Origin of the sequence: Gimesia fumaroli (genome assembly GCF_007754425.1) — a bacterium.
In the GTDB taxonomy this organism is placed as follows: domain Bacteria; phylum Planctomycetota; class Planctomycetia; order Planctomycetales; family Planctomycetaceae; genus Gimesia; species Gimesia fumaroli.
In genome coordinates this window covers 7,496,949-7,612,291 of record NZ_CP037452.1, presented here as the reverse complement: position 1 = coordinate 7,612,291, position 115,343 = coordinate 7,496,949, and the positions used below count along the sequence as shown (strand labels likewise).

Annotated in this window: 102 protein-coding genes (2 of these 102 cut by a window edge); 54 read left to right on the top strand and 48 right to left on the bottom strand. The window is 48.7% G+C overall.

What is annotated here, in order from left to right; genetic code table 11:
• Nucleotides 1-146, bottom strand: the 5' portion of a protein-coding gene (locus Enr17x_RS28960; RefSeq protein WP_145313786.1) for an AraC family transcriptional regulator. 847 nt of this gene lie to the left of the window's left edge; 146 of the gene's 993 nt are visible here — the first part of the coding sequence; it begins with the start codon at nt 144-146; its stop codon lies beyond the left edge, outside the window.
• Nucleotides 147-707: 561 nt separating this feature from the next.
• Here Enr17x_RS28960 and Enr17x_RS28955 point away from each other — a divergent pair.
• The 3 genes from Enr17x_RS28955 (at nt 708) to Enr17x_RS28945 (ending at nt 3,918) form a co-directional block, all read left to right on the top strand.
• A complete protein-coding gene (locus Enr17x_RS28955; RefSeq protein ID WP_145313785.1) occupies nt 708-1,688 on the top strand; it encodes a DUF1559 domain-containing protein in 981 nt (326 codons plus the stop codon).
• A gap of 79 nt (nt 1,689-1,767) precedes the next feature.
• Nucleotides 1,768-2,196 (top strand): hypothetical protein, encoded by a 429-nt coding sequence (locus Enr17x_RS28950; RefSeq protein ID WP_145313784.1) that lies wholly within the window; start codon nt 1,768-1,770, stop codon nt 2,194-2,196.
• A gap of 171 nt (nt 2,197-2,367) precedes the next feature.
• Nucleotides 2,368-3,918, top strand: a complete 1,551-nt coding sequence (locus Enr17x_RS28945; RefSeq protein ID WP_198000864.1) for a hypothetical protein — start codon at nt 2,368-2,370, stop codon at nt 3,916-3,918.
• A gap of 1 nt (nt 3,919) precedes the next feature.
• Here the strand turns inward: Enr17x_RS28945 and Enr17x_RS28940 are convergent, their stop codons facing one another.
• Nucleotides 3,920-4,168, bottom strand: a complete 249-nt coding sequence (locus Enr17x_RS28940) for a hypothetical protein (protein ID WP_145313783.1) — start codon at nt 4,166-4,168, stop codon at nt 3,920-3,922.
• 362 nt (nt 4,169-4,530) lie between these two features.
• Between Enr17x_RS28940 and Enr17x_RS28935 the strand changes: the two genes are divergently transcribed.
• From Enr17x_RS28935 to Enr17x_RS28925, 3 genes are all read left to right on the top strand, one after another.
• On the top strand, nt 4,531-5,601 hold the full coding sequence (locus Enr17x_RS28935) for a hypothetical protein (protein WP_145313782.1): 1,071 nt from the start codon (nt 4,531-4,533) through the stop codon (nt 5,599-5,601).
• Nucleotides 5,598-6,029: a DUF1573 domain-containing protein gene (locus Enr17x_RS28930; RefSeq protein WP_145313781.1), complete on the top strand. Its 432-nt coding sequence runs from the start codon at nt 5,598-5,600 to the stop codon at nt 6,027-6,029. Before Enr17x_RS28935 ends, Enr17x_RS28930 begins: the two co-directional genes overlap by 4 nt.
• A gap of 556 nt (nt 6,030-6,585) precedes the next feature.
• A complete protein-coding gene (locus Enr17x_RS28925; RefSeq protein WP_145313780.1) occupies nt 6,586-7,896 on the top strand; it encodes a hypothetical protein in 1,311 nt (436 codons plus the stop codon).
• Nucleotides 7,897-7,969: 73 nt separating this feature from the next.
• Here the strand turns inward: Enr17x_RS28925 and Enr17x_RS28920 are convergent, their stop codons facing one another.
• From Enr17x_RS28920 to Enr17x_RS28905, 4 genes are all read right to left on the bottom strand, one after another.
• Nucleotides 7,970-9,661: a PPC domain-containing protein gene (locus Enr17x_RS28920; RefSeq protein ID WP_198000863.1), complete on the bottom strand. Its 1,692-nt coding sequence runs from the start codon at nt 9,659-9,661 to the stop codon at nt 7,970-7,972.
• Nucleotides 9,662-9,695: 34 nt separating this feature from the next.
• Nucleotides 9,696-11,033: a DUF1501 domain-containing protein gene (locus Enr17x_RS28915; protein ID WP_198000862.1), complete on the bottom strand. Its 1,338-nt coding sequence runs from the start codon at nt 11,031-11,033 to the stop codon at nt 9,696-9,698.
• 52 nt (nt 11,034-11,085) lie between these two features.
• A complete protein-coding gene (locus Enr17x_RS28910; protein WP_145313778.1) occupies nt 11,086-13,545 on the bottom strand; it encodes a DUF1549 domain-containing protein in 2,460 nt (819 codons plus the stop codon).
• A 331-nt stretch (nt 13,546-13,876) separates the two neighbouring features.
• The gene (locus Enr17x_RS28905; RefSeq protein WP_145313777.1) at nt 13,877-14,428 is read right to left on the bottom strand and encodes a 5' nucleotidase, NT5C type; all 552 of its coding nucleotides are present in this window, start codon (nt 14,426-14,428) and stop codon (nt 13,877-13,879) included.
• Nucleotides 14,429-14,553: 125 nt separating this feature from the next.
• Here Enr17x_RS28905 and Enr17x_RS28900 point away from each other — a divergent pair, with 125 nt between their 5' ends.
• The 3 genes from Enr17x_RS28900 to Enr17x_RS28890 all read left to right on the top strand — a co-directional run bounded on the left by Enr17x_RS28900 (nt 14,554) and on the right by Enr17x_RS28890 (nt 17,607).
• Nucleotides 14,554-15,390, top strand: a complete 837-nt coding sequence (locus tag Enr17x_RS28900; RefSeq protein ID WP_145313776.1) for a Rieske 2Fe-2S domain-containing protein — start codon at nt 14,554-14,556, stop codon at nt 15,388-15,390.
• Nucleotides 15,391-15,451: 61 nt separating this feature from the next.
• A complete protein-coding gene (locus tag Enr17x_RS28895; protein ID WP_198000861.1) occupies nt 15,452-16,798 on the top strand; it encodes a dipeptidase in 1,347 nt (448 codons plus the stop codon).
• A gap of 41 nt (nt 16,799-16,839) precedes the next feature.
• Nucleotides 16,840-17,607 (top strand): NAD-dependent epimerase/dehydratase family protein, encoded by a 768-nt coding sequence (locus tag Enr17x_RS28890; protein WP_145313774.1) that lies wholly within the window; start codon nt 16,840-16,842, stop codon nt 17,605-17,607.
• A gap of 12 nt (nt 17,608-17,619) precedes the next feature.
• Here the strand turns inward: Enr17x_RS28890 and Enr17x_RS28885 are convergent, their stop codons facing one another.
• The 6 genes from Enr17x_RS28885 to Enr17x_RS28860 form a co-directional block, all read right to left on the bottom strand.
• Nucleotides 17,620-18,549 carry a leucine-rich repeat domain-containing protein gene (locus Enr17x_RS28885; protein WP_145313773.1) on the bottom strand — a complete coding sequence of 310 codons (930 nt, stop codon included), beginning with the start codon at nt 18,547-18,549 and terminating at the stop codon, nt 17,620-17,622.
• A gap of 229 nt (nt 18,550-18,778) precedes the next feature.
• A complete protein-coding gene (locus Enr17x_RS28880; protein WP_198000860.1) occupies nt 18,779-21,142 on the bottom strand; it encodes an alpha/beta hydrolase family protein in 2,364 nt (787 codons plus the stop codon).
• Between the two features lie 76 nt (nt 21,143-21,218).
• Nucleotides 21,219-21,953: a hypothetical protein gene (locus Enr17x_RS28875; RefSeq protein WP_145313771.1), complete on the bottom strand. Its 735-nt coding sequence runs from the start codon at nt 21,951-21,953 to the stop codon at nt 21,219-21,221.
• Nucleotides 21,954-22,089: 136 nt separating this feature from the next.
• On the bottom strand, nt 22,090-23,433 hold the full coding sequence (locus Enr17x_RS28870) for a hypothetical protein (RefSeq protein ID WP_145313770.1): 1,344 nt from the start codon (nt 23,431-23,433) through the stop codon (nt 22,090-22,092).
• Complete coding sequence (locus tag Enr17x_RS28865; protein ID WP_145313769.1) at nt 23,414-23,935, bottom strand: anti-sigma factor family protein; 522 nt, start codon at nt 23,933-23,935, stop codon at nt 23,414-23,416. The genes Enr17x_RS28870 and Enr17x_RS28865 overlap by 20 nt, the downstream gene beginning before the upstream one ends.
• A 33-nt stretch (nt 23,936-23,968) precedes the next feature.
• Nucleotides 23,969-24,586: an RNA polymerase sigma factor gene (locus Enr17x_RS28860; RefSeq protein ID WP_232100894.1), complete on the bottom strand. Its 618-nt coding sequence runs from the start codon at nt 24,584-24,586 to the stop codon at nt 23,969-23,971.
• 328 nt (nt 24,587-24,914) lie between these two features.
• Here Enr17x_RS28860 and eboE point away from each other — a divergent pair, with 328 nt between their 5' ends.
• Entirely contained in the window at nt 24,915-26,081 is a 1,167-nt protein-coding gene (gene eboE / locus Enr17x_RS28855; RefSeq protein ID WP_145313768.1) for a metabolite traffic protein EboE, read from the top strand.
• A gap of 22 nt (nt 26,082-26,103) precedes the next feature.
• A complete protein-coding gene (locus Enr17x_RS28850) occupies nt 26,104-27,204 on the top strand; it encodes an XdhC family protein (protein ID WP_145313767.1) in 1,101 nt (366 codons plus the stop codon).
• 25 nt (nt 27,205-27,229) lie between these two features.
• Here the strand turns inward: Enr17x_RS28850 and Enr17x_RS28845 are convergent, their stop codons facing one another.
• Complete coding sequence (locus Enr17x_RS28845) at nt 27,230-27,589, bottom strand: co-chaperone GroES (protein ID WP_198000859.1); 360 nt, start codon at nt 27,587-27,589, stop codon at nt 27,230-27,232.
• Nucleotides 27,590-27,980: 391 nt separating this feature from the next.
• Between Enr17x_RS28845 and Enr17x_RS28840 the strand changes: the two genes are divergently transcribed.
• Nucleotides 27,981-28,406 carry a ferritin-like domain-containing protein gene (locus tag Enr17x_RS28840; protein ID WP_145313766.1) on the top strand — a complete coding sequence of 142 codons (426 nt, stop codon included), beginning with the start codon at nt 27,981-27,983 and terminating at the stop codon, nt 28,404-28,406.
• A 256-nt stretch (nt 28,407-28,662) separates the two neighbouring features.
• Here Enr17x_RS28840 and Enr17x_RS28835 read toward each other — a convergent pair whose 3' ends face one another.
• Together Enr17x_RS28835 and Enr17x_RS28830 are read right to left on the bottom strand one after the other, a co-directional pair.
• Nucleotides 28,663-29,877, bottom strand: a complete 1,215-nt coding sequence (locus Enr17x_RS28835; RefSeq protein WP_145313765.1) for a cofactor-independent phosphoglycerate mutase — start codon at nt 29,875-29,877, stop codon at nt 28,663-28,665.
• Nucleotides 29,878-30,044: 167 nt separating this feature from the next.
• Nucleotides 30,045-31,409 carry a hypothetical protein gene (locus tag Enr17x_RS28830; protein ID WP_145313764.1) on the bottom strand — a complete coding sequence of 455 codons (1,365 nt, stop codon included), beginning with the start codon at nt 31,407-31,409 and terminating at the stop codon, nt 30,045-30,047.
• 703 nt (nt 31,410-32,112) lie between these two features.
• Between Enr17x_RS28830 and tnpA the strand changes: the two genes are divergently transcribed.
• From tnpA to Enr17x_RS28810, 4 genes are all read left to right on the top strand, one after another.
• Entirely contained in the window at nt 32,113-32,460 is a 348-nt protein-coding gene (tnpA, locus tag Enr17x_RS28825) for an IS66 family insertion sequence element accessory protein TnpA (protein WP_145305627.1), read from the top strand.
• On the top strand, nt 32,454-32,816 hold the full coding sequence (gene tnpB / locus Enr17x_RS28820) for an IS66 family insertion sequence element accessory protein TnpB (RefSeq protein ID WP_145305628.1): 363 nt from the start codon (nt 32,454-32,456) through the stop codon (nt 32,814-32,816). Before tnpA ends, tnpB begins: the two co-directional genes overlap by 7 nt.
• Nucleotides 32,817-32,860: 44 nt before the next feature.
• On the top strand, nt 32,861-34,435 hold the full coding sequence (gene tnpC / locus Enr17x_RS28815; protein WP_232100793.1) for an IS66 family transposase: 1,575 nt from the start codon (nt 32,861-32,863) through the stop codon (nt 34,433-34,435).
• 111 nt (nt 34,436-34,546) lie between these two features.
• Nucleotides 34,547-35,965, top strand: a complete 1,419-nt coding sequence (locus Enr17x_RS28810; RefSeq protein WP_145313763.1) for an IS4 family transposase — start codon at nt 34,547-34,549, stop codon at nt 35,963-35,965.
• Between the two features lie 432 nt (nt 35,966-36,397).
• Here Enr17x_RS28810 and Enr17x_RS28805 read toward each other — a convergent pair whose 3' ends face one another.
• Nucleotides 36,398-36,586, bottom strand: coding sequence for a hypothetical protein (locus Enr17x_RS28805; RefSeq protein WP_145313762.1), 189 nt, complete (start codon nt 36,584-36,586; stop codon nt 36,398-36,400).
• A gap of 184 nt (nt 36,587-36,770) precedes the next feature.
• Between Enr17x_RS28805 and Enr17x_RS28800 the strand changes: the two genes are divergently transcribed.
• Nucleotides 36,771-38,198 (top strand): enolase C-terminal domain-like protein, encoded by a 1,428-nt coding sequence (locus Enr17x_RS28800; protein ID WP_145313761.1) that lies wholly within the window; start codon nt 36,771-36,773, stop codon nt 38,196-38,198.
• Between the two features lie 317 nt (nt 38,199-38,515).
• On the opposite strand, the gene Enr17x_RS28795 is transcribed toward Enr17x_RS28800, so the two are convergent.
• Entirely contained in the window at nt 38,516-38,794 is a 279-nt protein-coding gene (locus Enr17x_RS28795) for a hypothetical protein (RefSeq protein ID WP_145313760.1), read from the bottom strand.
• Nucleotides 38,795-39,095: 301 nt separating this feature from the next.
• Between Enr17x_RS28795 and Enr17x_RS28790 the strand changes: the two genes are divergently transcribed.
• Nucleotides 39,096-39,758, top strand: coding sequence for a trimeric intracellular cation channel family protein (locus Enr17x_RS28790; protein ID WP_145313759.1), 663 nt, complete (start codon nt 39,096-39,098; stop codon nt 39,756-39,758).
• A gap of 19 nt (nt 39,759-39,777) precedes the next feature.
• On the opposite strand, the gene Enr17x_RS28785 is transcribed toward Enr17x_RS28790, so the two are convergent.
• Nucleotides 39,778-40,371, bottom strand: a complete 594-nt coding sequence (locus tag Enr17x_RS28785) for an SMI1/KNR4 family protein (protein ID WP_145313758.1) — start codon at nt 40,369-40,371, stop codon at nt 39,778-39,780.
• A 420-nt stretch (nt 40,372-40,791) separates the two neighbouring features.
• Between Enr17x_RS28785 and Enr17x_RS28780 the strand changes: the two genes are divergently transcribed.
• From Enr17x_RS28780 to Enr17x_RS28760, 5 genes are all read left to right on the top strand, one after another.
• The gene (locus Enr17x_RS28780; RefSeq protein ID WP_145313757.1) at nt 40,792-41,088 is read left to right on the top strand and encodes a hypothetical protein; all 297 of its coding nucleotides are present in this window, start codon (nt 40,792-40,794) and stop codon (nt 41,086-41,088) included.
• A gap of 127 nt (nt 41,089-41,215) precedes the next feature.
• Nucleotides 41,216-41,599 carry a hypothetical protein gene (locus Enr17x_RS28775; protein ID WP_145313756.1) on the top strand — a complete coding sequence of 128 codons (384 nt, stop codon included), beginning with the start codon at nt 41,216-41,218 and terminating at the stop codon, nt 41,597-41,599.
• 108 nt (nt 41,600-41,707) lie between these two features.
• Nucleotides 41,708-43,069 carry a H(+)/Cl(-) exchange transporter ClcA gene (gene clcA / locus Enr17x_RS28770; protein ID WP_198000858.1) on the top strand — a complete coding sequence of 454 codons (1,362 nt, stop codon included), beginning with the start codon at nt 41,708-41,710 and terminating at the stop codon, nt 43,067-43,069.
• 165 nt (nt 43,070-43,234) lie between these two features.
• Nucleotides 43,235-46,024 (top strand): PAS domain-containing sensor histidine kinase, encoded by a 2,790-nt coding sequence (locus Enr17x_RS28765; RefSeq protein WP_198000857.1) that lies wholly within the window; start codon nt 43,235-43,237, stop codon nt 46,022-46,024.
• Nucleotides 46,025-46,276: 252 nt separating this feature from the next.
• Nucleotides 46,277-47,551, top strand: a complete 1,275-nt coding sequence (locus tag Enr17x_RS28760; RefSeq protein WP_145313753.1) for an EDR1-related protein — start codon at nt 46,277-46,279, stop codon at nt 47,549-47,551.
• Between the two features lie 57 nt (nt 47,552-47,608).
• Here Enr17x_RS28760 and Enr17x_RS28755 read toward each other — a convergent pair whose 3' ends face one another.
• The 5 genes from Enr17x_RS28755 to Enr17x_RS28730 all read right to left on the bottom strand — a co-directional run bounded on the left by Enr17x_RS28755 (nt 47,609) and on the right by Enr17x_RS28730 (nt 56,169).
• The gene (locus Enr17x_RS28755) at nt 47,609-48,907 is read right to left on the bottom strand and encodes a polysaccharide pyruvyl transferase family protein (RefSeq protein WP_145313752.1); all 1,299 of its coding nucleotides are present in this window, start codon (nt 48,905-48,907) and stop codon (nt 47,609-47,611) included.
• Between the two features lie 688 nt (nt 48,908-49,595).
• Nucleotides 49,596-52,673 carry a sigma 54-interacting transcriptional regulator gene (locus Enr17x_RS28750; protein WP_145313751.1) on the bottom strand — a complete coding sequence of 1,026 codons (3,078 nt, stop codon included), beginning with the start codon at nt 52,671-52,673 and terminating at the stop codon, nt 49,596-49,598.
• Between the two features lie 607 nt (nt 52,674-53,280).
• On the bottom strand, nt 53,281-54,042 hold the full coding sequence (locus Enr17x_RS28740) for a class I SAM-dependent methyltransferase (RefSeq protein WP_145313749.1): 762 nt from the start codon (nt 54,040-54,042) through the stop codon (nt 53,281-53,283).
• 78 nt (nt 54,043-54,120) lie between these two features.
• Complete coding sequence (locus tag Enr17x_RS28735; protein ID WP_198000856.1) at nt 54,121-55,245, bottom strand: alpha/beta hydrolase; 1,125 nt, start codon at nt 55,243-55,245, stop codon at nt 54,121-54,123.
• A 204-nt stretch (nt 55,246-55,449) separates the two neighbouring features.
• On the bottom strand, nt 55,450-56,169 hold the full coding sequence (locus Enr17x_RS28730; protein WP_145313747.1) for a CPBP family intramembrane glutamic endopeptidase: 720 nt from the start codon (nt 56,167-56,169) through the stop codon (nt 55,450-55,452).
• Between the two features lie 284 nt (nt 56,170-56,453).
• On the opposite strand from Enr17x_RS28730, the gene trpC reads away from it, so the two are divergent.
• The 5 genes from trpC (at nt 56,454) to Enr17x_RS28705 (ending at nt 61,192) form a co-directional block, all read left to right on the top strand.
• Nucleotides 56,454-57,242 carry an indole-3-glycerol phosphate synthase TrpC gene (gene trpC, locus Enr17x_RS28725; RefSeq protein WP_198000855.1) on the top strand — a complete coding sequence of 263 codons (789 nt, stop codon included), beginning with the start codon at nt 56,454-56,456 and terminating at the stop codon, nt 57,240-57,242.
• 56 nt (nt 57,243-57,298) lie between these two features.
• A complete protein-coding gene (locus Enr17x_RS28720; protein ID WP_145313745.1) occupies nt 57,299-57,910 on the top strand; it encodes a phosphoesterase in 612 nt (203 codons plus the stop codon).
• A gap of 182 nt (nt 57,911-58,092) precedes the next feature.
• Nucleotides 58,093-58,758 carry a hypothetical protein gene (locus Enr17x_RS28715; protein WP_145313744.1) on the top strand — a complete coding sequence of 222 codons (666 nt, stop codon included), beginning with the start codon at nt 58,093-58,095 and terminating at the stop codon, nt 58,756-58,758.
• 206 nt (nt 58,759-58,964) lie between these two features.
• The gene (locus tag Enr17x_RS28710; protein ID WP_145313743.1) at nt 58,965-59,978 is read left to right on the top strand and encodes a zinc-dependent alcohol dehydrogenase family protein; all 1,014 of its coding nucleotides are present in this window, start codon (nt 58,965-58,967) and stop codon (nt 59,976-59,978) included.
• Between the two features lie 65 nt (nt 59,979-60,043).
• Nucleotides 60,044-61,192 (top strand): proton-conducting transporter transmembrane domain-containing protein, encoded by a 1,149-nt coding sequence (locus Enr17x_RS28705; RefSeq protein WP_145313742.1) that lies wholly within the window; start codon nt 60,044-60,046, stop codon nt 61,190-61,192.
• Nucleotides 61,193-61,219: 27 nt separating this feature from the next.
• On the opposite strand, the gene Enr17x_RS28700 is transcribed toward Enr17x_RS28705, so the two are convergent.
• Nucleotides 61,220-61,414, bottom strand: a complete 195-nt coding sequence (locus Enr17x_RS28700; RefSeq protein WP_145313740.1) for a hypothetical protein — start codon at nt 61,412-61,414, stop codon at nt 61,220-61,222.
• A gap of 607 nt (nt 61,415-62,021) precedes the next feature.
• Between Enr17x_RS28700 and Enr17x_RS28695 the strand changes: the two genes are divergently transcribed.
• From Enr17x_RS28695 to Enr17x_RS28680, 4 genes are all read left to right on the top strand, one after another.
• Nucleotides 62,022-63,113, top strand: a complete 1,092-nt coding sequence (locus Enr17x_RS28695; RefSeq protein ID WP_145313738.1) for a sugar kinase — start codon at nt 62,022-62,024, stop codon at nt 63,111-63,113.
• A 98-nt stretch (nt 63,114-63,211) separates the two neighbouring features.
• Nucleotides 63,212-64,621: a sigma 54-interacting transcriptional regulator gene (locus Enr17x_RS28690; protein ID WP_198000854.1), complete on the top strand. Its 1,410-nt coding sequence runs from the start codon at nt 63,212-63,214 to the stop codon at nt 64,619-64,621.
• 196 nt (nt 64,622-64,817) lie between these two features.
• Nucleotides 64,818-65,477, top strand: coding sequence for a lysophospholipid acyltransferase family protein (locus Enr17x_RS28685; protein ID WP_145313734.1), 660 nt, complete (start codon nt 64,818-64,820; stop codon nt 65,475-65,477).
• Nucleotides 65,478-65,637: 160 nt separating this feature from the next.
• Nucleotides 65,638-67,248, top strand: coding sequence for an NAD(P)/FAD-dependent oxidoreductase (locus tag Enr17x_RS28680; RefSeq protein ID WP_145313732.1), 1,611 nt, complete (start codon nt 65,638-65,640; stop codon nt 67,246-67,248).
• An 11-nt stretch (nt 67,249-67,259) separates the two neighbouring features.
• Here the strand turns inward: Enr17x_RS28680 and Enr17x_RS28675 are convergent, their stop codons facing one another.
• The 3 genes from Enr17x_RS28675 to mtaB form a co-directional block, all read right to left on the bottom strand.
• Complete coding sequence (locus Enr17x_RS28675) at nt 67,260-67,559, bottom strand: hypothetical protein (protein ID WP_145313730.1); 300 nt, start codon at nt 67,557-67,559, stop codon at nt 67,260-67,262.
• A gap of 162 nt (nt 67,560-67,721) precedes the next feature.
• A complete protein-coding gene (gene tmk / locus Enr17x_RS28670; RefSeq protein ID WP_145313728.1) occupies nt 67,722-68,390 on the bottom strand; it encodes a dTMP kinase in 669 nt (222 codons plus the stop codon).
• 78 nt (nt 68,391-68,468) lie between these two features.
• Complete coding sequence (gene mtaB, locus Enr17x_RS28665) at nt 68,469-69,788, bottom strand: tRNA (N(6)-L-threonylcarbamoyladenosine(37)-C(2))-methylthiotransferase MtaB (protein ID WP_145313726.1); 1,320 nt, start codon at nt 69,786-69,788, stop codon at nt 68,469-68,471.
• A 269-nt stretch (nt 69,789-70,057) separates the two neighbouring features.
• Here mtaB and ggt point away from each other — a divergent pair, with 269 nt between their 5' ends.
• Nucleotides 70,058-71,833, top strand: coding sequence for a gamma-glutamyltransferase (gene ggt, locus Enr17x_RS28660; protein ID WP_145313724.1), 1,776 nt, complete (start codon nt 70,058-70,060; stop codon nt 71,831-71,833).
• 45 nt (nt 71,834-71,878) lie between these two features.
• Here ggt and Enr17x_RS28655 read toward each other — a convergent pair whose 3' ends face one another.
• The 4 genes from Enr17x_RS28655 to Enr17x_RS28640 form a co-directional block, all read right to left on the bottom strand.
• On the bottom strand, nt 71,879-73,135 hold the full coding sequence (locus Enr17x_RS28655; protein WP_198000853.1) for a HEAT repeat domain-containing protein: 1,257 nt from the start codon (nt 73,133-73,135) through the stop codon (nt 71,879-71,881).
• Nucleotides 73,136-73,548: 413 nt separating this feature from the next.
• Nucleotides 73,549-74,430, bottom strand: a complete 882-nt coding sequence (locus Enr17x_RS28650; RefSeq protein ID WP_145313720.1) for a sugar phosphate isomerase/epimerase family protein — start codon at nt 74,428-74,430, stop codon at nt 73,549-73,551.
• A gap of 83 nt (nt 74,431-74,513) precedes the next feature.
• Complete coding sequence (locus Enr17x_RS28645) at nt 74,514-75,554, bottom strand: zinc-binding dehydrogenase (protein WP_145313717.1); 1,041 nt, start codon at nt 75,552-75,554, stop codon at nt 74,514-74,516.
• A complete protein-coding gene (locus Enr17x_RS28640; protein WP_145313715.1) occupies nt 75,551-76,258 on the bottom strand; it encodes an orotidine 5'-phosphate decarboxylase / HUMPS family protein in 708 nt (235 codons plus the stop codon). Before Enr17x_RS28640 ends, Enr17x_RS28645 begins: the two co-directional genes overlap by 4 nt.
• 416 nt (nt 76,259-76,674) lie before the next feature.
• Here Enr17x_RS28640 and Enr17x_RS28635 point away from each other — a divergent pair, with 416 nt between their 5' ends.
• Complete coding sequence (locus Enr17x_RS28635; protein WP_145313713.1) at nt 76,675-77,838, top strand: HlyD family secretion protein; 1,164 nt, start codon at nt 76,675-76,677, stop codon at nt 77,836-77,838.
• A gap of 335 nt (nt 77,839-78,173) precedes the next feature.
• Nucleotides 78,174-78,353 carry a hypothetical protein gene (locus tag Enr17x_RS28630; RefSeq protein ID WP_145313711.1) on the top strand — a complete coding sequence of 60 codons (180 nt, stop codon included), beginning with the start codon at nt 78,174-78,176 and terminating at the stop codon, nt 78,351-78,353.
• A 23-nt stretch (nt 78,354-78,376) separates the two neighbouring features.
• On the opposite strand, the gene Enr17x_RS28625 is transcribed toward Enr17x_RS28630, so the two are convergent.
• Complete coding sequence (locus Enr17x_RS28625; protein WP_145313709.1) at nt 78,377-79,567, bottom strand: M24 family metallopeptidase; 1,191 nt, start codon at nt 79,565-79,567, stop codon at nt 78,377-78,379.
• A 276-nt stretch (nt 79,568-79,843) separates the two neighbouring features.
• Between Enr17x_RS28625 and thrC the strand changes: the two genes are divergently transcribed.
• Together thrC and Enr17x_RS28615 are read left to right on the top strand one after the other, a co-directional pair.
• Nucleotides 79,844-81,247 (top strand): threonine synthase, encoded by a 1,404-nt coding sequence (gene thrC / locus Enr17x_RS28620; protein WP_145313703.1) that lies wholly within the window; start codon nt 79,844-79,846, stop codon nt 81,245-81,247.
• A 124-nt stretch (nt 81,248-81,371) separates the two neighbouring features.
• Nucleotides 81,372-81,866, top strand: a complete 495-nt coding sequence (locus Enr17x_RS28615; RefSeq protein WP_145313701.1) for a hypothetical protein — start codon at nt 81,372-81,374, stop codon at nt 81,864-81,866.
• Here the strand turns inward: Enr17x_RS28615 and ribD are convergent.
• From ribD to Enr17x_RS28585, 6 genes are all read right to left on the bottom strand, one after another.
• Entirely contained in the window at nt 81,863-82,993 is a 1,131-nt protein-coding gene (gene ribD / locus Enr17x_RS28610; RefSeq protein WP_145313699.1) for a bifunctional diaminohydroxyphosphoribosylaminopyrimidine deaminase/5-amino-6-(5-phosphoribosylamino)uracil reductase RibD, read from the bottom strand. The two genes, Enr17x_RS28615 and ribD, sit on opposite strands and share 4 nt — an antisense overlap.
• Nucleotides 82,994-83,079: 86 nt before the next feature.
• Nucleotides 83,080-85,284, bottom strand: a complete 2,205-nt coding sequence (locus Enr17x_RS28605) for a tetratricopeptide repeat protein (RefSeq protein ID WP_145314259.1) — start codon at nt 85,282-85,284, stop codon at nt 83,080-83,082.
• 270 nt (nt 85,285-85,554) lie between these two features.
• A complete protein-coding gene (locus Enr17x_RS28600; RefSeq protein WP_145313698.1) occupies nt 85,555-86,700 on the bottom strand; it encodes a trans-sulfuration enzyme family protein in 1,146 nt (381 codons plus the stop codon).
• 260 nt (nt 86,701-86,960) lie between these two features.
• Entirely contained in the window at nt 86,961-87,890 is a 930-nt protein-coding gene (gene cysK, locus Enr17x_RS28595; protein ID WP_145313696.1) for a cysteine synthase A, read from the bottom strand.
• A gap of 283 nt (nt 87,891-88,173) precedes the next feature.
• Nucleotides 88,174-89,520 (bottom strand): right-handed parallel beta-helix repeat-containing protein, encoded by a 1,347-nt coding sequence (locus Enr17x_RS28590; RefSeq protein WP_145313694.1) that lies wholly within the window; start codon nt 89,518-89,520, stop codon nt 88,174-88,176.
• Nucleotides 89,521-89,625: 105 nt separating this feature from the next.
• Nucleotides 89,626-91,377 (bottom strand): Nramp family divalent metal transporter, encoded by a 1,752-nt coding sequence (locus Enr17x_RS28585; RefSeq protein WP_145313692.1) that lies wholly within the window; start codon nt 91,375-91,377, stop codon nt 89,626-89,628.
• A 721-nt stretch (nt 91,378-92,098) separates the two neighbouring features.
• On the opposite strand from Enr17x_RS28585, the gene Enr17x_RS28580 reads away from it, so the two are divergent.
• From Enr17x_RS28580 to Enr17x_RS28530, 11 genes are all read left to right on the top strand, one after another.
• Nucleotides 92,099-92,353, top strand: coding sequence for a hypothetical protein (locus Enr17x_RS28580; RefSeq protein WP_145313690.1), 255 nt, complete (start codon nt 92,099-92,101; stop codon nt 92,351-92,353).
• Nucleotides 92,354-92,711: 358 nt separating this feature from the next.
• A complete protein-coding gene (locus Enr17x_RS28575) occupies nt 92,712-93,290 on the top strand; it encodes a response regulator (RefSeq protein ID WP_145313687.1) in 579 nt (192 codons plus the stop codon).
• A 111-nt stretch (nt 93,291-93,401) separates the two neighbouring features.
• Nucleotides 93,402-93,752 (top strand): hypothetical protein, encoded by a 351-nt coding sequence (locus Enr17x_RS28570; RefSeq protein WP_145313685.1) that lies wholly within the window; start codon nt 93,402-93,404, stop codon nt 93,750-93,752.
• Nucleotides 93,753-93,940: 188 nt separating this feature from the next.
• A complete protein-coding gene (locus Enr17x_RS28565; protein WP_145222807.1) occupies nt 93,941-94,186 on the top strand; it encodes a hypothetical protein in 246 nt (81 codons plus the stop codon).
• Nucleotides 94,186-94,560: a hypothetical protein gene (locus tag Enr17x_RS28560; RefSeq protein ID WP_145313683.1), complete on the top strand. Its 375-nt coding sequence runs from the start codon at nt 94,186-94,188 to the stop codon at nt 94,558-94,560. Before Enr17x_RS28565 ends, Enr17x_RS28560 begins: the two co-directional genes overlap by 1 nt.
• A 232-nt stretch (nt 94,561-94,792) precedes the next feature.
• Nucleotides 94,793-95,653 carry a trypsin-like serine peptidase gene (locus tag Enr17x_RS28555; RefSeq protein WP_145313681.1) on the top strand — a complete coding sequence of 287 codons (861 nt, stop codon included), beginning with the start codon at nt 94,793-94,795 and terminating at the stop codon, nt 95,651-95,653.
• 59 nt (nt 95,654-95,712) lie between these two features.
• Nucleotides 95,713-95,922 carry a hypothetical protein gene (locus Enr17x_RS28550; RefSeq protein ID WP_145313679.1) on the top strand — a complete coding sequence of 70 codons (210 nt, stop codon included), beginning with the start codon at nt 95,713-95,715 and terminating at the stop codon, nt 95,920-95,922.
• Between the two features lie 165 nt (nt 95,923-96,087).
• The gene (locus Enr17x_RS28545) at nt 96,088-96,474 is read left to right on the top strand and encodes a hypothetical protein (protein ID WP_145313677.1); all 387 of its coding nucleotides are present in this window, start codon (nt 96,088-96,090) and stop codon (nt 96,472-96,474) included.
• A gap of 131 nt (nt 96,475-96,605) precedes the next feature.
• A complete protein-coding gene (locus Enr17x_RS28540; protein ID WP_145313675.1) occupies nt 96,606-96,866 on the top strand; it encodes a hypothetical protein in 261 nt (86 codons plus the stop codon).
• Nucleotides 96,867-96,886: 20 nt separating this feature from the next.
• Nucleotides 96,887-97,444 carry a ParB/RepB/Spo0J family partition protein gene (locus Enr17x_RS28535; RefSeq protein ID WP_145313673.1) on the top strand — a complete coding sequence of 186 codons (558 nt, stop codon included), beginning with the start codon at nt 96,887-96,889 and terminating at the stop codon, nt 97,442-97,444.
• A complete protein-coding gene (locus Enr17x_RS28530) occupies nt 97,423-98,541 on the top strand; it encodes an ABC transporter ATP-binding protein (RefSeq protein ID WP_145313671.1) in 1,119 nt (372 codons plus the stop codon). Before Enr17x_RS28535 ends, Enr17x_RS28530 begins: the two co-directional genes overlap by 22 nt.
• Nucleotides 98,542-98,570: 29 nt before the next feature.
• On the opposite strand, the gene Enr17x_RS28525 is transcribed toward Enr17x_RS28530, so the two are convergent.
• The gene (locus Enr17x_RS28525; RefSeq protein ID WP_145313669.1) at nt 98,571-99,281 is read right to left on the bottom strand and encodes a PIG-L deacetylase family protein; all 711 of its coding nucleotides are present in this window, start codon (nt 99,279-99,281) and stop codon (nt 98,571-98,573) included.
• 39 nt (nt 99,282-99,320) lie between these two features.
• Nucleotides 99,321-100,169: a sugar phosphate isomerase family gene (locus tag Enr17x_RS28520; protein ID WP_145313667.1), complete on the bottom strand. Its 849-nt coding sequence runs from the start codon at nt 100,167-100,169 to the stop codon at nt 99,321-99,323.
• A 224-nt stretch (nt 100,170-100,393) separates the two neighbouring features.
• On the opposite strand from Enr17x_RS28520, the gene Enr17x_RS28515 reads away from it, so the two are divergent.
• The 3 genes from Enr17x_RS28515 to Enr17x_RS28505 all read left to right on the top strand — a co-directional run bounded on the left by Enr17x_RS28515 (nt 100,394) and on the right by Enr17x_RS28505 (nt 103,327).
• Complete coding sequence (locus Enr17x_RS28515; protein WP_145313665.1) at nt 100,394-101,056, top strand: transaldolase family protein; 663 nt, start codon at nt 100,394-100,396, stop codon at nt 101,054-101,056.
• Between the two features lie 194 nt (nt 101,057-101,250).
• A complete protein-coding gene (locus Enr17x_RS28510; RefSeq protein WP_232100891.1) occupies nt 101,251-102,504 on the top strand; it encodes a sulfatase-like hydrolase/transferase in 1,254 nt (417 codons plus the stop codon).
• A 16-nt stretch (nt 102,505-102,520) separates the two neighbouring features.
• Entirely contained in the window at nt 102,521-103,327 is an 807-nt protein-coding gene (locus tag Enr17x_RS28505; protein WP_145313661.1) for a hypothetical protein, read from the top strand.
• A 319-nt stretch (nt 103,328-103,646) separates the two neighbouring features.
• Here Enr17x_RS28505 and Enr17x_RS28500 read toward each other — a convergent pair whose 3' ends face one another.
• The 3 genes from Enr17x_RS28500 to Enr17x_RS28490 all read right to left on the bottom strand — a co-directional run bounded on the left by Enr17x_RS28500 (nt 103,647) and on the right by Enr17x_RS28490 (nt 106,863).
• On the bottom strand, nt 103,647-104,642 hold the full coding sequence (locus Enr17x_RS28500) for a hypothetical protein (RefSeq protein WP_145313659.1): 996 nt from the start codon (nt 104,640-104,642) through the stop codon (nt 103,647-103,649).
• A gap of 253 nt (nt 104,643-104,895) precedes the next feature.
• Nucleotides 104,896-106,137 (bottom strand): GspE/PulE family protein, encoded by a 1,242-nt coding sequence (locus Enr17x_RS28495; RefSeq protein WP_145313657.1) that lies wholly within the window; start codon nt 106,135-106,137, stop codon nt 104,896-104,898.
• A 75-nt stretch (nt 106,138-106,212) separates the two neighbouring features.
• A complete protein-coding gene (locus Enr17x_RS28490; RefSeq protein ID WP_145313655.1) occupies nt 106,213-106,863 on the bottom strand; it encodes an STAS domain-containing protein in 651 nt (216 codons plus the stop codon).
• An 805-nt stretch (nt 106,864-107,668) separates the two neighbouring features.
• On the opposite strand from Enr17x_RS28490, the gene Enr17x_RS28485 reads away from it, so the two are divergent.
• The 3 genes from Enr17x_RS28485 to Enr17x_RS29815 all read left to right on the top strand — a co-directional run bounded on the left by Enr17x_RS28485 (nt 107,669) and on the right by Enr17x_RS29815 (nt 109,445).
• Nucleotides 107,669-108,349, top strand: coding sequence for a hypothetical protein (locus Enr17x_RS28485; protein WP_145313653.1), 681 nt, complete (start codon nt 107,669-107,671; stop codon nt 108,347-108,349).
• Nucleotides 108,350-108,427: 78 nt separating this feature from the next.
• Nucleotides 108,428-109,300: a hypothetical protein gene (locus Enr17x_RS28480; RefSeq protein WP_145313651.1), complete on the top strand. Its 873-nt coding sequence runs from the start codon at nt 108,428-108,430 to the stop codon at nt 109,298-109,300.
• Nucleotides 109,281-109,445 carry a hypothetical protein gene (locus tag Enr17x_RS29815; protein WP_198000850.1) on the top strand — a complete coding sequence of 55 codons (165 nt, stop codon included), beginning with the start codon at nt 109,281-109,283 and terminating at the stop codon, nt 109,443-109,445. Before Enr17x_RS28480 ends, Enr17x_RS29815 begins: the two co-directional genes overlap by 20 nt.
• A gap of 121 nt (nt 109,446-109,566) precedes the next feature.
• Here the strand turns inward: Enr17x_RS29815 and Enr17x_RS28475 are convergent, their stop codons facing one another.
• The 5 genes from Enr17x_RS28475 to Enr17x_RS28455 form a co-directional block, all read right to left on the bottom strand.
• On the bottom strand, nt 109,567-109,947 hold the full coding sequence (locus tag Enr17x_RS28475; protein ID WP_145313649.1) for a rhodanese-like domain-containing protein: 381 nt from the start codon (nt 109,945-109,947) through the stop codon (nt 109,567-109,569).
• A 101-nt stretch (nt 109,948-110,048) separates the two neighbouring features.
• Nucleotides 110,049-110,867 (bottom strand): alpha/beta fold hydrolase, encoded by an 819-nt coding sequence (locus tag Enr17x_RS28470; protein ID WP_145313647.1) that lies wholly within the window; start codon nt 110,865-110,867, stop codon nt 110,049-110,051.
• Between the two features lie 77 nt (nt 110,868-110,944).
• The gene (locus Enr17x_RS28465; RefSeq protein ID WP_145313645.1) at nt 110,945-111,511 is read right to left on the bottom strand and encodes a TlpA family protein disulfide reductase; all 567 of its coding nucleotides are present in this window, start codon (nt 111,509-111,511) and stop codon (nt 110,945-110,947) included.
• Between the two features lie 47 nt (nt 111,512-111,558).
• Complete coding sequence (locus Enr17x_RS28460; protein ID WP_145313643.1) at nt 111,559-113,073, bottom strand: carboxypeptidase M32; 1,515 nt, start codon at nt 113,071-113,073, stop codon at nt 111,559-111,561.
• Between the two features lie 157 nt (nt 113,074-113,230).
• A protein-coding gene (locus Enr17x_RS28455) for a prenyltransferase/squalene oxidase repeat-containing protein (RefSeq protein ID WP_145313641.1) crosses the window boundary here: on the bottom strand, nt 113,231-115,343 show its 3' portion. Its footprint extends 131 nt past the window's final position; the window shows 2,113 of its 2,244 coding nt (coding positions 132-2,244); its start codon lies off the right edge, out of view — the gene reads right to left on this strand; it ends in the stop codon at nt 113,231-113,233.

The window sequence follows — 115,343 nt, the reverse complement described above, 5'->3', positions numbered from 1 at the left end:
CTCTGTTTCAGAGACCCCAGCCGCTGAGGCCGCGTGGAGGGAAGATAATAAGAGAGGTCTGTTTTCTCGGCATCCGGAGTGATTTCGCGTTGATGAATGAGAGGTTGCGAACTCTCTGGTCCGTTGATGGAAGCTTGATGACGCATGTGTGCACAACTTCGACTAATAGTTCTTAATACTGCGAACGTGTCGCGATCCCTGAGTCGGTTTCCGCTGCCATGACAGCGGCTGTTTCTTTAGTTCAGAGAACCTGTTTCGTCAGATTTTAGAGCACAACAGATTATAGTCGATCGGGCACGGTTCCCAACAGTCTCAAATAGATGAGCGTTCTGCCATCATCTTAAAGCTCCGTTATGAAGGAAGATAGAGTGATTCAGCCTTCGGCGCGCCAGAATGTCCGATTGTGAAATCATTCAGTCTGATAAGACATATCACATCCTCAATTTCTCAGTAAAGTAGAGCTTGGCAAGACTAAAAATTCGCGCTGGCGCTCAAAGGCCCTGCCTGGTTCTCTCTGAATCCGGCAGTCAATAGCAGTCTGCTCCCAACCAGAACCTGAGACAAATTCAGGGACCAAACCGCTCAGCTGATCCCGGAGTTCCCTGCGAAACACGTTATTCTGTGACCGCGCTCTTGCCATAACGTGAAAGTTCATTTTTTTTAGATCAACTCATTGCTTTATAAATTTTAGAAAAGGATGAGATCACGTGAAACGCAACGCATTTACCTTAATCGAATTGCTGGTGGTGATTGCCATTATCGCCATTCTGATCGCCTTACTGCTTCCCGCCGTGCAGCAGGCACGCGAGGCCGCACGGCGGAGTACCTGTAAAAACAATCTCAAACAGGTTGGCTTGGCCTTACATAACTATCATGATGTCTTCGGTACTTTTCCGATCGGCGCCCAGTCTCCCATCTATCAGGCCAACTGGCGTGCTTCAATTCTGCCTTACATTGATCAGGCGCCACTGTATAACAATTTGACTCAAACACCCGCTAACGGTCGCGGCTACAATACGTACAACGGCTGGACCGGCGACGGCGGATACGGAACCGGTGCGGGTTCCAATGAAGCATTGAACAACGTAATGGTGCCCATCTACAAATGCCCGTCCAGCCCGCTGAGTGCGTTCTTTGTCGGAACAGCAAATGGCATTTCTCCCGGACAGGACAGAGGGGATGTCGGCATGACGATGGATTATGTCGGAATCGGCGGTGCCTATACCGCTGCGGCTCCCTTTAACACCACGGCAGTCGACAACACCTATTACGGCGTCATGGCCCAGAACGGACTGTTACAGATCAGTAAGTCCAAGAAAATGCGCGACTGCACCGATGGGACTTCCAATACCATCATCGTCGGCGAAGATTCCGGATCGATCGCCGGCGTGGACTACCGCAAGAATCTGTCTGGTGGCTGGTCGGGTCATCGCGGTGTCTCTACCAGCGGCGGTTCTGGTTATGGAGGCGGCGGTGTCGTTACCATCCGCTATTCTCCCAATCCGAATACCAAACCCGCCTATACAGGAGCCGGGTTCAACAATGGGCCACTGACATCGTTTCATACAGGCGGTGTGCATGTCCTGCTGGGCGATGGAGCCGCGCGCTTGATCTCAGACAACATTGACTTCAATACCCTCCTCGCTCTGGGGGCACTCAACGATGGTAAAGTGATCGGCGAATTCTAACGACCAGTGCTGCAACATCGACACACACCTGTTGCGACTTTCACAGGTGTGTGTCACACTGAATTCTGGAATACGATTTATGACTACTTCAATTTTACAACATGTTCGCCAGCATTGGCTTCGACTGGGAATCGCGGTCTGTCTGATTTGCCTGCTGGCAGGCTGCGGCGGGGCGCAAGCCGAAACCAAATCCATGGGCACCATCAGCGGTTCAGTCACGCTCAAGGGAAAACCGCTTACCGACTGCCGGATCAATTTCATTTCCGAGCAGATAGGCTCTGGCGCGGGAGGTGACTTGCAGTCGGGTGGTTCCTTTACCCTCGATGGTCCCATTCCCGCCGGCAAATATAGCGTATTTATTACGATGCCCGAAGTATTCACTCCCACCCAGGCGCAATCCAAATCGGGCCTGTCCAGTGTACCGAAAAAATATCACAGCCAGTCCACGACCGACTTAAAAGCGGATGTCAAAGAGGGAGAGAACAACTTGCAGTTTGATTTGAAGTAATTCCTATACTGCCGGTCACGTTCCAGGTTGTATTACACCGTTTTTTCGAAAGAACAGGTGTTGGAACGTCACTGGCTTCGTTAAACTACAAAGAAGCTTCGTCTGTTTCATCCGTTTAAAATTACATTCCTGTTTCCTCGCTTTTCAACCAGACTCAGAGTACCTGTCACCATGAATCGTTTGACTTCCCCCACGCGCTCTTTTCATTCTTACAACCCAGTCCGACTTGCAGGCGCAATGCTGCTGGTCACGCTCATCTGCTTGATGTCAGCTCCAGTCGCTACCGCAGGAGACATTCTTGCCGGAGCTGCTAAGGTGGATATTACAAACCGTGATGTGCCACTGGTGAATGATCCGTTGTATGTGAAAGCCCTGGTGATCAAAGAGGGTGACACGACCGCTGTTCTCGTCACCGTCGATGCCGTTGCCATCGGAGAGATTGGTTCGATTACCAATGAATATCTGGGCAACGTGCGCGATCAGATTGAAAAAGACCTGCAGATCAAGCCGAAAAACATCATGGTCAACGCCAGTCACTGTCATGGCATTGTCTGTAAAGATGTCGAACAACGGACGGTTCAGGCGATCAAAGCCGCGGCGAAAAATCTGGTTCCCGTTAACATCGGCGTAGGCACCGGACACGAAGACCGCGTGATGGAGAATCGCCGGCTATTTCTCAAAAACGGTAAAGAAGCCGACGTGCGACATGCCTATTCTCTGCCTCCCGATGAAGAAGTCGCTGGCATCGGTCCCATCGATCCGGAGATCGGCATTTTAAAACTCGACAAAAAGAATGGCGAAACGCTGGCCGTGGTCTATAACTTCGCCTGCCATCCCATTCAGGGTGTCCCCAATAAAGGGAACACCGCCGACATGAGCGGCTTTGCGTCGCAGGTCATTGAAGACAACCTGAGCGACGGCGCGATTGCCCTGTTCGTGCAGGGTTGTGGCGGCGATATCAACCCGGCGCAGTATAAAGACGTCGATAACCCCCGTGACGCCGAAACGCTGGGCAACCTGCTCGGCCTGAGCACGCTGAAGGCACTCAAGAAAATCAAATGCACCGACGCGGGTTCCTTAAAAGTCATGAACGAAACACTGGCGGTGCCCCGTTCCAACAATGAAACCCGCATCGCCGCCCTGGAAAAAGAGCAGGAGCAGCTGGTCAAAGCGCTACAGGGAACGAGCCTGAACCTGAAGACATTCTTGCCGTTGATTGTGAAATACAAACTCTATGAGAAATACCCGTCGTATTACTCGCACCGTTATCTGCTCGATGAAAAACTGGGACGTGACGACCTCAAAAAACTCGACGAGGAAAACCGTGCCAACATGGAACGCTATATTAACAACGTCTACAAGATGGAGCAGATGACGCGAAACAATGCCAACCTCAGACTGCTCAACAAACACCAGACCCGCAACCAGGCCGCCGGCAAGACACTCGATGTAGAAGTATTCGGCATCAAGGTCGGCGATTTCCGCATGATCACCTTCCCTGCGGAACTGACGGTCAACATCGGCCTCAACATCAAGAAAAAATCGCCCTTCGAAAACACGTTCGTCGCCGGCTACACCAACGGCTACAACTACTACGCCCCTACCGCCGAACAACTCAAAAATGTGGGAGGCGCCCAGGAAGACAGCGACTGCATGCTGGCCCCCGAATGGCAGGCCATCTTCGAAACCAAAGCCCAGGAAATGATTAAAACGCTGAAGTGAGCTACTTTAACAGCGCGCGTGCGATTTGCATCTGTTCTCTGGTAACAAGCACAGCCCCTGTATTCCGAGGAACTAAAGAACCATAGTCATTCAGAAACTCTCTCAAAATCGAGATCAGTTCCGGGCCTGATTCCTGCAAATCCTGGAGCGACGTTTCCATTGTCAGTCCGTAGAGAATTTTGACCACGGCTTCATCAGATGTCAGTATTCCCTTGTCGTATGCTGCTCTGATTTCTTTAAAATGGTTCATTCAAGTCACTCACATTCAGTAAAATTTCAGGAGAGAGAAGAACTTTCGCTCATCTCGATCATAGCATTGTTGTCTATGGCGAACCATGTAATTTGTATTTTCACTGGAACGGTTCAACAGATCCCCTCACCTGCGATCTGTTCTTGAAAGCAACCAGGCGGGCGGGCACATGGGTCCCGTCCCTACGAATTGGTTTCACAGCGAGAGAACAAGTTCGAACGTTTTCTCCGTCGATATCCTGCCCCTCGGTCTGAAACATTTCTCGAATATGAAATTTCATGAAAACAGATAGACAATGAATCCCTGATCTGGTTTCTATCCACCGGGTGGGAAGCCATGTTTTTTGTCGGGAGCGTTCGGGGATGTCGTTACGAAAGCATTTCGTGGTAATAGGATTGATCGTCATCAATGGTGCTATGACAGTATCAGCGGGCGAAAACGAACGAGATCATCAATCACAGAACTCGATCTCAGAGCGTGAATTCCGGGCGGAATACGCGAACGCAGTAAAAAAATTCAAAGCCGCTTACCAGAACATCCAATGCCGGGCGGAGTGCCAATTCCAGTTCGATGACCCCAATGATCTGTCCCGCAAAAAAAGGTATGACTATTCCGCACATCTGTTGATGAAAGGCGCCGCGGCCGTTGCCGTACAGGATTATGGGGAAGAGACTCCGCGTGGCGGGACAGATACAAATCAGGTCGCATGTGCCACGCCGCACTACGCCTTTGACCTCCATAAAACCAGACAGACGAATCCATATCAGGTAAATTATATCACCCGCACTCCAGACCGCGTCGAACGCATGCGACTGATTCTGGGCGATGATGTCGATGTTTATCTGTGTGCCGGCAGTTTCATGTACCATAATCCCTTTGAAGCGATTCTAGAGAAACCATCGTTCAGCGTTGTGAAGCTGGAGCGTATTCCTGCGAAAACGGAAGAGTCAGGTGACCTGGTCGCGCTGGACTTTCAACTGACCAACGATCCCTGGTCTATTTCCAGTGGGCATGTTGTATTTGCCCCTCGTCTGAACTGGGCCGTGCTGGAATATCATTACCGCTGTGATTACTCGCCCACGAATTACTCAATTTATACCGGCAAGAACACCTTTCGTTCGATACAGAAAGGAACGATACCGTTTCTCGAGAAATGCAAACTCAAGGCGATACACTACCATGCCGACATGCAGCCGATCAGTGAAGATCATACCGCGAATCTAACGGACTTCTCCCTCGGCACTGTGGACGATTCTGTGTTTCTGTTATCGCGCTACGGCTTACCCGACACACCACTGACGGCATCCCCGTCTAGCATGAGAACCCCGATCCAGTGGTTCTTGATCGGCAACGGAATTCTGCTGTTTCTGATCGTCCTTTGGGTCATCATGAAACGTAGTCGTACAACACAACGCCAGAAGGTTCAATCATGAAAATAGAATTCAGCAAACTGAAGGTTGCCCTCTCCGTCTACTTTGGTAGTGTTTTCATTGTGGCAGTAATTTTCTTCACTACCTCTCTCTTTGGCGCGCCGCAGATTGTGGCTCCACAATGTGAATTTAAAAACATCTCCGCACACGAGACGTCAAAGCAGAAAGTGACAATCCATAATCCGACCCGTCAACCGCTTCAACTCATCGGAGCGATGGTTCCCTGCACACTTTGCGGATGTGCTTCCACCGAAGGGCTGCCGATCACCATCCCGACTGGTCGGAGCGGCAGGTTTTATGTGTTATTCAAAGCAACGGCAGCCGGTCAGTTCAAAACAGAACTTGAACTGTATACAGACAACCCCTATCAGCCAGTCGTTCATCTACAGTTGGGCGGCAATGTGGAACAGAGCGCAGAATCAGGTAAGTGAATCGCTCGCTCTCAACACACAGTCACAGGGTGGTACCGAATGCAATCAGGTATTTTCGCTGGTACACACACTGTCACAAATTACCCATTGAACAACAAGCTACTATTTTTATTATCACATAGGTGTTTTTGTTGACTATTGATCCTTCGACCACTATCGTCAATGCCTCTACATTTCAAGGTGATCATCCTTGTTCAATTCAGTGATCACACTTAACCTTTCTCATTTTATTGATTTTGTGAGGTGCAACATGCTGATTGTATTGACTCAGGACCAGGCTGTAATTGATTGGGTAAACGATCCTGGTTCCAATAGTGCTGCGTGGGGGACAGTTGAAATACTGAACCAGGGGGGGAACCCGGCAGCAACTGTCGCGATGCGCGCATTACTTAGCCAGATACAACCGGGCGAAGTACTCTGTATTACCGGACACGGTAATGATTCAGAAATTGGCGATGCGAATCTCAATGGGCCGGTGAGTTGGTCCTGGAATGTTTCACAGTTAGCTGACTTGCTCATTGCCAATTTACCGGCAGGCTATACAGGACCCATTCTAATGGAAGTCTGCGCAGATTCCATGACCAGCTTTGCTGCAGCACTCTGTGTGGAACTGGAGCGCCGCGGGCAGTTGATCGGGTTGACCATTTATGGTTATACGAGAGCTGTTAGTATCACACACCCATTCCCTTCGCCAGGCGGACTCGACCACAACGTGGAACTGACAGCTCATGTTGTAAGAGGCGGAAATGCAGTTTCTCTCGCTTCAAAAGCAGGAGGCACTCCACCACCCACACCACCCGCCAAAAAATGGCCTGCGAGGACGTTGAAATCTCCTTCCAGCAATGCAGCGAAATACAATCAACCGGCAGAAAAATATTATGTTTTCAATGAGACCGGAAATGTGATGTTATCTTCAACAGAGCCTATCACTTCACAAATCAACCCGTCTGCCCAGGAGTTATTTGAAGAGGTGGCGGTGTTTTTCGCAGCCATGACAAAAGCCATTACCAGTTTACCAAAACCTGGTGCCACGCCACCTTACAAATTCTCTGATTATTATTCAATCTATGATTATGAGGCTCTGGATGCGCTAGTAAACCGCTCTGGACTATTCGTTAATGTTCACAAAGAAGATTTGCATTTTCATAAAGATACAATATCAGCTACGTTTAATATCGAATTTATTGAAGCAGTCCTCGGCGTTGTGTTGACTGACGGAGTTGGCGCTGCAGCCTTAATGGCATCCTTGAATGCTATGGGGAAGCAGGCCTCGGTTTCCTACAGCCGTACTTCGAAACATCACAAGATTGGCAACCTGCTTTTTGTGTGTGAGTATCTATTTGGAATGCCTCTAGTCAATGTATTGTATTTCTATCTTGACGAAGATCAGGTGAAAACCGTGGTTGATGTTTCGCCTTGTGTAAAAGTCCAGAAAGGGTCATTTGACTTACAGCTGCATAAAGATACTTTTTTATTCGTTGTACCGAATTGGATTCGCAAATACGCAGGCGACCTGGCATCCATTGCCGATGATTCAGAATACCAGTTACTGGTCAATGAATTACAGGCATATATTTCCAACACCCCTCTAATCCTGTCCGTACAGGATGCAACAGGACCTGTCACAGAATTAAAAGATGGAAGCGCTTACACGTTGAACGGCATAAATCTGGGAAAAACTGCCGGCAGTATCTCTATTGCTGGTACGGACCAGACACTGGCAACAGGCAGCACAAACTGGACTGAGATTTCAATTTCATTTACTGCCAAGAAACCTACCAGTGGAACAGGGGGGCCCATTGTTATAAAAACGGGCGGCAAATCTCCACAGGTTGCTGAAAGTCATACAGATTATACTTTCAGTTAAGAATATATTTCAGTTGAGCCCGATTTTACGCGGGCTCAACTTTTTTTGCTCTGAAGAATGATTATACCAACCCTTACTTCTTTTTAATCGTCAGCCACAGGTAGGGGAGTTCGAGATCGGGTTTGGGTCTTGCCGTGTTGCGTTTGGGGCTGATGCCTTTGATGACGGCGGTCGCGGTGTGCTGCTTTGATTTGTCTTTCGCGCTGGTTCCCTGAATGACTAACGAACCTTGGAAGACGACGTCTTTCTTGGCTTCCAGCTTCAGCTTGACCGACTTGCCTCCTTTGTCTTTGACTTTGGAAACGATGGGCTCGCAGGTTGCCCCTTCCGGCAGACCGGCGATGCTGACTTCGATGTCGTCGTTGAAGCGGGGGCTCTGTCGGTCGATCGTGACGTCGATTTCCAGCGGCTTATCGCCGGCGGTTAGCGTATATAGTTCATTGGCTGCCTGCAGTGAGAAATCAGCTTCAGTTGGCAGAATCGACAGCAGATACACATAGCGAAAGCCGCCATGCTGGAAACGGTCGGTCACTTCCAGACGGTATTCGCCATCGGCGGGAATCGAGTAATCCAGGCGGGCATCGAAATAATTCCGTTTCGGGTCGTCGATCTCTTTCAGTAGTTTTCCTTTCGCATCGAACAATTTCACATGTGGATCCAGCGGATAGCCCAGGTCATGGGAATCGACTTTGAACGAAAGTTTCTCACCCTTTTTCGCGGTGAACCGATAGACGTCGATCTCTTCCGGCTCCGCAATCTTACCGGTGACGGTCGTTGGCAGCGTCAACTGTTGCCCTGCTTCTTCCTGTGTCGCTTTCGTTTCCAGCACGACTGGGGTGGTACTCATGGGAATCGTCAAACTGTTCCCCAATTGAGGAGCACTGAGCAGAGCACTTTCGTTCGATTCCATAACTGACGGCATTTGCGTCTTCAGCTTCACGGGAAGGTTCCAGCCTTCCAGTGCCACCGGTTTCGCAGTGGAAGGATGCCAGGCTAGTGGCAGACTGTGATCGACGAACGGTCCTGTTGTCAGGGTGAGCCGATAAATATATGAAGCAGCGCCGGCAAAGCGAATGGTACTGTTGGGGTCGGCGGGAAAAGCGAACGTACGAACGAAATAGGTACCGTCGGCGGGAGCGGTGAATACAATCCGGGGGTCGAACCAGAGTGTGTCATCGATTTGTGAAAGCACGGTGCCGCGGTGATTGAGAATCTGCAGCACGCCATCCATGGGCGAACCCAGTTGTTCGTTGGCAGTCTGCGCAGCGATCAGAGTCTGGCCTTTTTTAAGGGAAACCTGATAGGTGTCGACATCACCACTCTTGGCCAGAACGCCATTAATGGTTGCACTGGGTAACTCGACCTGCTGAGCCTCGGATAGTTTTTCGTTGGGCTCGGCTTCGGCCTGTTCGGCCAGTGTGCCGACCAGGAACGGACGAATTCCCGATGCGCCTTCGGCGTTATGAAATCGGAGCCAGTAGAGGCCGGGTTTGGTGTTGGGATCGATTTGTATCGAAAACTGCTTCTCTTTGCCTTTCGCAGGTTTGGCGGGGATTTCGACTTTCAAACCGGGAGACGACGTCCAGACCGAAACCGGCTGCGTTCCCAGTGTTTTGTCGACGCTGACGTCTACCTTCTGACCGACCTGCCCCCCGGCGGGATTGAGGTAGTTCACGCTGGGCGGTGCCGCACTGGTCGTGGCAGAGAGGCTGAAGACAACTGAGAATGCGAGAACAGCGGGCAGAATCTGAGCGGTGGAAAACATCGGCAAAATCATTCTCAGTCGGAGTGCAGTCATTCTAAGCAAACAGTTCCGGAATTGGTGTCGGATCGCTGACAAGGTGCGAAGGACGACCTTCCGGTGTATACAGGACTTTGTCGGGATCGATGCCCATTTTGGTGTAAATGGTCGAGACAAAGTTTTCAGGGGAGAGCACACGTTCGACCGCAGAGTAACCGGCTTTATCGGTTGCTCCCAGAGCCAAACCGCCGGGAGTTCCACCGCCGGCCATCAATACAGACATCGCATTCGACCAGTGATCACGACCGCCACCCGGATTGATTTTCGGGGTCCGCCCGAATTCACCCAGTGCCAGCACCATCGTCGTATCCAACAGGCCGCGCTCGTCCAGGTCTTCGATCAGCGTCGCAATGGTGTTCTCAAATGCGGGCATTCTGCCATTAAACGTTTTGAACAGGCTGCCGTGATTGTCCCAGCCTCCTTCATATAATGTGATGAAGGGCACACCGGCTTCCGTCAGACGACGGGCGAGTAGAGCACGTTGTCCGAATGAGTTGCGGCCATACTTGTCTCGCAGTTCATCTGACTCGCGGTCGATTTCAAACGCCTTTTGCGCTTCCGTTGACGCCACCAGGCTGTAGCCTTGCTCATAGTATTCATCCAGGTTCATCACTGGATCGCCGGCGACTTTATCCTTGATGCGTTTCAGCTGATCTACCTGTGCCCGTAGATCACGGCGGGTCTGATAGCGTGCGTCGCTCAAGCCGCTGGGGAGAGCCAGGTCACGTACGCGGAAGTTAGACGAGTCGGGATTGTCGGACATGACAAAGGGTGCGTACTTGGCCCCCAGGAAGTTCGGTCCGCCGGAACGCGACATGCGTGGCATCGAGAAGTAAGCAGGCAGATTATTGGTCGTTGGTTTCTGATGTGCGACAACCGAACCCATGCTGGGATGGAAGCTGACAAACGCACCACAACCCACGGGAATTCGTGGCGGGGCACCGGTCATCATGTAATGGTTGCCGGCACCATGGTTGCCTTGGTTATGACGAATGGAACGGATTACCGAATATTTGTCAAAGATCGAAGCCAGTCGTGTCATATGTTGTGAAAACTGAACGCCGGGCACGCTGGTTGGGATCGGGTTGAATTCACCACGAATTTCGACCGGTGCTTCGGGCTTGGGATCGAAGGTTTCGTAGTGTGATGGTCCGCCATCCATCCAGATCAGGATCACGCTTTTAGCGGTCGCTTTCGGATTGGGTGAGGCGGTTCCTTTTGCTTCAGTGCGCAATCGTAACAGATCGACCATGCTCAGGCCGGTCATGGCACCCAGACCCAGCTGCAGGCAATTCCGTCGTGTGATTCCATTGCATTTTTTCGAAACGTTCATCATTTCTGATCCTGTGATTTTGTTCTAAACAACTGTTGTCTTGAGGGTCGGGGTCTTAGTTCTTGAAAAGGTATTCCGGCGTATTGAGCAGAGCCCACATCAGGTCTTCAATGACCTGCTGTCGATTCGCTCCTTCCTCTTCGAACAGGGAGCGTCCCAGTCGTTTTTCTTCAATGGTCGGATAACGAGAGTATGCTGTCAGATAAATTTCTTCGACTATTTGATCGGGCGTCATTTTGCTTTTCGCCCATTTTGCGCTATTACCATTTTTCGATTGAATGCGGGAATACATGTCGCGCGAATTCATCATGTGTAACACCTGCACGACCGTTGTCTCGGTGGTTCGTTCGCAAGGCGGATCCTGATTCGGATCGGGACGCCCAAAGGAATCGAGGAAGACCGAGCTCACGCGGTGGGTCCAGAGTTGTTTCGCAGTGGAACCTGCGGGCATCGCCGAAAATGTTTCCGGGACGCCGATCAATTCACTCACGCTGTCCACGAGGACCTCGGCACGCAGACGTTGACGATAATGGCGTGAGTAATTTCGCGTATCACCCACATTGGTTTCGTTAGGCAGGGCGCTTAAGCTGTAAACGTGCGACGTCACAATCGTCTTGATAAATTGTTTCATATCGAATTTCTGATCGCGGAACAGTTTTCCCAGCGCTTTGATCAGCGGTGCATTCGTGGGGGGATTACTTTCCCGAAAATCATCAATCGGTTCGACGATGCCGCGTCCCATCAGATCGGCCCAGATGCGGTTCGCGTTGACTTCCGCGAAGAAATGATTCTGGGGTGAAATAATCCACTCGGCCAGAATATCTCGCGGATCCTGATTCGGTTTGATTTCGGGGACTTCACCAAACAGCGGTCGTGGCTCCAGCACTTCGTTAGTCAACGGGTGTCTGACGCTGCCGGAGTTCGCCGTGAACACCATTTCCTCTGATCCCGAAATCGGTGCCGAGATCCCACGACCTTTACGACCAATTTTCGCGAAGTAAGCAGCAAAGCTGTAGAAATCATCCTGGCCCCAGACTTCGGAGGGATGATGATGGCACTGGGCACAGCTCAAGCGAATTCCCAGGAACAGCTGGCTGACAATTGTGGTGAGTTCTTCAGGTTTTCGGCGATCGCGGAACATGGTAACCGCACCGTTGTGCCACGTTCCCCCCTTGGCAGTCAGCAATTCATATGTGAACTGATTGAGGGGCTTGTTCTGGTGAAATGATTGTCGAATCCAGGCATCATAATTCAATACGGTCTTGATACCCACATGATACGGATTGGGTCGCAAGAGATCGGCCCACTTGTTGGCCCAGTGGTCACCGTACTCCGGTTGTTCGAGCAGATAGTCCACCAGGCGTTCGCGTTTGCTGGGCGAAGGATCCTGCAGAAACGCACGGGCTTCTTCTGCGGTCGGCGTGCGACCTATAACGTCAATGGAAACGCGACGCAGGTAGGTGGCGTCATCAATGGGTTCGGAAGGTTTCAGGCCGTACTTTTTGAGTTTGTCCCAGACCAGTCCATCAATGAAGTTCTTACGCGGTAGTTTGGTGTAATACTGGTCGGGTACAGAATTATCAGAGGGAACGGTCACACTTAATGATGCAAAATTCCCCATGTAGCGGGCCATGATAGAGGCTTCGCCCATTAAAGAGCCGGCAGTCACCAGTCCCTGCTCATCGACGGAAACATAAACGCTTTCACTCGACATGAATTCAGCCAAGTCGGTGACATCGCGGGTGGAACCATCGCTGTAATGCGCGGTCACCACCATTTGCTGTTTCGTTTTGGGCTGCATGATTCGCTCGGTCGGATATGCCGAGATTTTTACCAGCTTCGGTGTCTCAGCAACGGCGCGAGTCGCCCCTTCGGCGATCCACTGTTCCATGAGACGATAGTAGGAACTGTTTTCCGGTAGTTTCTTACCTCCGCCATGCGGGACTTTGCCGGCCCCTTTGAGCAGCACCAGACTTTGATCTGGTGCGAGTGGGAATGCGCGTCGCCCGCGCGATTCTTTTGTCAGCGCGGCGTAATCGAATTCGGGATCGAAGGCAAACATCGATAGTTGGAAGCCACCCTGACCACGTTGCTTCCCATGACAGGAACCGCCGTTACAGTGGAAGCGGGAAAACATCGGATGCACATCGCGTTCGAAATCGATCAGAGTCTGTTTGTCAAAGTCTTTGACTTCAACGAGGACTTTGATGTTTTGCGCGCCATCGGAAACAGTCACGGTCGCCGATCCATTGGAAAGTGGATGAACCACACCCGATTCATCGACTTGAAGGATCGTGGGTTGATCTGACTGAAATTTCACATCTCGCGTGAGATCAATGGTTTGTTTCTTTTGAGTCCCGGAAACCAGCAGTTGTTGCCGAGAACGTTTCCCGGTTAATACCACTTTTTCCGGGTATACGGTGATGGATGATTTGGAAGGTACCTCGGCTGCTTGCGCAGAAAGGGCACTAAGCAGAATCAAACATCCAAGATACTGATAGACTAGAGATTTCATCTCGATGTTCTATCCCAAAATCAATAGGAAGGATACGTGTGAGGCTTGGTGGTAGCAGTGCTTCGAGGAAAATGGGGAAGGCGGTAAAGGCAGACACTCAAATATATAAGCAAACCAACTGGTCACACTGACTTCATAAGTCTTCACTTCATTAAGTCTTCTCGGTGACTGCTTATATATATTGTCCCTTATATTCCCTATTCGTCAACTTTGATTTAACAACTTTATTTATGAAACACGTCTTAGGATACCTTTCCTGAGTGGCAAAAACTACCCCTTATCCCAGAAAAGAACCAGTTTGTTCACTATGTTGTGCGCTTCATGACGGTTGTCAGGGCGTATTCTGTAGTCTTTCCAGCTCTGATTTGACATACCCGACCCTGTCACTGATGGCATAATTCGCATTCCAGGCCTGCGGAAAGAGAATCGCCTGGCCGCCATGTTCGCGGAATCGGTCGACGTTTTTATGCTGATCATCAATCAACACGACATCCGGTTTTGCCAGCAGATACTTTTGCGTTCCAATCATGAAGTCCATAAACAGAGGCTCATCAAAGTGCTGCCTGAGCCATTCGACTTTCGCCGAAGCACAGGCGGCACTGCGGCTGGGAGAAGTGCTGATGGTAAACGGTGCTGTCTGTTTAATCAGCGTGAGCAGGTCATTCAGCCAGGGATACGGGGGAAATTCTTTCCAGAAGCGACCGCCGATGGAGTCGACGGGTTTCCAGAACTCATCTTTGGTCAAACCCAGAACGCCGGCGTAGTTTGCTTCTCCCTCGGGCCAGTTCTCGACCAGATGCGCCTGACCATGTAACTCCAGAATCGCGCCCATAAAATCAGAGATGACGCCATCCATGTCCAGTAAGATATGTCGCACAGCCATGCTGTTTTTTCGCTCCAGGAAGACACTTTGCAGATAAAACGGTATGATTACCTGTTGAGCATATAATAAAATGAAATCATCGGCCAGAGTGGCAACACCCGAATTTGACGTTGGACGAATACACTATGACAAACTGGATTCCACTGGGAGACATTTCCGAAATCGACCCCGGTGCACGAAAATCATATTCGATCAAAGGCATCGACATTGCCGTGTTTCACGTCGTTGACGCGGAACAGCCAGGCGGTTTTTATGCGATTCAGGATTCCTGCCCGCATCAGGGGGCTTCGCTGATTGAAGGTGAGGGCTGTGGAACGGAAGTCGCCTGTCCGTTACACGACTGGACTTTCGATGTCGCAACGGGGGAATGCCACGACTTTCCGAAATTTCCATTAACCCGCTTTGAACTCAAACAGGAATCCGGAGTGCTGCTGATCAACGCTTCCGCGTTTGAATCAGAAGTGACACCACAAAACCTGTTTCTGGTCCGTTATGGCGTGATGGGCTGGGTCGATCATTTCGCCGGTGAAACAGATGCCGCTTATGCGCATCGTGAGTGTGTGGTTTTAGAAACCAGTCGCGGCGAAGAGGTTGGCGAAATTCTTTCGTCAGTCGATCTGCTGGATCAAACGGGAACAGCCGCCGGCACCATTCTGCGAGAATTCACGCAGAATGATCAGGAAACACTTTCCCGCCAGGAAGATGTGACCGCCCGCGTGTTTCAAGATTGCCAGACCCTGATTCAAGAGCGGGGGATGCCTACAGAAATCATTGATTGCGAACAATTATTTGATCAGCAAACGGTCGTGCTGTATTATCTGGGAAGCAGGATGCCCGCCTTAGAAATTCTTGCGCAGGAACTGAATGCCAACTATGCCTGGCGTATTGTATTCCACCCCGTCGACGAAGCACCCGCGCCATCGGGCTGTTCCAGCGGCGGATGTGGCTGCGATCAAAAATGAGAACCGGTTCCTGACTTAACCTCACCTGACAATCCAACCACCCACACCTACGGAATTCATCATGAGCAATTCGATCAACCGTCGATCATTTCTGGGTACTTCATTGGCCGCCACTGGTTTAGGAGCTGCTGCGGCTTCCTCACTCCCTGCTGCAGAGAAGCAAGCAGGCACCAAGCCTGGCGCCTCTTCAAAACCAAAGCCAATCCAGAATGACAAAATTCTACACGCCCGCAAAGTCGCCTTGGATATTCTGAAGCCAACGCCGAAGCAACTGGAACATGGTTTGCAGCTCCACGCAGATTCACTCGTGTTCGATTCTTACGGCTTTGCACCACGGGCTGCGATCGACGGAGACCGGATGGCAGCTGCAATTCAAGCGAAAGCTTCCACCGCAGAATTGCAGGACCTCCGGGAAGATATGTCGATGACCCGTTGTGCCACCGATCCGACGGAACAACGTGAATTCAAAGAAGCCTTCGATGCCGCAGGTGTGACCTGCATTTTCCAGAACGCCGGCGAAGAAGGGCAGGACCCGCTGCGACTGATCAAACGGCTGGCGCGGTTCACTTTTACCACGGACATGCTGGCCGATTTTGTACCCAAAGCAGTGACTCCCGATGACATCGTGCAAGCGAAAAAAGAGGGACGCCACTGTTTATACCTGACTGGTAACGGCGTTCCTCTCACTCAACAGTGGGAAACCACGACCGATGAAATGAAATACATGCGGATCTTCTTCCAGCTGGGAATTCGGATGATGCATATGACGTACAACCGCCGCAACATGCTGGGCGATGGTTGTGCCGAACCGGCGAACGCCGGCTTAAGTGACTTTGGCCGGACCGTCGTTGGGGAAATGAATCGACTGGGAATTATCCCGGACGTCGCGCATTCCGGCTGGCAAACCAGTCTGGAAACGGCGCAGGTTTCTGAAAAACCGGTTGTCGCCAGTCACACTACCTGTGCCAGCCTGCATCACCATATTCGCAGCAAGCCGGATAATGTGATCAAAGCCATTGCAGACACCAACGGCTTGATTGGCATCTGCTGTATTCCCCGTTACCTGGGTGGCAGTGGCGATATCAGCCGACTACTGGATCATGTCGACTATGTCGTGAAAAAATTTGGCATTGATTATATCGCCATTGGAACCGACGTATCCTATACCTCGCGCAACAGCGCACTTGAGAACAGAAAAGCAACCGGAGCACCGCGTGGCCGCACGCCTTGGCGGAGCTTGTGGCCACCAGACAACTTCCAGGAAACGCCTGATATGCGAACCAGTGTTTCCTGGACGAACTGGCCTTTGTTTACCGTGGGTCTGGTTCAACGCGGGTACTCGGATGCCGACATTCAGAAAATTATCGGCGGCAATATACTGCGAGTCTGTCAGGAATCGATCTCCTGAATCGAACGGCAATTCGTTTCCCTCTTCGAAAGCTTGAAATTATGAGAGTGTTAATGACCGGTGCCGCCGGTTATGTCGGCCGTTACTTTGCGCAGCACTGGCAAACTGAAGATGAATTGATTCTGGGAGACATTTATCCCAATCCTGACGACCCACGTTTTATCACACTGGATATCACCAACCCGGCACAAGTCCGCGCTGCTATGCAGGGTGTGGACGCGGTAATTCATCTGGCGAAACAGGCTGACGAAGGTCCAATGGAAGGGGATGAATTAAATGGGAAACGATTCGACGTGAATGTGAAGGGGACGTTCCATTTACTTGAAGCGGCCCGAGACGCCGGCGTGAAACGGTTCATCTTTACCAGCACGGTGATGACGGTTCTGGGATATGAAGCACCACAGTGGGTTGACTCTGATGCCCCGCCACGACCGGTCGGCTCGTATGCCCTCGGTAAGCAACTGTGCGAAGTCATGTGTGCGCATTACGCACGCGAGTTCGGGATGTCGATTGTCTGTCTGCGGATTCCCAAGCCGATTGATCTCGAACATCCACTCTGGAAAACTCAACCCCTCAGGCCACAATGGGTTCCTTTTCCCGATCTGATGCAGGCGTATCAGAAAGCGCTGACGGCTGAAATCGAGGGCTGTGAAGTCATCACCATCGTCGGAGAAAGTTCCAAGCGTCGCTGGGACCTCAGCAAAGCAGAGAAGTTACTGGGATATCAACCAAGAGTTTTGCCTGAAGAACTGGGATTCGAAATGGGCAGCGAGGATCAACCCATCCCCGCTGAATCGAACTATGCCTGAGAATCCGTTCGCTTACTGCTCTACCCGGCAATAAGGGAGCGCTTTTTCAAGTTTGGCGATTCCCTCTTCGGTAATTTCTGTCCCGTCGATATAAAGTGTGCCCAGATTTTTCATCTTTTTGAGCGAAGGAATACATTTATCGGTCACGTTTGTATTCCGCAGGTTCATATCTACGATGTTCTCAAGCACCTTGAGTTCCGAAATACCGGCGTTGCCAACTTCAGTATCGTTCAACTCGAGCCATTCCATGTCTTTCATTTTGGCCAGGTATTTCATACCGTCGTCGGTCACATTCGTATTGCGTAACCAGAGTCGCTGTAAACGGGTAAGCCCTTTGATTTGCTTTAGACCGTCGTCGGAAATATGAGTGTCTCGCAGCAGAAGGACCCGCAGTTTTTTCAACCCTTTAATATCCGCCAGCCCCTCATCTGATATCTGTGTTTCAGACAGGCCCAATGTTTCTAAGCTTTTCAATCCTGAAAGATGCGCCAGCCCGTCATCGGTGATTTCCATGCCAGTCAGATAAAGCTCCTTCAGGCTATCCAGGCCTTTGAGGTGTTTTAAACCGGCGTCGGTTACCTTGGTGCGAGACAGATTGAGAATTTCCAGGTTGGTTAACTTTTTGAATTCCCCCAGCCCTTCATCGGACACCGGAATGCCATGCAGAGAGACTTCGCGCAAGCTCTTCAACGGCTTGATGTGAACCATTCCCTCGTCGGTGACTTTCGAACCAGACAGGTCCAGCTTCCGGAGTTTTGACAAACGTCCGAGGTAGACCAACCCGGCATCAACCAGCTTCGAACCCGAAAATGAAACTTGAGAGATGTTGCCATTGTAGTCCATTTTCAAATTCGCACTGATCTCTTTCAGTGACTTGATATCCGTTTCCAGCGTTGATTCCTGGGGAACTTCTTCCTCTGAACCTGTGGCAGCTTTACTCATGTTTGATAGCCCATTTGGAATGAAAAGTCTGACTCTGAAAAAGGGCAATAGCTATAAATGCAGCCTGACCTTCATTGCCCTCCCGAAGGGGACCACGAACACTATCCGCAAGTATACACCGCCCTGATTTTATATCTACCGGCAATTATAACATACACATTAATCGCGAAATTCGCATGTGAACGAACGCTTTTTTACCCGGGAAAACCGAACTGTCAGGCATCAGGGCCTATTTTTGACCCGGATCGGGCCAATTCAGGTTGCGCAGAATGAAGGCAAAGGTATCTTTCCCATTGATTGTATGCGGTCCATCGAAATATTCGATTTCCGTCCGATCGCCGATTCCCATCTGCACATAAAACCGCCTGACTTTAGCGTATTCGGCTGCCACCCATTCATCGGGGGCGACACCATCGTTGTGCCCGCGTTCGACCATGAAGGCCCGTGGCGCCATCAGATAAGACAGCTCGGCATAATTGGCGACATGTCCCATGTTCCACTCAAAGATTTCGTATTCACCATGAAACACATAACTATAGCGGTGGGCACTGTCGGCGTTCTTGCGAACCCATTCGTTAAAGTCACCCGAACAAATCGAGAAGACATACTGCTTCACAAACGGGGGCACACGCACGGCTGTCTTACCGCCATAGGAAAGCCCGTAAAACCCAATCCGTTTCCCGTCAACGAACGGAAGCGAATCGAGCCAGGCCAACGTGCTTTCATGCTGGGGGATAATGTAACTGAAAAGGGAGCGCTGCATGGGATTCGATTTTCGCTGTAACGTACGAAACCGATCAAAGCCTCGATACGGATTTTGTGGTGCATAGACAATGAGTCCCTTTTTCACCAACTGCTCGCTGAAGGCTTTGTAGGCGCGAAACATGCGCCCTTCATGGGTGATCGTGTCCTTCGGCGTACCTTCCAGCCCATGCTGACAGACCACGACAGGACGCTGTTCTCCGGGTTTCAGATCATTGGGAATCAGTAGAATCCCGCCGGCAACGATCTCGGGCATCACATCCAGCATGACTTCATAGCCCTGATAGTCTGCGTGCTGAATTACCTTACGTGTTTTGACATTCAGAGGAACCGGTTTAGCAGGCTCAGGAAGCCGGCCGATCAGTTCGTCATATACTTTCGCACGCAGTTGATCGGAAACTTTTTCCCACGCTTCAACCGATTTATATTTACTCGGCTGCCATTCCTCATCCCGATAGCGGGATGATCGGTTCAAGACTTCCTGTGTGAATTCATTCATTTCATTAAACTGCTGTTCCTGTCGCGCTGTGGGGTCAACGACCACTCCACTGGCAACGGGCGTTAACTCAACAGGCGGAAGTCGTTTTTTATTCATTTTGACTCTTAAGCCAAATAGAAACTGCTGGCGGGCCTGATCCGATCCTGCGGGTTCGGTGCCATCACCTTTTATTACCAGTGACAAATTCTGTTTGAGCCCCAGTTTCTCGAATACCGGTGCCGCCCGGGCATATTCTGCGCGGACCGATTCAGGCGATGCGATGTTTATTACCCCGGGTGCCGCAGAAGCTCTGATTCCCGGCTTAGCTTTTGGGGGGCCATCCACAACAGGCACCGAACAGGCTTCAATCACACACGTGCGCGGCGCAATCATACCCGCGATCTCTGCATCGCCAAACTCGGTGAGCTGGCTCCAGACGTTTCGATAAATGGGTTCCTGCCAGACGTTTTCACGTTGTTGAAAATAGCCGGCCACCCATGTGGCTTTGATGCGATAATCGGCGGCACCACTGAAGAATGCCAGCAAAGCACCTTCACCCACGCCGACCACACCGATTGGTAAAATACGATGCTCTTGTTTATCCAGACGCTCAAACTGATCAACCGCCGCCATTACTTTTTGTACTTCGTATCCAATCACGTGCCGCCCCATTTCAAACGCCATACGATAGATGTACTCGCGGTGCGGCTGGTTGGTATAAAACACTTTCGGATGACCGGAGAAATCAGATTCGCGACTCATCAATGTGGGAATAACAACCTGAACTCCCGAAGCAGCCAGCTTGAGCGGAATCTGTGCCGACTTGGGAACGCCCGGCGTCAAGCCGATGAACATTTCCGGCGTCCAGTCAGCATCGGGCAATGCCACCACGCGTGCTTTGATGTCCCCGGTCGGTTGTAACAAGAGCCCCGCCGCGGTCATGCCGTCCAGCACCTGCCAACGCACGACATGCACTTTGAACTGCGGACACTCGGCAATCACTGATGTATTTTCCGTCGTCGTCAACAGTTCAAAACCGGGACCGGCAACGCGCGGGTCAACGGCGCCAATGATGGTTTTGAACCGCCGCCGATTGTCTTTAATACTTTCAATAAATGCAGCATGACTGCTGAAATCATAGTTCCATTTCGCGGGACGCAATTCCGGAGACTGCGCCAGAGCATTTAAGGCGTAACGGTCAATGCCCGCCACCATATGTTCGTCAAGCGGGACCGTCAGTTCGAGCGCCGTCGTCCCCGGCAGTTGTTCCGGAAACTCCAAAGCTTGCGCCAAAACTAAGGAAGGGAAACTAACGAATAAAGCGACGACAAACAGGGGGGACAGGTATCGCATCATATGTTCCTGGTTGGTGGGGTCAAAAATGCGGATCAGTGAGAACGATGAAATCAGACACGACCGACGACGGCTGCTATTCGACTTTTTTACCGAACAGGAGAATCTCATCAAAATTACCGGTGTCATCGAACGAGCCAATACCGACGCGTCCCGACAGAAACGTTTTATCAGTCGCCGTCATAATCGGTTCTTTCATGTTATCAAAATAAATTTTGATGGAGCCGGTTTCTGTATCACGGACAACGCGGGCATGATGCCATTCGTCATCCCAGTCTGTACCCGGAGTGGTTTTGGTCGAAATCTTGGTGCGTGGTTTATCATTCACGATGAAGATCTGGTTGGCATGATCGTCGGTCTTTTTACCGAGATGCACATAGTAAAAATGGGCGTTATCCTGATAACCAAAGAACAGACATAAATCCCGATGCCCGTAATCGGGAATTGTCGATTGTAATTTGACATCAAAAACGAAATCGCTAACGGAAATGTTTTTCAATAACGCACGATTATAAGGCGAGCGAACCGGCGGTTCATATTTGCTGCGTTTCTTCGTCAGGCTGAATGCTTTGTTGTCGCCCTGCTTGATAATTTTCCAGGCAGTATCGTCCGTAAGCTCCCAATGTTTGGAATTCCCTGCCTGGAAATTCTCATGAAACAACAAAGGCAGACCCTGCATGCTTTGGGGGATCTGACCTTTTTTGAATGTTTTTAGCGGTGCGGGGTCTTTGGCCTGAAGATCGTTGATTCCAGCAAAGGTAACCAGCATCAGCCCTGTGATCAGGCTGGCTGAGATGAATGAACGCAACATGGGATCGCTCCTGTTTTTAATGGAAACCTGCCGCCGCAGAATGGCTGCGCATCTCAAGACGCGCAGAAACTTCGGTTCGAGGTAGAAAACTCTGATCTTGTTTCAGAATCTATCAGACAGGATTTCGTCCCGATTTTCAAGCATCAGGCTTCTCAGGTGGCGGACCGGGACGTCTAGGAGGTCCTTGACCTGGTCTCCGGTCGCGATTCGGTCGCTCGCCGGGGCCACGATTACCGGGCCCGCGAAATCCTTTGTTGGGGCGGTCGTTTTTCTCGTTCAGATGTTCTTTCGTGCTACGCCCGCCGGGTCCCTCGAAGAAGAACCATCGTCTTTCAATCCCTCGCAATAATTGTCGGATAATTAAATTCTTAACCTCGTCTGACTGCTGGTCGATCTTTTTCTGGACTTCCGGCGGTAGATGATGGGTCAAATATCGAAACTTCAATATTTCCTGCATTTCCTCAGGCGGAAGCTTCATCAGATACTCTTTTGATTTTGAATCCATCGTCTTCTCAAAATAGTGATGCAACTTTTCATCCGGAGGATTGATTTGTGCCAGTTCCTGTCTCACTGAAGTGTATAACTGGTCCATCAGTCCTTTTGCTAAAAAAATCGGTATCTGCACGCGGCGCAAATCGCCACGACCACGAAGGGCATCGACTCTGGGGCCGCCCCGTTTATCACCAAGCTTGTTGATCGCATATTTATGGTCGTCCCATAACTCGTGAATTTGGTCGACTACTTCGGGACGCGGCCAATCAGCACCGTCTACATCATCCTGACGTTTTTTGACATCGAGTGCTGCCTGCAAAACGGCCAGAGACTGCGCCAGGTCAGACATCTGATTTTTCGGCTGAGGATACGTCATCGGATCTGGCAAACTTTTTTCAATGATCTCGATCACTTCTTTAAACAGTTCCGGTGGTGGTGCGGGAACCCACATGAATTTCATCTTAGGGTCTTTGAAGACATCGACTTCCAGAATTTGTGAGATCTCGCGATAATACCGGTTGCTACGACGGCGGCCCGGCCTTTGATGGGTTGAACGGAATTTGCGAATCAATTCGATGCGTTCTTCCGGAGTTGCATTCCTCAGGTCTTCCTGCTCCCAGGGAGAGAGTGTTTTGACCCAGTTGCAATAAGAACGCATCACCCGATTCAACTCAGGCTGCTTGTGTGTCGCTTGATGAATCTTCCGGTAGCGTTGCTTTTCAGCGTCTGACAGCTTCTGAAACTTTTCGTAATTGCGTTTTAATTGTGCGCGCTCGGCGGGCGTCATCGCTTCAATTTTCTTGCGATTGGCAGCCTCTTGATTTTCATCCGCACCACTGGCGCCCAGCAGCACCATCACACAGACAACGGTTCCCATTCCGACTCCCACCGCGCGCAACAGCAGCGGCCACAAAGCCGGTGCCTGGCTTGTGGATTTGCCTGCGCCTGGGGAACGCCGTTGAACGTTTTTACTGCTGCGCGGTTTCATTGAAGGTTCCTGATTGCTGCAATTCTTCCAGAAATTCCAGACTTTGGACTTCCGAATAGGTGTCCAGGTTTTCGATAAATGATAACTCTCTGAGCAATGGCTCTGACTCTTCCGGCACCCACTGGTTGGTGATGGCAAAGCCGATATAGATCGAACAGGCCAATCCCACCATCCAGCCACCGGCAATCGCTGCTCTCCGCAGTTGTTGCTGTGATTTTTTACTTAACGAAAAGCCCGATCGATTCGCTTCTTCCGCAGCCTGCGCTTCCAGTTGAACGGTTTTAATCGTAGAGAGCGTTTTATCGGTGAACTCACTGGAGGCTTTGGTGATCGGCAGCTTGTCCAATAACTCCCAGGTTCGCTCCAGGGAATCAACGTGCGCACGCGTTTTCTCATCAGTTGAGAGAGACTGCTCAACCTCGATCGCTTCCTGCTCTGTCACCTCGCCATCAAGGTAAGCAACCAGCTTTTCGATTTTTTCTTCTTTGATCTCTTTTTTCATTTTAGGATTCTACCACGAATTCCTGTTTTTGTTTTAACCGTTAATATGCTTTTCCAACTGCACGCGCAAGTTTTCTCGTGCCCGGGATAGCAATGATTTTACAGCCGCTTCCGACAGTTTCATTGCAGTCCCGATATCCGCATAACTCATGCCTTCAAACTTGTGTAACAGAACCGCCATCTGTTGACGCTCGTTTAATGTTTCCAATGCCTGCCGCACGACGGCCTGAGTCTCTTTCAAACCGGCCTGCCGGGTGGGCATCATTCCTGATTTCTCCATCAGTAACTGCTCTTCCGGCCTGATGCCCAACGGACCGGAATCCTGGGGATTGAGCGACACTTCGCGGCGGCGACCTTTATTGCGACGCGTATTGCTGGCCAGATTATTGGCAATCCGAAACAGCCAGGTGGAAAACTTCGCCTTCGGCTCATAGTTGCCGCGCGAACGATAAATCCGCAAAAAGACTTCCTGAGCCAAATCCTCCGCTGCTTCCTGATTCCTCAGCAAATGGCAAAATATTCCGACAATCCGGTCCTGGTAGTTTGCTACCAATTCAGTGAACGCACCTTCATCTCCTTCCTTGGCGCGCAGCATCAATTGCACGTCAGGATCGCGTAAATAAGGTGAACTCAATATTTCGGTAGTAACCACAACTGACTTCTGACTCCCATATTTCGGGGTAAGTGACCCGCCTGTACTAAACACGCAGCATAACAAAAAGTTTCTGTCCGAGTTTGTCAGAAACCCGCTTTTTGTCTGTTTTCATGCAGGTTCGTACCCGTTATCGTCGCTAAACTGACATGTTAACACAAGTTGTCTTTTCCAGAAATTTTGATTCCACAACCGCAATCACCGCCTGTAAATTCTTTTAGCAGGTAGTCCGCAGGTTTGTCTCTGTTATGATAGAAGTTGACAGCGAATCGCCTGGTTTGCTGTATTTCTACTTCCCACCGATATGAGGGCCCTCTGAGGAAGTTCTATGACGCTGAATACACTGCCTTTGAGTTATTGCACCAACGTGCATCCCGGTTTGTCTGTATCGGAAATCCTGCAAAAACTCGACGAGTATACAATCCCGATTCAACAACAACTGGACGCACCGCTGGCCGCCGGACTCTGGCTGGCTGAACCGGTGATCCGGGAAATTCTCTCCACACCGGAAGGGCACCTGCAGTTTGCTGAAGAAATCCAGAAACGCGAACTGACCTGTTACACATTGAATGCCTTTCCATTTGGAAATTTTCACAGCGAACGCGTGAAAGAAAATGTCTATCTGCCCGACTGGAGCAAACCCGAACGCCTGGAGTATACCAAAGGCTGCGCCCGCGTGCTGGCGGCCCTGTTACCGGAAGGAACCGAAGGCAGTATTTCCACAGTTCCGCTCGGCTTCAAACAATTCGAGCACGCCGCCGACTTCAGTAATGCCTGCATCGATCAACTGATTCAACTGGCGACGTTTCTGAAACAATTAAAAGAAGAAACCGGCCGCACGATTCGCCTGGCGATCGAGCCGGAGCCGTTCTGTGTGATTGAATTCACGCACGAATTGATCGTGTTCTTCGAACGGCTCTATGAACGCGCTGCGAAAAAACAATTGCTGGGAACGGTCAGAGAATACCTGGGAGCCTGTTACGATGTCTGCCATCAGGCCGTCGAGTTTGAAGACATTCCCGGCTCCATTCGCCAGATTACCCACGCGGAAATTCGCATCAATAAAATTCATATCTCCAATGCCATTGAACTGGATCAACCCTGGGAGAATGAAGCCGGCCGGACTTTGCTCGCTAATTACGCTGAGCCCCGCTATCTGCATCAGACCATCGGCAGTCTGGAAACGGGCGATCTCTATCGGATTGTCGATCTCACCCAAGAATTCCTGCTGGATCCCGATCCCCGTTTGAAAGAGACGGAAAAACTTCGGGTTCACTTCCATGTGCCAGTAGACGCCAAATCGCTGGGGCCATTGGGGACCACGCACAAAGAATTAAAACAAGCTTTGGCCACTGTCAAAGAACTCGACTACGCGCCGCATCTGGAAGTTGAAACCTACACCTGGGAAGTCCTGCCCGGCGATGAGAAGCCGACACTGGTCGAAGGATTGACGTGCGAACTGCAGGCGGCCCGCACACTCTTGAATACGCTTTAAGTATCTGATGAAGTAACCGACCATGCGAGAATTATTACTCGAACTGGAACAGGCTGTTCAACAGCAAAAACCCGTCTGTTATACCTGCCTCGTCGAAACTCGCGGCTCTACGCCACAAAAACCGGGCGCCGCCATGCTCATCTATCGCGATGGCTCGCAGGCGGGCACACTGGGCGGCGGTTGTGTCGAAGCCGAAGTCAAGCGCCGCGCTCTGAGAATGTTTGAAGCAGACGCACCAGAAATCATGACCTTCCAGCTCGACAGTGATTACGGCTGGGATGACGGCCTGATCTGTGGCGGCCGGATGAAAGTACTCGTGGATCCCATCAGGAGTGAAGCGGATTTAGAGTATTACAAAAGCATGCTGCAACTGCTGGATGGTGATCAAGGCTGCACCGAAGCGGTCGTGATCAACCCGGAGACCGCTGCCGGCGGAAGTGAAACAGACCGCTATTTGATTGATGCCGAATCTAATATCGTCGCCTGGAGAGGTCAGCCTGAACCGCCGTCGCAATTGTGGGACGGGCTCAAGCCGATTAAAAATCGACCGCGGCCCTATGTGAATGGAGGCATCGCTTACCTGACCTTTCTGCAAACGTGCCAGCTCGTGATTGTCGGCTGTGGTCACATCGGTCAGAAAGTGGCCGCGCTTGCCAGTGACGTCGGCTTCGAAATCATCGCCGTCGATGACCGCCAGGAGTACTGCAATTCCGAACGCTTCCCCGACGCGAAACAACTGATTGTGGGAAGCTTCGATACGGTGCTCTCGGATCTGACCGTCAACAAAGACACGTTCATCATTATCGTGACACGAGGACACAATCATGATGAAGAGGCACTCGGGCATCTGGCACAAACGGAAGCCCGCTACATCGGGATGATCGGCAGCAAGCGTAAAGTAAAACTGATCTTTGAAGATCTGCTGCGCACGGGTACGCCGCGCGCAGCACTGGCGGACGTGCATGCCCCACTTGGATTCGACATCGGCTCACAGACGGTTCCGGAAATTGCCTTAAGCATCGTTGCGGAACTGGTCGCCTATCGAAATCTGGATACCATCCCTGCCAGTTATCAACGGCCCAGTCTGGTAGAAGAAATCAAAACGCCGGATCAGGTCGGCTGATCGCGTCGGCCCGTTTCCCCGCCGTTTATTCGTCCCAGTCGTCGGGATCTTCGTATTCCTGCTCTTCAGCCGAGCGGATTTCATCGGTTTTCGAATCGCCGCGGCGGAAGACGGCTACGACATCCTCAATGGGAACGACGAACAGTACATTGTCCGGCTCGAAATCAACCGGAATGGCTTCGCTGGGATTGAACAGCACTTTATCGTATTTCTTGATCGGAAAGTCATCATCACGCTCGATTTGCACGCTGATTTCGACCACGCGGCCCGTGATATTCGGAATTTCCGCTTTATCGGGAAGAACAATCCCCCCCTTCGTCGTCTGACGACTTTCGTCTTTACGAATGAGAATTCGCATTCCCAGAGGTTCAACCCAGTCAGACACCCAAATCTCCCAATCTAAAACTTTGATACTCAAAAACGACAAAAAAACACACAGACGGTCAAAATAACGCATCTGGTGTGCTAAGTACAATCATAGTCCATATACCCCCCGAAAAGAACCCCGAAATTCCAAACCCGGGGCTCATTATCAAAGTGGCGGGTCCGATCATTCGTTTTTTTCACTTTACGCAACATTGCTCAAACCGCGATCTCAGGAGTTTCCCTCAGCCTGATTTTTCTACGATTTCCCGCCGATCCGCAGACTATTTATCAGGGCCGCTTAATCTTCCAGAGTTGATTAAGTAGAATGTTCATCTATAAAGTGAAGTAAGTGCTTTCAAGATTAAGCGGATCACTGGCTGGTCCCCCTATTCATTCTTCAGGAGAGAACCATGGACAAGCAAACTTTGATTGACAAACTGAATCAGGATCTGGCGAACGAACTGGCCGCCATCATTCAATATACAACCTATGCCGCCAAAGCCACCGGCCCCTATCGGCCACAGCTGACCCAGTTTTTTCTGGCAGAAGTCCCCGACGAACAGATGCACGCCCAGTTTCTGGCAAACAAAATCGTCGCACTCGGTGGTGAACCGACGACCGTCCCCTCCAAAGTCCGGGAAGCACACAGCAACCGGGAAATGCTGGAAGCCATCCTCTCTGCCGAAAAAGGCGCCACCGAGGATTACACCACCCGCGCCCAGGAAGCAGATGAGTTCGGAGACAAAGCTTTGGCCATTCAACTCGAAGACATGATCCGCGATGAAAGTGGCCATGCCGAAGAAGTCGAACGCATCCTCCAGGACTGGCCTGTATAACAAACATCCGATATCTCATAGTAGGGGCAGCCCTATGTGGCTGCCCGCGCTATGGAAGTGGTTTTTGTGATAACTTTCGAAACGCTTCAACCGGTTCCAACGCAGGCGTAATATCAGTACGAAACTCGCAAGGCGGGTAGCCACACAGGGCTACCCCTACATTCCCAAACGTGATTGCCGCGTGGCACTGTTGGCTTGCCAACAGTGCAGACGAAAACGCCTCCATCGCTAAAAACGACCGTAAGGTTACGTGCACCTATTTCGTCAGCGTCCCAAAAAAGAACGGCATCAACTGGTGCCCTTTGGGCAGCAGCAGATTACTCGTGCTGGCGGTGACTTCGTCGTAGCTGTTTGCCTGGTCAGGACGAACTTTCGAACCACAGATCCCGAATGGCACATAGCCGTGGCTGTGCGTTTTCGTCCGTAAGAACGTGGGATGATCAGGGCAAACCAGAATCCGATAATCGCCTTGTGATTTCAGATAGTCATGCACTGGACCGACGATATGCTCGTCGATATTTTCCAGCGCTTTGATCTTCTCTTCGACTTCGCCTTCATGCGAAGCTTCGTCGGTCGCTTCCACATGCACGACGACAAAGTCGGTCAGTTTCAGCGTCTCAATCGCAGCCCGGCCTTTGGCCGCATAATCGGTGTCGGTGTAGCCGGTAGCGCCTTCCACTTCGATCACATCCCAGCCCAGCAAACGTCCCAGGCCACGCAGCAAATCGACGGCCGTAATCACCGCACCTGATTTGCCAAACTGATCCAGGAATGGCGTCAGCGCCGGGCGGCTCCCTTGGCCCCACAACCAGATCTGGGTCGCCGGTGGTTGACCATCGTCGCGTTTCTGATTCTTCGTCGACTTCGCAAACAGTTTCTTGCTGCGCTCCATCAGGTCGAGCAACAATTCGCCCCCTTTGCCTGAAGGGAGATCATGGGCAATCGGCTGGTCGGTTAAATCGTGTGGCGGCGTGGTTGTGGTCCCCGTATCAAAGGGTTGATCGTCGGCATCTTTGGCCCGGTAGATCAATAGATTCCGATAGCTGACCCCCTGATGAAATTCCCACTGTGGATCATCATCGGTCGCTTCCTGCAAAATGCCGATTAATTCCTCACCCACCTCATTGGGTAACTGCGACGCGGTGAAGCTGGCCATGTTCCCTTTGGTGATCGTCACGAAATTACAACGGATGGCCCAGTCGTGTGGCCCCAGTTCGATCCCCTGTGCGGCGGCTTCCAGCGGGGCACGCCCCGTGTGATACACCAGCGGGTCGTAGCCAAACAGACTCATCGTTCCCACATCACTACCGGACGGCATCGAAGCAGGCACAGTATCGGTGCGGCCGAGGATTCCCTCGGAAACTACGGCGTCCATTCGCGGCACACGCGCGGCTTGCAGGGGGGTTTTCCCCCCCAATGCGTCTTGCGGTTCATCCGCACAACCATCTGGAATGACGAGCACATATTTCATTTTGGGGGCACTAACTCTCTGCAGGATCATAAATTCGAAGATAAAAGAACCATTTTGTCCTCAATATCCTGAATTGATCCGCTTCCTGCAAGGAACCCGCGTCATGAAATTGCGACACAACCCGTTTCCGGCTGCACATACCGCGAAAATCGTGAAAAAGCCGTCTGTTATTTTGGTCCCGGATCGGCTTCCACAAAATCTTTCGGTAACGGCATCTCCGCCGTGATCACCTTCCAGGACTCACCCATTTCCCGAAACTGATTAAAATTTTTCGGCTTGTAGGAGAACTCCAGCTCCGGCGTCTTCATTTTCGCCGAGCCTTTTTCGAAGTACGAATGCATGGCGGCATCCAGGGCCCCCGTCATCAACAGGGTCCGTTCACAGGGATACGGTTCTTCCTTGTGGACGAACAAATGCTGAATCGCATGCGCGAACGCGCGAAACAGATTGCGGTTCCCCCACGGGCCGGGGAAGAACGTCGTCGCTTTCGGCTGCGGTTCTCCTTTGACCTGACAGGCGAAGTTCCAGCGCACGCCGTTGGAACCGATCTTGAGCATCGTCGCGCGGAACCCGTCTTTGTATTCCAGCAGAATGCCGTGCGGTTCCGTTGTGCCTTCCGCGCCAATCGGATCAAAGAGCCCCCGTTTGGCATCCCCCAGTTCGGCCTGCATGGCGGCTTCCGCCAGCTTCATCGACCAGCGTCCCTCTTTGCCCGCTTTGATCAGGTCGTCCCCTTTCAAAAACTGGACGGACGAAATGCCGGTCTCGCCCCCTTTGCGAAATTCGACCATCGATTGCAGCACTTCGAGCCCGTGAATATCATACTTCTCGATCGGCCCGCCATGAATGGAGACGGCGTCTTCCAGTTCCGTCCCCTCTGGAATCTCCAGCGGAATCGTGCGTTGTGCCAGCGGAACCGAGCTGCCAACCATCATCGGAAAGCCGTACTTCCGCGAAGTATCATACATCTCCCGCGCCCAGTCCCAGCGATAGGAATAATGCTTGTCGCTGAACAGCGGCACAAAACGGTCCGACTGTTTCATGACCGCTACGATTTCATCAAAGAACCGTTTGCGGGGATACTTGGTCTGCCCGAATTTCGTATCGGGATAATCGCCGTGCTCGCCAATCGACAGCACGGCATCGACGGCCAGTTCATTGCCGCCCACACAGAGTGCTTCGCGGATCGTTTTATAAATGGGAATGTCATACTTCTTCGCCACGCCGCGCGAGAGATCGCGGTCGGTAAACTGATCGCCATAAAACGAGAGCACATCACACTGCGGCTGCTGAATCTTGCCATTAACCAGATACGGCCCCAGGAAGGGATGCAGAATATGATACGCGTGCGAGCAGTAAAAGAACTGCGTATAGATGGCGGCGACCTGCGGCCGTTTCGTTTCCGCGGCACCGAGATCCGATTGCAGCCAGTTCAAACCAGCAGACCCAGCCATCGCGGCGGCTCCCAGTTTCAAAACATCACGGCGGGACAGAGAATCAGACAATTGGTGAGGAAGGAAAGCATCAGACATCAGGGCAGAACTCCAGTGGTAGGACAATTCAAGGCGAGACTCTGCCCTCTATCGTATCAAAAGTTTTAGATGTCTCCAGCCGTTTTTGGGTTAGTGGGGGATTTTTGGAAGGATTCTTTAGTACAAACCAAGCGCGGTCTACACGAAATCTGTATCGTGAATCGGCATTGTTTTTCCGGTCGCGTTTTATTACTAAGAAATCAACTCTGCGAACGAATAGGGCTTAAGGAAAAATAGACCACACTCTGAATGAAAAGAACTAATGGGCAAGTTATTTTTTTATGCACTGATGTTTGAACTCACTTCATTCCTGTCAATACTTGCAGTGGTGTGGACGACAGGCCACCTAGAAAACATTAGATTTCTCTTTGAGTTGTTTGCATTTCACGGAATGTTATTCTCGCTACCACGAATGGCACTGCCGCTGTTTTTTGAGTTTGTGTTTGCGCAACGACTCCCGGGTGACGCAGTCACGGTTTTAATTTTCTGATTTTTTGCCAGTTCGCTGGAAATTGTGTTTGGCAAAACCTTTCCTGGCATTATGCTGCGTTCTGGCAAGACCTTCCTTGGGTTGGTGTGGGTAAAACATTTGACCAAGGAAGGTTCTATGCCATTTATATCGTAACCGGCCCACAAAATACACCTTGACGTGTATCGTATTCTGCATGTGTTTTAACCACCAGCATATTCAGGAGCGAAAGCGATGCCCGCATCCCAGCCAACCCCGCGTGCCGACCAGCGACGGAACCCGAACCGTGAAGCGTTCTGGCGACAAACCCTTTCTGACCGACTGCAGTCCGGACTCTCGATCCGTGCCTTCTGTCAGCGTGAGGGACTCAGCGAACCAGCTTACCACTACTGGCGACGGGAACTGAAAAAGCGGGATGCCGAGACAACCGCTGCAGCTTCCTTTCTGCCCGTTGAAGTCCAACTCCCTGCCACGCCGATTGAAATCGTGTTCTCACAGGGCACCTCGGTTCGCGTCGGAAACGGCTGTGATCAAACCACGCTCGAAACCGTGCTCGCCGCGCTGGAGCAGCGCGCATGCTGAATCTGCCCACCCGCATTTATTTCTGCACGGTCCCCACCGATATGCGCAAAAGTTTTGACGGCCTCCTGCGAATGACCGAAGTCTACCTGCAGCAAAACGTACTCGACGGGGGACTATTTGTGTTTCTCAACAAAAAACAGGATCGGATCAAGCTGCTGTACTGGGACCACGATGGTCTGGCCATCTGGTATAAACGGCTGGAAGCGGGCACATATCAGCGTCTCTCCAGCCCGGAGGGCACACATGGCCTACAACTGTCCTCAATCGACCTGGGGCTCCTGCTGCAGGGCATCGACCTGACCAGCGTGCAGCGCAGAAAACGCTATCAGATTTCAGAAAAAGTATCGACTTCATAAAAAAACAGTTCCCGCCTGACAACGATTATGTTAAGACGTGGAACATGAACCAGAAACGATCCTCATTGCCGAACGACGTCCAATCCTGCCATGATATGATTCACCAGTTGGGTGAGACCGTGGGAGAGCAACAGCGGGAAGTCGAGCAACTCAAACATTTCATTGATCGGCTGCTGCGACAGCGGTTTGGCGCCCGTTCTGAAAAGATCGCCCCCAATCAAATGAGTCTGTTTGACGAACCCGATACTCCAGAGGAAGCGGCCGAGCCCGAGGACGATGAACCTCCTCCCACGACGGTTTCCGCACATCGCCGTCGTGGCGGTGGCCGTAACAAGCTGCCCGATCATCTGCCTCGGGAACGGGTAGAGCATGACCTGACCGAATCGGAAAAACGCTGTCCCTGCTGCGACCAGACACGGCAGCGGATCGGAGAAATCAGCCACGAACAGTTAGAATTCATTCCTGCCAGCCTGAAAGTGATCGAGCACGTACGTTTCAAATACGCGTGCCGGGAGTGTGAAGAGCATGTGGCGCTGGCTCCAGTTCCTGCCCGGCCGATTGCCAAAGGCTTCGCCGGCCCCGGCTTGCTCTCGACGATCCTGGTGGGGAAATACTCAGATCATCTCCCCCTGTATCGTCATGAATCCATTCTCAGCCGGAATGGCGTACAGCTTTCGCGGAGCACGATGAGCCGCTGGGTCCTGGAAACCGCAGAATTACTGCAACCGCTGATTGATCTGATGAAAAGCCGGGTTTTGCAATCCAGCGTCGTACATACGGATGATACGACGATTCCCGTCCAGGACCAACGGCTTTCCCGCACGCGGACCGGCCGGTTCTGGGTTTACTGTGGCGATGTCGCGCACCCGTATTCGGTCTATGATTTCACCCCGAACCGGGAACGCGCCGGTCCCCAGGCGTTTTTAGAACACTTTTGCGGTTATCTGCAGGCAGACGCGTATGCCGGCTACGAAGAACTGTACCGGTCAGGCAGAATTCACCAGGTCTTGTGCTGGGCGCATGCGCGACGCAAGTTTTACGATGCGCGGACGGTGCAGCCGGAAGCCGCTCACCGGGCATTATTGTTTATCCAGCAGTTATACGCGATCGAACGGGAAGCCGGCGTGTTGAAGTCGGATCTGCCACAGCCGGCGGACTGCGAACACTGGTGGAAACGCCGCTGGCAGTTGCGACAGAAACAGGCGCTACCGATACTGGAAAAGTTCTGCGACTGGTTGACGGAAACCGCGCGCAGTCTGTTACCGAAAAGTCCGGTGGCAGCGGCGATTCAATATCTGTTAAGCCGCTGGTCCGGGTTTACGCGGTATTGTACCGAGGGCATCCTGTCGATTGACAACAACCTGGCCGAACGCACCTTGCGTCCCTGTGCCCTCGGCCGGAAGAATTATCTGTTCGTCGGCAGCGACCGGGGCGGCCAGGCGGCCGCCGTGCATTACAGCCTGATGGCCAGTTGCAAAGCAAACGAAGTGGAACCGTTTGCCTATCTGCGCGATGTGTTGACGCGGATCACCGATCACGCCGCCGATCGCCTGGAAGAACTGCTGCCAGACCAATGGCTGAAGCAACACCCGGAAGCCCACTACACCCGCCGACGCTGAACCCGGCAGCGATTCAGTTCAGTCATTGATAGACCGTGTATTTGCTGAAACGGTTACTTTATATCAGCTTCCCATTCGAATGCAGCATCATTTTCTCTTTTCAAACGTTCGATGATGCAAAATGCTTCGCTTCCGCTATCTGATGTGATTGATGACCAGCGCTGGCAACAAACCTTTGATGAACACGAAATCAATTTTGGTTCCGGCGAGGATGACGTTTACACACCCGCAATCACGCTCTGGGCCTTAATTTCTCAGGTCTTCTTTTCCGGCGAGCAACGCAGCTGTAAAGCGGCCGTGATCCGTGTTGCCAGCCTGTGTGCCGCGCTGGGCCGACGGGTTTGCAGTACGAATACCAGTGCTTATTGTCGGGCGCGACTCAAAATCCCGTTTATCGTCATTCGAGACATTGTCCAACAAATTGCCGCTGATGCGGAAGCGGCCTGTGATCAGAATCGTGTCCAGACCAGAGAGCAGTCGGCGGCACGCCTCAGTCCTTCCAGCATCGCTGATGTGAAATCACGGAGCACCGGCGGTCGCATTCTGCTGGTTGATGGCTTCACCCTCACGGCCGCCGATACTCCCAAGAATCAGCGTGCCTATCCACAGAACCCGACTCAGAAACCGGGGCTCGGGTTCCCCGTTCTACGCTGCGTTTCTCTGATCTCGATGACAACCGGACTGCTGGTGGATCTAGTGAGCGGGCCTTACAGCGGAAAAGGCAGTGGCGAAACGGCCCTGTTCTGGCAAATGCTGGATGCACTCCGACCGGGAGATACCTTGGTGGCAGACTCGTATTACTGCACGTACTGGCTGGTGAGTGCGTGCCGTGCGCGGGGCGTTCAGGTTTTGATGAAGAATCATCACCTGCGTGACGATCATCCGCAAGCCGCACGGCGGCTGAGTAAACGGGAGCGACTGGTGACCTGGTCACGACCATTGCAACGTCCTGCCTGGATGACCCGTCAGGAATTCTGGCAACAACCGCTGACGCTCACTCTGCGTCTGGTCGATGTGCAGATCAGTCAGCCGGGGTATCGCGCCAAAACGTTTACGATTGCCACCACCATCACAGATCGGAAAGCATACCCGGCGCGCTGGATCGCCGCCGTGTATCAGAGCCGCTGGCTGATCGAACTGGATATTCGCAGCATCAAGTGTTCGCTGGGGATGGATATTCTGCGTGCGAAGTCTCCGGACATGGTGCTCACCGAACTCTGGTCGTGCCTGCTGGCGTATAATCTGATTCGGTTAAAAATGCTGCAAAGCAGTCTCTCAACAGACCGTGATCCGCGTTCCCTCTCGTTTGCCACCACGCAACAGATGCTGGCTGCCAGTTGGTTGTTGGGAGCCGTCACGAAGCTCACGGATGAGTTGGTTGCACTCGGACAACAGGTCCCCAGCAGCGAACGTGTGGGGCATCGCACTGGTCGAACAGAACCCAGAGCCAATAAACGCCGCACCAAAGTGCTGGCTTTGCTGAAGCAACCAAGATACCATTACCATCAACAAAGGAGGACGATCGTATGAACGCAAACTGTTACGCTACAATAGGCAGTGCCATTCGTCGCTACCACTATTTGGTCTCGTGATTCATGCACAAGAAGACGATCTCAGAGAATTTTCATTGTCCAGCTTTCGAATGATTTGTGGGGGAATTGCTTTCGGACTCAGCCTGTTGGCAATGTATGCGCTCTTAGAACAAGTCGACTTCTCATTTTTGTGGAAGTCGTTCTGGTTATTTCCCGTCATCATCGTCATTTACCTGATGGCCTTCGCAGTACATCTCTTTTTGTTTTTCTGTTTTGCGATGCTTTTTCCTAAAAAGAAATAAAGGTGCTGGTTACTTAATGGACCTGACACATTTTAATCACCCAAATTCTTAGTAAGTCTGCAACATTTATCTCGTCGATTTTTTGGAACCTGCTGCTGAGGACGATTTGTTACACGCTGGTCTTTCACTCAGTACTCTTCAAGCGCTTTGATCAGCTTATTGTATTGTCCCTTTGACATAAATATTCTATGGAAACCTTTAGTCATATAAATCTCCACTTCATCCCGCGACTCGCTGCCCCAGCCGATGATTTGTCGGGTGCGTAGATCCACATCGATAAAGTAATAGTATTTTGTTTTTTCTTGTTTTTGACTCATTGAAAAATCATTCCTGTATACCAGCGCGCAGGAAACACATTGTGGCGGACGGAAGACCGAAATCCTGCGGAGGGGTGTTGTCGTTTGCGTTTTCAGACGTGATAGAACCATAATGCGTAGCATATCTTGCCCCGGCAAGACTCGCAATCACTTACATTGAATCGACTACAGGAACTGCGGAACCATGCTTTCTCAATTTAAACTGATCGACGCCACTTTGCATCGCACGGAAACAGAAACGCGGATGCCGTTTCGGTTTGGGATTGCTGTGATGACGGCCGCGCCGCATGTTTTTTTGCAGTGCCGGTATGAGATCGATGGCAGGGTTGTCACTGGGATTGCGGCGGATGGGCTGCTGCCGAAGTGGTTTGATAAGTCGCCTGAGAAAGAGGCCGCGCAGGAGATCGATGAGATGCTGCTCGTTATTCGGCGGGCCGTCGGGTTTGCGCGGGAGGTCTCGGCTGCGTCGGTGTTTGAATTCTGGCAGCAGGTGTATCAGGCCCAGGTGAAATGGGCCGCGGAAGAGGGGCTGCCGTCGCTGCTCGCGCAGTTTGGCGTCAGCATGGTCGAGCGGACGCTGCTCGATGCGCTGGCGCAGGCCGAGGGTTGTACGCTGGCGACACTGCTCCGCGAGAATCGTGTCGGCCTCGATCTGGCGGCCATTCACCCCGAACTGGCGGGACACACGCCGGGCGAATTTCTGCCCGTGCAGCCTTTATCCAAAATCATCGCCCGGCATACGGTGGGGCTCTCCGACCCACTGACGGCGGCCGACCTGACACCGGAAAACCGGATTGACGATGGACTGCCGCAAACGCTGGAAGACTGCATTCGCTGTTACGGACTGTATCACTTCAAGCTGAAAGTGCAGGGGGATGTCGCCCGCGATCTCGAACGGCTGCGGGCCGTCGCCCGCGTCATCACACATCATTGCGGCACCCGGTTTGGATTCACGCTGGACGGGAACGAGCAGTATCGCGAGTTCCCCCGCTTCGTCGAACTGTGGGACCGTATTCAGGCCGACCCGTTGCTGAAGGAATTCTTTAAACAACTGATCTTCATCGAGCAGCCCCTGTATCGCGATGTGGCCCTTGACCCTGCGATCGCGAACATTGCCGACTGGGAAAACGGTCCCCCGGTGATCATCGATGAATCGGACGCCGAACTGGGCGCGCTGGCGCAGGCACTCAAGCTGGGTTACGCGGGCACGAGCCACAAGAACTGCAAAGGCATCATGAAAGCGGCCGCCCATCGCTGTCTGATCAACTATCTTAATGCAACGGAACACACGAGCCGCTACCAGATGAGCGGCGAAGACCTGGTGAATATCGGCCCGGTCGCCTTACTGCAGGACCTGGCGGCACAGGCGGCACTCGGCAACACCTCAGTCGAACGCAACGGCCACCACTACTTTCGCGGCCTCTCTCCGTTTCCGCAGGAGATCAGCCAACGGATGCTGCAGCAGCACGGCGACTTGTACACAGCGATGGACGACGGCTTTGCCCGCGTCAACATCACCGGCGGCGAACTGAACCTGGCCTCCATCAACGCCGCCCCGTTTGGTGTTGGCGTGGAAATACCGATGGACGGATTTCAGGAATTGTCACTCTGAACGATCGAATTCAAATCGTAGGGGCGGAACCCATGTGTCCGCCCGCCTTGTGGCATGCGAATGATTTCCGTCTTCAATGGGAACCGAACAAACCGTTCGAACCAGACCAAACGAAGCACGTTGATGTAACGGGGCGACACGTATTACAAAGTGAGCGGAATGGCGCTAGCCACCGGTTTTGAACAAGGGTACCAAATATAATACCCGCGGCTAGCGCCGTCCCGCTCACAAAAACCAGCATACAGAAACCGTTCGAAGTTGGTCTGTTTTTACTACCACGAAAATCTCGAACACACACGAAAACCCCCGGTCTTGTTTCAAGCGTTGTCGCTCTGAGCGGGGAGCCCTTTCCAATAGTAATAGAGATAGGGCAGGTAGATCAGAAACATCGTTACGGCAAAGAGAATCGCAAATGCGCCCCGAAAGAAAATTATCATGAAGACGATTCCATTCAGAGTCGACAGCGTCGCAAGTAGAAAGAGGCGTTTATCGAGTTGCCGTTTGACGAAATAAAAGAAGACGCCGTAAAACACAGCGACAATGAGGACTTGAATGACGCCTGGAATCAGCAGATAAGTCGCTTCGCTTGTTGTCATGTGTTTTATCCCGGAGCGAAAATTAATAACGGTGTCTGTAATAGTGTTCATCGACCGGGCAGACATTGCAAGCCCAGGAATTAAATTCTCAGCGAGAAAAATTCTGGAATTGGAATTTTCCCTTTCGTGTCTTTCGTGGTCGTAATAAAAACAAGCTTGTGTCAGTGAACTATTTGCCGGGAATGGCGGCTTTCAGGCTCGTAAGTTGAACGGTCTGCCATAAAATGGAGACTGTCTCCATTGATCAAGTTGTTATGTTCGTGGCGGCGCGTTTTGACTTCTTCTAAATGATTCAACATCGATGGACGTAGCAACCTTACAATATCTGCTGGGGATGGTAGGCACGGTCGCTTTTGCGGTGACCGGTGTGCTGGCGGTGACGCCGCGGGGCATTGATCTGTTTGGCGCGTGCGTGCTGGGTCTGATCACCGCGATTGGCGGCGGCACGATTCGCGACTTAATCCTGGGAGTCCCCGTCTTCTGGGCGGCGGACCTGAACTACATCTGGGTCGCATTAGGTGCCAGTTTTGTCGCGTTTCTCACCGAACGTCTGCTGACGCGGAAAGAGATCTACCGCACGATGCTGTATCTCGACGCGCTGGGGCTCTCCATGTTTGCGATCCAGGCAGCGCAAAAAGTCATGTGGATCGAGTTCGGCATGCCCCTCGCGCCAATCCTGATGGGTGTGCTGACGGCGATCGGCGGCGGTCTGTTGCGCGACGTCCTCGCCGGTCAACCGACACTGTTGATGCGCCGCGAACTCTACGCCATCCCGGTGACCTGCGGCTGTGTGCTGTATGTCGTGGGCTTGAGTTGGCTCCCCGCGTATCCTGTCGAATTCGGAATTACCTGCTCGCTCTTCATTTTAGCCCTGCGCAGTGCCGCCATCTTCTGGGACCTGCATGTGCCTCTCTGGCTGACGACTCAGTCGAGGGAAAAGGATTCGGATGAGGAAGATCGTTAAAGAGGTGCAGAAAAGAAAACTACTCCCCCTTTGAAGGCCGTGCAAGCTCCCAAAGTCGCACCAGCAGCATCAGGGGGCCTGACAGCAGGATGGAAAGCAGCAAGAACAGAATAGCAAAAGGGGCGAGCAGCACAGAGAGGCTGATGCTGAAGACATCACTCAACTTTCCCGGGGGGTTATACTTCGTATCATTTTTCAGATCGGCAACGCATTCTTCGTAGACTGCAATCACGTGCTCAATGTAGGAGTGAATGGACTCCTCGTAGGGCAGACGCTGTTCGTTTTCATCCTCGGGATACTCGCCGTGATGCGGGCCTCCCATGTAGACGGGAGCGATGGCGTTGTGTGTGTCAATCGCATAGTAGTCGCCACACCCTGATTCGCCGATGATAAAAAAATGGGGTGGAAAGATGGAGTTTCTGTATTCTGCGCCTGCGACATTCGCCTGAGTTAATGATTCCTTCGAATGAAAGAACATTGCCAACTCATCATCATCGAGTGTGGTTGCGAGTTCGGTTAATCGCTGTGGATACATTTGCAGAAGATCACGATAAACTGACGGCAGTTGACAGTCAGTGACAGCTTCCAGTTCCTGGATTTCGGATTCGATCATGCATTTATGACTCCGGTTCTACAGACGACTCCCTGCGATCTACGATCCGAATCGAGAAATATATCGACGTCTGGTGTCAGCATGGTACCATTCTTTCCTTGAACATTCTGATTTTGAAATCAATTTCTGAAGTGGACAGCAGCTTTAGATTAAAAGTGCGTCTGTCATTTTCCTCATTTCACAAGTTTAACAGTTTTCTTTTCTGAAGGTCAGTGGCGTGTCGACGAAAATTGTACAGAGCAGTTCCAGCTGCCATTGTTTAGATTTGCATAAATATTCATCAACATTTGTGTTCATCTTTTTTATTGATTGTTACTCTGAAATAACATGCGCTTCTCCGGGAGTATTTGAGGATCAGATTCAGAAAGCTACCATAAGTTTCATTAAGCATCATTTGAAGAACTGGCTACTGTTTATCTAATGAAAGTGCTCTTAGTAAAAATATTGCTGACCATCTGGAATACACTGATAGCTGCCATCACTTTTTTTCTGATGGGCCTGATCACGGCTGTTCTGCTGGGAGAACGTTATTTTTTCAACCGTTCCGTGACAGGAAGATACTGTCTATTAGTCCTTTCCCTGGCGGTCGGTGTGTTCGTAGCCGTCCGCATCTCCCGGATTACTGATGAAACTCGTCACGCGGAAGCAGCGTTCTATCTGATTCTTGCGGTTTCCTGGGCTATGATTCTGTCCATGTTTATTGTGGGGCCCAAGTAGAGGTCGGAGAAACAGACTGGATCTCTACCACCTCTATTTTTGCCCGCTTGTCCATCAATCAGCGGCCAGATGATAAACGGCGGCCAGTTAGTGTTCCGTATTAGCCGCGGTTCATACCGACCTGGGTATGGTTGCGATCTTGAGAATCACACTCAAACCATTAAATAAACACGATCTGGCATTGTGCCGCTCACAATTTGTGAATCTTCATTTTTATGAAAGGCTTCGACAGCCGATGGCATTTGCGAGGCTGCTACTGATTTTCTTTACCGGCATGATGGCCGCGGCGACGTGGCACCTCTATCTCAGTGCACAAAATCTACATCTCGCACGCCCACACATTGCTTGGGCATTTGGACTCGGATTCAGCGCCGGTTTAATGATTACAGCTTTCAGTGCGTTATTTAAGCATGCCCTGGGAGGAATTTCCGCAGGGGTTTTTGTTTGTTATTTGCTTGCGCTGTGTTATATCACCTTCTGGGCAGGAATTCCGGTTGAATGGATCTATTAAAGAGCAGATAAAAAAGCTACTATTCCTGACAGATAACTGTTATCTTTTCCAACTGTGAAAAATGGCAAAGAAGCCAGGATCATCTGACGCCGGAACATGGATACGGACATGCATGACGCAGAGTTGAAACGGAGATCGGAACTGAAAGAAGCGATGTGGGTTTACCTGCTGGCGCTGATCATTGGTCTGGGCGTGGGCACGGTGGGGTCGGCCTTTCATTACACAGTGCAAACCACGTCAGACGTCTTTAATGTGATCGCAGAACAATTCTCTGATCACAAGGCACTGGCCGTCATCATCTCTGCAGTGCTTGGTGCCGTCATGGTTGGTATCGCGGCGCTCTTGGTCCGCCGTTATGCTCCGGAAGCAGCAGGAAGCGGCATCCAGGAAATCGAAGGCATCATGTCAGGCTTAAGGCCTTTGCGCTGGCGGCAATTGCTTCCCATTAAATTTATCGGTGGCGTGCTATCAATGGGCGCAGGACTGGTGCTGGGGCGCGAAGGGCCGACGATTCATTTAGGTGGTTGTGTCGGTCAGATCGTCGGCGAGAAAGCAAACTCCAACGAAGAGACAATGAATACGCTTCTGGCGGCCGGCGCGACCGCCGGCTTGAGTGTGGCCTTCAGCGCGCCGCTGGGTGCGATCTTTTTTATGATCGAAGAAATGCGGCGGCGGTTCAAATACAACTTCGTATCCCTGCACGCGGTGATCCTGGCCAGCATTACTGCGAATATTGTAAACGATCAGGTGTTCGGCACGCTGCCGCAGTTGCCGGTTCAGCTCCAGACCTGGCTACCCAAATTTCCCCCGCCGGAAAACCTGTTGACGTCGCTCCCCTTTCATCTACTGCTGGGCGCGTTGATCGGCGCCTTGGGAGCCGGCTTTAATTCGGTGCTGCTCAAGTGCCTGCGGATTTCTGACCGACTGAACCCGCGGACGATGCAGATCATTGCCTGTTCGGTCGGCGCTGTTGCTGGTGCGCTGATGGTTGTCGCCCCCGAATATGTGGGCGGTGGTGAAGCACTGGTGAAAGAAATTTTCGATAAGTCTCCCCTGCTCAGTTTTCTGCTTGCGCTGCTGGTAGTACGGGCGATCATGACGTTTCTGAGTTATTCGATGGGAGTTCCCGGCGGCATCTTTGCTCCGATGTTGGCGCTGGGTGCGTTGCTGGGCACCAGCTTCGGCTATATCGCGCAAGATCTGGCACCGCATGCGCATATCTATCCCGGCAGTTGTGCTATCGCCGCGATGGGCGCTCTGTTCGCTGCAACCGTCCGGGCACCGCTGACGGGCATCGTACTGGTGGCTGAGATGACTGCCAGCTTTAACCTGCTGCCGGCCATGATCATCACCTGCATGACAGCCAGTGTTGTCGCACAGTCACTGGGCAGCAAACCGGTCTACGATATGCTGTTGGAACGAACGCTTGAAGGCAGTGAAGAAACTGGGGTACAAAAAGAGCCTTGCTGACAAATGTCACTGTGCTCTGCCGGGCAGCATTTTTTGAGGGATAAGCCTCAGTCGGATGCTGGGCTGTTGCTGGCTGTTTTCTGTGGTCGTCGGGCCTGTTAGAATTCGCAAATTCTTTTCATGGGGAGAACGACTTATCAATTTCCGCAGATTTTGAATCAAGCTATGCCGAACTCGACTAAAACAGAACTTCAGGAAGAAGTCTGTCACCTTCGTCACCGAGTTAAGGAGTTGGAGCGTCAGCTACAGCTAAAAGTCGATCCCTCTGTAAAAAATCTGGCTGGGGAAGTACCTTCCGAGCGACGAAGATACCGTGATCCCAGTCTGTTCGACTCTATTCCCTGCGGTATTCTACAATGCGATGCCTCTGGTAAGATCCAATTCGGAAATGCCTCCTTCTTAAAGATGCATGGCTATCAATCGTCAGATCTTGCCGGCATGTCAATCTATGACCTGTTGGTTGAGGAACGAGAACGTGTCAGGCTGCAAGACGATCTGAGCTGTCTGATCAACTGCCCGATCGTTCCTCTCTCCCGGGAAACCAGACATCAAACGAAAGACGGCAAGACGATTGCCGTTCAAGTTGACTGGAATTGCCAACAAGGCGAGTCGGATACCGAGAACGCGTTGTTTGCTGTCATCACAAATCCCAGGGAGAGTGAGCCGAATCACTCTCAAGGAATCGATCAGGCTCTTCAGTACTTCAATCTGACCGGCGAAATGATGATCGCCATTGATGCAGACGAAACCGTTACACTGATTAATCAGCAAGGGACGAAACTGCTCGAACGGGATGAGTCAGATATTGTCGGAAAGAACTGGTTCGACCATTTTCTGCCGACTTCGAGTCGCGAAGAGGTGCGAACTCTGTTCAGACAGTTGATGCGGGGTGAAATGAAACCGGTGGAGTATTATCAAAACGAAGTGCTGACCGGCGAGGGAAAATTGAAATCGGTTGCATGGCACAATTCGATTTTGCGAGATCATGCTGGTTCAATCATTGGCACATTCAGTGTGGGAGTGGATATCAGCGAAGACAAAGAGACCCAGCAGGCACTGCGTGAAAATAGTCAGTTATTTCGGCAGATTTCGGAACATGTCAGAGGGCTGTTTTGGGTCTGTTCTCCCGATTTCAGCAAAACATTCTATCTTAGCCAGATGTATGAAGAGATCTGGGGCCGTTCCTGTCAGAGTGCATACGATGATCCCAGTACCTGGTTTGAGGGAATTCATCCCGATGACCGTAAAGCGGTCCTTGAGGATCTGGAGCGGAAATCCCGGGGCGATTTTACCAATCCGGACTTTCCCATATGCCGAATTGTGCACACTGATGGCACGATCCGTTGGATCCTGTCTCGTACTTTTCCCATTTATAATGACCACAATCAGGTGATCCGGATTGTGGGTATGGTTGAGGATATTACACAACGTAAGCTGGAAGAAGATGCTTTCCACAAAGAGAATGAAGAACTGGAGCGGCGTGTCGAAGAGCGTACTGCCGAGCTTGCCAGTAAGACGGCTCAGTTGAAAGCCATGTTTAATGCCATACCGGATGTTGTGCTGGTGATTAATACTCAGGGAAACATTGTTAAATTCAACAGCAGGCACAAAAAAAATATCTTTGACTCACACGATCTGGCTATCGACAGAAAAATCTGGGACGTCCTGCCGCACGAGGTGGGAAAGAAGTTTGAAGCGGCCATTCAAAAAGTCATTACGACAAAGAACATGGAAACGATTGATTATTCACTGGTCATTGAAGAGGACGCCATCTGGTATCGGGCGAGGGTGCTGCCTTATCAGTTGGATGAAGTTTTAGTCATCATTGAATATATCCATGATCAAAAACTGGCGGAGATCGAATTAAAGAATACACACGAAAAACTTTCCGAAGCGCAAAGGCTGGCACATATCGGCAGTTGGGATTGGGACATTAAACATGACGTGCTCTGGTGGTCAGACGAAGTCTTCCACATTTTTGGTTTATCGCAATCAAAGTTTACTCCGACTTATGAGTCTTTTCTCGAATGTGTTCTTTCCGACGATCGTAAACTGGTAAAAAATGTTGTCGAACAAGCAATCAAATATGATGTACCCTACAACATCGAACATCGAATTCTTCGCCCCGATGGAAAAATACGATATGTGCAAGAACAGGGAGCATTGAAAAAGAATGCCCGGGGAGAAATTCTGCACATGCATGGAACGATACAGGACATAACAGAACGGCATGAAACTGCGAGAAAGACCCAGGAATACAGGGATATTCTCGCACACGCTTCTCGACTGGCGGTGATGGGAGAATTAACGGCGGGTATTTCTCACGAGTTGAATCAACCACTCACGGCAATCGCAAATTATAGTTCCGTCATGAAAATTTACATCGAACAAGGGCGCGATGTCTTCGAACTGGTAAGCCGTATTGAAGAATTGTCTCTACGTTCCGGCAAGATTGTACGCAGACTGAAGTCTCTGGCTGAAAGACGCGCCCAGGAATTCGTTTTGTTTGATCTTCACGACAGCATACGGAACACATTACAGCTGATTAAATATGAAATACGCCAAAAACAGATCGAAGTGAATATTATCAGCGATTTGAAAATCGCCATGGTTTACGCAGATCGGATTCAGATCGAACAGGTGCTGACCAATCTGTTCCTCAATGCCGTTGAAGCCATGTTAGAGACCGTATTTCCCCGAATCCTGGCGATCACGATCTCCTCTGCAGAAGACCACACGATCTCGGTGGCTGTCAGTGATACCGGAAAAGGGGTCCCCGCTGATTTTACAGGGCAACTGTTTACTCCTTTTACTTCCACCAAAAAAGACGGGCTGGGTATCGGCCTCTCTCTGAGTCGTTCCCTGGTCGAATCCACTGGCGGAACGATTTGTTATCAACCTTCAGACTGTGGTGTCACATTTCAAGTTACTCTGCCAACCAGCAAGATCCATTGAGCCAGATCGCTCCTCGAGTTAGTGTTTTCGTATTGCATTCCGCTTGGTACTTATGAGATCATGACGTGAGATCAGCCGCCTTCTTTAGCATTTGTTGCTGTTTTGACGACAAGGATGTAGCTGATTCTTTATTTTGCAAAGGCCAATTCGAATTAAGAGATGCTACCCGGCTTTCATTATTGAAACAGTAACCCGAACACAAAAGCGGCTGCTGGCGCCGAGCCGCTCATAAACAGGAACAGATACATCAATATGCGTCGTATTCAATTTCAATGTCTACTTTTATTGATCGGCTTCTTTCTGCAGCTTTCACAGGCGAATGCAGAAAGCACCCTTATCAAATTTGGTAAAGAGACTGAGTGGAAATACCAAGATGACGGGAAGGCATTACCGCCTGATTGGGTGCAGCCAGATTATGTGGATGCAAAGTGGTCTAGAGGTTTGGCGCCACTCGGGTTTGGCGATCGCGGTTTGAATACGCTTGTCCGCTTTGGCGAGGATCCGCAGAACAAACAGATCACGACTTACTTTCGCCGCGCGTTTCAAGTTGAAGACCCTGACAAATTGAAGAAACTCGTGCTTTTGATTCGCAGTGATGATGGCATCGTTGTCTATTTGAACGGAAAAGAAATCGTTCGACACAATCTACCTCAAGGCCAGATCAAATGGGACACCAGAGCCATTCAAGCAATCGGTGGCGTTTTAGAACGGCTCTATCAGCGTTTTACTGTCGGCACGGACCATTTCGTCTCTGGAACGAATCTGCTCGCAGTGGAAGTCCATCAGGCCAACCCGAGGAGCACAGATCTTTTTCTGGATCTGGAATTGCGCGGCTATCAAGATGAAAAAGAGTTGCGACCGACTCTGACTCCAAAAGCGAAACCAGCTGCCGTGGCTTATCACAGCCAGCATTATGTCGATCCGAAATTAAAAATCGTGGACGGTTATGTTGATGGCGGACGGGGCATGCAACTGAATGACCAAGGGCAAGCCCGTTCCAGGCGTGAATTGCTGATCGTGGATCGCAGTCGCGATGAGTCGCTCAGAAAACATCTGGAATTTGCGAAGTCTGACGACATTAAATCGTTGGAGCCGGTCAAACGGGCATTTCGTCTGGCAAAGTATATTGACCAGAGCATGACGCTTGAGAAAGATAACCGTTCTACAATGGCGGCCGTCGTATTAATGACCAGGGAGTACGCCAATGAAGGAGTGCTGATCGGCGATGTGACCCGCCTCTGTGGTGCCGGGGTGTGTCGGCATCGTGCCCTGCTCTTCAAAATTCTGGCCGACGAAGCAGGTCTCGACGTGGCCCTGGTCCGCGGGAATTTCGGCGATGCACAGCACAGAGAGGGGCATGCCTGGAATGAATTACACCTGAAAGATGGCCGGCGATATCTGGTGGATGTGATGCACCGGCGATTCGAATTGCTCTCCCCCGAAAGGAGTGAAGTGAGCCGTCGTTATCTTACTATCGACAACAAGCCCTGGTATGGAAAACCGGAACCGAATGAGCCGAAACCGTAAAACCCAGCCCTTGGGACGAGGACCGGGATTTACGTTAATGGAATGAGAGGGGCTTGTTTACTGTTGATCAAGGATCTCTTTGATTTCGCCCATCATTTCTTTGGAGCGGGTGTTGACCGTGTGCATGGCCCGGTTGACTTTGGATTGGGCCAACTCTGGTTTGGCGTCGATTTTTAACAGTGCCCGAGTGAACTGGTCTGCGGGATCTTCATCGATATTACACAGCCATTCGGAGAGACCGATGTCGCGGAACATCCAGCGTTTCAGGCCGTGACGGGGGCTGGCCAGGTGCATGGTGGGAGTGCCGACTGCTAATGCGATAATGCAGGAGTGCGGCTCCATTGAGACAACCGCGATGGCCTGGGCGTAAACCGAGGCGGCTTCGTCGACGTTCCAGAACGGATCGCGATTCACGACATACGGCTTCACGTCTTCAGGCAGTTTATCGAGAATCATGGTTTGGGCGTGGATGATTTCTTTGTTGACTTCCGGGGCGAGCAGGACTTTCTTTTTCGTTTTACGGACCCAGTCAGTAATCACGGCCCGGAGCTTTTTTGTCCAGAGTTCATTCTGCGCGAGATCTTCCTTGCTGGGGTTGGCGGGGTTCATCGACGTACTTTTTTTCGCACCAATTTTGGGCGTATTGCTGCGGAGCGTGACAGTGATGAATTCTTTCGGTTTCAAGTCATGTGCTTTGAGCCAGGCATTGGCTTGTTCTTCATCACGCACGTCGATGCCAAAACAGCCGTCAGGACCGAACGCGAGGGACGGTGACGTCACGCCGATTTTTCTCAGGTAATAGAACGATTCGACATCGCGGGTATAAATGGCGGCGGCACGAGAGAGAAGCTGGCTCATTTTTTCTTCGTCTTCCGGAGCGAAGCCGTCGAAGGATTGGCCGTAAAGGACGAGCGGTTTATTCGTCACGGTGCAGGCTTCGATGATGTAGATCGGCGGTGGCCAGAACTGGTTAAAGTGCATACCCGAGTTGTATAGAAAGAGGTCGGCTTCGTCGAATGCTTTCTGGAATTCGGGGTTGTTGGCTTTGCCGCGTGCATTGAGTCTGCCTTGCACGATTTCGACTTTGGGAAATCGTGTTTTGAGCATCGCAGTGACTTCGTCTGTTGTTTTATGCAGCCAGAGAATCACTTTGACGTCGGGGAGGTAGGTCTCCAGATAACGCAGTGTGCCGGGGGTGTGGCCGATGTCACCAATGTTGACAGTTTGCCAGCCGGATCGCATCAGAATGGTTTTCTGTTTGGGTTCGGCTGCTTCGGAATGAGCGGGTGCCCATAGCGGCAGCGTGGCGAGCAGAGTAAGCAAGAGACGACGACTGAGAGAAGGCAGGTGCAACACAGGTGAGGTTCCTCTAGGTGGGACAGCTTTATAACAAACTTTGAATATCAACGATAATCCTTATCTTAACTGGCGTACGAGGTAGAAAACATTGGTTTTGAATTATTTAATGTTGTTTTTTTGAGCATCGGCAGGTTGTGATATCTGAACGATTGCAGAGTACGGTGGTGCAAAACTTGTGCAATTCAAAAGATCACTCTCTTCCGGACCACTGATCGATTTTCATCTCTATGAGTTCGATGCACCAGGGTAGAATACACTGTTGTTTTTGGAGCAAATTCGATTTCCTGCGTGACCTTCATGCGACAGGCAAAGATTTGTCCGTTGGCTTTGTATCAGTCACAATGATATACCAGATTTGTGAATAATGCAGATTGGCGTGAGCAATTCAAGTGGTAATCTGCCATTGAAAGCCCGGGAAGGATGAATGATGTTTCGAGATCTCTTATTGAACGTCATTCGAAGCGGAACGATAAATGATGATCAAAGTGAAGTACCCAAAGTGGGGTCAGAGCAAAATGGGGCTCAAACCAGTGGGTTTTATAGTGCGAACATCAACAGGGGGGAGAATTCGTGTATTGTCAAATTGAGCTTTGCTCGTGCGCGCGACGTTATCTCCGCATTCTCGTGAAGGGGGATTGAGCGTCAAGGGCAGGTTGTTCAGTGGAACAACGTTAAATTCAGGTGCTCAACTGATGCCGTATTTTTTCAATTTGCTGTAATAAGTACTGCGGGGCATTCCCAGCATGCGGGCGGCTTGTGCTTTGTTGCCATCACATTCAGCGAGCGCCAGTTTGAGTTGCTCGGGTTCGGAGAGCTGGGGATCGACATGATTCTCACTGCCGGGGAAGGTAATGACTTCGACGTCGGAGAGAGGAACCCGACGGACTGTTTCGGGAAGCACTGGTTTGGTTTCGATCACCCGCGTCGGAAGACGTTTTTTTGTTTCCAGTAAATCAGCGGGGAGATCTTTGAGCGTGATGACTTCTTCTTCAGCGAGAACTACGGCGCGTTCGATGACATTTTCAAGCTGTCGGATGTTTCCTGGCCAGGAGGCGCGTTCGAGGACTTCAATTGCATCGGGATCGATATGGGTGATCCGTTTGCCTAGTCGATGTGCGGTGCGTTTGAGAAAGTAGAATGCCAGTTCGAAGATGTCTTCCCGGCGTTCACGCAGTGGAGGCAGGGTGATACTGATGACGTTGAGACGATAGTACAAATCTTCGCGAAACAGACCTTCGGTGATTCGCTGTTCGAGATTCTGGTGCGTCGCTGTAATCAGGCGAACGTCAACGTGTAATGTCTTCGAACCACCGACACGTTCAAAGGCACGTTCCTGCAGAACGCGTAAGAGTTTTACCTGAGTATCAAGTGAGATGTCGCCGATTTCATCAAGGAATAACGTGCCCCCGTTCGCCATTTCAAAGCGGCCAACACGGTCTTCGTGGGCACCGGTAAAAGCACCTTTGACATGGCCGAACAGCTCGCTTTCAAGCAGGCTGGGAGAGAGTGCTGCACAATTCACGCGGACCAGTGGTTGATCCCGACGGGCACTGTTTTCATGGACGGCTTGTGCGAGGAGTTCTTTTCCGGTTCCACTTTCGCCACGAATTAACACGGTGGATTCCGCGTTTGCGACTTTACGGAGTGTCTCCATAACAGAGCGAATCGCAGGGCTGTTGCCTTTGATCAGGCCGCGTTGCAGATCGTTCGGATTCGAGGGTTCAGAGATTTCCTGTGAGTTGGTCAGTTCCGCCTGCAGGATTGAAACAAGTCTGCGCTGATCGTCGATTTTTTCAACCTTGATGCGCATTTCTTCGTTCAGGCGTCTGAGGTCTTGGTGAATCTTCGTGCTGTGTAATGCGATGCTGGTGATCTGTCCCATGGCGTTGAGAAACGTCAGGTCTTCTGCGGAATAGGTGCTGCCTGCGGAGCGCTGGCCGAGCGCGACGAAGCCGGCAAATTCGCCATCCAGTTCAAGGTTGTAGATAAAGTCAAATCCGAGCAGGCGGAGCAGTTGCTGAGCCGGCGATGCTTCTTTTAGCAGTCCGGTAGCTACACGTTGAAAGGCGAGCTCACCTTCGAGGACTTCAAGTAGTTCGGGACTACAGGGCACTGCTGAGGGCGAGTTTTCAATGTGGAAGCCGGTTAAGAGTTCGAACTGGTTTCGATCGGGGTTTAGTAGATAGATCGCGGCACTCTTGACCTGCAGAACTTCACGGCAGGATGTGAGCATACGATCGGCGATGGAGCGTTGGTCTCCCAGTCGACCGACGGCGCGGTTCATGCGTTTGAGCGCTTTGTCAAGTTGGTATTTCTGACGGAAGAAACGCCGGTCAATGAGTCTCTGGATTCGGTCACGAGACCAGAGCAGGAGAGAAATGGCAAACAGCATCACCAGGAAGACAGAAACAGCCTGATTGGTACTGGGGGTACGGTTGAGTTGTGTGCCGACGAGTGATCCGATGGAAATAACGGTGGCATAGACAATCGAAATACCGGCACTCACGACATAGAACAGCATCCCGCGGCTGATGATCTGTTCGATCAGCATCAATCGGTAGCGAATAATTCCTACCACGAATGCGACCATGAAAGATACGCTGGCCAGAAACATGGGGATGCCGGCACCGCCAAGCGCGAACTGCGTCCGATTGAATTCCGCCAGGTAGAGTGAATAGCCGACGGGGCCCGTTGAAATCAAACCAGCGAGGGCGATCCATTTCAGTTGGTTGCGTTCGTAGGCATTCTGGCTTTTGAAGTATCCATAAAAGAGAGCCGCTAAGGTCATGAGATAATAGAGGCCCGCAACACTGATATAGGTGTAAACAGTCCAGCGGAGAATACTCACCGTCTCGAAGACCAGTTGAGGGTATTCAATCTGTGCCAGATCTTTCTGCCCCGGATCAATCAGAGAGGTCCAGCGGAGGTAAGCCAGGCATGCAAGAATCACAAATGTTGTGAGTACGGGGATCGAATAAACGGTTCGCAGCAAACCGACGGGATATTGAGCCAGCCAGGGAATCACGCGCGGGTATGTGATAAAAAAGTGTAATGTGATCGCCGGAATCAGGACTGCAGCAACGACAAAGGGGATATTGAGCATTAAAGAGCCTGCAATAATCCACCAGTTATAACCACCAATAAAGGCGACTAGAGTGATGATGCCCATCACGAAGAAAATGCGTGTGGTGCGGTCAAAAGGACGCATCCAGTAGGCGAAAGCACCTATGGCCAGGATGACCAGTTCCAGGGAGAACCAGAGTAGTGAGATGGCGACATCGCCCGAGGGGATCGACTGGATTTTAATCCACGCTGATTTAGCAGTTTTCTGTTCGGTATTCCAATACTCGATTTTGATATATCGCCCGTCATCTTGAATTTCGACGAGATTCGGGACAGGTAATTCCGTTGGGTCGGAATTGGGTTGTAGCTGGCTGCCGGGAGGGAGTTTATCGTCCCGTAAAGTGCTTAGTACTTTTGAGAAGTCATGAAAGGTGCGGATGGGGTAATCCCCAATTTTGGTGAGGACGTCACCCACTTGCGGAGCTGGGAAAGAACCCGTTTTTTGGATATCAGGAGTTGCTTTTATTTCGATGCCGGCTGGAATGGCTTGCCCCGGTTGGGCTTCCACGCTATCAAGCATCGCGCGCAATCTGAGATCGGGACTGGTGGTAACGAATGCCAGGACAATTACGCTATAGATGATTGCCAGGATACCACAGGTGAATAAGATTGCCCGTTCCAGAATCCCTTGCTTTTTCATAAAATGCTTTCAAAAGCAGAATTGATGTTGCTGGAAATAAAAGATTCTTTATGTGTCGAAGCTCTAAACCAGCGCCGAAAAGCGGCGCCGACAGGGTGTCGATATCTGTAATAGAACATTTCGGCGCCGAAAATTCAAGGATCAGTGTCGAAATGATATCGAACAAAAGCTTTCCCACTTTAATAAATCTGTGCAAAATGACTGGAAAAGTCAGAAATAAATGGGATTTTGTGATAGTTGACTGAGATCTTAGAAAAAATGCATGTTCGACTTCAAAGTGGCACGCCTTATGCATTGTCAGTCTTTCAGAAAGTTGTTCGACAATCAATCAAACGGAGTTATCTGGCTTTCAGTAGCCATTGATGAAAGACTGCTTTCTGAACCCAGCCTGGCCCTTAAGAAGGAATCTGGTCTGGACGGACATTATCCAGAAGGTCCCCCTGATTTGCGAGTTCTGACCCAGCACGCTCATCAGTTTCTGTGAAGTGCAAAATATACGATTTTCCGTCCTCAAATCACCGCCTTCTTAAGGGCTTTCTTTATGCGCTGAAGGTGAGATGGTGCAGAATACCCGAAGGCGTCTTGGGATATCAAACCACGAAACGCCTTACTTGAGATGCCCATAAAATAGAGTCGTATCATATTCAAACAGGACCGTTCCCTCTGTTTGGAATTCTTCAAAGATTTCCTGTAATCGCGCTATAATCGATTCGTAGCCTGGTTGTCCCTCATTCGGACAATACGACGATGAGAGTAGTCTGCCTTTGAGTGCTTCAAAATCGAATGTTTGATGATTGGGTAGTGTGCGTGTGTTAATTGGGTAGGGGTCAAAAAATCGCGCAAAGTCGTCATGCGAAATTTGTGTGTGGTTGACTTCGTCATAATCGGTGGCGAAGTCGCGCAGCATTTTCTCATAAGCGACCAGGAACGGGCTCGTGTCCACTTTTCGTTCATTCCAAAGTAGAACAACCCAGCCTTGTAGCTTGAGAATCCGTTGAAATTCCAGTTTGGCCTGGTTTTGATCAAACCAGTGGAACGCCTGACCGGCGAGTACGAAATCAAAGAGATTTTCGGGGAGATGGGTTTCTTCAGCCGTCGCGTTGATGCTGTGAAACTGGGGATTGTCTTTGAAGAATTTCTCTGCTGCCTGTCTCATTTCCGCATTCGGCTCAACAGCATAAACGGTGTTCTGGTTTTCGAGAAACAGCCGGGTCGAGATCCCAGTCCCTGAGCCGACATCTGCGATCAGCGAATCGGATGATAAGCCACAGTCTGATTTGAGGAACTCCAGTACCTGTGTGGGGTAGTCCGGTCGGTATTTGACATAATTTTCAACACGGTCAGAAAAGCGGGACGTTGAGTTCTTCATGATTTGTCCTCATCAAAAAAAGCGAACCAGGCAGCATGCATTCCTGTTTTTAGCCAATCATACCTGTCAAGTTACAGATCAGAGACTGGTGGAGCGTACTTTTTTGATTTCCGGCGGTTCTTTTTCAAACGCCCAGTAGTTTCTGCCGGAGTAGTTTTTTGAGAGGAGCCATTTTCTATCCGCAGCAGAACTGTCTTGTTTCAGCAGCGCAAACAGGTCGCTCAGAACGGCACGGTTACTGCCATAATAGGAGTGGCTCATGAAACTGGTGTCGACGGCCGAGACATCAATCGTTTCGATGCCTTCCAGGATCAGTGGTTCGCGAGAGTCACCGGCTCTGCGCTCCTGGTTCACTGCCTTGGATGCGACCAGGGCAACGTCTCCCGATCCGGAATAGAGGGTCACGCGATTTGATTGTGCGATAATGGCAGGAGACAGTTCTTTAAACTCGGAGACGCCGACATCGGGGGCGGCCAAGATCACGTTCTGAAATGGTTTTGTTTGTCGAAAGTGTTCTGGTAATCGATTCATGGCGCGCATGACAACCCGGTTACCCATACTGTGAACCATGATGTTGATCTTCGTTCCCTTGGGGACGGAACTGACCAAGGTTTCTAAAAACTGGACCATCGGTTCGACGCTGGCGTTGGCGACCTGCCCATCGAGTAGATATTTTTCGACACCTCCCTGTGAAGGCCAACTGTAACAGACGACCGCACCATTGAATGGGAGGTCGTTAGCGATTTGTGCCGCACGCGTAACTGCGCTGGGGAAGTTCACGTTAAATCCATGGACGAACACGAGCACATCTTTTTGTGGCGAACGTTCCAACAGCGCATTAAGACTCTCAAGAAAAGGAGTTTCTGTTGTGGGAGTTAACGTACTTATCTCGACCTGCCCTTCTGGCGCGGGAGCTCCTTGCCAGAGCGTCTGGATGACTTTTGTCTTCAGATCACTACGGTTCTTTGAGGAAATACGAACCTGCCCTGTTCCATAAGCGAGTGCTGTGCCGAACTCATTTGTGTAACCCATTTCACCGCGGGCATTCGTTTCCTGCAGCCGATTTGTCGCGTACAGAATTTTCCATTTGGTAAATTCATCAGTCTGTTCTGCGGCGATCGGATCCTTCAACGAATCGGCATACGATTCGACCAATTGCTGAGTCAATTCTCCTGTGACTTTTCCGGTATAGATCAAATCCATTTTGGACTTCATCGTCTGGCAGGATAAACAGATACTGGCGCAGAGACAGAACCACGCACTAAGGCGTAATGGGAACGGTTTCATTTCGGAGGTCTCCGAAGGGATAGGAGGGGATGAGAGAGGCGGGAAGGATACTCTTTTTTTGAAACCGGGAGAACCCCAAAGACAGCATGGACAAAAGGGCACTTTGCAGACAGGCGAGATTCAACTGGCGGGGGGCTGATTTGCCAAAGCCAGAGCGAGATTGACGCCATTAAACAGAGCGTGTGTGATGACGTTTGCGGCGTAACTGCGGCGGTAATAAAAGAGTGTCCCCAGAATGAAGGCAAGTGGAAACAGCGGGATACAATCAGGAAAGCCGTGTACGATGCTGAAAATCAGCGAGCTGATCAGAATTGCGGCGTAAGGAGGCAGAAGATTTTCGAGCCAGCTTTGAAAGAGAACCCGATAAACCAGTTCTTCAAATAAGGGGGCAACGACCACGGCGGAAATTATAATCCAGCTGATGGTGGAGAACTCGGGGTGTTCTTTCAGCTGCTGAAAAAAGGGGTGCATTGTCTCTTCGGTTCGAAACGAGTGCGTCAGCAGAAGTAATGCCATAACCGGGAGCAACGCTAATAAAAAGCCGACGGAACCATCGCGGATCTGCTCTTTTTTTTGATTCAGACGAAATCCGAGATATTGCATACTGTTCGGGTTCAGCAGTGTCAGAATCAATATCAAAACGGTGCCAAAAGAGAATGTAATGACACAGGATCCGATAATGTCATTCAGGGTAATGGGTTTGGCAAGAGGTGGCTCTGGCTGTACCACTTTCGTTATCATGGTCGTCAATTGCAGAGTAATCCAGAGCAGCGCCAGAACGACTGGGGCGGACATTTCCAGTTGGCTGCGCTGGGGATTGAGCTGAAAGACCGAGGACATGTGTCTGGTTTGATACAGCCTGAACCAGTAGCGTATGCTCAGCAGCGTCAGCAGTAAAAGCAAGAGGTGCAGCGACGTAGGAATCAACCTGAGAAACTCCGATTTGGATCGATTTTATCTGAGAGAGGTATTAATTATAGACCATGTTCGTGATCAGATACCGGAATTACAAGCCGAATTCATGTTGGAATTACGGACTCTGTGGTACTTCGTGTCTCAGGAAGTTATGCTATGGGTTCAGAAATTGCGATTATTACCCTCAGCTAAGGTACGTAGAGACAGTCGTGGCAAATATTCTCGAAGAAATCATTGCTTATAAACAGACAGAAGTCGCAGCGGCGAAAGCGCAGCGGCCTGTAGAGGAACTGGCAGAACAATTGACGGCTGCACCTGCTGTACGTGATTTTGTAGATTCCTTGCGAACTCATGGCCCGGTGGGACTGATTGCCGAAGTGAAAAAGGCGTCTCCCTCAGCGGGCGTTATTCGTGAAGACTTTCATCCGGTCGAAATTGCTCGAATTTATGAAGCAGCGGGAGCCGCCTGTCTCAGTGTATTGACAGACGAACATTTTTTTCAGGGCCATCTGGATTATTTGAAAGCAGTCCGACAGACTGTTTCGATTCCGGTTTTGAGAAAAGATTTCATCATCGATCGTTATCAGATTCTTGAAGCACGCGTTACCGGGGCTGACTGTGTGCTGTTGATTGCCGAGTGTCTGGATGACCGTCAGCTCGAAGACTTATATGGCTATGCACTGGAATTAGGGATGTCGGCGCTGGTGGAGATTTATGAGCCCGAGAATCTGGAGAGGGCCTTGAAGTTATCGCCTCCGATGCTGGGCATTAATAATCGAAATCTGAAGACCTTTGTAACGTCTCTCGATCACTCAATTCAAATGAGTCCGAAAATCCCCGAGGATTGCCTGCTGATTAGTGAGAGTGGCATCCGGACTCGGCAGGATGTAGTGCGGCTGCAGGATGCGGGAGTGCGGGGAATCCTTGTCGGAGAGACGCTTATGCGTGTGCCCGATATTGGGGGTGAAGTCAGAGAGATACTGGGAACTCACGGCTAAACAAGCTTAATTTTGTCTGAATTTAATTTAATCAGCAGTACAAAGAAGGATCAACGATGTCAGATACGGAACAACAAGTGGAACACGTCATGGTAGTCCCGACGCTTCTTTTTCATGAAGTGGGTTATTTTCAAGGGTTTAACGCTGAGGTAGAGCCCTATTTGAAGACGTTGTTTGATCCAAATTATATCAGTTTTCGGCCTCGTGATACGGTGGAAGAAGACCCCAGTTTCAAACAGCTGATCCCTTATTGTATTTTTCGGCATGAGGGGAAGATCTTTTATTACACGCGTGGCTCCAAAGGTGGTGAGCAACGGTTGCATAGCAAGCGTTCGATCGGAATTGGCGGGCATATTTCGCTGGAAGATGATGCCAAAGCCGGTTCGACTTACCGGGAAGGAATGCAGCGCGAGATCGATGAAGAAGTTGCGATGGATACGAAGTATACAGAAGAGTGTGTCGGACTGATTAATGATGACGAAACAGAGGTCGGAAAGGTCCACTTAGGAATAGTTCACATTTTTGACCTGGAGTTGCCCAAAGTTCTACCCCGTGAAGAGTCGATTATAATGACAGGGTTTGACTCACCGGAAAAACTGTTACAAGAGTCAGATCAGTTTGAAACATGGTCTCAAATTTGTCTGAAGGGATTATTTGAGCTATCTTAACTCAACTCGGCAGAATCTGCCGATAGAGACGGTGAATTTGATTCAAAGGTGGAATGATTCACACCAGGGCTGCTCTCAATAAACTCGGAACAGCCGATCTGCTTCAAAAAGGAATGAGAGCAGAGAACACATTGACAGATGTTAATACAAGAGCATTGAAGTGACAAAGGAGTGTCTTCAAAATGAAAATCACGTTTCGCGGATGGATCGTCGTTGGCTGTTTTCTGGCTGTGTTGTCGGTGATGGCAATTTTAGGAGCCGGAGTACATGCCCAGCAGCCACAGGCAACAAAAACGGCTGTGACTACTAACCCCGAGTTGCCTGGCCAGCTCTCTGAGGAGCAGTTGGGGAATCTGTTAAAAGCAATGGGGTTAACTGCAACCAAAACAAAAAAGCGGTATGACTTTCAATTTAAAGCCAATCAAAACAAAGAAGAGTGGGAACTTTCCATGTCAGCCGTCCTCAGTGAGAACGGCGAATGGGTCTGGGTCATGGCTTGGCTTGATCCCCTGCCCCGCAGTGCCGCTGATGTGCCTCGGACTGCCATGCTGCGTTTGTTATCTGATAATGACCGCATGGGAAATGGTAAGTTTTTCGCTTATATTTCCAGCAACCGGCGGTTTGTTCTACAGCGTGTAATTCCCAACCAGAGAATCACAACGAAAAAATTCCATGGTATTCTGAGTGACCTGGGCAGTAGTGTGGTTCAGTATTATCCACACTGGTCGACTGACAACTGGAAGCGGTCTTCCGCTCCTCAACCACAGGGAACCGCCCAGAAAGCACCAGCGCGTGCCACGCAGACAGCCTCGGGGGTCTCTAATTTCAGCTCCAAAAAGCGGAATTAGTCTCAGTGAGCAATTGAATCCGAAGTCGATTCATTTTTGAAGATCAGAAGCAATCCTTGTTACCTGTGGGGTAGCAGGGATTGTTTTCGTATTTATGCGAGACCCAACCTCGACCGATTCTCATTTGCGCGCCTGCTTGATTGTATCGACTTTGACCTGCTAAACTCTCTCTTCAGAGATTTCCTATGTAAGTGAAAGAAGAGTCGATGCGCGAAATTCGCTTTGAGCAATTTGGAGAACCGGCAGATGTCCTCAAAATTTGTGAGGTCGAAGCGCCTGTTGCCAAAGCGGGAGAAGTTCTAGTCCGAATGCAGGCCAGCCCTGTGAACCCTTCCGATTTATTGAATATTCGGGGAGGCTATTCAACGAGGCCTGTACTTCCTGCGACTCCAGGCTTCGAAGGCGTTGGTATTGTTGAGTCCAGTGGCGGCGGCTTGCGGGGTACTCTGTTTAAAGGGAAGCGGGTCATCGTGCTCAACCGGCAGACAGGGAACTGGGCAGAAAAAGTGGCTGTCTCCAGCCAGTTTGTGATTCCGGTTTCTTCTAAACTCTCCATGGAAGAAGCGGCAACGTTTTTTGTGAATCCTGCAACTGCATATCTTCTGGTAAAGCAGCTATTGCGAATTCAAAAAAAACAGTGGCTGTTGCAGACAGCAGCCGCTTCGTCTGTTGGTAAAATGATTATCCGCCTGGGAAATCATTACGGTTTTCCCACGTTAAATGTTGTCAGGCGTCATGAGCAGGCTGATCAGCTCAAGCAGATCGGAGCCAAACACGTGATCGTATTTAACGCGGAACATGATAATGAACGGATCTTGATTGATCAGATCCGGAAGACGATTGGCAGTTCCCCGTTACAGTATGTCATTGATCCGGTTGGGGGCAAGACAGCTTCTTCCATTGTCAAAGTACTGGGAGAACGGGCGCGGTTAATTCTCTATGGGTCACTGGAGAACGCACCATTAGAGTTTTTGTCACGAGAACTGATTCGAAGTGGTGCCAGTATTGAAGGTTTCTGGCTGGCAAGAGAGATGGAAGCGATGTCATTGCCTGCAAAGATAAAACTGATTTCGACACTAACGCGTTTGATTCGTAGCGGAATTCTGTCAACAGAAGTCGGGGCGATGTTTCCTCTGGATCAGTTTGCCCAGGCAGTTACCGAGGCAGAGAGAAAAGGCAGATCAGGAAAGGTGTTGTTGTCTTTTCAACAGGATGCATAACCGAGTCTTTTGTCGCGTGAGTCTGCTTCCAGGATTCTGAACATGATTGGTAATCGAAAATTCTGATGTTCAAAGATCTCTATACCCTGATTCTCAGCTTTGAACTTGTTTGTTATTTGATTTCGATACTGGCACTCAGCTGGATTCGAGCTAAACAGAAACAGACAGAAGCACTATTACGTTTGAAATCGTCACTGCCGTTGATCGTCATACTTTTTTCTGGCGCTGTATTATTATCTGCGTCTGTCGGTTCAAGCGATCTGGAATCCATTCATCGTGCTTTGAAACGGAACCAGCCAGAACCGGGACTGATCTTGAATCAGTCCATGTCCGCGCTAGGGGTGGTGGTTATCGTGGCTGGTATTGTATTTCGAGTGGTCACGATTTCTGTTCAGATCCGACTTGGAGATTCTCTGAAGGCATTGCCTTACTGGTTGATGACCTTGTCAGCGATAACTTCTGTTCTCGCTGGAGCACTTTTTTTAGTTCTGTTTATCGACTCTATCGCCGTATTCAATGTATCGTATATCGAACAGGTTTTGTTTTTCCTGGCTTTGATTGTGCTTTCTGCGACAGCCGGACTCTTATTGGTAGAGTCCGAATTGAAAATGGTTCTGGTATTGTTCGTGTTGCAAATTGCGGGAGTATTTTTAGCACAGCTCTCAGCCGTCTGCTGGAAATGGCGACATGAGTCATCAGGCGCCGATTCAAGTTCGATTCTGGATGTGATGAAAGAGAGCGCGCCGGAGTTTCTGTTTGCTTATCTGGCACTCCTGGGATTAGCCTGTCTGCTGGACAGCGTGGGAGGGCAGCGATCAGGGCTCAGATATTCGGAACAGATACAGGGACTGATTTCTGATCAACGAATTCTGGGATGTGCAGCAATTCTCTTGCTGGTGGTTCTGATGGGAATTCCGGGCTTTTCGGTATTTCAATTGAAGTGGCAGACAATGCAGGCGCTTTTTGAAATTCATCAGGGGACATCAACAGAGACAATGGCTGTTGTGCATGCAGGATATGTCGGGTTATCTGTTATGCTGGCAATTTCGTCTGCAATCGTCACTTTCCTCTGCGGAAAAATGGTCATGCAGATTTGTTTTACTAAACCACTGGCGCGATACCGGAACATCACAGACAAGAACATGGCATTTGCCTGTTACTGCTGCGTGATCGGCTTATTGCTTTTCAATCTTGGACGAATTGTAAGTATGTGAAATGCAGAAGCGAGAAAATGACAAAGTTTATAAAACTTTATTCTCGTCGTTGTAGACCTTAAAGATAAAAACATGCCCGCAGTGGGGGCATTCAACCGAGCAGCCAAGACGCTTGGATTGGAATTCCAGTGAGGTCATCTGACGGGATTCATTGATCCCGTATTGAGGCGTGATTTTTTTTTCACAGGCGGGGCAAACCACTTCTGATTCTTGCTGGTTCATCTGAGCTTTTCCTAATTCATAAAATACGTCTTGAATAATCAGCCCGCAATTTAGTTTTTTTGGGGCTACGATGTCAAAATGAATTAAGTGCCTGAATTCAAATAAGCGTCTTTATCAGGCAAAGTCCTCCAATTACTATACGTAAGGGCATTTTAATTGCAGGCAGCCAGATGTGTTTTGAATGGTCATTTAAGAGTGGAAGCAATTTCTTAGGGTTACAGTGGGGCGGCAGTTCCATGCAGGCAACCCCGTCCATCTCCATCTCTGTCCCTGAACGGGCTAGACGAAACTGCCGCCACCTGTAACTATAATCTCAACCGCAAATCATCTTAAAATCAAATACTAAGTCTAATTCTAAAATAAGGGTGTGACAACTGTTTGGCACACCCTTTCATTTTATTAAAAATTTAATCGAGAATCTAAGACATCTAAATTTTAGCTTCAGACAGACGCAGAAGCTACTTCGTTTTTGATCACTGCAGCAAAGAAAAGAATGACATCACAAACTACTTCGAATGAGATGCTGGAATGATTCTTCTGGCCTGGGTAAGCTGAATGCTGATTTTAACCACAACAGTTTTCCCGTTTTCTATGATGAAGGTGTACTGTGCGCGTCGTTACTTTTGGTGAAGTGATGTTAAGGCTTGCCCCTCAAAACCATCTCAGAGTCAGACAGTCCATTCCAGGCAGTCTGGAGTCGACCTTTGGTGGGGGTGAACTAAATGTCGCGGTTTCTATTGCCTTTCAAGGTGGCACATCCGCATTTGTGACAGCCTCTCCTGATAATTCCATTACAGATTGCCTGATCCAGGAAATGGGGAAAACAGGCGTTGATGCCAGTCTGATTCATCGGAGTTCAGAGGGACGGTTCGGCATCTATTTCGTTGAAACGGGGGCCAATCAGCGAGGAGGAACAGTCACCTATGATCGTGAATTCAGTTCGATTGCTGTCGCGACTCCCGATTTATTTGACTGGGATCAGGTCTTTGAAGGAGCGACTTGGTTTCATATTACAGGCATTACTCCTGCCATCAGTCAATCGGCTGCTCAGTTATCACTGAAGGCACTACAGGAAGCACAGCAGCGGAATGTGACAGTGTCCTGTGATTTGAACTTTCGCAAGAAGCTCTGGAACTGGAAGGCAAATTCGAAACCGATAGATTTAGCCAGAGAGACGATGCAGTCTCTTGTGCCTTATGTTGATCTGGTGATCGCAAACGAAGAGGACGCAGATTTATCGTTGGGGATCAGAGCACCTGAGTCAGATGTAGAAGCGGGCGAATTGAATGTGGAAGGATATCGTTCCGTTGCAAAGCAGATAATAGAGCAATATCCGAATGTCAAACAGGTTGCCATTACGTTGCGCGAGAGTCTTTCTGCCAGCCATAATAACTGGGGAGCTATGTTATATGATCAGAGACAACAGCAGGCGGTATTTGCACCCTGCGACGCAGCAGGCAATTATGCCAGCTATCAGATTCGCAACATTGTTGATCGAGTCGGCGCGGGTGACTCTTTTGCCGGGGCATTAATTTATGCATTGAATACCCCGGAGCTTGCTGCACCGGAAACAGCCATTCGTTATGCGGTGGCCGCCAGTTGTTTGAAACACAGTATCCAGGGAGATTTTAACTACTCAACGCGTTCCGAAATTGAAGCGTTAATGTCTGGTGGTGGATCGGGGCGTGTGCAAAGATAGATAATCAGCAAGGTGGCTCTTTCTGAAAAGAGTTTCCTCACAACTTGAGTATGGAATTCATTGGACGGGCCGAAAACATACGGGAGGTGCGGGTAAGGATGAAGCGAGGATCAGGGCGCCGTACTCGACTGGAAACCCGATTGAATGTCCTTGAGACGCCGATGTTTTTGGTCGATGCGTCGCGAACAATTCTGTTCTTTAATCGAGGCTGTGAAAAAATTCTGGAGTGGTCAGCCGAGGATATTCTGGGACAGACTTGCGACTATGCAGTGGATGCCGATGCTGATGAATTTGAATCCGTCTGCAATTTATTATGCCCCCCTCCTGAAGTCTTCAAGGGGACCAGGGCCGAGGTCCCCCGTTACTTGCTTTCACAGAGCGGGAAAACATTTCCATGTATGATTCGATATAGCCCCTTACTTGATGAGCAGCAACAGACAAAGCTGGTTCTGGGGATTCTAGATCACATTGAAGAGCCTCATACTTTACCTGCCGCTTCTCCCTCTCAACAGTTACACGCTGAATTAGCGGCCCTGCGTCTGTCACTTCGAAATCGGTTTCGGTTTTCTACGGTAATTGCGAAAAATGAAGCAATGCAGCGCGTCCTGCGTCAAATGGAGTTGGCTATCAGGGCGTCGCAGCCGGTCCACTTCAGCGGTGAAACCGGCACTGGGAAAGAGCACCTCGCGCGAGTCATTCATTTTGAAAGCGAGCAGCGAAGAAAACTATTTGTCCCCCTGAATTGTGACGAACTACCACCCCGGGAGTTAAAACAGACCATAAAGAAAATCTTTCAAAGAGATTTTGAAGAAGCGATGCCGCTCGAACCGGGAGTGATTTTTTTGTCGCAGATTGAATCTTTGACACGTGATATCCAAGAGCTGATCTTGGAAAATCATCAGTCAACGACTCACAAAGAGAACATACGATTGATCACAGCCAGTTCGTATTCCTTATCAGATCTATTAGAACAGGAACGGATTCTGCCAGAATTTTTCTATCAGATCACAACAATGGAAATCGAAATCCCTCCTTTACGCGAGAGAAGAGAGGATCTCGAACTGTTGGCCCAACATTTTCTGGAAAATGAAAATCGATATCAACAGAAACAGGTGAGTGGTTTTGCGCCAGGCGTACTCTCTCTCTTTCTGGATTATTTCTGGCCTGCGAATCTGGATGAACTATCCAGAATTATTCAGGCTGCATTCCGGGCAACATCAGAAACGCTGATTACCCGTGAATCATTGCCATTACGATTTAACACAGGGATGGATGCACGGTCGCTGGGCCCTGCTTTATCTCCCACGATGCAAACTCTGGAAGAAAAACTCCGTCAGGTTGAAGAAGAACAAATCAATCACGCCTTGGCACTTTCAAAAAATAATCGCACGGAAGCAGCAAAACTGCTGGGATTGACCAGAGCAAAATTGTACCGCCGGATGGATGCACTTGACATTCGTATCGGCGAGGAGCCGGCTTCACCCCAAAAGGATGCCAAAAATGATTGAAAATAAGTATTTTGCGTAAAATAGTGGCAGAATCAGGTGGCTGTGAGGCAGCTGGCAACGAATTTGAGAATTGGGATTTGCGCAGAATCGAACATCATTACAATTCGCTCTTCTACAAAGCTTCTTTAGGAATCCGCCGTACAGGAGTAGTCGGTTGAAAATTCAGAGTCGAGCTCTTTTGAGTGTCCTCAATTCTATGGTTGTATTTATCATCCGGATGATATTTAAGACAACGCGTCTTGAATTTGTCGGAGACAGTCTAGAACGTTGTCCATTTGCTGATACCGGTGCTGAGCGTTTTTTATATAGTGTCTGGCATGATTCAGTCATCCCTCCTCTTTTTTGTGCGGTCGAACATAACAGTGTGGCATTGATCAGTCAGCATCGAGACGCTGACACAATCGAAGCGATGTTGAAGGCCGCCGGAATGGGAGCCATTCGTGGTTCCACGACTCGAGGAGGGGCCAGTGCGATCAAAAAGCTGATTACGCTGGCGGAGGGTAAGCACGTCGTCATTACTCCGGACGGTCCACGAGGTCCCCATCATAAAATGAAGTCAGGTATTGTTTTCCTTGCATCACATTCTGGAAGGCCAGTCATTCCAAATGCTTTTTCGGCATCCAGCTTCTGGAAATTTCAAGGCAGCTGGACGAGCATCTGGATTCCGAAGCCATTTTCGACAGTCTACTATCTGGTAGGGGAACCGATCTATGTTCCAGAAGAGATCTCCCGCGAAGAGATGAATTCCTACACAGATTTAGTCCAGGAGAAAATGGAAGAACTGGAACAACAGCTTGCTCAAATTGTTTCCGGAAAGCCAGTTCCCGAAACCATTCCTTTCCGAAAAGCGGCCTGAAGAGCAGGGAGAGATAATAGCGCTTCAAGTATTTTCTGCTTTTCTAATTGTTTCGAAGTGACAAAATTGCATTCGCTTACCCTGGCAGTATAACATGACGCATTGCTCGACATGATCTCATGCCTTGCTACTGCGCTCGTTCGAATTCGGTTTAAGCTCTATGTCACTCAAAGTTACTAATATTCGCTTACCGGTCGAGGTTCCTGAACAGGAACTGGCAATTCATATTGCGCAAACACTGGGGATTCCGACCGCAGACGTACAGAGTTTTCGAATCATCAGGAAAAGTCTGGATGCCCGATCGCGCCACGACTTACGTTTTGTTTATTCGGCAGAGGTCCAGGTTCCCGATGAATCAGGAATCCTGAGGAACTTTCGCGAAGATTCCTCAGTTCAAGCATATTCAGAAGTTGCGTTTCTGGATCCTGAGTTCGGTACTCAACCACTTGATGAACGCCCTGTCGTTGTTGGTTCAGGACCTGCCGGGTTGTTGGCCGGGTATTTTCTGGCACTCAAAGGCTACCGTCCTGTAATTATAGAACGGGGCTTTCCCGTCAAAGAACGTGTTCCCGAGATCCGACGCTTTGATAAAGGAGCAGATTTTCAAAGAGAAAATAACTACCTGTTTGGTGAAGGTGGCGCCGGCTGTTTCAGTGACGGTAAACTGACTTGTCGATTGAGCGGACCTGATGTGCAGTGGGTTCTGGAACGGTTTGTCGATTGTGGCGCACGGCCTTCAATCGTGTATGAGCATCGTCCTCATTTAGGGAGTAATAAGCTTCCGATGATCTGCCGAAATTTTCGGCGGAAGATTGATGCATTAGGTGGGGAATTCCGATTCGAATGCCGCCTGGAGGGTGTTGATGTTGGTAACGGACAGGTGCAAGGCGTCATGACGTCTTCCGGATATCTCAAAACATCTCAAGTGATTCTGGGAATTGGTCATAGTGCCCGTGATACGTATCAGATGCTTTACGAACTGGGGGTTCCCATGTTTCGTAAGGCGTTTCAGCTGGGGTTGAGAATCGAACAACCTCAAGAGCAGGTAAACAGTCACAAATACGGCCGTGATGAATACCTTTCACTGCTGGGCGCTGCAGATTATACGATGATCACTAAAGGCAAACGCGATCTTTATACCTTCTGTATGTGTGCCGGGGGGATTGTGATGCCCAGTATCTCGGAACCGAATATGTTCTGCACGAATGGCATGAGCAATTCCCGGCATGATACCGGATTTGCGAATAGTGGCATTATGACGACGATCTATCCCGAGGAATTTGGAAGTGAGCATCCTCTGGCGGGAGTCGAACTTCAACGAAAGTACGAAGCAATTGCGTTCGAGTTAGGTGAGAAAAATTATTACTGCCCCATTCAGCGTCCTGCTGATTTTCTGAACAACCGAAAAACCGATTCAGGATTTCAATATCAGGGGACATATCAGCGTGGTGTTGTCGCTTCAAACCTCAATCAGGTCCTGCCACCGGTCGTGATTTCACAGATACAAAACGGCTTACCGATAATGAATCAGAAATGGCAGGGGGCATTTTTAGAAAATGCCGTTTTAGTTGGTCCTGAAATGCGTGGCAGTTCTCCAATCCGCATTGATCGCGACCGGCAAACCTATCAGACTCCAGGTTTTCGCGGTTTATATCCTGTCGGCGAGGGAGCAGGCTATGCGGGCGGGATTGTATCAGCGGCCGTTGATGGTCTGCTCAGCGCTAAAAAGCTGGTGGAGGAATTTTCACCGCTGGGGGCTGCGACAGTTTAAGTGTGTGCGAATCAGTCTCCGTCAATGATCTTGTTGATAGAGAGATCAATGGCTTTCAGATATTCATCCAGCTTCTCAAAAACCTCTTGAGTAAAGTGATCGCATTTCAGCAACTCGGCAACCTGATTGCGCACGCTGATGTCTTCCACACGTCGTTTCTCAACTCCTTCTGGTACCTCACGGACCAGGCGGATTAATTGTTCGTTCGTGGGAATAAAACCTAATTCCAGATGCTCAATCAATTCCGAGGCTAGTCGCTCCGTATCGGAGAACATTTCCCGTAAAGTGAGTTGGCTTGGAGCGCGTTTCACAATTCTTCTCTCCCTTCCAAAAGATCAATGAATATTGATATTAGACAGGCTCTTTCGAGAGAGAATCAAGTGTATTTTTCATTCAACTTACATTAAGATTGAACCAGCTTTCGTTTGTGTTCAAATAGGCGCTGGACAAAGAACTGAATGTGCTCCGCTTCGTTAGACCAGGCTGGCGACGTGAGACCAGATTTCGTTTCCGATCTCCTCAATCGACCGTAGCTGTCCTTCTTGTAGACTGTCAATTTTTTGCCATTGCTGATTTTGTTCAGCCAGTTGAAGATAAACTTGTCTGACGTTTGCCAGATAAGACTGGTCGGCTTCCTGCAGGTCGGCGACCTTATCGGTATAGGAGCGAGCCTGTTTTTCTGCGACGAGTTTTTGTGCATGGTCGGCAGGCAAATCCAACAAAACCGTCAGGTCCAACTGAGGCATATTGTAAATTTCATATTCAATCTGCTCGATCCATCGAATGAATTCAGTTCGCTCATCTCCGGAAAGTTTTGCTCCCTGATGCGCGATATTGGAAGAAATATAGCGATCAAAAATCACAATCTGATTTGATTTGATCATTTCAAGAATATGATCGCGAGATTCAAAACGATCTCCTGCATAAAGCAGAGACGCTAGAAATGAGTGGACTTCATCAAGAGCGCCGAAGCGTCCATTCAGGAAATCGCCGATCGACTTTCCGAATAATGTCTGGTCGTAGCGGGGGAAACCGATCAGGCTTGAAGCCATTCCTTCTGCCTCGCATCTGGCATGAAGCCGGCTCGCTTGTGTTCCTTTACCTGATCCGTCAATGCCTTCAATCGCAATTAATACAGCCACGCAAACGCTTTCTCTGTAACTTGGGTGATTTTGATATTGCTTCAACTGATTCGGGATCAACGGTGATCAAAATCAGTTTCAGATCTGTTGTGGTGAAAGCCGGTTTGCTTCAAGATATTCACGGTGATCTTGCAACCCGCGCACTGCCACAAAATTTCCCAGGTCCGCTTTTGAACCACGACAGAGGACCGGAGCATACCAGCGGTCCGTTCCTCGAACCCAACCGGGGCGCTCATCACATTCGCGTTCGACCAAAACTTCCAGATCACGATCAATCAAAGTACGATAGAAATTTTGTGCTAATTGCCGTTCGAGACCAGCCAGTTGCAGGCAGCGTTCCTGACGAATTTCCGGAGAGACCTGATTTTCGTAAGTCGCCGCGGGAGTCCCTTTACGGGCACTGAATGGGAAAACATGAATTTTCATGAACGCGGCTTCTTCGCAGGCACGCAGCGTCTCATCAAATTCAGCATCTGTCTCACCGGGGAACCCAACGATGACGTCTGTCGTAAATGACGGATGGTCCAGTCGTTCCCGCATCATCTGCAGTTTTTCCAGAAATCGACTGACATAATAGCGGCGTTTCATTCGTCGTAAGACCGTATCTGATCCACTTTGGAGTGAAGGATGAAACTGGGGGCAAAGGTGCTCGCAATCAGCGGCGGCTGAAATAAAATCGTCATTGATCTCTGCGGTCTCGACACTGGAGAGCCGCATTCGCCAGTCGCCGGGAATTTGATCCAGCTTCCGAAACAGGTGCCAGAGTCGGAAGGGAGGCCTTCCGGATTTACCACGTGTCGTATCCACACCAAAATGGCCGACATGAATTCCCGTGAGCACGATTTCCTTAAAGCCGTTTCCAACCAGGCGGCGCACTTCTTCTTCGATATCTTCTGGTGAACGACTTTGTAAGCCAGGACGTACCTGCGGAATGATACAGTAGGTACAACGCAAGATACAGCCATCCTGCACTTTCACGTACGCTCGCTTGCGCCCTTCGAATTCAGAAATCCCAGTGGGCATATCCACGATTCCGTGCCGCTCCAGAATATCAGGCAGTTCCCTTTTATCGGTCACTACTTCAAATACGCTGGGCAATTCAGAAACCGTTTTCGGGTCGCGCGTGGCATAGCAGCCCATCACGAGAATTTTTGTTCCGGGATTGTTCTTCGAGAGTTGACGAATCAGCTTGCGGCCTTTCGAATCACCTGTTGCTGTGACCGTACAGGTATTGACGACGCAGAGATCTGCGGTTTCCGTCTCAGTCGCCTCACGATAGCCGTTTTTTTCCAGCGCTTCTTTCACGAGCTGAGTTTCGTACTGATTGACCTTACAGCCAAGTGTTACCAGTTGGCATGTTTTATCAGTTTTGGGAGATTCGAGTTTGCTGGGCGTCATGGTATTTGAGCTAATATTCTAAACAGTGAAGAGTTTAACCCTGTTTTAAAGCAGAACAAAAGTGGGGAATCCACTGCCTTAAATTATAGGGATACTTTCAGGATGCACTATCTGAAAGGAATTTCCAGTATTCGATCTGGAAATCAATCGAGACAAGTCGCATAGTATAAACAGAGTCAAACCAGACTTCGAGCGGCAGAAACAGATTGTCTGCTTCGTTTTTTACTACATTTAAACGCCTGCTGCAAAAGCGTTATAAAAGGCCCGCTATGTTACTGAATTGCCTGAAGCGTAAATCATTTACAAATAGTATGTTATGGCTTGTGGTGTTGTCGGTCTTGTTGACGACGATCCAACCCGGGTATTCTGAAATTCCTCCCACTGTACAGGAGAAGCCAGCCTATCAGAATGCAGTCGTTGCCGCAGATCACCCTTTAGCTAGTGCCGCCGGAGTGACCATCTTGAAAGCAGGCGGCAATGTTGTGGATGCGGCCGTTGCAACTTCCTTCGCACTTTCCGTCCTCAGGCCAGCCAGTTGTGGTTTGGGAGGCGGAGGTTTTATGGTGATCTGGGATGCAGAACAGCAGAAATCAACCGTTATTGATTACCGGGAACGTGCGCCAGTTGATGCGACTCCAGAAATGTATGCCAACTTGCCAGGCACTGAGAAGCAGCGCCAGCTTGCCAGTCGTCAGGGACCGTTGGCAGTTGCTGTCCCCTGCACCGTAGCCGGATTGTGCTACGCTGTGAAAGAATATGGGACACTGGATCTGAAAACGGTGATGCAGCCGGCGATTCTGATGGCCCGTAGAGGCGTGCCCATCAATGGGCATATGCGGTCAGTGCAAAGCGCGATGCTAAAGCGAATTAAAAATGGGACGATGGATCCGGAGCGATTTCAGGCACTGGTTGACGAGTATTTGAACCATGGGAAGCCCTGGAGTGAGAAAGACCATTTTTTCAGCCCTCAATTGAAAGCACTGGAATTAATTGCTGAAAAAGGCCACGCTGGTTTTTACGAAGGGCCGGTTGCCGACGCCATTATCGCGACATGCGGCAAAAAGAGTGGCGGTATTCTGACTCACAAAGATTTGGTTGAGACGCAACCCGTGATCCGAAAGCCGCTCTCTACGACTTTCAACGGATACACGATTTTCACGATGCCACCCCCTTCCAGTGGAGGTATCGCGATTATTGAATCGTTCAACATGATTCATTCCCTGGAAAACCAACTCTTGAACCAGCCTTTCGGGAAACTGGAATATCACTCGCCTCAGCAGATCCATCTATTAGTTGAAGTCATGAAACACGCGTTTGCAGACCGCGCTGAATATCTGGGGGATGCGGATTTCGTTCCTGTTCCCATTCAAAGGCTAACAGATAAGAAATATGCAGATCAGTTGGCTTCACGGATTGATGCAAAGAAAACAAAATCACTGAAAGAGTACGGGCGTTATCTGCCGCCCCATGATGCAGGGACCAGCCATTTTTCAGTGATGGATTCCGCGGGTAATGCCGTCGCTTGTACTGAAACCATTAATCTTACATTTGGCAGTTATGTTGTGGTCCCGCAATATGGGATTGTACTGAACAACGAAATGGATGATTTTGCAGCTATTTCAGGGAAGCCGAATGCTTTTGGTCTGATCCAAGGAAAAGCAAATGAAATTGAGCCCGGCAAAAAACCACTTTCCAGCATGTCGCCAACGATTGCTGTTAAAGATGGAAAGGCTGTTTTTTCTGCAGGCGCTTCGGGTGGCCCCAGAATCATTTCCAGTACGCTACAGGTATTACTCAACATGATTGTATTTGGAATGAATCCGGAGCAGGCCGTCGAGTCTCCAAGGCTCCACCATCAATGGGTGCCAGAGGATCTACTGATTGAAAACAAATTATTTGAACAGGTGGGCGAGAAACTGAAGCAGTTGGGACACGTGACGAAAAAGAGTTCCGGTCTGGCGGCGAGTCAAGCTGTTTCCCGGCAACCAGATGGTTTACGCGGTCACAGTGATTCCCGCAAACATGGTGTTGCAGCCGGCTATTAACGGGCGTTCTTGGTGTCAATGAAGAAATGCATTGGCAAGGAACGATTATTCCTTGTCAGTCAGTTTCTGTTCAATACCCGTTTGTGTTTCAGAAATCAGTTGTTTGACAACATCGGATTCTTCTGTATCCACCTGATTTTTCAGTGCTTCGATAGATTTCTGTGTCCCGATCGCTTGCATGATTTTGCAGGCCTCAATTCGCATTGAAGGATCGGGATGGCCCAAAAGTTCAATGACTGGTTTTTCTGCAATTTGGCCCAGAATCTTGAGTGCCCTGCGAGCATCTTTCAAGTCTGCACGATTCGATAAGCGACCGATGAGCACTTCTGCAGTGGTCTCTGAATGAATTGTGGGCAGGAGACCAATAATTTCTTTGCGTACCAGAATTAATTTTTCATCTTCCAACAGTGTGGCAAATGCTCTTATTGCTTCATCGGTCTGCCAGACGGCCATGGCGTTCACATGTTCTTTCATGCGGAAGCCTTCTTTGGCTAGAGGTAACGTCTCTGCCAGTACGGAAGAAACACGCTGAAGATGATTGCTGTCAGGCTTCATGCTGGCCAGTTGTTTGCAGGCAGTGTCGTGGGCAAAAGAGCTGGAGCCTGCAATCACGCGCAGCGCCCAGTCAATGGTCTCTTCGTCGGGACGTGGTTTTAAGTCCCGATCGTTCATTTCCTTGCCAGATGTTTTGACTTTTGGCTCCGGTTGTTTCATCGCTGGCTTGGCGGGAGCCGCATCTTCAATCGATTTCATTGTGTTTGAGTTCGCTGATACTTTTACAGGAGAGTCTTCCTGCGTGGCATCTACCGGGTTTCTGACGGCCAGGGAGTTCAGTTCTTTCAGTTGCGTATCAATGGTAATGATCCTGTTTTGCAAATCGATTTCTTTCACCTTGCCCCACTTGAGGTTCTGAGCAAAGGCAAACAGGTCTGCAGGAACGGGACGCACGACAAGGACCAGTTGCTTATCGAGCACAAAATGCTCAACATTGTCTTTTCTGGCGGAAGCTGTTGTGGGATCCTGTTTCTGTAATTCAGTAGTAACCGGTTTCGAAAGTGTGGAGCGCAGCGTCTGCTGCAGGACCGGTAGCGCCATTGCTTCGTTGCCAGTGACTCCCCGTACGATGATTGCGACTCCGGGATTTTTACTATCCAGAGTTTTTTTTCTTGTTTCGCTGATTAGATTTGATGCATCTGGAGCAGGCGTCGCTATTGGTTTCGGCTTCTTCTCAGAATTCCCTTTTGGGACTGCTGGTGTCTCAGTCGTCGAGGGGTTAGTTTCCGGATTCCTTGTTTGTGACATCTGAGTGGAGCGAGTTCGTGACGGCGTAGTATTATTATCAGCAGGCGCAAATGGGTTTGAATTTGCGCGTCGAGGACTGGTATCTGATCCACCACATGCGGATAGAGTCGCTGTGATTACGAACAGGAGCAGGACAGACACTGAATTACGAATCAGGACCAACATAGGAGTTCGGTTCTATGAATATCAAAAGGCAATAGAGTACAAACGTTGGAACGCAACAAATTGTACTCAATACATGGAGGAACGGAGGCAAGTATTTTTGAATGTCTGGTCAAATACACAGATTGCTGGCACGCAATCCTGACTTTTAGAATCCAGATGTATATAGAATACTTCTGTTTCTAGCTATATGCAAGACCTTGCATGTTCTCTATTTTGCCAATTTGCGCCATTTGGTGTTAAAACCGGCGTTATCCCCAATATTGTGCCATTTTTGCTCTGAGAAAAGTCACACTTTCCTGAAGTTCTTCCATCCCGTTCACGCCATCCTCGATGCTGATCCAGCTGTCAAAGCCGACTTTTTTCAGTTCAGAGAAGATGGTGTCGTAGTCATTCAGCCCTTTTCCGATCACCCCATGGCTGAGTCGGCTAGCATAGCCGAGACTGTTTTCTTCTTTGCGTAAATCCTCAATGGTGCCTTCAATCAGGTAGCGATCACTGGCATGCATGGTCACGACACGATCTTTAATTCGCGCCAATAATTCCAAAGGATCTTCGCCTGCCAGAATCGTATTACTGGGATCATAGTTGACTCCGAACCAGGGCGAATCGATTCGTGAGACAAGGTCACAAAAAACGTCTGCCATCTGAGCAAATTCCGGGTAATCCCAGTAGTTGTCTTTGTAATGGTTTTCGATAATCAGAGTGATTCCCAGCTTTTCAGCCAGGGGGAGGCAAGCTTCAATCGAGGAAACCGTGTACTGGATTCCTTCTTCTCGAGAGACTTCGGGCCGTCTTTGACCTGAGAGGACGCGACAGTATTTTCCCCCCAGAGCAGCGGTCATTTCCATCCAGAATTTTTCATGTTCGATTTGCTCGTTACGAAACGCTTCATCCGGGTGTGTGAAGTCGGGAGAACAACACATCATGGGAATTTCGAGCCCCTGGTCGGTGGCCATTTTTTTGGCTTCCGGCCAAAAGTTCTTGTCCTTCATTTCCAGGAAGCCGGCATAAAATTCCAACCCATCAATGTCCAGAGTTGCAGCCAGATCAATCCACTGTCGCAGTGTCATCTCGCCGGAAAGGCATAATTCATCCATAAAGGCTTTGGGAAATGCAGCTAGTTTTGGCATGGAATGTTCCATCAAGTCAGAATTAAAGTATGATCGGGTGAATCAGTGATGTCATTTGAAAATGCAGTCAGAGACTGCCTGTGTTACGGAGTGAGTACCGCTTTGACAATTTCGCCGGAATGCATGGTTTCGAAGGCAGTGTGCCATTCATTCAAAGACCAGGTTCCACCAATGATGGGTTCTATATTCAACTGGCCCGTTGTCAGCAATCGAATCACACGTTCCCAGATTGGCCAGTTATGGCTGAAGCTGCCTTGGAGACGGATGTTTTTTTGTACCAGTGGATCTAGAGAAAAGCCCAGTGGTTGAGGCCCCCAGCCAACTTTACTGATCCAGCCTCCCGGGCGCACAATCTCCAGCGACTTTTTCAAGGTCACCGAAACGCCGGCTGCATCCACTACGCCATTGACGCCCAGTCCATCGACTTCCTGAACCCAGTCATCAAGTCCTTCGACAATCGGCTGACAGCCGTAATATTGCTCGGCAATTTCCAAGCGGCCTTTGTCTCGTTCCAGGCCGACGACAGCGACTTCAGCCCCCTGCAAGCGAGCCATGGCTGCACAAAGTAACCCGATGGGACCAGGCCCAAAGACCACAATTCGATCTCCCGGTTGGATGACTCCATTCATCACAACCGCGTTATAGGCAACGCAGCAAGGTTCAGTAAGTGCCGCTTTTTCCAATGGCAGGCTGTCAGGTACACGATGCAGGCAGCGTGCAGGAACGCGTACAAACTGAGTCATTGCGCCATTGACGCCGTATCCAAACCCTTTTCGGGTGGGATCCAGATTATAGCGTCCTTCACGTGACATCGGGTTATCTGGATCGATGATGGCCGCCGTCTCACTGACAACGCGATCTCCTGTAGACCAGTTTTTAACCAAATTTCCTGTCTTGGAGATCGTCCCGGCAAATTCGTGTCCCAATACAACGGGATAATTCACAGGCCAACTATGGTCTGCCGTCCATTGATGAAGGTCACTGCCGCAAACTCCCACAGCAGAAACTTCAAGCAGTACTTCATCAGGCCCGATTTCAGGAACCGGAATATCCTGAAGTTCGACAGAATTTGCTTCCGGTGCATAATTCACAACTGCGGTTTGTATTGATTCAGCCGAACTCATTTTTGACCTCCGATCGCAACATCACCATAAGCATGTACTTTCTCACAAATCATTCTCAGCGAGTCTTCCAGATTCCCGCTCGCTGTTTTGAATGAGTCGGCGTCGATTGTCAACGGTGCTCCGAGGACGACAAGTGGTGCTCCATATTCGGGAGTCCGAATCGCCTGCTCTAACGAAAGTCCGCCGACCGCCTGAACGGGAATCTTGACGGCTTCGACAACATCCCTTAATTGATCCAACGGGCTGGGCATTCGCTCTCCTCGTGCGGCAATTCCTCGACGTTCATCATAACCGACATGATGAATCACATAGTCGCAGCCCAGGTCTTCGAGTTTTTTCGCGGCGGAGACCATGTCGTCGGCCAAGTTATCTCCCATCACTTCGACGCCGTGATCTTTTCCTGCTTTGACAACACAGTGAATTGTTTCTTCATGTGCTCGTGACATGACTACAACATGAGTAGCACCTGCCTTGGCCATCATCTCAGCCTCGAGATAGCCTCCATCCATTGTTTTCAGATCTGCGACAATAGGTGTTTCCGGAAACTGTTTGCGAAGCTCCCGCACGCAGTTCAAGCCTTCTGCCAGAATCAGGGGAGTACCCGCCTCCAGCCAGTCAACACCCGCGCGCATGGCCATTGCCGCTGTTTCCAGAGCTTCTTCAATATTGGTCAGATCTAATGAGATTTGTACGATCGGTTTCATGAAACCTGTTTCACTTTCTATTTGACTGATAATCGATGCTGGACAGGACTGGTTTTGTTCATCGGTGCCAAACGTTCGAGAACAATCGTCTCTTCATCCTAGCGTAAGATTTCTGGAATTGCGACAGCATGAGTGGCCTTGTCCTGAAACAGATTGACAGTCTCTGGTGCTTGGTCAAGTCGTCCATCGGGTTTACGAAATACCTTAGTATTGCGATTCGGAGTGTGTTCTTGTGTATACTTTTTCTGGTGTTGTGAATCGTTGAGTAAGGGTAGTCTTCGTAATCATTAAAGTTTGACAGGAAACTGAGGGGTGGTGTTGAATTTGCCGGTTTTGAGGTAAATTCTGGTCCGTCAGAATCCGATTCGATTAATGACGCGCTGCGTAGCACGATCAATTCGTTTGAGTGAAGCTGGATGATTGTAGGACAGCCGGAAATGCCTTCTGAATTATTGGATGACTATCAAGTTCAAAATAATCTGCACGAACCCCATTCTTCTCTGGGATTTCGGGCGCTGTTCATTCTGATGGCTGCCCTTGTAGGCGGGATCGGTTGCGCTCAATGGGTAAAGGGCATTCGCATTGATACCTATGTCGGTTCACTGCAGGCTCCCAAAGCCATCATTACCGCGAAAAATGACGCCGTCATTCAGGACATTCATGTGGATGAAGGGCAGACGGTTTCCGGCGATGAGGTCATTGTGACTCTGTTTGATCAATCTCTGGATAAAAGCTGGAAAGCAAAACAACAGGAATTGGTGGCCCTCGAAGCAGAGCTCAAGCAGTCGAAAGCAAAATCAGAAGTCGAACTGGCACTACGAAATAAAGAAATCGAATCGGAAGTCTTCAACGCGAAGTTGAAGTCTTCACAGTACTTGAAAGAACAGTACATCCACCAGATTACGAATCTGGCATGGCAGGATTTTCTTCAGGACTATGATTCCATTTCCAGTACTGGCTCCAATGAAGAAGTGTTTCGTTCTCTGGTTTATGAGAGCCGCCTTCCCGATGAAAATCGGATTACAGCAATGTTACGGCAGGAATCGGCTCGTAATTCTGCGGAAGTGTTTGCTGCACGTGTCAAACTCTGTGAAGAGCAGATGGCAGAACTGAAGGCGATTCAGAAAAAGCTACCGAATCAAATTCGACTCGCGATGGGGGTCGAAGTGATTATGAATCGCTTGGACCAGGTGAAGAGTGAACTCAAACAACTGGAGTCACAGCGCGAAGGGTTGCAGTTGAAGGCCGGACGCTACGGCATGGTCGGAAATTTCGAGCACGAAATTGGTGATCCCATTCAAAAAGGGACTCCGATTGTAGAACTGTTCGATAAAGAGCATCCCTATCTGATTGTGGAGGTTCCCTCTCGGAAGATCAGCTTGTTTGATGAGGGAACGGAAGTCAAAATCGCCTTTTCGGGAAATACAAAAGGAAAAGGCATCGTTCACAAAATCTCAGAGCAGGCGATTCAAAAGCCAGGTTTGAGTGAGACCATGATTCTAGTGTACGTCGAGCCCGCCGGGCGCCTCTGGCCCGATCTGCCTATTGGGACTACAGTCGATATCTCGTTAGAAAAATAAAGAGACACAGGGCTGAAAGCCGTTCTCATCCAGAGAGTGAGTGAAATTCTAACTCCAAGAACGGTTTGACCTTCCGTCATTAATGATCTTTGTTGCCAAATTTCGGCTTGAAATGAGTGTGATTTAGGTACAATATTTGTCGATTCTGGTGATTAATTTCAGGAGTGGTCTTCACCAGAGACCTGATTTACTCTCTCACTTTCTTAGGGATTTCTGTCCCAGAGAACGTTTTCCAAGAGTGCATTCAGGCTTGTTCTTTAACAAATTGGGTCGTGCGGCTGCAGGAAGCTGGTTCGCCGAGCTTCATTCTCAAAATTTTAGTGAGGAGCGGACCGTTGGGTATTTCAGCTACAATTTCTTTTTCAGCACAAGATGCAAACAGACCTTCGGTCGATGTGATTGAGGAGATGCGGCTGCGCACCTGGGCAAGAAAGAACTACATCCAAGAATCGCAGCGCGATGACCTCTGGCATCCTGTCATTTTAGATGAGATGTTGCGCATTGATCAGGAGTAATTCTTCTGGCTGAAGCCGTCTGTTTAAAACTCGCTCATGATTGGTAGAATCTCTGTCTGGCGCTCTCCTGCAGTAACATGGACTTTTTGAAGTTCATCAATAAATATATTGACTTCGCTGCGCACTCCGAATTCGGGAAGATAAATTCCTGGTTCGATCGAGAAACAGGTTTGCGGCAAGACAAGCCGTTCCTCATGCGTTTCAAGATTATCCATGTTGGCACCGTTGCCGTGCGTCTCTTGTCCAATACTATGACCTGTTCGGTGGACAAAAGCGGAACCGTAGCCGGCTTGCTCTATGACATCGCGACATATCTGATCGACTTCCCAGCCTTGAAGGGGCGTGTTTGATGCAAACGCTCGTTCAACCAGATTAATGGCTGCATCACGCGCTTCAGCCACAATTTGAAAGATCTGTGTATATTTTTCTGGCACTTGTTGGCCGACATACCCGACGCGCGTCATATCGCTATAGACTCCGCGTGGTACATCAAGTTTAGCCCATAAATCAATCAGTACAAAGTCACCTTCTCGAATTGCGGTATTAGTGCCGGTTCCCGTTTCATAATGCGGATCGCCACTATGTGCTTCCCGCGCTACAATTGGGGGATGGTACGTTGTCAGTCCTGTCTGGTCAAAATGCTGCATGATGATATCGCAGACCGCGGCTTCTTCGACACTCCCCTGCTCTCGAACCTGACTGGCAATAAAAGACCAGGCGATCTCAAATGCTTTATCAGTTTCAACTCCTGCTTTCTGGTGTAGCTCCCATTGCTCTCTATCCCAGACGGCCTCGAAGAGCTGGACCAGATCTCCCGAGGGAACAATCGACTCAACTGATTCGCGCACCAGTTCTACGGTCCCTGCATCAACGCGGGAGATATAGGGATTGGCATTTCGCGGCGAATACTCCATCGCGATCGAGTTTGCGTTACGTAACATCGTTTCAATGCTGGCTTCCAGTTCCTGCCATTTCAGATAGACAATTTTCTCACCAGGAAGATGGTCGAGTGCTTCAGATTCGATGCGGTGGACCAGTTTGACTGGTTGTCCTGACTGAGGGACAAAATAGAAGAAGCGGCGCGATCCCATCGCATTATCCGGGATATCCAGGATTCTTCTACTTAATACATTGCTTCCACGAAAATCATAGAACAACCAACCATCGAGGGAAAATTGATCCAATGCAGCCTGTACTTTTGAAAGTTTGAACATAGAAAGAAAGCCTGAAATTTGAAGGAATCTGAGGAGTGGATCAACAGAAATCGCCATTAATCAAATCAATGTAAGGCGTTAGAATTCAGTTTTCAAGGAGACCGATGCCCGATCGACTCCCCCAAGGGAGCTTCTTCCGGGAAAAACACATTGAATCAATCGACTTTCAGTTGCGAATGCCAGTGACTGTCTAGACAATAAACGCCTGTTTTTAGAAATCCCTATAATTGAAAGATAGATCAATAAATTCTTACCTGAGACTGAGGAGAGACGACGATTTCTACTGTATCGACTGAAATTGCTTACCAGAAATGCATTTCACCCGCTTGTGCAGCAACCTATTCGCTTGACGAAGTTTTAACCGGTTGTCCGAAGTGTGGGGAATTGCTGGATGTTTCGTATAACTGGGATCAGGTTCAGGTTCCTCAGTCTCTGCGCGACTTTGAAAAACGCTGGAGTAATCGAAATCATCCGATTGATTTCAGTGGCGTTTGGCGATTTCGTGAATTGCTCCCCTTTGCCCAGGATGATCAGATCATTACGATCGGCGAGGGACAGACGATGCTGAAGGCATCGAACCCCGTGGCACAGTATGCCGGTCTGAATGATGACTGTCTTTATCTGCAGTACGAAGGCCTGAATCCGTCCGGCAGTTTCAAAGATAATGGAATGACGGCCGCTTCCACTCATGCTGTAATGGTCGGTGCCAAAGTCGCAGCGTGTGCGTCCACAGGGAATACCAGTGCTTCGTTGGCCGTATATGCCAGTGTTGCTCAAAAATTCAAAGTCGTTGTGTTTGTCGGTAGTGGAAAAATTGCGTTCGGAAAATTGTCGCAGGCACTTGACTATGGTGCAAAAACCGTTCAGATTCAGGGGGACTTTGATGACGCCCTGGCGCGTGTTCGCGAAGTCTGTAATCAAGAAGGAATTTATCTGTGTAACAGTGTGAATCCATTTCGACTCGAAGGTCAGAAATCGATTATGTTTCGTGTGCTGGAAAGTCTGAACTGGGAAGTTCCCGACTGGATTGTCGTGCCTGGTGGAAATCTGGGAAATTCCAGTGCGTTCGGTAAAGCATTTATGGAACTGAAGGAGTTAGGGCTTATCGACCGGATTCCGCGTCTGGCGATAATCAATGCCCAAGGTGCTAACACGCTCTATCAGCTTTACGAACAGGAAGGCATACGCTGGAATGGCGGAAATTATGACCGCGCCGCTTCGACGGACTTCTTTACTCAAATGGACCAGGAAAACCGACGTGCATCCACTCTGGCCAGTGCCATCGAAATTAACCGTCCGGTGAATTTTTCTAAATCGTTACGAGCTCTTGATGTATGTAATGGTGTCGTTCGCGAAGTAACAGATCAGCAGATCTTGGATGCCAAAGCTCAAGTTGGGGCCGGCGGACTCGGTTGTGAACCAGCGAGTGCTGCGAGTGTCGCTGGAGCGAAGTTACTCAAAAGCGAAGGGGTCATTGCTTCCAGTGATCGCGTTGTTTGTATTCTCACGGGACATCAACTAAAAGATCCCAATGCGACAGTGGCTTACCATTCTGCGACTGATGAACATATGGATGAAAAATTGACGAGCCACGGTGTTAACAAAGCGCCTTTTTCGAACGGACCTATTGTCGTCGAGAATGATTTAGATAAAATAATAAAGGTCATTCGATCTTTTTAATGAGCTTCTTTGAATCATGATTTTCTGTTGTTAATTCAAGATCTTAATACACACAAAGTGTTTCAGCCTGTCAAAACAGAAATCAAATTCTATTGGCAGTGGAAATTAAGATAAGGGACACGGAATGAGTACACCCTTTGAAGAACTGGAGTATCTGGCTGATTTTCTTCCTGATGAGGGAGAGTCAGTGATCGTTTCGCGTAATCATGGGGAATTGATCTGCGAAAATTTCCAGAAAGAGCGTCCGCTCGATGAAATGGCCAGTCCGGAATTTTATGGGCATCTGGTACATGCCAATGAGAGACTGAATTCCCTGGTTGCCCGTCCAATCTGGATTTCGATACTTGTCTGGTTCTGGGTGTGTGTCCTGATCCATGAAGTGTTTGAATTTGGATGGGGAGGCTGGTATCTGGATCTTGGCTTTGCACTGGTTGCGATGGCTGCCAGCTATGCAGCAATTCGCCTTCGTCAGGATCGTTATTTCAAACAGGAAGTGCGACCCACGCTGAACCGGCAAATGTATGGCAGCAATTTGAGCAAATATGCTCTCGTCGGTGTGATCAGGCAGCGTCCTGAACTACGAACCTTGCTAGATACCCTCTCACGCTCATTGCACTAGGCTTGATATTGAATCTGGCCTTGCACATAGATATCAGAATCCAGAGTTCGAATCTGGCATTCTGTGATGTTTTGGAATTGCGGAATCGTATCGAGTCCCTGGCCCGCAAGTGGGGTGATCGCTGTTTTACCGCCCACGATCTTAGGCGCTATGAAGACGTGAACTTCATCGATCAGCCGAGCATCAAAGCAAGAGCCCAGCAGACTTCCCCCGCCTTCGATCAGAATATTCGTCATCTCTTTGCGGCCTAATTCCAACAGGCATTGCTTGAGATCTGGCTGAGCCGTTTGTAATGTGGGGTTTGAAAACAGTAAGACTTCGACGCCCACTTGTTCCAGCTGTTTGATATTGTTTGTCGGAGCCGAGTCATGAGCGATAACCATCACAGGCGCTTCATCAATTGACTGAACCAGTTTTGACTGACAGGAGAGCGCCGCTTGAGAATCAACTACAATGCGCGCGGGTGTTCTAGGTCCTGCAGGCCGCGCTGTGAGTAGCGGGTCGTCTTTTTCTGCCGTCTGCTGGCCGACGATGATGGCATCCATGCGGCCACGAAGTTGGTGGACCAGTTCACGCGAAAGTTCATTCGAAATCCACTGTGAGTGGCCGGTTCGAGTCGCTAGTTTTCCATCCAGCGTCATAGCCCATTTCGCATGAACCCAGGGTAAACCTGTGGTGACACGCTTTACAATAGGACGCACCAGCTTTTGGGCAGCAGATTCCAGTAGTCCCAGTTCGACTTCAATTCCAGCTTGTTGCAACTCGGCAATTCCACCACCGTCAACATGTGGTGCAGGGTCGCGCATCGCTATCACGGCTTTTTTAATCCCCGCCTTGATAATTGCCTGAGAGCATGGTCCTGTTTTTCCCTGATGACAACAGGGTTCCAGGGTGACATAAATCGTGGCTCCTTTTGCCCGTGTTCCTGCCATAGTTAAAGCATGGATTTCGGCATGAGGCCCACCGTGCTGTTGATGATACCCTTCACCGATCAAGTTCAGATTTTCATCAACAATGACTGCCCCGACAGCAGGATTGGGTTCAACAGACCCTGTGCCCAGACTGGCCAGATCAAGCGCACGTTGCATCACAGCTTCTGAATTGGAAAACTGATTGATGGTATCCACTGATAGATGCGCTTTCCTGTACGATATGTCTAGAATTGCTGATATTAGTGAAGTGCAACTTCAGTGTGTCGCACTTAAATGTTTGATCAGGATTGTCCGGGTAACCAAAGTTTCTGTCCGGAGTCAGATTCACTATCCGGTGTGTCTTCTCCCGGTGCCCAGATGCCTTCGGCAGTTGTCTGGCCTGGAACTCCTCCCTGATCTAAAAGTGTTGCTGCTTTCATCCAGGGTAAATCCAGATCGAATGCTTGAGCGAACGCTTTGAGATATTCTTTGATCTGTGGTGTCTTTTTGCCGTATTGATCCCAGATTTGTTTCATAAAATCTGAGAGGTTCGGATCTGTAGTGTCTTCTAAACGGAATGAGAGTTCTCGCATTTTCCATTGAAGCTCACTCTCGAAAGCATTCTCGGATTGCTCCCTGGCATTTTCCTGCCCCTGATGAATCCAGGAAAGCATTTCTTCACGTTGGTTTCGTTTGTGGCAAATTTCGGTCAATGTTGAATAGACGCGATCCAGATCGACTTCTTTTTTACATTCGTCACGATTCAGAATTTCGATTAATACGTCATAAAGGAAGCGAGGGTGCCGGATGAGTAACGCACGGTTAAAAACATACATTAACTGCGAGTCAGTGAGTTCTTTGACGGGAATTCGATTTTGAGTCATGGAAGAGCAAGTGTTAAAATGTGAGGATTCATTCACACTTAAAACAGGCAGCTCAAAAATACCCAGACTGGGATCGAGTTCATCGAAATTCAGAAAATGTCCCAGTGCCAATACCTGGGCATCAAGGACATAAGCGGCAGCCGTTAGTGCAACCTTCCGTTCCTCATTGCCCGCAGCCTCCTGTGGGGTTTTATGATCCAGGCCGGCTAATTTGGTGTTTGACCAGGTTTCCGAAATTAGTTTCTTCCACTGTTGTGCTTCGAGTTCTCTCCGTTTGATAATGGGCATTTTTTGTGGAAAACTCCACCGGAAAAACAGAGGCCATTGCTCAGCAGGAATAGGAGAAAGTGGGTTACTGGAAATTTCGTCATCTTGTTCAACGACTTTTAAACCACATTCTTTTTTACCTTGCTCACCCAAGGCTTCGTCAAACAATTTCTCCGCCGTTGTGAGTTGGTCCCCTTCATATGCATACAGGCGAACGAGGCCCGGTTGTCCCAGCTGCCTGTCCGCATCAAAAACATCGATGTCACCAATTACAACATGAACATTCTCTAGAGTGATATCCTCTCCCTTTGATTCCATATCAATCGGTGTATCGATAATCTGAAAGTATGCGACGGGAGTGCGTTCGTCCAATTCCTGTTCTTGTTCTGGAGGAGGAACATTTCCCCGTAAGAGTTGAGGATGTTGTTCCAGGATTGTCAGGAATTTGGAAAGGGAATCGAGTTCATAAACTTGCTCAACCGATTCAACGACATCGCCTGTATTATTTAAATCAAGCAATTGTGCCAGTGTTTCCAGTTCGACTGATTCTGCAAAATCATCTTCGATAGTCGCAGCTTTATGGAACAGTTCGGCAGCTTGAATTTCGTCCGTGGCCCAGGCATAGCAAAATGCCGCATTTTTCCACAGGGTGGGTTGATTCGTTGCTTCGGCAAGTTGTTTGAATAAACTTGCAGCTAATCGATAGCAACCCAGATTGGCGAGTCGCTGTGCTTTTTCAAATGTTTCCTGCTGATCACCATTTTCAATGGGGCACCGTTCCAGAATGTGCACCCCACGAAATTGATAAGGAATTTGATCATCCCCATCAAATTCCAGCAGGTTCATAAACAGATTCTGCTTATACTCCTGAGATGCGACGCGCATTGCCAGGGCAAAGTGTTCGCGTGCCGCCAGGAAAAAACCGCGCATCTGAAGTGCGATCGCAATGCTGATTGCTAAAGGCGTTGCCAGACTGACATCAATGGCGGCACATTTTTGCAACGCAGTATAGATAGTTTTTTGTGCTTGCTTATAACCCAGAGCAAGAAAGGTCGAAGTGGCAAGCAACGAATGGGCAGCTGGATGATCCGGGTCATGTTCCAGGCATTGTTCCAAAGGCTTTAAGGCATCTTCAAATCGCCGTTCTGCCATCAGAATTTGAGCTTCTGTGATGTAGCTCAAAGGCTGGTCCGGATGATTTTTTTTGAGCCGATCCAGTAACTGGAGTGCCGTTGCTGTCTGGTGCGTTTCATGCAGATGTGAAATTTTACTGATTTCGTCGCCAATGGAATGGCAGCAAAATTTATATTTCTTTCCGCTATTGCAGGGGCAAGGATCGTATGAATCGATACTCATAACCTCGGCCTTCTTTGTTTTCAGAATGTTGTATTAGTGGACTTGTAGCTCTATATGAAAACAGTTTTTTCGTACAGGATCGAAGTAGAGTTACATCGGTTGAATTTGCCTGAAATTCAATAGGGCATCATATCATAAAAGAAACGCATATTGCACGCGCTTAGTACGCTCTTCTGAGAGAAAATGCGTACTCCCCCTGCCTGGATCAGTGGTACTTGACGCAGTAAACAATAGATCCCGACAGTTGAGAATAGCAATACTGTCTCCGAATCAGCTGTCTAACGCCTGTTTCAGGTCAGCAACAAGATCTTCAGGGCTTTCGATTCCTACGGAAACCCGGACCGTTTTTTCAGTGATACCGGCTGCGCGTCGTGCTTCCTGAGTCATGGAAGCGTGGCTCATACTTTCCGGATATTCAATCAGAGACTCGACGCCACCCAGAGATTCCGCCAGCAGGAACAATTTCGAGTTCAGCATCACTTTTTCGGCAACCGGACGCCCATCCTTCACATCAAAGCTCAGCATGCCTCCAAAGCCGTCCTGTTGACGTTTGGCCAAATCATGATGTGGGTGAGATTCCAAGCCTGGATAGTAGACACGTTCCACTTTGGGATGTGTCTCCAGCATGCGTGCCAAGGCAATCGCACCACGTTGATGTGCTTCCATCCGGGGGGCTAATGTTTTAATACCTCGTAAAACCAGCCAGGCGTCAAAGGGAGAACAGCCTAAACCGAGTGCATTTGAATTATAGGCAACACGTTCGGCCAGTTCTTCAGTACGTGAGACCACACAACCGCCGACCACGTCTGAGTGACCATTCAAATATTTTGTGGTTGAATGTAAAACAATGTCGACGCCGAATTCAATCGGTCTTTGAAGATAAGGGGAACAAAAAGTATTGTCAGCAATGGTGATGATGTCGGAATCCGCTGCCGATGCAATTTTCGTAACAGCTTGAATATCAACCAGATTTAACAGAGGATTACTGGGCGTCTCGATCCAGATCGCTTTCGTTTCCGGAGTGATCGCTGATTTCACAGTTTCAGTATCGCTCATTTTTATGAAAGAAAAAGTGATTCCCCATTTTGTAAACACATCGGCAAATAAGCGATAGGTTCCACCATAAATGTCGTCTCCCGCAATGATATGGTCGCCGGGTTTGAACAGATGCATTACCAGAGTGATTGCGGCCATTCCTGTCGCAGTTGCCCGGCACGAAATGCCACCTTCTAAAGCGGCGATATTCTCTTCCATTGCACTCCGAGTTGGGTTTCCACTACGTGTATAGTCAAAGCCTTTGTGGCTTTCCAGACTATCCCAGTAAAACGTTGAGGTGGTATAGATCGGGGTTGTGCAGCTGTTAAAAGTGCCGTCTTTGTCAACTCCGGTATGAACGCACTTGGTTTCAAAACGCATAGTATTAATATCCAAAAGATTTATGGTGATTTGAACAGAGGCTGGCTGCCAGTCAGAAACGACGATGTTCTTCGAAGTGACACCAGACAATATATCAGGTTCAATGAATCGACTGTTGTACTGAAGAATACCGCCACAGACAGCTGCCTGCCACTGATTAGAGTTACGATCTTAGGTCTCAGTACTTTCTGGATCCGGTCTCTGGAGATGATCTGTTCCGAACTTATGTATTGACAATCACTTGTCGCATTTATGTGTTTTCAACGAGCATCATCAAACAGTGGTGTAGACAGGTACCGCTCTCCTGAATCAGGCAGGATTACGACAATTGTTTTTCCTTCTGCTTCAGGGCGTTTGGCAATTTCCAGGGCAGCATGCATTGCCGCGCCACAGCTGATTCCACACGTGATTCCTTCCTGACGCGCTATTTTGCTCGCCATCTCAAATGCTTCGTCGTCGGTTACCTGGATTACTTCGTCTATAAGTGAAGTATCGCAGTTGGCTGGAATGAATCCAGCACCAATCCCCTGGATCTTATGTTTGCCTGGCTCTCCTCCAGAAAGAACAGGACTGCTGGTTGGTTCAACAGCGACCGATTTTACATAGAGTCCTTGTTCCTCTTTCAAAAATCGTGAGACACCTGTGATTGTTCCACCAGTTCCCACACCGGCTACAAAATAATCCACTTTTCCTTCAGTATCTTTGATGATTTCCGGACCAGTTGTCTTAAAATGAATTTCTGGATTAGCAGGATTTTCAAATTGCTGAGGCATATAGAATTCAGGGCTGGCAGCTAATTCTTCCGCTTTTTGAATCGCTCCCTTCATTCCATCAGCGCCAGGCGTCAGTACCAGATTGGCACCGAATCCTTTCAGCATCAAACGACGTTCTACGGACATGGAATCGGGCATTGTCAGTGTTAATTTGTAACCGCGTGCTGCACAAACAAATGAGAGTGCAATACCTGTATTACCGCTGGTTGGTTCAACGACCTGCATCCCGGGTTTTAATTTACCACTTTTTTCAGCGTCCCAGATCATGTTGGCACCGATTCGGCACTTGACACTATAAGCGGGATTTCGTCCTTCAATTTTTGCAAGCACTGTCGCCTTGAGTCCCTCGGTTAAGTGGTTGATTTTCACCAGAGGAGTATGGCCGATCGTTTCGGAGTTATCATGAAAAATGGGCATGTCGATTTCTTTCGATGAGAAGAATTTCCAGGCAAATTATGTTAAAACGACCAGAAGTCGAAATCTTGTTACTGGTAGGTTAAGGGGGATGAGAACTGGAATTTGGTAGTCCTCTCCAAATCGCCTGTATTATGTAAAATCGCTGAAAATGTGGCAATCCCTTTATTAAATATTGTTACAGCATGACTTCAGACACTCGCAAAATAATCGATGATCGGAAATTGAGAGTCATGTATGCTTTCGTTTTCATAGAAAATTCGAAGCGAAATGAAGAACGGGGATATTAATTCTGTGGTAGGGAAAATGTAAAAGGAGCAGAGGGACCGACTTTTTTCATCATCCCAGAGGCGGTTGAATTAGCGGGGATACTGACGATGCCATCTTCTGCGACCATGACCATCCCCATTTTCGAGTTCTGATCTCGTTTTGAGATTTGAAGGTATTCAGTCCACTGAGCGGGTTGAAAAACAGTCCCCAGCCAGCTGATTTGCCCTGTTCCATAGATATTGAAGTCGAAAAAAGAGTCTTTTGATTCTGATTTGAGTATCTCGTGGCAGTCGGTGATGGTGGTCAGGGATAAGTGACAGTGGCTGTTTTGATCTACAAAAAGGCCGAGGTCGGACCCATTGATCACGGACTGTTCCATGATCAATGAGGCTCCATTGCGAACGCTGAGTGCTACTCGGTTTCCATCTCCAAACAGAGATACGTTCTGGGCAAAAAGGATCGTTTTGCAGAGCAGGTTCTGCTCAGCACCAATCAGATGCCTGGGATTCGAGCCGGCAATGTCAATTTCTTTTTGAACGCTGTTTCGGATCTGGCAGTCGACCAGTGAGTGATAACCACCTACTAGGCTGACACCCACCTGGTTTTGTTCTGCAAGCACGCCGTTATAGACAGAACGGGATGCATTCACATCCTGGATGCCATAAAAATTATTATGAACATAAGCATTTTGTACCATTAACCCGCCCGTCTCATGGATTGAGATGCCATCATCGCCGTTATGTCGCGCAATCACATTTTCCAGTCGAATCCCCCGGCAGTCGCCATGGATATTGAAACCATCATTGGAAAAGTGTTCGCAGATCAGATTTCGGCAAGTGATATAGCTGGCACTTCCAAGTGTGAAACCACTGGTTGTAAGAGTCGCTTCCAGCTGATAATCGGCAGGTCGTTTCTGTGCAGCACAAAGCAGGTATACTTTGTTTGTCTTCCGGTCCCAGAAATGCTGTTCTGGTTCGATTGATTCCAGATTTTTGGCCGCATCCAGTCGTTTCCCTTGTGCAACCAGATAAGGATTGCCATACGGCGTACTCTTAAGTGTCAGGACATAGAGGTTGTCTTTCATCGTTTGCCATCGCGATGCATCAATCTCTTTTAACCCGGACAAGACCGCACCATTACCTTCCACCTCAAAGGGGCGGTTTGGCAGACCACCAAGCCGGCGAAATAGCATGGGCTCTCGATAAGCGATTCCAGTGTTTTTGAGTTCCAGTCGGTCACTCGTTTTGGAGAGTTGGATGGCCATGGCGATAGTGGCTACAGCCGAATCCGGTGATAGTCCATCGTTAGTATCGTTGCCAGTTTGATTATTGACGTAGTAGGTTTCGCCCTTGGATTCTGACAAAGTGCAGAACAGCAAAAGACAAGAAACGATCGCTGCTGAGACTGGTCGAAGCATGGTTTCACGAAGAACGAGTTTGTTTTGGGTATTTAAAAGCATGTCTTTCGATCACAAAGAGAAAAGAGATTTAAAATAAGGGATGATCTGCACTTGAAATGCCTGCAGACTGAAATAGCCAAAGAAAGCTGCTGCCCAGACCATTACCACAAAGCGAAGAGGGCTGGTGCTGATGCTACGACTAAGAATCTTTGAATTCATATACAGCAATATCATCGAATATAAAAACATGACACCGCCGTTCATTGCAGCAGAAGTCTCAATCAAAAACAAAGGCTGTCTGAACTGAGGATTGATCGAACCATACAACAGAATTGCAGAACCGAGTAAAATTTCACCCCAGAGAAAGACATAATATAGTTTACTCAACGACCAGTGTTCGTTGTTTCGTAAGTAATTTACTTTCAGGATGTCGGCAGAAATTCGCGCCGTTGCATCGAGAACACCCAGTTCGGTTGTGAGTAAAATTGCCGCACCCATCAGTAGAAAGAGCAACTTGAATGTTCCGCCAAGGCGGTCTTCCAACAGTGTAGCCTGGCCCCAGATAAAGTTCAGGCCGGTACCAAACTGGGACACACCTTCTTTTAGCTGTCCGTTTTCATCATAAAACAGGGAATAGGAAATCAGAGACAAGAGAACCAGGCAGGCCAGACAAGTGAGAAAGAAACTGAGGAAGTGCTCGATATTCGCTGCTCGCCACCACTGGTGCCAGCGAGTCTGGTTTTCAGTGGTATGTTTAAAATGATAACCGACTTCACTGACGGCTTCCTCCTGACCGGTAATCGGGCTGGTAATACGTCCAATGTATTTACCCATTCCGTAACCTTTATCTTTGATGAAGTTACTTTGTCCCAGGTTCATCGTCCCACCCGCACCGGCAAATGCTAATGCACCCAGCAGAGCCATTGTGGATAATCCACTCGAGGCCTCGGGCATCTTTCCAATGCTGATTGCTCCTTGAAGCATGGAAGTAACGGCATAAGGTTGTATTAGATAGACTCCCAGAATTACCGCGATGAGGAAGATCATTCCAACAAGAAAAATCTGGATCTTTTCAACGGTGTTGTAAACCACCGGTCCGGTTGTGAGAACAATTCCAACCAGAAGTAGCCCGGCGATTCCCAAAAACGAACTGTACTTAGCCTCGTATTGCAGGTCGTATCCCTGGTTAATTTTGTCGAACAGTTCAGCCGACTGGTCTGTAATTTGGTTTTGCGCGAATGCGGTACTCAAAGTATCACGTTCCGATTCATTCATTCTACCGCGCCATTTTAGAGTGGCTGTTTCAGCAGAATAACTGGCATTATCTGGCAGGCCTTCTAATGAGAAGAGGGAGGGTGCAGGCTCTACTTGAACGCTGGCAATGGTCTCAGGGCCTAAAAAGGTCCAACTCAACATTGTTCCTGCGCCGGTTGCCCAGCCCGGCCACGCCCAGGGAATAATATTCAAGAGCAGCATGATCCAGGCCCAGTTTTTATTCAGGCGGCAGAAACCGGTAATTGCACTCTCCCCTGTGACCAGGGTCCAGCGTTCGATTTCCATGTTCATGAAAAACTGCGTCATCACTCCGAGCAAGCAGGCCCAAAAGAAGACGAACCCGGTTTTATACGTGATATAAGGCCAGAGAACAAATTCTCCAGAACCTAATGAGAGTCCTGCCAGCATGATGCTGGGGCCAATCATTTTTCTCCAGGAGATCGCCGGCGGAAGATCGCGGTATTTAAGAGGAGGCAGCGATTGGTGGGGAATAACCTCATCAGGCACTATTTCTTCATCGCGATCAGACTGATTTTGATCTGACATGGAGTCGTCTTTCATGAATGGCGAGCGTAATTCAGAACGTTCTCATTCTAAGCCGAAAGTATTGAGCCTGCCACTCAAGCCCTGCCGACTTGAAGAATTTGCTTTGTCGGAGGAGAAAAGCGAGCGATTCTGATTGGGGACGAATTTAGATTCCGAGTGAGTACAATGGGGCTTGCGAGGCGGGAAATGGGGAGCCACAACACTTAAGAGGGAGTGATGAAAAGAGTCGTGAGTGAACAGGAAAATCACTTCAGAGGTGTCGTTAATTTGAGAGCGGCGAAGAACTATCGAATCCAATAACATACAGAGTGCATCGATTATTACCGGATTTTCTAGATGTAGGAATGTGAAGCGGGAAAACCCGTTATTACCTATGAAATAAGGCATTTATTGAGATAAATAGATTAAGACTTCTCCAGAAAAAAATAGGGATGTATATTGCTTTGTTCACTCGAGGGTGTTAAACTGATTTTTGTTGTTTTGGAGTGGTGTGACCACGATTCCATATCTGCCTGGGGGCAGCCGCGTAGCGACCGCTGTAGGTGTCGCTGAGCTTTTTATCGCGTTGTTTCTTTCCCAATTCATGTGAAAATTGGATCCTGCCAGCTCCAATTTGAACTGCTTGTTTTACCTGAATGAAACCCAGCTGCGTAAAAAGTACGCGCTTTGAGTTCAGTGTTAGAAACAGAGTGCGATGAAAATTCTGGTAAGGTTTGATCTCATGACGGAATCAACCAAATTCACGGAGTCTGATAAATTTGCTTTTGAGCTGGTTCAAAATCTGGTGCGGTCGCCTGGTGCGTTTCCACAAACAGGGAAATTCAGTAGTAAGATTTGGGCACAGCTTTTTGGAATGACAGAGAAAAACTTCAAAGAACTCCTGAAAGAATCAGGGATCCCGTATTTTAAATTTGGGAGTAATGTCATTGTGGATGCCAATGATTTTTGGGCAAGTCAAAAACAGAAGGAGGCGTGAAATCCCGTCTGCTCTCTTTTCAATTCCAGATGCTTTTGGTGTGGCTTTAAGAGGTCAAGGATGTATCTGGCATTGATCTTCCACAAATTGAATAGACCTTGGTGACAAGGAAAGGTGGTGACAAATGTGTATTGTTCAATGATTAAAACCCAATGGCGATGAACTCTTTTCTTAGCCAATTGAGTGAATATTCGGCATTTATGATACAGTGAAAAACCTCGAAATGCCGATCATGATCCTTGATCCACATTTAAATAATTGAAAATTAGATCATTTAGAATTTGCGTGTATATCTCTACTACTCTGTGAGATTGACAAACGAGACTGCAAATAACTCCTCAGAACCCCGGGCGTGTCTATGAAAGTTCTTGTTGTCGATGATATTGGATATTCTTGTCACTATTACGCACGGCTAGTAGAGAAAATCGGTTTTACTGCGACGACTGCCTCGTCCGGATTTGAAGCCCTGCAGATACTGCAAATGGACAATGAGGTCCACGTAGTTCTGACAGATCTTGTGATGAGTGGGATGGATGGGATCGATTTATTCCAAAAAGCACAACTTGTTGAACGCTATTCGGATAGTGGGACTGTCTCTCCTCCCCAATTTATTTTAATGACGGCAGTCAGGCCTGAGAAAAATTCTCAAGATCGAAATGTACAACGGCTAAAACTCGCGAGTGAATTGGGTTTTTCCAAAATCATGTTTAAGCCCCTTGATCAAAAAGAGTTGAAACAGGAACTGGATGACATGTCTCTCAATGTGATTCATTCCTCTGAAAGTGAGGTATCGCTTGATTTATATTCTCCTACGCAAAAGGTCAGAGAGTCAGTAAGAGAAATTGTCAAAGCCGATAACAAACAGGCGGCGTCAGAATTTCTCGAAGTTCTTCTCGAAGAGATCGCCAACTTAAAGAATTACTTAAAAACATCGTAATCCCGATTCCCCTGACACTCGATTTCCAATTAGAATCCTTGCAGATGACATGATCATCAATAACGGTCAGAATGGACCGATTCCAGTGATTTGAATTTGTAAGTGAGCGCAATGGCAAAATGTGACCAGGGATATCTGTGTGTGGTCTGCGGCTTAGAAGTAGAGAACATCGAGGACAGCGGCCTCTATCTGCGATACATCATTGGTGAAGTGAACGAGGATGAATTGCAATCACAGCCCGAGCACCATATCAGGTGCAATCCCGTCCTGGCACAGTTTATAGTAGATGAGGGCTTCGATTCGATGTTAGTCGATGGGCCATTTGATAAACGTGAGCTTGATCCTGCTGAAACCTTAGTGCGTGAAAAGCTGGTCAGCAGGGGATGGAGAAGACTGCATGAAGTAAAAAGCAAACAGCTTCCTATCAGCGAATTTCCAATAATAAACGAGGAATTAGGATAGTCTTCGCTCCGGATCTTTCTGGTCCCAGCCTGACCATGATCACTTTATCTACTGATTTTTAAACACCTGTCGTTCTGAGTAACGCCAGGTGTTTTTTTTGCGCACTTTTATATTGTCCCACTCTCGCCATTCGCGAAGATTAGCAGCCACAGACATCAATTACTTCTTCTAATTCAACTGAGACCAAAATGCCTGAAACCGTTCGAAAAGGATTGTTCATTCCAGCATGGGTTATTGCCTGTATTTTCTCTCCGATTATAGCAGGAGGAGTCGGCGCGATTACCTGGACTGCAAAGACCCTGGTGGAACATGGCCATCAACTCATCGAAATAGACGAAAAGCTGGATGCCAACAAAGAGCTACTGATTGAAATGGTGAATTCGCATGAGAGACGAATCAGCCGTTTAGAAGACAGGGTGTTCGGGGAAAATTGATGAATGCGTTCAAAACTTCAGACTTGCCTCAAAAACTGATTGAACTGATGGAAGGGCCGGTACCGCCTGACTATTTCATTTCGAATGGGTGTAACTTCTCACCAGATCTGTGGGGAGGTGTTGATATCCGGCCAGCGTGTCATTTTCACGACTTCGCATATCAGCGGGGTGGATGCAAGAAGGATCGACAACTTGCTGACGCGTCGTTTTATCGCAATTTGAGGCGCTGTGATCTGGGTAAGTTCATGGCAAACGTTTATTACCGTCGCGTGCGGTTGTTTGGAGTGGCAGCGTTTAACTGGGCAGAGGGGAAGGTTCCCCTGAATCCCTGGCACTATGTTTTGTTATTTTTTGACAGGTACATCAAATGGTGACTCATATAGCTCAGTTGATCGTGATACTCTCGCTCATAGTCTGTATTTGCAAACTTGGATGCATCTTGCTGGACGGGCTTTGCGAGAAACTTAAACGCATGAATTCAGAACGATTTATCAACAAGGTAAGAGACATAAGTGGCCATGAGCTGATCGACTTCACTAGATATAGCGATAAGCAAGTCAATGAGATGGCCGAAAGCCTATCAGATGAAATTCGGGGTAATGCCAAATGCGAACAATAACAATTCTATTTGTGCTCCTGACAGCTTCAATTGTGCAGGCTCAGGCTTTGGCAGTCCGCGTGACGGAAACCGAATGTACGCCAACCGGATGTCGGCAGTTAACCGGGACTGGAGCCTGTGCCTATATCGGTAACGTTGAAGACCGATCAGTTTACATTACAGCGGCCCACAACGTGAATAAAGCAAAGACTGTTCATGTGGGCTATGGCGGTAAATGGTGGGGCGCTCGGGTGATTCACAAGGAATACCGAAATTCAATCGACTATGCGATCATAGAAACAGCGAACATCAACGCGCCTAAGTGTTTCAGTCTTGCAGAGTCACAGCCTGCACACGGAGTCAGCGCGGTCGCCTACGGTTATTCAAACGGAATCTACAACCTGCGGGCCTTGCGGGCAAAGATCCGAGTTACCCGAGGCGGTCGCTACTTCTCAAAGGTGGTGGCCAAGGGCGATTCAGGCGGGCCAATTCTCGTAAACGGTCAGGTAGTAGGCATTATCAAAGGGCATGACACACAACAGACGATCTACACGGACTGCACGCTGATTCGTCGGCGGGTCGTGAGCATCTATGGGCGGATGCCCTGTTGTGATTGTATTCCTCCTGTCTTGGGGCCGGAACCGCCACCCACCCTCCCCGTGGTTCCGGCTCCTGACAACAGTGATCAGATAGCAGTATTAGAAGTCGAAATCGGAAAGCTGAAAGCCGAGATTGACAAATTAAATAGGACTCAGATTCCTGTCTGGATCATGAATGCAGATGGGAAAGCAATTGCAAAAGAAACCTACCCGCTTGGTGATCCTATCAAGCTTCGTTTTAAGGCCGTTAAACAAAGTGAGGCTAAGTAATGCCGGACGGCGATATTTTAGATGTAGAAATCCCTGTTGAGGGAGAAGGAAACAAGGAGATGGCTGTGGATTTATCCGACAATGTAGCGAATCACATGCTGACACAACTCATGCAGACAGGAACCGTCGCACAAAACAACTTCGTGACTGTTCAAAAGGTTGTTGACTACGATTACCTGGAAAACAAACGCATGGTGACTCTCGATGAAGCCGTTGGCATTCGTGAAGTACAGGCCAAGGTATCTCCCGGTGGGCCTGCGCCAGCGTAATGGTTGACCCGCTGGAAGAACTGATCAGGCAGAGTAACGAATTTCATGATCGCTTGATTAATCAGAATAACGAGCTAGACCGGGCGTTCCAGAGTGGGACGTTCGGCGAGCTTGTTCAATCATGGAGGAGAGAAAGTGACAGCGGAACTGAGCTGGAAGGAGAGGATGGCGAAACACTTCTGGAGCGTGAAAGTGGGGGAGCGAGCGGAGAACCTGAGGCAGGCGGCGAGACGGTTTAACAACGTGGATTCGCTGACGATGGCCACGCGCGAAAAGCTGCTTGGGAAAGAGATCGTTGATAACAATCGTCCAGAGGGCGAAGACATGCACATTGGGGATGACAACAGCGTAGTGCATCAATACATGCCAGCACAGGGAAACACAGCGGGGACACTCGCAAAACTGGCCTTAGGAGCTGGTTTAATTGCAACTGGTGTAGGAGTGCCTGTTGGTGGCTGGCTAATCGCTGACGCATTGAAGAATAGGCCGGCACCAGTAGCTGATCCAAACATCGATACAGACACTCAGTATGAAATAGGGCTGGAAAAATAAGACTGTTTTCTTTAGTTCCGATTGAGCACCGATGCCTGAATGCACCCCAAGACAAACGGTGAATTCCTTTTAGAATGATCTCTGAATGTTGTTTTGAAAACAAACGATCCAGAACAGAAAAGGAAAGTAAAATGCCTCATTTTATCGTTTATTTAGCTCAAGAAAAGAATCAACGGCCTGTCAAACGCCTTGATCGAGAAGCGCAGACACATGTGTTGGCGGCGAAACTGGTAGAAGCTGAATTCCCTGATTTAGTAGTCAGCTCTGTTCTGGTTAGACACGAACCGATTTCTTCTTGTGCTCGTTGCGGCACTCCAATTTTTAAAGGTGATTATCACAAAGATCAAATTCGACAACGGTACGGGGCGAACCGTTGTCTGGATTGTATGTAGAAAAAGAAATCGGATTAAAAATGAAATTAAAAGATCGCATCAAAAGCTTCAAACGAATCAAGGCTTCACTACTCAAGCAGAATCCAAAGAACTGGCGAATCCATAACGAACCTCAGCATGCTGCCTTACGCGCCATTCTGAAAGAAGTTGGGTTTACTTCCGCTTGTCTGGTTCGAGATTGTAAAAATGGAACTTACGAACTGATCGACGGCCATTTACGGGCTGAGATCGCGCAAGAGGAAAAAGTACCTTGTCTGATCTTGGATGTGACAAAATCTGAAGCGAATCAAATTCTGGCGACGTTTGATTCTGTGACATCAATGGCAAATACGGATCAGGCAGCATTGAATAACTTGATCAATTCGATTCCGGATGTGTCTGACGATCTTCAGGAACTATTGGACCAGCTTTCGAGTAATGTGTCCGAGCTTTTAGAAATGACTAAAGGTGAAGATGAATCGCATCTTTTGCTGGACTCTTTCAGCGTTCTGATCGATTGCCAGTCGGAATCCGAACAGGTATCGCTGTTGAAACGCTTTAAAAAAGAGGGTCTGCAATGTCGCGCGTGGATATCGTAAAAGAGTCGCCAGTCATTCGTAGTCCGCGTGTCATCCAGCTGGAAGGAATGTTCGGCCTTTCAGTTGAAAAGAAAAGTCGAGTGGATTGGACGGTCAATCTTCCGCTAGAAAAACATGATTGGAATATCGGATTGATTGTAGGCCCTTCCGGATGCGGCAAGACCACCATTGCCAGGGATCTGTTTAAAAACGAATTCGTTGATCATTTCAACTGGTATCAAAGAAAAAGCATTGTTGACGGTTTTCCCAAAGAGATGGGAATCAAAGAGATCACTGCCCTGCTTTCTTCGGTCGGATTCTCTTCTCCGCCAAGCTGGTTAAGACCCTATCATGTGCTCTCCAACGGCGAGCAATTCAGGGTAACGCTTGCTAGGGCATTGGCAGAACAGCCGGGATTGGCTGTGGTTGATGAATTTACTTCGGTAGTGGATCGAAGTGTAGCCAAAATTGGCAGCAGTGCGGTGGCAAAAACAGTCCGCAAACGACAACAGAAATTTGTCGCTCTTTCCTGCCATTACGATATTCTTGACTGGCTTGATCCCGACTGGATTTATCAGCCAGACATTGATCAATTTCAATGGAGGTGCGAAAGGCAATCACGGCCCTCAATCTCACTTGAGATTATTAATGTGCATCGAAGTGCGTGGGAACTTTTCCGCAAATATCACTATTTAGATTCATCGATTCAACAATCTGCGAACTGTTTTCTTGCGTTAGTTGAAGGCCAGCCTGCTGCTTTCACGGCGGTCATTCATTTTCCACACAAAACTTCTCCTTCCTTTCGAGAACATCGGACGGTCTGTTTACCCGATTTTCAAGGAGTGGGCATCGGGAATGCGCTGAGCGAATTTGTGGCGTCTCTCTATTGTTGTAAAAAAGCATACACCAGCATTACGGGACATCCCGCCATGATTCATCATCGGGCGAAATCAAAACTCTGGAAAATGATCCGTCCCCCTTCTACCGTGCAACGACAAATCGGTTTTGAACAAAAACGAATGCATCAAATTTCTTCCAGCTCCGGTCGCGTAACTGCCAGTTTTCGTTATGTCGGACCAGGACGAAAAAACGAGGCAAGACGCTTCGGCCTGGTCTGAATTTACTTCACAGACCCTTTCGTGAATATTTACCAGGCAGTACAACGTTTCCAGGCGGTATGGCTTTGAAAGGCTTCTGCGGCGGAAACACCAGATTGAGCTCCCCGGGCAGTACATTGCTGAAGCATCAAATCTTGTAGAGGCGAAAAACTGGTGTCTTTGCCACGTTGCAGTTGGCTTTGATGGCAGTCAAGCATCGCCAGTTTTGTATCGACGTACTCACTGACATCAATCAGGAAATGTGGTTCAAATTGCGCCATATTCACGGTATCCATCCACCAGAGTGCAGGCGGTTGTTTTAATGCCGGTGATTGTGTCTGGTTACCTGCAGAGGCACTAAACCAGGTTGCTGCTTCCGTGATGACTGACGCGGCTCGATGATCAGCGTGATAGTCTGATTGGGAATGCGCCAGTACGAGAGTTGGGGAAAATTGCCGAATGATTTCTGTCAACTGCCGACGTTGCTCTAAACTATCAAACAGCGCACCGTCTGGATTTTTACCGAAAAAGAGATCTGCGCCCAATAACCTTGCGGCCGAATGCATCTCCTGCCGACGAACCTCGGCCAAATTCTGAATCGGAGGGTCAGGCTGCCCTTTATCTCCCTGGCAAAGTACGCAAATTCCAACAGCTGCTCCTTGCTGGTGAGCTCGTGCTAAAGTTCCCGCGCACAACAGTTCTGCGTCATCAGGATGAGCGACGACTGCCAGCAGGCGTTCTTGTTCGAAATTGAGTTTCATTATTTGGAAGAATTCAATAGTAAAGGAACAAAGTGGAAACTAGCGAAGTCGAATGTCTGGCAGTTCAGCCACATAATCAGCAACCGTCAGAGAGACATTCGAGTGTGTTCTTAATAGCGAGGCCGGACAGGCACTGGTGATCGGACCATGCAGGACTCTCCGAGCGACGGAACTCTGCCAGATACGATTGCAGTAAAAATGCTGTTCTCGCGCTCCCAGGATTTCTTTCATACCGATGGTCACGGCACGCCAGGGAATAATTGAAATTTCGCCACCAACAGTGACGGAATTGATCGTTCTTGTTTCGCGGGTTAAGTCCAGGTTTCGAGTCGGGAGCGATGCGAATTCGTCAACAGAAACGTTCTCTTCTGATTCCGGAGGCTCATTAAAAGCGATATGCCCGTTAATGCCAATTCCTCCAAAACAGGCGTCGACACCGCCCCGTTGATCAATCAATTGTTGAATCGCGCCGACGTTATCGGGATCAGGGCAGATACGATTTTCCGGTAAGGGCGCTAGATCTGGATTCAATAAATCATAAAACTTGCGGTTCATATAGCCACGGAAGCTGAGTGGATGGGAGATGTCGACCCATTGATCATCGTTTGTCAGATACTCGTCCATATTAATTAGCATGACGTCTCGAATCGAGTATTGCCTTTCATTCAGCATTTCGGCCAGAATAGGATATTGGTCAACAGGGCCGACGGGAACAATCAGTGTCGCAGGATGTCCCTTTTGTTTTGCCGCTTCAATAATTCCCAGTATTGCTGTTGCCATATGTTGAGCGACATCTGGCATGTCTTTGACAATGGTTAGATTGACGGCTGTATCTTTTGCTAAATTCTCACGAGTGATTTTCAGATAATCGGGAAATTGAGTTGGCATGGTGTTGAGAGTACTTCTACTTTGAGGCATGATTTAATGCTGATCGAATTCAAGCAGCATTGAAGATTCGTGCTCTAGCATAATACAAAATGTCTACATCGTATATTGAAAATAGATGAATTAATAATACAGGCATTGAACTTTTAAGGTTCTTTGCTGAGTTCACGCTCAAGATCGACGCACGCGTTTTTAAAGTCATAATATCTTGACTAAAGGAAGTCACAATGAAATTGTTTCTGGATAGTGCTATCACCGATGAAATCAAACACAGCTTAGAATATTGGGACCTGGATGGACTCACAACGAACCCGAAACATGTGAAAAATTCAGGCAAGCCTTTTTTAAAAGTGATTGAAGAAATTGCGGAGTTGTTTGCTGGTACCGAAAAACCGGTCAGTGTGGAAGTTGACCCGCATATCACTGATTGGGAACAGATAGTGGAACAGGGTCTGTTGCTTTCCAAAATGTCTCCCAATTTTGTCATTAAAGTCGGCGCCAGTGAAGATGGGTTTAAAGCAATTCGTGAACTGACCAAACGGGGAATTCGAACGAATGCGACATTAATATTTTCTGTTGCACAAGCCTGGCATGCTGCTCGTGCCGGTGCGTCTTTTATCAGTCCTTTCATTGGATGGAAAGAAACATACGGTGATTCGACCGCGACGTTTATTCTGGAAGTTGCCGAGATGCTGGAACGACATGAATATGATTCTGAGATCATCGCAGCGGCAATTCGCAATGGTCGGCAAATGGCAGATGCAGCACTTGCTGGTGCGCATTGTGTGACCGCAGGACTCACCGTGTATCAGGAGAGTATGCAAAACCCATATACCGTTCATGGTGAAAAAGTCTTCCAGAGCGCATGGGATGCGACTCCCAAAAGCTAATGGCTGCGATTTGCTATCGTTTCTCATTCCGCCCACTTTTCACATAAAAAACAGGATACAGTATGTTGACCAGTTGCGAAAAAAAGATCAGATCTGTGCAAAGCTGTTCTCTCTTGTGCGTCTTAGCGACATTTTTCTGCATAATTTTGTTCTACAGCAGTGGAGTTGAGGCAGCGCCTTCGAAGCAACCGAATGTGATCATCATCTTTACGGATGATCAAGGCTCGGTTGACCTGAATTGTTATGGCGCGAAAGACCTGATCACGCCTCACATGGATTCAATCGCCAAGCGGGGAATTCGATTTACCCAGTTTTATGCTGCTGCACCAGTTTGTTCTCCTTCTCGCGCAGGTTTATTGACAGGGCGTTTCCCTCGACGTGCGGGAGTACCGGGCAATGTATCTTCGAAACACGGGAAAGAAGGAATGCCTGCAGAACAGGTTACGATTGCCGAAATGATGAAGCTGGCAGGATATCAAACAGCACATGTGGGAAAATGGCATTTGGGGTATACTCCCGAAACGATGCCGAATGGACAAGGTTTTGATACTTCCTTTGGTCATATGGGGGGGTGTATCGATAACTATTCACATTTCTTTTACTGGAACGGTCCCAATCGACACGACCTCTGGGAAAACGGAAAAGAGATCTGGCGAGATGGAAAATTTTTCCCCAATTTAATGGTGCAGCAGTGCCAGGACTATATCAAAGCATCTCGAGACAAACCATTTTTTCTCTATTGGGCAATCAACGTACCACACTATCCGCTGCAGGGAACCGATCAATGGCGCAAGCAATATGCCCATCTACCCTCTCCTCGTGACAAGTATGCAGCCTTTGTTTCAACGATGGATGATTGCATTGGCGCAGTTTTGAAAACGCTTGATGAATGTCAACTTCGCGAAAATACCATTGTGATTTTTCAATCTGATCATGGTCATTCCCAAGAAGAACGAACCTTTGGAGGAGGCGGAAGTGCCGGGCCGTATCGTGGTGCAAAATTCAGCTTATTCGAAGGCGGGATTCGTGTTCCCGCGATGATCTCCTGGCCTGGAACGATTGCCGAGGGTGAAGAGCGTCATCAACTGTCTACAGGCTGTGACTGGTTGCCAACGATTGCCGAATTAACGGGAGCTACTCTGCCCCAACGCCGGCTGGATGGGAAAAGTCTGAAAGCGGTCATTGATTCAAAACAGGCACAAAGCCCGCATGCTGATTTTTATTGGCAGATCGGTAAGAGCTGGGCCGTTCGTGAAGGGAATTGGAAATTATTAGGAAACCCGCGTGATACCAGCCAGCAAGGGAAACTAACGAAAGCCGATCAACTATTTCTGGTCGACCTCTCTAAAGATTTAGGTGAAAAGCATAATCTTGCTACGAAAAACCCAGAGAAGGTGAAACATCTGACAGAGATTTATAATCGTTATCAGAAATCACTCTCTGAATAGAAATGAGATTCTCAGAATGAATCAGCCAGATCTAAAAACATCGGGGACAAACGCGCGATCCTCAAGCTGGACAATCGCGATAATTGTTTTTCTAGCGATTTATTTTGGAATGCAATGGCAACAGACGCAGAAGCAGGAGACGGATCATCAAGTTAAATTGGGGTCGAAACAGGAATCGGGCTCCCATTCAGGAGAATTGACTGGTCAAAACACGCTTCCCCCTTTAAAACAGGCCGATCGACCACTATCGGATAAGCAGGACCAGATTGACCATCCGGCAACTCAACCGAATCAGCCAGCACCCAATGATGTATCAACCAGGATACAAACGGCTAATTCCTCTCCTGCTAAAACAAAACAGACCCCTGCGAATTCGAACAGACCACCACCAGTAGAAGCTTCCAAAACCACTGGCAAATCGCAGCCCGAATTGGGGCAGCTGCGCGATCTGGGTGGCAAAGTCTGGGAGTCTGTTGCTGGTCTAAAATATGGTCCAGGCAGCAGGGAAAAACATCGCTTAATTCATATTATGCGGCATGCAGAAGATCAGCCAAATCGTCCGGGTAAACATGGTGTTTTTATCGGAAATGGGGAGAGGAAAAAAGTCCTGGCATTGATCGACGAAGCGTATCTTCAGGCACTCAAAGGTGGCAGGAACGTTCAGGTAAAAAAAGAGGGGAAACGAGTCGTCTATACCGTAGATATGAGGCGACAGATTGGGTTTGTTGGTGGGCAGGTTGGAAATCAGCAGGGAAAGCCAGCCGCTTATAAAATTCGATTGGTTCTGGAAGGGACCAGCGTCATTACTGCGTTTCCGTTATAAGTTTACCAAGGCAGGATTTGATCGTATGTTTTATGTGGGAACTTGCCCTTTTTGTGAACAGGGAAGCCTGGGAGTTCGCATCTGCAACAAGGCAGGGGACGCTGTGATTCTCTGTGATGAATGTGACGCGATGTGGTTGTCACCTGAAATAAATGCGCCGCCTGCTTTCCCCGAACAACCAAATCTGCCCTGCCCTTGTTGCCCGGGAAATTTAACAGATGATCCCGCCCATTGGGCCAGCTTTGGAGAGATTTATCAGAAAGGTTGGATTTCAGCCGTTAAAGGAGAGTTGTCGGAAGAGCGATAATCGAAGTTCCATTTAAAAAATAATCTCCAGGGTATGCTTTTCTTTGAGAACTTTTGACTGAAGCTTGATCGTGTCGCGTGTAGCTGGGATCTTCGAGCCAGGGACCTTAACGATCAATTGCGAGACTCGATTCTTGACTGGCAAGTAATCTTTTTTGGCTACCGGCCTGATTTCACCATTCGCGTTCGAAGTAAAAGTGGAGTTCGGCCATCTAACATCCCAGGGGATCGCCTGGCGGTGATTATCGGTTCCGACGACAAGCCCTGAAAGGTCCGAAGCGCGATATCGGCTTGATTTATAAGTGTAAGGCAGCTTGACTTGAATAATAATCAGATAGTCTTCATTGAGATCTGGATCTTTGGGGACAGTCCAGGCGGTGAAGCTTCCAACAGTAACGGCATTTCCCATTGGCTTAAATTTGAATTCACCACCCCCTGCTCCCGTTCCGTCTCCATCTGCTTCTCCTTCACCTTTGCCAAGGTGTGCAGAGACGTCTGCTTCAATTTCTTTCAGGGTCGATTCATTCTCTCCAGTCATGGTTTTGACCGGTTGCAGAACATTAAATTCCGTTGTTTTACCTCCGGCTTCTTCTTCGATGCGAGTGTCTAGTGGTCCATTTAAGGCAAAACTGTCTTCATCATCGAGACTGGCCAGTGTTGAGAAGTCATCATTTCCCTGAATTCCACCAACAATGACAATCGCCATAACCGTCAGGAGTGTGGAGTGAAACAGGAATGAAACCAGATATCCCGTTGCCATAAAGCTGGCCAGACAAAGCATAATTCGTTCTTTGGGAGAAAGGGTCGGTTCCTCAACTTCCTTTGAATCTGTACCGGACTGTGTGGATGAATCCCGTTCTTTGAATCGGGTTGCTTGAAATGAATCCGATATGATTTGAACAGCGGGCTTGATTTGATTCGACATAGAAATCGTCGCCGATAGGGAAGAACCGGTCTGGAGCGTTTGAGAGACAGCTTTACCAGGTAGTTCTGATTTCTTCAATTTCATGAGGCACGATCCAGCATCCAACCATATGACGCGGTAATGAGGATGGCCCGACAGGTCTTCTTTATATTATTACATACGTTCGATTATATACGGAATCTACAGTAATTGAATTCTTTTTTCCCAAGAACAAATAGATCGTCGACAAACCGGCCGTTAAAATGAAAAACTAAAACATGGTGTACAGAAAGCTAAAGGGCTTGATAGAGGCTTCCTGAGGTAGAGGAAATCTGACAGGTGGTTTTCAGATCCCGTATTAAACCAGAACGCGATGAAGCTCTTGGACAGTCGTAACTCCCTGTAATACCTTAGCTTTTCCTGACTCTTCCATTGTAGTCATTCCAAGTTCTGATGCCAGTTTCAGGATTTCAGACTGTGAAGCACCGGTGAGGATTGCATCCCGTAATTCTCCCCGGATTCCCAACGTTTCAAAAATTCCAGTTCGACCGAGGTAACCAGTTTGGAAGCAGTGTTCGCAACCTTCTCCATGGGCGATTTTATACTCTGATAATTGGTCTGGACTAATTCCCAGGTATTCGCAGGCGCCAGCATCGGGCTGAAGAGGTGTGCGGCATTTTTCGCAGATGCATCTTACCAGGCGCTGAGAAATAATTCCCTGCAGACTGTCTGTGATGAACATAGACGGAATTCCAAATTCTCTGAAGACATCAATCGCTGCGACGGCATCATTAGAGTGCAGTGTCGAAAGGACTCGGATTCCGGTGAGCCCTGCTCTGACTGCAATATGGGCTGTTTCAGAGTCACGGATTTCCCCTACCATAATCACATTTGGATCCTGACGTAAAACTCCTCTTAATGCTTCAGCAAAGCTAAAACCAATTTTGGGGTCAATCTGGATCTGATTCACTCCCTCAATTCTGCGCTCAACCGGGTCTTCAATTGTGGCGAGACTCATTTCCGGCTGGTTCAGGTAGTCCAGACAACTGTAGATTGTCGTACTCTTACCTGAACCGACTGGACCAACACTCAGGATCATTCCGTAGGGAGCACTGCAATATTTAGTAATTTCAGTAGTTTGAGGGGAGCTCAGTCCTAACTCACTAAACTCTGTGAAACGTTTGTGATCGGGCATCAGTCTCAAAACTAATCGCTCGCCATGAATGGTTGGCCCGGATCCTACACGTATATCGCGGCGGTTTTGAAGTGTTTCATTGTTAATATGACCATCCTGAGCAAGCCGCCGTTCGGTAATATCCATATTGGCAGCCAACTTGAGTCGAGAGATCACGGATGCTGCCGCCTCTTTGGGAAGCTGTATAATATCATGCAGCATGCCGTCCACTCTCAAGCGAAGCCGAAGCCCATTCTCAAGCGGGTCTAAGTGGATGTCGGTTGCCTGTAACTGAAATGCTCGTTCCATCAACAGATCGACAAGTGGCCCCGGGCCTACAACATCAACCAGTTCTCTAAGTTCTGCCTGTAGAGCCTGCTGGCGCCCTTCTTTTTTATTTTCCATATTTGCTGGCTTGTCTGACATGAAATTGATTCTTTCTGTCCTAACAATAGTTCCCTAGTAGAATTCATATTAACTGGAAAAAGAGATCGATTGCTCTTAAATCATCTTGAAAAGACCAATCCCCCCCAGAATAAGACTGCAGAAAAGCACCACCCATCCCATGATTCGCAAATTTTTTCTGCGATCTTTCAGGGCCGTCGCTCCCAGCAGGATTCCCGCTACAGAAAACGAAATCGTAGCGATCAAAGTGATTTTCGGATTTAGAGTAAGCGAGTCACTGATATAGAGCGTGAAACAGGCGGCAGCAGATAGCAGGGCCACGATCCCCAGCAAAATGGGCATCGAAAATGTGCGCCGACGTTCAATTCGCTCTTCTTTTAATGCCTGGTTTAAGTAGGTGATCGCTTCTTTTTCAGTCGGAACGATACACCACACTTTTTTGAGGCCGGATATATTAAGGACTTCTTCGACCATGTCGCTGGTATTGAGAATCGCCGTTTTTCCATCCTGTTCGTCAACCAGCTTCCAGACTTGAATTACAACGGCAACCAGTGAACTACTGATATAGGTGAGTGCTGTTAAATCGATGATGACCGATGGGTTTTTCTGATCTTTGAGTTCCAGTAATAAAGAGTCTCCCAGTGTTTCCAGATCAGTCCATGCAGAATCATTCAGTTCCGGGAGAAGTTGAACCTTGAGATGGTTGTTGACGGCGGTAATGTGATAAGGAACTTCTTCAGTAGCCATAAACCAATCTCCAACTAATCTCGATACACGGGTATCGGGAGGCCCTACTTTAGCTCAGTGTTTCAGTAGCGAATACTGACATAAAATTTATCGCTTTCATTTAGCAATAAATCTCTAAACTTACTTTCAAAATACCAATGCAGTCTGATTTTACCTATCTCAATTCGGACCAAAGTACGGGATTTAATAAGTATTTCCAGTGAAACAGGTTTGCTTCATCGCAAGTTAATAAATACAGATAATCTTCTTTATACACCGGCATCAAACAAGGGTTCAATTGACCACTTTTTTACGGTGCAAGCTACCATGCTTGTTATCTCGAGATCCAGCACCACCTTCAGAAAATTACTGGAAACCTGTATTTAATGATTGGGATAGAGTTGATGTTATGTCAAATTTTCTGGAGGTAGGGATTGTGTCTACCAACCAAGTTACAAAGGTCAAACAGTTAAATACCAAACAGTTAGCTGAAATTCAGTTTGACTATGGTTTTTAGGCGTAATTATAATTAGGAAATGACCGATTTCATAAAATAGGTTGTGTTTGCGCACAGGTTGCCGGTAGTATTTCAGGTATCACATTGGTGCGAATTACTCTCACTTTGAAGAGGTCTCAGCTGAAATGCCGGGATCATAAGGCGAGAGTCATCAAATCTCTGAACCGGAGTTTTTCAAAAATCTCACATCTTCTATTCTCGCAAGAATGAAGTGAATAGATAAAAGTCAAAAGTTAACGCATAATAAAATAAGAAATAGATACCCATAGAGCCGATTTGCCTCTCTATATCAAATCCAGGAATGCATCAATGACCCGTTTCAGTAAAATCCTGTTAGTGCTAGTGCTTTTTACTAGCATCGCTTTTATGGGATTTGCCGCAGTCAGTTCTGTTGGAGGCCCTAATTGGGAAAAAGAAGCGGAATCAATGACGGACTATTTATTTGAACTTCAGCCGGGAGAAAATCCAACCTGGTCTGTTAAAACTAGAAGAGGTGGTGAGCAGGTCTCATCGTCCCCTGTTTTAGCAAAAGTAATAGTAGCCGCACAAAAGGATAAAATTCGAAAACAGAATGAAAAGATCGATCAGTTAACAAAATCGATTCCCCCGTTGCAAAAGGCGATTGAGAATTGGACCAGGATCAACCAGCTTGATCGCGAAGCCATGGATTTAAAAGCCGCAGATTTGAATGCAAAAATTTCAGCACTGGATATGGCAATTGCGCAACTTGCGAATGAAGGCATCAAGATCAGCCAACAGACCTTAGAAGTCAATCAGGAAGCCTCTGAACGCAGGGCTGATGTATTTCGTCTGCAGGATCAGATTGAGGAAATACGTAACGAGAAATATTTAACACAAGAACAACAAAAAACGCTACGTGACTATATTGCCAGAATCGAAGGGAAAGTACAGCGTCTACAGAGACAAAAAGAGTCACTGGAGAAAGCGGTTGACGATTCCAATCCGCCGAAGGTAGCCACTAAAAAGTGATCGATTCCAAATTCCGAATTTAGATGAAATCAAAATACAACCAACTTGTCAGTTCAAATTAGTATCAGGAGCGATTAGATGTCGTTTGTCGGCAAAGTACTGGTCGTCGTTCAAGTAGTGCTCAGTGTCTGTTTCATGGGCTTTGCAGGAGCTGTTTATACAGCTCAGAGCAATTGGCGCGCAAAGAGTCAGAAACTTCAGGACAATGTAGCCAGTCTGCAAAAAAGCATGAACGAACTAGAGTCTGAGTATAGTAACTATAAAACAAAAGCAACTCAGGAAATTAATGACGCACTTAGTCAGGCGCAAACAGAGAAAGTCGCAAATGACGCTCTGCAGAAGCAATTCAAGACCAATCAGAGTCAGTTGGAAACGGTACGTGCTGAAAGAGACACTGCAGTAGCCCAGGCTGAAACGACTGGCGAAGAAGCCAAATTTCGACGACAGGAGTCAGATCGACAGCGAGTTGTGAATAAAACGCTGCATGATACAGTCAACTCGTTACGAGGCAAGATAAAAAATCTGGAAGATACGGTCTTCACTCAATCGATCCGCGAAAAGAATCTGGTTGCCAAACACAATACGGTTCTGGACGAGCTTAAGTATTTGAATAAAATCGTTGCTAACCTGGGAATTGATCCCAAAGATCCTGCTATTGCTGGTATGCAATCACCGCCACCCGCAGTAGAAGGTTTGATTATCAATACGAAAAAAGATAAACGAAATGGTACCAAGTTTGTCGAAGTGTCACTGGGAAGTGATGATGGTCTCAGTAAAGGCCATCAATTATTCGTTTATCGTTTTGGTACGAAAGAGAATGGGAATCGGCCCAAGTACCTCGGAAAGATAGAACTTGTATATGTAGATCCTGATAAAGCTGTCGGGACTGTTATAGACGCCGCTAAGAATGGTGTGATTGAGAAAGGTGACCATGTCAACTCGAAGCTCTAAATCAAAAGGGAAAGCTGCCGCAGGAGAATCGGGTGGCCCGAATGTTTATGTAGGATTACTGTTCGTTTCCTTAATGGCCTTGACCTTAGGGATCGTGTTCCTCGTACTGGAATTAGGCAGCTATAATTGGGAGCTGGGCGGATAGTTCGCTTCCGCAGTTTGATAAAAAATAAGCACTGTATCTGAGTAAGATACAGTGCTTTTTTATTGAGGAGTTTAAGGGAAGCCACTACTTATACTCTTACCTTACTGTTGAGCAGCCATGGTTATGACTCGGTTTCAATTTCGTAACCCGCGGCTTTCCACCCACTGTATCCTCCATCCATAGAGATTACTTGCGTGTACCCCATTTTTTGCAGATTGTCTGCTGCCAGAGCGGAACGAAATCCACCACCACAGTAGAGTATCAAGAGTGTCGAAGTGTCCGGGATTAACTGCTCTACATCGCGTTCAATGACCCCTTTGCTAAGATGCTTCGCTCCGGGTATTCTGCCTGCGCCGAATTCATGATCTTCTCGCACATCAATCAGCAGGAACTCTTCTCCTTGTTCTGTTCGTGTTTTGACATCATGAATGGTACATTCAAGAACTCGCGTTTTTGCATCGTCAACGATTTCCAGGAAACGTTGAGAGTGATTTTTAGCCATATTTCATCCTTTGTATCTATCTCAGGTCTGATCGTTTTGTTTGATGTTGTTTTAAGAAATCAAAAACAAGATTTATGAAAGCAGCAATGTTCTAATGAAAGTTAACTCTGATCGCAAGACATAAGAAACTGGTGTATTTCCTGATTTACTTCAGCAGGTGCTTCCATGGGGGCCATATGGCCAACGCCAGGTATTTCGGTATATTTTGAGTTGGGTATTTGAGTACTCATATTTTTCATCACTTCGGGAGGAGTCAATTGATCTTCACTGCCGACAATGCATAAGGTGGGAACTTGGATACCACCGATTTCCGATGAATAATCTTCCCGTTCTGCCATGCCTCGCTGGCTGGCGGCAATCCCTTCTCGATCAGTTGATTCAATCATTTGAATCATATTTTTTGCAATGTCAGGGTGATTTCGTTGGGAAGCTTCGCTGATTAAATTCGGAATCATAGATGAGGAAATCGATTCTGGTCCATGTTTCAGCACAAGATCAACCATTTTCAATCGATTGTTGATTCCTTCCTCTGTATCTGAGGTAGCACGTGTATCGCAAAGAATCAACGCACGCAGACGCTCTGGGAAATGTTTCCAGAATTCCCAGGCAATATATCCTCCCATTGACAGCCCACAAAAAAGAACACGTTCTTCGAGATTCAGTTCATTCAAGAGCATGTTTAAATCTTCGGCATGCTGCTTCATGGTAACCGTTCCACGCGTGATTTCTGTTGCTCCGAAGCCTCGTAAATCCGGGGCGATGACGGTGAACTCATTCTTAAAATATTCAATTTGCGATTGCCACATCCGATGATTGAGAGGAAATCCATGCACAAGGAGCAGGGGAGAGCCGGAACCTTCAACGAATACGCGCATTTCGATTCCATTCACAGTCAGATGAATCAGATTTTGGCCCATCATTGTTCCTTATCATCTCAAGATCTAGAGGATTATTTCTATAAGCGAGCATCAGTAAGACGATGTTGTGTGGTTCAAAATTACTCTGCTTGTTTTAAAGCCCGGCTGATCCCCTCTTCTAAAGATTCTGTCAATTCTGAGTCCACGTTCCATACAACTCTGCCATCTGTGCCGATGACCCAGACTTGAGGGATTGTATCTGCTTTGAATGCAATCAGCGATTCAATTGCGCCATAGCCGTTTGGCCAGGAAATACCCGTTTCTTTCAGCCACTCTCGAATTTCTGGCAGCAGGTCTTCTCCATCGGAAGTGAGACCAACAAACGCGACTTTCTGATCTTTAAATTTCTGGTAGGTCTTGACGATATGTGGTGCTTGTTGCCGGCAAGGGCCACACCAGGTTGCCCAGGCATCAACGACAATCACTTTCCCCTTCAAACTCTGGTTCTGGACAGGATTGCCATTCACCCAGCCAGCGGCTTGAATTGGAGGGGCAATCTCCCCCACTTTCAGCTGTGCACGACCACCACTTTCCTCTAGTGGAGGTGTTTGCAGACGAAAGCCAAACAACACCGTAAAAATAATTGTACCAGCAACCACCAGTACCAGTGCCAATAGAAAATCTTTTTTCATACTTTGATTGGCCATGAAAGTTCTTTCTGAAAAACGCGTTTATTTCAAAAGAGGATATTGCATTATAGATTATAGAGTTCACTATATTTATTCTGTAACTGGTCAATCAAAGGTTCATGAGAGAGCGATTCTCCTGTAACGACTTTTACTAGTTGATTCGCTCTGAATAATTTGCCTCGTTTGTGTATGTTTTGGTTTAACCATTCTTTAAGAGGAGTAAATTCTCCCTTAGTAATCAATGAATTGAGATCTCCTAATTCTTTCTCAGCTGCATTATAGAAATGTGCGGCATACATATTTCCCAAGGCATAAGTCGGGAAATAGCCAATTAGTCCGGCACTCCAATGAACGTCCTGCAGGCATCCATTGGCTGGTGTGTCAGGAATGATTCCAAAATACTCGAAGAACTTTTCATTCCAGACAGCTTCTAAAGCCGCTGGGTCCAAATCACCTGAAATCAGTGACTTTTCCAATTCAAAACGCAGCATGATATGCAGGTTATAAGTCACTTCGTCTGCTTCGACACGTATGAAAGAAGGACGCACATCATTAATTGCACGATAAAACTCTTCCTGCTTTACATTGGATAGAGCTTCGGGAAACTGTGTTTGTGCAGGTTGATAAAAGTGATTCCAGAACGCGCGGCTTCGTCCAACCAGATTTTCCCACATTCTTGATTGTGATTCATGAATCCCCAACGAAGTGAAACTACCCACAGGGGTCCCAAAATCTTCCTGATTCAGTCCTTGCTCATAAATTCCATGTCCGGCTTCATGCAGGGTTCCAAAGAAGGCACCGGGAAAGTGGTGTTCGTCATACCGTGTTGTGAGCCGACAATCTCCGGGACCGAATCCACTGCAAAAAGGGTGAGCTGCGATATCCAACCGTCCGGCATTAAAATCAAATCCGATTTTTTCTGCTGCAGTAATGCTGAATTCGCGTTGTTTTTCAATAGGATACTTTCGTGTCAAAATCGAAATGTCGGGTGTGATACCAGAATCTTTAATCTCCGATACTAAAGCCACTAGTTCATTCCGCAGAGGCACAAACGCTTGCTCAATCATCTCAGATGTTGTCCCAGGTTCATATCCATCAAGTAAGGCATCATAGGCTTGACCTCCTTCATAACCGATGGCAGCAGCCTCTTCTCGTTTCAGGTCGATCATTTGTTTGAGCCATGGCAGAAAATCGTGAAACTGGTTTGCTTTTCTGGCGTCTACCCAGGCATGGTGTGAAAGCGTTGCAACTCTTGAGAGTTCTTCGACCAGACGACGTGGAAGTTTTGTTGCCCGATCATATTCATGACGAGCTTCTCTGATATTCGCCTGTTCGAGCGAGTCTTCAGCAAAATTTGAGTTTTCTTCCAGTTCCTGAAGCAAATTTCTAATTTCAGGATTAGTAGTCTGCTCGTGAATGATTCCTGCCATTAATGCAAGTTGGTTGGCCCGGTGCTCTGCTCCAGCAGGAGGGAGATAAGTTTGCTCATCCCATTCCAGGACGGCAGAACAGGATGACAATAAAGCGGTTTTTTTGAGTCGCGTGATTAGTTCTTCATATGCTTGGGGCGAAGCATGCATCGATTAATTCTTTCTATACAAAATAGCCTGATTCGAATTGGCTTAAATGAGGTAAGCTTAATATTCATCTTAAAGTGAGACATAGTCACAACCAGATGAGATTGATTTTTCAAAGAAGCAGATGGTCAGATTAGTGGTTTAGCCAATCCGCCAAAGATTACCGAGAGGCATCATCATACCGGCCTCCCATCTGGTAGAGCGGTAGAAAACGATAGTAAACTTCCAGACAGAGAGTACTCAGTGTTGTTGAGTAAAGCCGCCCCCCATATGGTCCCCACGGCGGACGCGGGTTCCAGCTTCCGGCATTGGGGCCATGCATTACCTGTTCGGAAATTAATAACTCACGCAGGTCTTCATTCCATTCTCGCCACGGATTACCACCGTATTGATACATGGCTAATGTTCCATAATACCAATAATATAGATTATATTCTGCACGACGCGGTGGACGTTCAGAGATAAACTCGACTGCTTCGGTACAGGAAGGGTTATCTCTTCTGATTCCTAGTATTTGCTTGCAAAATAATGATTCGGCAGTCATCGCAGGAGTAGGCGGAGTTGATGGTTCAACCATACGGTATGTTGCTAAACCATTGTTTTTCCCAAGACTTCGCTCTTTCAGGAATTTCACCATCAATTGCTTTGTCTCCGAGGGAATCGGGATTCCTGCAATTTCTGCACTTTTTAAAGCCATCAATTGCCAGCCAAACATGCTCATATCGCTTTTTTGACCTTTGACGTATCGCCAACCACCATCATAGGGGTTCTGGTTTTCTACGATATAGGCCACCGCACGTGCAACCGCTTCTCGGAGTTTGGGGTTGGATTTTGGATTACTTTGTAATCCATAGGCTTCGGCAAGAGAGTAGGTTGCCATAGCGTGTGAGTACATGCGAGCATAGTGTGTTGCCTCTCCACCAAGAAAACCATTGGGGCGTTGTTGATTAATCATCCATTGAATCGCACGATTAATGTTATCAGAATATTGACCTTCTTCCTGCGTGTATCCTGCGCCCAGAAAAGCCAGGATTGACAAAGCAGTTAATCCCGCATCAGCCCGAGCTCCGGCATTGCGTCGGTCGATTCCCTGTTCGTCGATTCTGACTTTGCCTGCCCCATATCGATCTGCGTCCCAGAAACCAGCCTGCTCCTGGTGGGTTGCCAACCATTTTAAACTTAATTCGACTGCCCTCTCAGACTCTTCTGTTCCGCCAAATTTTTGAGCAATTTCTTTCCGTTTTGATAAATTTCTCAATCGATACGTCGCTGGAATATTTGCTTTTGTGCGATTGGCAACTGCATTAAAATTAGGACGAGATGCATCCGGTCGCAATCCCTCGCGATTGATTGTGAGAGGAAGACGACTGCGGTCTGCCAAGAGACGTTCGGTGTTGGGATTCGCCTTGCCTGCTGGTGTTTCTGGTGCAGAGCGTCGAATGTTTCCCTCTGAAATGGAACGCATGGTGCGAGATTTTCTTCTTGTGAACCGTGGTTCAGTGGGCGCGACATTCGCACTGGCTTCAGCAGAGGTTGTGGACTCAACACCCGTCGTCTCCATTTTCAGACTTGAAGGGGCAGGGCCGGTTCGCTTGCGAATCATATTTTCTGCAGCATTGCGTTCCAGTGTTGATTTAGGATCAGTTTGCGCATTCAAAGCAAGCGTTTTTTGTTCGTTACTAAATGTGGGTTGAATTCGATCTACGGCTCCTTGGGCCGATTGACGTTCAATTTTCTGGTTGGCTTGCCCGGTGCGTATCATTTTGCTGCGTACTTTTGACGTCGAAGGTACAGAGACTTCCGCACGAGACTCGGCAGTGACGTCAGTAATTTCAAGCGGCGCCTGAGCCTGAATCCGCTTTTGGCTCGTACTCTGAACCTCCACTTTGGAAGGAGTGATGGGCAGATCGGTTTTGGAGACAACGTCTGGCATCGGCATTTCGGAAATTTCCTGAGGCCGTTCTTTTTCAGGAGGGGCCATCAAAGGTGAAAATTCCGGCCGGGTCAAATCAATTCGAGATAATTCTTGTTTTTCAGGAGTCGAGAGTTTTTCCCAAACGGGAGTATTTCCTGTTTGCTTATTTTTTATGGTTTCAGTGCTCTCGGCCAGGATTTGTTTAATTTCAATGTTGTCCTGATCGGGTTTACTTTTAGCCAATGATTTAGGGGCGTAATCAGGCCAGAAAGTTACAACTCCCAATGATAAAGATAGATGGACTATGATTGAAAAAAGCAGCGCTTTCGACGAGGCATTACTGTCTCCCCAGCGGGTC

Excerpts from the sequence above, each read along its gene's own strand:
- tnpB (WP_145305628.1), top strand. The coding sequence starts at position 32,454 with ATGCTGAATCTGCCCACCCGCATTTATTTCTGCACGGTCCCCACCGAT.
- Enr17x_RS28555 (WP_145313681.1), top strand. The coding sequence starts at position 94,793 with ATGCGAACAATAACAATTCTATTTGTGCTCCTGACAGCTTCAATTGTG.
- Enr17x_RS28685 (WP_145313734.1), top strand. The coding sequence starts at position 64,818 with ATGGTTGTATTTATCATCCGGATGATATTTAAGACAACGCGTCTTGAA.
- Enr17x_RS28615 (WP_145313701.1), top strand. The coding sequence starts at position 81,372 with ATGAGTACACCCTTTGAAGAACTGGAGTATCTGGCTGATTTTCTTCCT.
- Enr17x_RS28600 (WP_145313698.1), bottom strand. The coding sequence starts at position 86,700 with ATGCGTTTTGAAACCAAGTGCGTTCATACCGGAGTTGACAAAGACGGC.
- Enr17x_RS28765 (WP_198000857.1), top strand. The coding sequence starts at position 43,235 with ATGCCGAACTCGACTAAAACAGAACTTCAGGAAGAAGTCTGTCACCTT.
- Enr17x_RS28830 (WP_145313764.1), bottom strand. The coding sequence starts at position 31,409 with ATGTCTGATGCTTTCCTTCCTCACCAATTGTCTGATTCTCTGTCCCGC.
- Enr17x_RS28520 (WP_145313667.1), bottom strand. The coding sequence starts at position 100,169 with ATGCCAACTCAATTTCCCGATTATCTGAAAATCACTCGTGAGAATTTA.
- Enr17x_RS28605 (WP_145314259.1), bottom strand. The coding sequence starts at position 85,284 with ATGAGTATCGATTCATACGATCCTTGCCCCTGCAATAGCGGAAAGAAA.
- Enr17x_RS28480 (WP_145313651.1), top strand. The coding sequence starts at position 108,428 with ATGTCGTTTGTCGGCAAAGTACTGGTCGTCGTTCAAGTAGTGCTCAGT.
- Enr17x_RS28700 (WP_145313740.1), bottom strand. The coding sequence starts at position 61,414 with ATGAACCAGCAAGAATCAGAAGTGGTTTGCCCCGCCTGTGAAAAAAAA.
- Enr17x_RS28540 (WP_145313675.1), top strand. The coding sequence starts at position 96,606 with ATGCCTCATTTTATCGTTTATTTAGCTCAAGAAAAGAATCAACGGCCT.
- Enr17x_RS28460 (WP_145313643.1), bottom strand. The coding sequence starts at position 113,073 with ATGCATGCTTCGCCCCAAGCATATGAAGAACTAATCACGCGACTCAAA.
- eboE (WP_145313768.1), top strand. The coding sequence starts at position 24,915 with ATGACGCTGAATACACTGCCTTTGAGTTATTGCACCAACGTGCATCCC.
- Enr17x_RS28915 (WP_198000862.1), bottom strand. The coding sequence starts at position 11,033 with ATGATGAACGTTTCGAAAAAATGCAATGGAATCACACGACGGAATTGC.
- Enr17x_RS28560 (WP_145313683.1), top strand. The coding sequence starts at position 94,186 with ATGAATGCGTTCAAAACTTCAGACTTGCCTCAAAAACTGATTGAACTG.
- Enr17x_RS28635 (WP_145313713.1), top strand. The coding sequence starts at position 76,675 with ATGATTGTAGGACAGCCGGAAATGCCTTCTGAATTATTGGATGACTAT.
- clcA (WP_198000858.1), top strand. The coding sequence starts at position 41,708 with ATGCATGACGCAGAGTTGAAACGGAGATCGGAACTGAAAGAAGCGATG.
- Enr17x_RS28750 (WP_145313751.1), bottom strand. The coding sequence starts at position 52,673 with ATGAAAAAGCAAGGGATTCTGGAACGGGCAATCTTATTCACCTGTGGT.
- Enr17x_RS28800 (WP_145313761.1), top strand. The coding sequence starts at position 36,771 with ATGCTTTCTCAATTTAAACTGATCGACGCCACTTTGCATCGCACGGAA.
- Enr17x_RS28535 (WP_145313673.1), top strand. The coding sequence starts at position 96,887 with ATGAAATTAAAAGATCGCATCAAAAGCTTCAAACGAATCAAGGCTTCA.
- Enr17x_RS28890 (WP_145313774.1), top strand. The coding sequence starts at position 16,840 with ATGAGAGTGTTAATGACCGGTGCCGCCGGTTATGTCGGCCGTTACTTT.
- Enr17x_RS28655 (WP_198000853.1), bottom strand. The coding sequence starts at position 73,135 with ATGTCACAAACAAGGAATCCGGAAACTAACCCCTCGACGACTGAGACA.
- Enr17x_RS28570 (WP_145313685.1), top strand. The coding sequence starts at position 93,402 with ATGGCAAAATGTGACCAGGGATATCTGTGTGTGGTCTGCGGCTTAGAA.
- Enr17x_RS28895 (WP_198000861.1), top strand. The coding sequence starts at position 15,452 with ATGAGCAATTCGATCAACCGTCGATCATTTCTGGGTACTTCATTGGCC.
- Enr17x_RS28525 (WP_145313669.1), bottom strand. The coding sequence starts at position 99,281 with ATGAAACTCAATTTCGAACAAGAACGCCTGCTGGCAGTCGTCGCTCAT.
- Enr17x_RS28715 (WP_145313744.1), top strand. The coding sequence starts at position 58,093 with ATGAAAATCACGTTTCGCGGATGGATCGTCGTTGGCTGTTTTCTGGCT.
- Enr17x_RS28485 (WP_145313653.1), top strand. The coding sequence starts at position 107,669 with ATGACCCGTTTCAGTAAAATCCTGTTAGTGCTAGTGCTTTTTACTAGC.
- Enr17x_RS28780 (WP_145313757.1), top strand. The coding sequence starts at position 40,792 with ATGAAAGTGCTCTTAGTAAAAATATTGCTGACCATCTGGAATACACTG.
- Enr17x_RS28925 (WP_145313780.1), top strand. The coding sequence starts at position 6,586 with ATGGAAGTCTGCGCAGATTCCATGACCAGCTTTGCTGCAGCACTCTGT.
- Enr17x_RS28680 (WP_145313732.1), top strand. The coding sequence starts at position 65,638 with ATGTCACTCAAAGTTACTAATATTCGCTTACCGGTCGAGGTTCCTGAA.
- Enr17x_RS28575 (WP_145313687.1), top strand. The coding sequence starts at position 92,712 with ATGAAAGTTCTTGTTGTCGATGATATTGGATATTCTTGTCACTATTAC.
- Enr17x_RS28935 (WP_145313782.1), top strand. The coding sequence starts at position 4,531 with ATGTCGTTACGAAAGCATTTCGTGGTAATAGGATTGATCGTCATCAAT.
- Enr17x_RS28585 (WP_145313692.1), bottom strand. The coding sequence starts at position 91,377 with ATGTCAGATCAAAATCAGTCTGATCGCGATGAAGAAATAGTGCCTGAT.
- Enr17x_RS28880 (WP_198000860.1), bottom strand. The coding sequence starts at position 21,142 with ATGCGATACCTGTCCCCCCTGTTTGTCGTCGCTTTATTCGTTAGTTTC.
- Enr17x_RS28795 (WP_145313760.1), bottom strand. The coding sequence starts at position 38,794 with ATGACAACAAGCGAAGCGACTTATCTGCTGATTCCAGGCGTCATTCAA.
- Enr17x_RS28705 (WP_145313742.1), top strand. The coding sequence starts at position 60,044 with ATGTTCAAAGATCTCTATACCCTGATTCTCAGCTTTGAACTTGTTTGT.
- Enr17x_RS28775 (WP_145313756.1), top strand. The coding sequence starts at position 41,216 with ATGGTTGCGATCTTGAGAATCACACTCAAACCATTAAATAAACACGAT.
- Enr17x_RS28840 (WP_145313766.1), top strand. The coding sequence starts at position 27,981 with ATGGACAAGCAAACTTTGATTGACAAACTGAATCAGGATCTGGCGAAC.
- Enr17x_RS28730 (WP_145313747.1), bottom strand. The coding sequence starts at position 56,169 with ATGTCCTCGGTCTTTCAGCTCAATCCCCAGCGCAGCCAACTGGAAATG.
- ggt (WP_145313724.1), top strand. The coding sequence starts at position 70,058 with ATGTTACTGAATTGCCTGAAGCGTAAATCATTTACAAATAGTATGTTA.
- Enr17x_RS28910 (WP_145313778.1), bottom strand. The coding sequence starts at position 13,545 with ATGAAATCTCTAGTCTATCAGTATCTTGGATGTTTGATTCTGCTTAGT.
- Enr17x_RS28900 (WP_145313776.1), top strand. The coding sequence starts at position 14,554 with ATGACAAACTGGATTCCACTGGGAGACATTTCCGAAATCGACCCCGGT.
- Enr17x_RS28710 (WP_145313743.1), top strand. The coding sequence starts at position 58,965 with ATGCGCGAAATTCGCTTTGAGCAATTTGGAGAACCGGCAGATGTCCTC.
- Enr17x_RS28645 (WP_145313717.1), bottom strand. The coding sequence starts at position 75,554 with ATGAGTTCGGCTGAATCAATACAAACCGCAGTTGTGAATTATGCACCG.
- Enr17x_RS28470 (WP_145313647.1), bottom strand. The coding sequence starts at position 110,867 with ATGATGGGCCAAAATCTGATTCATCTGACTGTGAATGGAATCGAAATG.
- Enr17x_RS28735 (WP_198000856.1), bottom strand. The coding sequence starts at position 55,245 with ATGGATTTGATCTATACCGGAAAAGTCACAGGAGAATTGACTCAGCAA.
- Enr17x_RS28805 (WP_145313762.1), bottom strand. The coding sequence starts at position 36,586 with ATGAGTCAAAAACAAGAAAAAACAAAATACTATTACTTTATCGATGTG.
- Enr17x_RS28720 (WP_145313745.1), top strand. The coding sequence starts at position 57,299 with ATGTCAGATACGGAACAACAAGTGGAACACGTCATGGTAGTCCCGACG.
- Enr17x_RS28885 (WP_145313773.1), bottom strand. The coding sequence starts at position 18,549 with ATGAGTAAAGCTGCCACAGGTTCAGAGGAAGAAGTTCCCCAGGAATCA.
- Enr17x_RS28940 (WP_145313783.1), bottom strand. The coding sequence starts at position 4,168 with ATGAACCATTTTAAAGAAATCAGAGCAGCATACGACAAGGGAATACTG.
- Enr17x_RS28865 (WP_145313769.1), bottom strand. The coding sequence starts at position 23,935 with ATGAAAAAAGAGATCAAAGAAGAAAAAATCGAAAAGCTGGTTGCTTAC.
- Enr17x_RS28835 (WP_145313765.1), bottom strand. The coding sequence starts at position 29,877 with ATGAAATATGTGCTCGTCATTCCAGATGGTTGTGCGGATGAACCGCAA.
- Enr17x_RS28790 (WP_145313759.1), top strand. The coding sequence starts at position 39,096 with ATGGACGTAGCAACCTTACAATATCTGCTGGGGATGGTAGGCACGGTC.
- Enr17x_RS28810 (WP_145313763.1), top strand. The coding sequence starts at position 34,547 with ATGATGCAAAATGCTTCGCTTCCGCTATCTGATGTGATTGATGACCAG.
- Enr17x_RS28550 (WP_145313679.1), top strand. The coding sequence starts at position 95,713 with ATGGCTGTGGATTTATCCGACAATGTAGCGAATCACATGCTGACACAA.
- Enr17x_RS28580 (WP_145313690.1), top strand. The coding sequence starts at position 92,099 with ATGACGGAATCAACCAAATTCACGGAGTCTGATAAATTTGCTTTTGAG.
- Enr17x_RS28740 (WP_145313749.1), bottom strand. The coding sequence starts at position 54,042 with ATGAAGAACTCAACGTCCCGCTTTTCTGACCGTGTTGAAAATTATGTC.
- Enr17x_RS28500 (WP_145313659.1), bottom strand. The coding sequence starts at position 104,642 with ATGAAATTGAAGAAATCAGAACTACCTGGTAAAGCTGTCTCTCAAACG.
- Enr17x_RS28850 (WP_145313767.1), top strand. The coding sequence starts at position 26,104 with ATGCGAGAATTATTACTCGAACTGGAACAGGCTGTTCAACAGCAAAAA.
- Enr17x_RS28490 (WP_145313655.1), bottom strand. The coding sequence starts at position 106,863 with ATGGCTACTGAAGAAGTTCCTTATCACATTACCGCCGTCAACAACCAT.
- mtaB (WP_145313726.1), bottom strand. The coding sequence starts at position 69,788 with ATGACGCCCAGCAAACTCGAATCTCCCAAAACTGATAAAACATGCCAA.
- cysK (WP_145313696.1), bottom strand. The coding sequence starts at position 87,890 with ATGCCCATTTTTCATGATAACTCCGAAACGATCGGCCATACTCCTCTG.
- Enr17x_RS28760 (WP_145313753.1), top strand. The coding sequence starts at position 46,277 with ATGCGTCGTATTCAATTTCAATGTCTACTTTTATTGATCGGCTTCTTT.
- Enr17x_RS28505 (WP_145313661.1), top strand. The coding sequence starts at position 102,521 with ATGAATCAGCCAGATCTAAAAACATCGGGGACAAACGCGCGATCCTCA.
- Enr17x_RS28945 (WP_198000864.1), top strand. The coding sequence starts at position 2,368 with ATGAATCGTTTGACTTCCCCCACGCGCTCTTTTCATTCTTACAACCCA.
- Enr17x_RS28905 (WP_145313777.1), bottom strand. The coding sequence starts at position 14,428 with ATGGCTGTGCGACATATCTTACTGGACATGGATGGCGTCATCTCTGAT.
- Enr17x_RS28530 (WP_145313671.1), top strand. The coding sequence starts at position 97,423 with ATGTCGCGCGTGGATATCGTAAAAGAGTCGCCAGTCATTCGTAGTCCG.
- Enr17x_RS28870 (WP_145313770.1), bottom strand. The coding sequence starts at position 23,433 with ATGAAACCGCGCAGCAGTAAAAACGTTCAACGGCGTTCCCCAGGCGCA.
- Enr17x_RS28565 (WP_145222807.1), top strand. The coding sequence starts at position 93,941 with ATGCCTGAAACCGTTCGAAAAGGATTGTTCATTCCAGCATGGGTTATT.
- Enr17x_RS28640 (WP_145313715.1), bottom strand. The coding sequence starts at position 76,258 with ATGAAACCGATCGTACAAATCTCATTAGATCTGACCAATATTGAAGAA.
- Enr17x_RS28920 (WP_198000863.1), bottom strand. The coding sequence starts at position 9,661 with ATGTTTTCCACCGCTCAGATTCTGCCCGCTGTTCTCGCATTCTCAGTT.
- Enr17x_RS28875 (WP_145313771.1), bottom strand. The coding sequence starts at position 21,953 with ATGTTGCGTTCATTCATCTCAGCCAGCCTGATCACAGGGCTGATGCTG.
- Enr17x_RS29815 (WP_198000850.1), top strand. The coding sequence starts at position 109,281 with ATGTCAACTCGAAGCTCTAAATCAAAAGGGAAAGCTGCCGCAGGAGAA.
- Enr17x_RS28475 (WP_145313649.1), bottom strand. The coding sequence starts at position 109,947 with ATGGCTAAAAATCACTCTCAACGTTTCCTGGAAATCGTTGACGATGCA.
- Enr17x_RS28785 (WP_145313758.1), bottom strand. The coding sequence starts at position 40,371 with ATGATCGAATCCGAAATCCAGGAACTGGAAGCTGTCACTGACTGTCAA.
- tnpA (WP_145305627.1), top strand. The coding sequence starts at position 32,113 with ATGCCCGCATCCCAGCCAACCCCGCGTGCCGACCAGCGACGGAACCCG.
- Enr17x_RS28515 (WP_145313665.1), top strand. The coding sequence starts at position 100,394 with ATGAAATTGTTTCTGGATAGTGCTATCACCGATGAAATCAAACACAGC.
- Enr17x_RS28625 (WP_145313709.1), bottom strand. The coding sequence starts at position 79,567 with ATGTTCAAACTTTCAAAAGTACAGGCTGCATTGGATCAATTTTCCCTC.
- Enr17x_RS28465 (WP_145313645.1), bottom strand. The coding sequence starts at position 111,511 with ATGGCCAATCAAAGTATGAAAAAAGATTTTCTATTGGCACTGGTACTG.
- Enr17x_RS28930 (WP_145313781.1), top strand. The coding sequence starts at position 5,598 with ATGAAAATAGAATTCAGCAAACTGAAGGTTGCCCTCTCCGTCTACTTT.
- tnpC (WP_232100793.1), top strand. The coding sequence starts at position 32,861 with ATGAACCAGAAACGATCCTCATTGCCGAACGACGTCCAATCCTGCCAT.
- Enr17x_RS28690 (WP_198000854.1), top strand. The coding sequence starts at position 63,212 with ATGAAGCGAGGATCAGGGCGCCGTACTCGACTGGAAACCCGATTGAAT.
- Enr17x_RS28650 (WP_145313720.1), bottom strand. The coding sequence starts at position 74,430 with ATGCCAAAACTAGCTGCATTTCCCAAAGCCTTTATGGATGAATTATGC.
- Enr17x_RS28545 (WP_145313677.1), top strand. The coding sequence starts at position 96,088 with ATGGCGAAACACTTCTGGAGCGTGAAAGTGGGGGAGCGAGCGGAGAAC.
- Enr17x_RS28495 (WP_145313657.1), bottom strand. The coding sequence starts at position 106,137 with ATGTCAGACAAGCCAGCAAATATGGAAAATAAAAAAGAAGGGCGCCAG.
- Enr17x_RS28950 (WP_145313784.1), top strand. The coding sequence starts at position 1,768 with ATGACTACTTCAATTTTACAACATGTTCGCCAGCATTGGCTTCGACTG.